The following is a 112,303-nucleotide window of genomic DNA, read 5'->3' as shown; positions in this document are numbered from 1 at the left end:
AAGAACGGAAGTGTCGAGCATCGGCATCGGGTCAGTCTCCGTCGTAGACGCGGGTCCCGGCGACCCAGGTGCCCAGCACGCGGCCTTGCATCCGGGCGCCGTCGAAAGGCGTGTTCTTCGATTTCGATTTCAGCGCAAAGCGGTCCAGCACGAAGGGCGCGTCGGGATCGAACAGCACCAGATCGGCCGGGGCGCCCCTGGCGAGCCGTCCGGTCGACAGGCCAAGCCGCCGCGACGGGTTCAGCGCCAGCGCGCGCCACAGCTGGGGCAGGGAGATCGCGCCCGCATGCACCAGCCGCATCGCGGCCGGCAGGAGGGTCTCCAGCCCGACCGCGCCCGAGGCGGCCTCTTCATAGGGCAGGCGCTTCGATTCCTCGTCCTGCGGCGTGTGCATCGACGAGATCACGTCGATCAGTCCCGAGGCCACGGCCTCGACCAGCGCCAGCCGGTCGGTTTCGGCCCGAAGCGGCGGCTTGACCTTGAAGAAGGTGCGGTAATCGCCGACGTCGAATTCGTTCAGCGTCAGGTGATGGATCGAGACGCCCGCGGTCACGTCGCGGCCATTGGCCTTGGCGCGGTCCAGCGCGGGCAGGGCGCGGGCGGTGGTGATCTGGTCGGCATGGTAGCGCACGCCGGTCAGCTCGACCAACGCCATGTCGCGGTCGAAGCCCATCCGCTCGGCGAGCGCGGGCACCGAGGGCAGGCCGCGCAGCGAGGCGAACTTGCCCGAGGTCGCGGCGGCGCCGCCCGACAGCCCGGGGTCCTGCGGATGCGCCATCACCAGCGCGCCCAGCGACCGGGCATAGGTCATCGCCCGGCTCAGCACCTTGGTGTCGGTCACCACATGATCGCCATCGGTGAAGGCCACGGCGCCTGCATCCAGCAGAAAGCCGATCTCGACCATCTCGCGGCCCTCGCGGCCCTTGGTCAGGGCGGCCATCGGCTTGATCCGGACCGGGCTCGCCTCGCGCGCGCGGCGGGTGACGAATTCCAGCACCTCGGGCGTGTCGATGGCGGGCAGGGTGTCGGGCCGGGTGACCATGGTGGTGACGCCGCCCGCGGCGGCGGCAAGCCCCGCGCTGCGGAAGCTTTCCTTGTGGCGCTCGCCCGGCTCGCAGATCTTCACCCCGATATCGACGATGCCGGGGGCAAGACAGGCGCCCTTGCAGTCGATCACCCGGTCGCAATCGGGCGGCGCGTCACGCCCCTGATCGAGGATCGTGCCGCCGCCCGTCAGCATCCAGCCGGGGGCGTCGGTGCCGGCCTCGGGGTCGATCAGGCGGGCGTTGGAAAAGACGGTTCTCATGCCTCGGCCCCTCCGGGGGCGGTTCTTGCCGCGTCGATCCGGGCCTTCACCCCGGCCGGATCGGCGAGGAACTTGATCAGATGCTTGTCGCCGCCCAGCGTGATCACCTGCGTCGCCGCGCCGATCACCCGGACCTTCGCGATGCTGGACAGACGCACGCGCCGCCCGCCCGGGCCCAGAAGGGCGCGGTCGGTCAGGGTCCAGCTTGCGCCCATCTCGTCGCCCATCAGGAAGGCGCCGCGCACCCCGATGGCCAGCACCGCCGCCACGATCCCGGCCCAGGGGTAGGGGTTGCCGGTCAGCGCCAGCAGACCCGTCGCACCGATCCCGGCAAGGACCGCGATCACCACATGGGCCTTGATATAAGCGGCACGGTCGCCCTGAAAGCGCAGCCGCACGGTCTCGCCCTCTTCCAGCGGCGTCTCGGCCTTGGGATCAAACATAGGTGCCCTCCCCGGCGGCGCGGGCCGCGCGCAGGTTGCGTGCCAGCAGATCCATGCAGGCCATCCGGACCGCGACCCCCATCTCGACCTGGTCCTGAATGACAGACCGGTTGATGTCGTCGGCCAGCGTCCCGTCGATCTCGACGCCCCGGTTCATCGGCCCCGGATGCATCACGATGGCGTCGTCCTTGGCATAGGCCAGCTTTTCGGCATCGAGCCCGAAGCGGTGGTAATATTCGCGCTCCGAGGGGATGAAGCCGCCATCCATCCGCTCTTTCTGCAGCCTCAGCATCATCACCACATCGGCGCCCTCGAGGCCCTCTTTCATGTCGTCATAGACCTCGACCCCCATATCGGCGGCCCCGGACGGGATCAGCGTCGGCGGCCCGATCAGCCGCACCCGGTTTTCCATCTTGCCCAGCAACAGGATGTTCGAGCGCGCCACCCGGCTATGGGCGATGTCGCCGCAGATCGCGACCGTCAGCCGCTGCAGCCGGCCCTTGGCGCGGCGGATCGTCAGCCCGTCCAGCAGCGCCTGGGTCGGGTGTTCGTGCCGCCCGTCGCCCGCGTTCAGCACCGCGCAATTGACCTTCTGCGCCAGCAGGTCGACCGCGCCCGAATGCGGGTGGCGCACCACCAGCAGATCGGGATGCATGGCGTTCAGCGTCAGCGCCGTGTCGATCAGGGTCTCGCCCTTTTTGATCGAACTGGCCTGCATCGCCATGTTCATCACGTCGGCGCCAAGCCGCTTGCCCGCGATCTCGAAACTCGACTGGGTCCGGGTCGAGGCTTCGAAGAACATGTTGATCTGGGTCAGCCCCGCCAGCACATCGGCGTGCTTGGTCGCGCCGCGGCTGAGGTCGACATAGGTTTCGGCCAGATCGAGGATGATGCGAACATCCCAGGGGCTGAGATGTTCGATGCCAAGCAGGTGACGCGCGCGAAATTCCATGGGGCCTCCGACCTGAGTGGCCCGCTTATAGAAACGGGGGGCCGCGCGGGCAAGGGAGGCATTGCCGAAGCCCCCTGCGGCGGCATAGCCTAGGCGCCATGGAACCCGCATTGACCCCGCAGGACGCTCTGGCGCTTCTGGCCTGGCAGGTGGAACTCGGCGCGACCGAGGCCATCGGCGAGAGCCCGGTGAACCGCTATGAGGAAGTCCGGCCCGCCCCGGCGCCCAGGCCCGTGGCAGCCGCCGTCGCGCCCGCGACCCGGCCCGCGGCGGTCGACCCGGTGGCGCTGGCGCGCGCGGCGGCGGCCGCGGCGCAGGATCTGGAAGGGCTGGCGGCGGCGATGGCCGCCTATGAGGCATGCGAGCTGAAGAAGGGCGCGCGGAACCTCGTCTTTTCCGACGGCCATCCGAAAGCGCGGGTGATGGTGATCGGCGAGGCGCCGGGCCGGGACGAGGACCTGCAGGGCAAGCCCTTCGTGGGCCGCGCCGGGCAGCTTCTGGACCTGATGTTCGCGCAGATCGGGCTGGGGCGCGCCGATCCTGCGGCCGAGCGCGCGCTTTACATCACCAATGTCCTGCCCTGGCGCCCGCCGCAGAATCGCGATCCCGAGGCGCAGGAGGTGGCGATGATGCTGCCCTTCCTCGAACGCCATGTGGCGCTTGCCGATCCCGACATCCTCGTGCTGATGGGCAACCATTCCTGCGGCGCGCTTCTGGGCCGGAAGGGCATCACCCGGCTGCGCGGCCACTGGGTCGAGGCGCTGGGCCGGCCCGCGCTGCCGATGTTTCACCCGGCCTATCTGCTGCGCAATCCCCATGCCAAGCGCGATGCCTGGCACGATCTGCTGATGCTGCAGGCGCGGCTGAGGGGCGGATGATGGGGCCGGTCGATCCCCTGACGCTGGCGGCCTTCGTGCCGGCGGCGCTGGCCCTGAACCTGACGCCCGGGGCCGACATGATGTTCTGTCTGGGGCAGGGGCTGCGCGGCGGCCCGCGCGCGGCGCTGGCGGCCGATCTCGGGATCGCGCTGGGCTGTTTCGTCCATGTCACGCTGGCGGGGCTTGGGCTCGGCGCCGTGGTGGCGGCGGTCCCGGGCTCGTTCGAGGCGATCCGCTGGGCGGGCGTCGCCTATCTGCTTTGGCTGGCCTGGGGGGCGCTCCGGCACGGGGCGCTGGCGCCGGGCCTGCCCGCGGTCACCCCCCGCCGGGCCTTCCGCGAGGCGCTGGCGGTGAACCTCACCAATCCCAAGGTGATCCTCTTCGTGCTGGCCTTTCTGCCTCAATTCGTGGTGGCCGAGCGCGGCGCGGTGCTGGCGCAATTCCTGATCCTGGGGGCTGTGCTGTCGCTCGGGGGCTTCATCGTCAACGGCGCGGTCGGGGTCTTCGCCGGGCGGGCGCGGCAGGTCCTGAGCGGCTCGCGCGCGGTCGAGCGCGCACTTGGCGTCGTTTCGGCGGCGATCTTCACGGCGCTGGCGGTGCGGCTGGCGGTTCTGCAAAAGGGGTAGGCATGGCAGGTATCGACGGGACCAGGGAGTTCGTCCCGGTCAGGATCGCGGTCCTGACCGTGTCGGACACGCGCGGGCTGGCCGAGGACCGGTCTGGCCAGACGCTGGCCGACCGGATCGAGGCGGCGGGGCATATTCTGGCCGATCGCAAGATCCTGAAGGACGAGCGCGCCGAGATCGCGGACCAGCTGCGCGCCTGGTGTGCCGATCCCGAAATCGACGTGGTGATCTCGACCGGGGGCACCGGGCTGACCGGGCGCGACGTGACCGTCGAGGCCCATCGCGACGTCTACGAGAAGGAGATCGAGGCCTTCGCGACGCTCTTCACCCTGGTGTCCTTCGGCAAGATCGGCACGTCTGCGGTGCAAAGCCGGGCCACCGGCGGCGTCGCCCAGGGCACGTATCTCTTCGCGCTGCCGGGCAGTACCGGCGCCTGCAAGGATGCCTGGGACGAAATTCTGGTGCATCAGCTCGACTATCGCCACCCTCCCTGCAATTTCGTCGAGATCTTTCCGCGACTCGACGAACACCGCCGACGGAAATAGGTATATTCGCCATAGTGAATGTGTGCCCCGTTGCGGCCGCCCGGGCGTTTCTGTCGGGCGCCGTGGCAGGCGGCCTTGCGACCCGATGCGACGGGAAAGGACGGTTCGATGCGTTTCCTCCGCCGCAGCCTCACGGGGCTGTTCCTGCTGGCCCTGACGCTTGGGCTGCTGGCCTATGCGGCGGCGACGCTGCGGTCAGCCATCGACGCGCGCCGGTCCGACCGGCCCAAGGCGCCGCCCGTGGCCGAGCGGGTCTTCTCGGTCAATGTCGTCCCGCTCCGCCCCCGGACCGTGACGCCCGAGCTGACCGCCTTCGGCGAGATCCGCTCGCGCCGCAGCCTCGAGCTTCGGGCCGAGGCCAGCGGCCGGGTGGTCTATCTGCATCCCGCTTTCGAGGAGGGCGGGCGGGTCGCGGCGGGCGATCTGCTGCTGCGGGTCGATCCGGCCGATGCGACCTCGGCCCGGGATCTGGCGCGGGCCGATCTGAGCCAGGCCGAGGCCGATCTGCGCGATGCCAGGCGGCGCCTCGATCTGGCTCATGACGAACTGACCGCGACCGAGCTGCAGGCCGGGTTGCGGCAGAAGGCGTTGGGTCGCCAGAAGGATCTGCGCGGGCGCGGTGTCGGCACCGATGCCGCGGTCGAAGAGGCAGAGCTGACGGCCGCCGCCGCCGATCAGGCGGTGGTGTCCCGCCGCCAGGCGCTGGCCCAGGCCGAGATCGGGCTTGAAACGGCCTTGACCGCGCTGGCCCGGGCCCGGATCGCGCTGGGCGATGCCGAACGGGCACTGGCCGATACCGAACTGCGCGCGGCCTTTTCCGGCACGCTGATCGATGTGAGCCTGGTCGAGGGCGGGCTGGTCGGGGCCAATGAACGGGTGGCCGACCTGATCGACGTCTCGGCGCTGGAGGCCGGGGTGCGGGTCTCGACCGCCGAGTTCAGCCGCCTGCTGGACGAGAGGGGCGCGTTGCGGCCGCTGCCGGTGACGGTGACGCTCGATGTCTACGGCGCCAACCTGACCGCGCGGGGGGTGCTGTCGCGCGAAAGCGGGGCGGTGCCAGATGGCCAGGTCGGGCGGCTGGTCTATGCCCGGCTCGACGACGCGCCGGGCTTCCGGCCGGGCGATTTCGTGACGCTCCGGGTCGAGGAACCCGCGCTGGAGGATGTCGCGGTCCTGCCCGCCACCGCGCTGGACGCGGCGAACGAGATTCTGGTGCTGGACGCCGAAGACCGGCTGGAGGCGGTGCCGGTCACGCTGCTGCACCGTCAGGGCGACCGGGTGCTCCTGCGCGCGCCCGGGCTTGCGGGCCGCGAGGCGGTGGCCGAACGCTCGCCGCTTCTGGGGGCGGGCATCAGGGTGCGCCCGCTGCGCCCCGACGCCGCCGCCGAACCGGACGACGCGACAGAGGCGACGGTCGAGCTCAGCCCCGAACGCCGCGCCGCGCTGATCACCTTCGTCGAGACCAGCCCGGCCCTGCCGCAGGAGGCGCGCGCCCGGATCCGCGCCCAGCTCGACCAGCCGCGTGTGCCCGCGCAACTGGTCGAACGGCTTGAAACCCGGATGGGGGGCTAGGCCGGTGCCGGGCCGGGTTGCCAGCGCCGCGGGCGGGCTTCTGTCCTATTTCACCCGCCACCGGACGGCGGCGAACCTGCTGTTGCTGCTGCTGATCGTGGCCGGTCTCTTTGCCGCGCCGCGGATGCGGGCGCAGTTCTTTCCCGACGTGATCGTCGAGACGGTCTCGGTCTCGGTGATCTGGGAGGGCGCGGGGCCCGAAGAGGTCGATGCCGGGATCGTGCAACTGCTGGAACCGGAACTCCGCGCGGTCGAGGGGGTGGAAGAGACCGCGTCGCAATCGGTCGAGGGCTTGGCCACCATCACCCTCGATTTCGAGCCCGGCTGGGACATGGCGCGGGCCACCAACGACGTGCAGGCCGCGGTCGATGCCGAAACCGACCTGCCCGAAGAGGCCGAAGAGCCCGAGGTGACGCGCGGCGCCTGGCGCGACCGGGTGACCGATGTGGTGATCACCGGCCCGGTCGCGGTGGACCAGATCGGGCGGCTGGCCGACGAGCTGGTCGACCGGCTGTTCGCCGCGGGCATCACCCGCAGCACGATCCGCGGCCTCGCCGCGCCCGAGACGCTGGTCGAGGTGCCCTCGATCGAGCTCATGCGCCATGACATCACCATGGCCGAGATCGCTGCCGTTTTGGCCGCCGAGGCCGAGACCGCGCCCGCGGGCGATGTCTCGGGCGGCAATACGAGGGTCCGGACCGGGATCGAGAAGCGCAGCGCGGCCAGCATCGCCGGCATCGTCCTGCGCTCCTATCCGGACGGCTCCAAGCTGACCGTGGGCGATCTGGCCGAGATCCGGGTCGAGGGCGCCGACCGCGACCGCGCCTATTTCGTCGGCCCCGACCCGGCGATTTCGCTCCGGGTCGACCGCTCGGACCGGGGCGACGCCATCGAGATGGAGGCCGTGGTGCGCGCCGTCGTGGCCGGGATGACGCCGTCGCTGCCCGAGGGCGTGCGCATCGACCTGATCCAGACCCAGGCCGATTATATCGCCGGGCGGCTCGACATCCTGCTCGGCAACGGGCTGATGGGGCTCGGGCTGGTGCTGGGGCTGTTGTTCCTGTTTCTGAACGCGCGCACCGCCTTCTGGGTGGCGGCGGGCATTCCGGTCGCCATGCTGGCCACCGCCGCGCTGATGTTCGCGGCCGGGCTGACGATCAACATGATCTCGCTTTTCGCGCTGATCATCACCCTCGGGATCGTGGTCGACGATGCCATCGTGGTGGGCGAGCATGCCGATTTCCGCGCCCGCCATCTGGGCGAGCCGCCGGTGCTGGCCGCCGAGAACGCCGCCCGCCGGATGGCCGCGCCGGTCTTTTCGGCGACGCTGACCACCATCGTCGCCTTCTATGCGCTGGTGGTGATCGGCGGGCGCATGGGGCATCTGATCGCCGATATTCCCTTCACCGTGATCGCGGTGCTGACCGCCTCGTTGGTGGAATGCTTCCTGATCCTGCCCAATCACATGGTCCATGCGCTGGCCCATTCGGCCAAGGAGCATTGGTATGACTGGCCGTCGCGCCAGTTCAACCGGGGGTTCCGGCGGTTCCGCGAAGGCCCGTTCCGCCGCCTGATGCGGCTGGTGATCCGGGGCCGCTATCCGGTGATGGCGGGCTGCCTGCTGCTGCTGGCGGTGCAGGTGGCGGCGGTGATCCGGGGCGATGTGCCCTGGCGGTTCTTCAACGCCCCCGAAGAGCGGTCGGTCACCGGCAATTTCATGATGCTTTCCGGCGCCGACCGGGCCGATACCGCCGCGATGATGGCCGAGCTGCAGCGCGCGGCCGAGGCGGTCGGGGCGCGCTATGCGGCGGAATATGGCAGCGACCCCGTGACCTATGCGCTGGCCGAGATGGGCGGCAATGCCGGGCGCGGGCTGGCCGGGGCCGAGATCAAGGACCCGGACCTTCTGGGGGCGATTTCGCTTGAACTGATCGACGCCGATGCCCGGCCCTATTCCTCCTTCGACTTCGTGCGCGCGCTTCAGGACGAGGTGCGGCCCCATCCCAAGGTGGAAAGCCTCAGTTTCCGCAGCTGGCGGGCCGGGCCGGGGGGCGATGCGCTCGATGTCCAGTTTTTCGGCGCCGAGGCGCGGGTGCTGAAGGCCGCGGCCGAACGGCTGAAGGCCGAGCTTGCGCGCTTTGGCGAGGTCTCGGCGCTGGAAGACAGCCTGGCCTATGACAAGGAAGAGGCGGTCTTGGATCTGACCGCCCAGGGTGCGGCGCTGGGCTTCACGATCGAGGATCTGGGCCGGGTGCTGCGCCACCGCATCAACGGGATCGAGGCCGCGACCTATCCCGAGGGGCCGCGTTCGGCCACGATCCGGGTCGAGCTGCCCGAGGCCGAGTTGACCGCCGATTTCCTCGACCGGATGCAGGTGCGCAGCCCCGAGGGCGTCTATCTGCCGCTGGCCGATCTGGTCACGGTCGAGCGCCGCACCGGGTTTTCCTCGGTCCGGCGCGAAAACGGGCTGCGGGTGGTCACGGTCACCGGCGATCTGTCCGAGGACGACCCGGCGCGCGCCGCCGAAATCTCGACCCGGCTGAAAGACGCGATCCTGCCCGCGATCGAGCGCGATCTGGGCGTCTCCTGGCGGCTGGGCGGGCTGTCGGAACAGGAAAAGGACTTTCTTGCCGATGCGCGGCTGGGCTTCGGGCTGTGCCTTGTCGGGATCTACCTGATTCTGGCCTGGATCTTCTCCAGCTGGACCCGGCCGGTCGTGGTGATGGCGATCATTCCCTTCGGGCTGGTCGGCGCGATCTGGGGCCACGCGCAATGGGATGTGCCGCTGTCGATGTTCACCGTCGTCGGGCTGATCGGCATGACCGGGATCATCATCAACGATTCCATCGTGCTGGTCAGTACGGTCGACGAATATGCCGACCGGCGCGGGCTGGTGCCCGCCATCGTCGATGCGACCGCCGACCGGCTGCGGCCGGTGGTGCTGACGACGCTGACCACGGTGCTGGGGCTCGCGCCGCTTCTGTTCGAGACCTCGCAGCAGGCCCAGTTCCTCAAGCCGACGGTCATCACGCTGGTCTACGGGCTTGGCTTCGGGGTCGGGCTGGTGCTGCTGGTGGTGCCGTCCCTGCTGGCGATGCAGCAGGATCTCGGGCGGCAGGTCGGCGCCCTGCGCCGGGCGCTGGGCGGGCGCGGGCGTCGGGCGATGCCGGTCCCGGCGCGGGCCGCGTTCGGGATGGCCGGGGTATTCTCGGGGACGCTTTTGCCCGAACTGCTGGGGGGCGGGCTGCCGGGGATCTGGCTGGCGCTGGTGCCGCCGCTGGCCGCCCTTCCGGCGCCGCTTGCGGCGTTTATTCTGTTCGTCTGCGGAAGCGCTTTGATCCTGGCGCTGGCCATCGCCGTCGCGCTGGTCGAGGGCCGCAAGTCCTGAGAGGGGCCTGAGAGGGCCGGGCGCTCAGCGCGCCCCGCCGCAGCCCTGAATGTCGACCGCGCGGTCCTGGCCCAGAAGCGTGATCCGCACCAAAGAGCGGTCGAGCGCGAAGGGCGTCCCGTCCGCGGGCACGATGTCCGATCGCGCGACCAACAAACTACCCTCGCGGTTCATCTCGGTCTCGGCGACCCAGATCGAGGGGTCGGGCAGTTCGAACACCGCGGTTTCGTCGCCGCCCAGCGGCGGCACCTCGATCCGCGCGGTCAGCCGAAGCCCGTCCGCGATCGGCTCGACCTCGCAGGCCACCCGTCCGACACGGGCCGCGCGCGCATCAAGCGGCTGGGCTGCCAGCGCGGCCCGGATCGGCGCGGCACGGCTTTCACCCGGCAACCGTTCGTCGAGCCTGAGCTCCATCGGCATGCAGATGTCGTGGCAGACCCCCAGGTCGATCCGCGCCCGGATCTCCATCGGGCGCCCGGGCTCGCCGGGCGTCACCTCGATCGGCAGGACCAGATCGTCGACATAGCCGATGGTGCGCATCCCGTTCGACGAGAACACGGTGGGCCGCGGCCAGTGCAGCCGCACCGCCGCGACATTCTTCGACCCGTGCCAGTCGAACCGGGGCGGGATGCCCGCATCGCCCGGCGCGCGCCAGTAGGTCTTCCAGCCCGGCGCGAGGGTCAGATGCAGCGCGGCCATGTAGGTGCCGCGGTCGGTCTGCCAGCCGGGCAGGATCTCGCCGCTGACCACGCTGTCCGGGGGCAGGGCGGTCTCTGCCCGGGCGGGGGAGGTCAGGGCCTGGGCCGCAAGGATCAGGGCGGCGGCGATCGGAACGAACAGATTTCTTGCCATGGCGCCCAAGATAGGCGCTCTGTCCCCGGCGCGGAATCACAAAGCGGCGAGAGAACGCCACAATTGCGGAACCGTGCCCTTGCGTCCTGCCCGGCTCGGGCACATGCTTGAACCGAGCAGGCGACAGGACAGGGCAGAATGCAGCTTGGAGGCAAGCTTCTGATTGCGATGCCCGGCATGGGCGATCCCCGCTTCGAAAGAAGCGTGGTCTATCTCTGCGCCCATTCCGACGAGGGCGCGATGGGCCTGATCGTCAACAAGCCGCTCAGCGAGATTTCGTTTTCGGATCTTCTCGACCAGCTCGACATCCCCCGCAGCCCCGGCGCGCGCGACATCCGGGTGCATTTTGGCGGGCCGGTCGAACATTCGCGGGGCTTCGTTCTGCATTCGGGCGAGTATCGCACCGACCGCGACAACACGCTTCGGGTCGATGCCCGGTTCGGGATGACCGCGACGCTCGATATCCTCGAGGACATCGCCCAGGGCGGCGGCCCGTCCAGTTCGCTTCTGGCGCTGGGCTATGCGGGCTGGGGGCCGGGGCAGCTCGAGGACGAGATCCGGCAGAACGGCTGGCTGACCTGCGATGCCGACCCGGCGCTGGTCTTCGACGGTGCCGATGGCAGCAAATGGGAACGCGCCATGCGGCTGATGGGCATCGACCCGCTGTTGTTGTCGCCCGCCGCCGGGCGCGCCTGAAAGACTGCCCGCCGCCGGGCGCGCCTGAAAGATTGCCCGCCGCCGGGCGCGCCTGAAAGATTGCCCGCCGCCGGGCGCGCCTGAAAGTCGCCCGAAGAATCCGGTTCAGGGCCGGGGCGCGGCCGCGCGGCGCAGCCGGTCGTTGATCGCCCGGCCGAGCCCGTGGTCGGGGACCGGCGCGACGGCAATGGTCTGGCCCGGCGCGGCGCGGGCGTCGAGCCGGCGCAGCGCATGGAACAGCGCGGCCGCCGCCTCGACCAGATCGCCCGAGGCCGACAGGTTCAGCGCGGCCCCCGCACAGCCCGGCCCGAAGCCCAGCCAGAGCGCCCCCGGCGGCGGCACCTCGGCCTCCAGCACGACCCGCGCTCCGGGCGCGTAATGCGACCCCAACTGACCCGGCGCGGTGATCGCGGCCCCTTCGGCCCGCGCGGCGATCGCCATGCCAAGGCAGTCTTCCAGCGCCTCGGCGGGCAGCCCGCCCGGCCGCAGAAGAACCGGCCCGCCGTCCGCGTCGAAACCGAGGATGGTCGATTCCACCCCGACCGGGCAGGCGCCGCCATCGACCACCGCCGCGATCCGCGACCCGAGCCCCTCGATCACATGCTCGGGCCGGGTCGGGCTGACCGCGCCCGAGGGGTTGGCGGACGGCGCCGCGACCGGCCCGCCGAAGGCCCGCAGCAGCCCCTGGGCGACCGGATGATCGGGCACGCGCACCGCCACGGTGGGCAGGCCCGCGCTGACCAGCGGCGACAGCCCGGACCCGGGCAAAAGCGGCAGCACCAGCGTCAGTGCGCCGGGCCAGAACGCCTCGGCCAGCCGCAGCGCCGGGTCCGGGAAACTGGCCAGCCGCGCGGCGGCGCCAAGATCGGGCAGATGCACGATCAGCGGGTTGAAGCGCGGCCGCCCCTTGGCCTCGAAGATCCGCGCCACCGCGCGGTCGTCGCGGGCATCCGCGCCCAGCCCGTAGACCGTCTCGGTGGGCAGCGCCACCAGCTTGCCTGCGGCCAGCAATGCGGCGGCGCGGGCCAGCCCGTCGGCATCGGGTGTCAGCGATTCGGCGCTCATGGGACGTTCCCTTACGTTGCGTTTGCGCTTGATGGGGCGGGGCGTTCCGTTACCTTCTGCCCGCGAAACGAGCGGTCAGATAAATCCGCCGAACGACCCCGACAAGCGGCGGCAATGGAGGCTTGCATGGCATATCGTGCTCCTGTGGCGGAATTCCAGTTCATTCTCGACCATGTGGTCGGGCTGGACGAGGTTGTGGCGACCGACCGATTTTCCGAGGCCACGCCCGATGTGACCCGGGCGATCCTCGATGGCGCGGGGCGGCTTTGCGACGATGTGCTGGCGCCGCTGCAACGGCCGGGCGACCTGCATCCGGCGCGGCTGGAAAACGGCGTGGTGCGCACCTCGCCGGGCTATGCCGAAGGCTATCGCGCCATTGCCGAGGGCGGTTGGGTGGCGCTGTCGGCGCCCGCCGAGCATGGCGGGATGGGGCTGCCGACCGCGCTTTCGACTGCGGTCAACGACATGATGAGCGGCGCCTGCCTGTCGTTGCAGCTGAACCCGTTGCTGACCCAGGGCCAGATCGAGGCGCTCAGCCATCATGCCAGCGACGAGATCCGGGCGCTTTACCTGCCGAAACTGATCGCGGGCGACTGGTCGGGCACGATGAACCTGACCGAGCCGCAGGCGGGGTCGGATGTGGGTGCCTTGAAGACCCGGGCGGTGCCCAATGGGGACGGCACTTATGCGGTGACCGGCCAGAAGATCTACATCACCTGGGGCGATGCCGATTTCATGGAGAACGTCGTGCATCTGGTGCTGGCGCGCCTGCCTGATGCCCCCGCAGGGACGCGCGGGATCAGCCTTTTCCTGGTGCCGCGCAACCTGCCCGATGCCGAAGGTCGGCCGGGTGTGGCGAACCGCGTCAAGGTGGTCAGCCTCGAACACAAGCTGGGGTTGCATGGCAGCCCGACCGCGGTGATGGAGTTCGACGGCGCCACCGGCTGGATGGTGGGCGAGCCCAACAAGGGCATGGCTGCGATGTTCACGATGATGAACAACGCGCGCCTCGGCGTCGGCGTGCAGGGCGTGGGCGTGGCCGAGGCCGCGTTCCAGCAGGCGCTGGCCTATGCCGCCGACCGGCGGCAGGGTCCGACGCCCCTGGGCGATGGCGGCATCCTCGGCCATGCCGATGTGCGGCGGATGCTGGCGGGGATGAAGGCCGAGATCTTCGCCGCGCGGGCCATCGCGCTGTCCTGCGCGGTCGCGGCCGATATGGGCACCGCGACGGGCGAGGCCGACTGGACGGCGCGCGCGGCCTTCCTGACCCCGATCGCCAAGGCCTGGGGCACCGAGGTCGGCATGGAGGTCGCCCAGCAGGGCGTGCAGGTTCATGGCGGCATGGGCTTCATCGAAGAGACCGGCGCCGCGCAATATCTGCGCGACGTGCGGGTGACCGCGATCTACGAGGGCACCAACGGCATCCAGGCGATGGATCTGGTGGGCCGCAAGCTGGCCGATGGCGGCGATGTCGCCTGGCGGCTTCTCGAAGAGGTCGAGCAGACCGCCGAGGCGGCGCGCGGCGTCTTCCCCGATCTTGCGGTCGAGGTCTGGACCGCGGCCGAGGCGCTGCGCGACACCACCGAATGGATGCTGGCCCGCGAGATGACCGACCGCTTTGCCGGGGCGGTGCCGTTCCTGCGCGCCTGGGCGCGGGTGCTGGGCGCGCAGCTGCACCTGGCGGCGGCGCTGGCCGAGGGCGGCTCGGGGCCGCGCAGCGCGCTGGCCCGCGTCTTCATCCGGCGGCTCTTGCCCGAACATGTCTCGGCTCTGGCGGCGGCGCGGGCCGGGGCGGACGACCTGTACGCCCTGTCCGACGCCGATCTCGGCGCATGATGGACGGTAGCCTGGCCCCGATCCGCACCCCCTTCGAGGTTCCGCCCGACGATGGCGCGGCGGTCGAGATCGCCGAGGGCGTGCTGTGGCTGCGCCTGCCGCTGCCGCCGCCGCTCAAGCATGTGAACGTCTTCGCGCTGGACGATGGCCCGGGCTGGACGCTGGTCGATACCGGGCTCGACACCGAGCGCACCCGCGCGATCTGGCAGACGCTTCTGGCCGGACCGCTGGGCGGGCGCCCGGTCCGGCGGGTGATCCTGACCCATCACCACCCCGACCATGTGGGGCTGGCGGGCTGGTTCCAGTCGGCCCATGGCGCCGAGCTCTGGACCAGCCGCACTGCCTGGCTGTTCGCGCGGATGCTGACGCTTGACGAACAGCCGTTGCCCCGGCCCGAGACGCTCGAGTTCTATCGCGGCGCCGGGATGGACGCCGCAGTTCTGGCCGAACGCGCGGCTGAACGCCCCTTCAACTTCGCCGATGTGGTGGCGCCGATGCCGCTGGGCTTCCGGGCGCTCGCCGAGGGCGACCGGATCTCTGCGGGCGGGCGCGACTGGGACGTGCGGCTGGGCGACGGGCATGCGCCCGATCACGTCACGCTCTGGAGCCGCGACGACGCGCTGGTGATCGGAGGCGACCAGCTTTTGCCCTCGATCTCGCCCAATCTCGGGGTCTACGCGACCGAGCCGCTGAACGATCCGGTCGCGGGCTGGCTGGAAAGCTGCACCCGTTTCGCCACCCATGCGCGCGAGGATCATCTGGTCCTGCCGGGTCACAAGCTGCCTTTCACCGGCCTGCCGACCCGTCTGGTGCAACTGATCGAGAACCATCACGGCGCGCTAAACCGGCTGATCGAGGCGCTGGGCGAGGAACGCTCCGCCTGCGACTGCTTTCCGGTGCTGTACCGCCGCGAGATCGGTTCGGGCGAATACGGGCTGGCGCTGGCCGAGGCGGTCGGCCATCTGAACCACCTGTACCTCACCGGCCGCGCGACCCGGCGCCGCCGGTCGGACGGCGCCTGGCTGTTTCGGTGTGAATAGCCCCGAGTATCGTTGGCGTCTTCTTCGCTGATTTCGAGGCCAGGAGGCCATGACGAGCTGCAGCAAGTTCAGCGATGCGTTCAAGCGGGACGCGGTCGCGCAGATCACCGAGCGGGGCTGCCCGGTCAGGGACGTGTCCGAGCGTCTCGGGGGCAGCCCGTATTCGCTCTGCGCCTGGAAGGAGACGTTCGCGAAGGGTCATCGGCAGAGGCGGAGAAGGACACCGCGATACGGCGCCTGAAGACGGAACTGGCCGGGTCTCAGGAGCGTGACATCCTGAAAAAGGCCACCGCGTATTTCGCCAGGGATGCAACGTGAGATACGCGTTCGTGGCCGGGCATCGCGGACAGTTCTCCGTCCGGGCGATGTGCCGTTGTCTGCGCATCCGGCCGGGCGGCTTCTATGCTGGGTTAAGGCGCCGTTGGGCAAGCGTGCCGAGGAAGACGCCCGCCAGACCGACCTGCTGAAGGAAGCCTGGGCCGAAAGCGGCAAGGTCCATGGGCACCGCAAGCTGCACGACGATCTTCTTGAACGGGGCGAAGATGTCGGCCTGAACCGCGTTGCGCGCCTGACCCGGCTGGCCGGGATCACGGCTCAGATCGGCGCCAAGCGCCGCCCCGGGACGTATGGCGGCAAGCCCTCGGTCGTGGTCGACACCACCCTCAATCGCCGGTTCGACGTGGAGGCGCCGGACAAGGTCCGGGTGACCGATATCACCTCCATCCGGACGCAGGAGGGCGTCGCCTGCCTGGCGGTGGTGATCGATCTGTCCTCACGCCGCGTGGTCGGATGGTCCATGCAGTCACGCCAGAGACCGACGTCGTGCTTCAGGCTCTGCTCATGGCCACGTGGCGCAGGAAGCCGAAGGCCGAGGGGCTGATCCACGCGGATCAGGCAAGCCAGTTCACGAGCCTGGACTGGGACGCTTTCCTGAAAGCCCACAACTTGGAGCATTCCACGAGCCGGCGCGGCAATTGCCACGATAACGCCGTCGCCGGAAACTTCTTCAACCTGCTCAAGCGGAGAGGATCGGGCGCCGAACCTACCGGACCCGCCAAGAAGCGCGGCAGGACGTGTTCGACGACATCGGGATGTCTACAACCCGAAGCGCAAGCACGCGCGGACCGGAATGCCGTCGCCCCTCGAGTTCGAGCGGCAGCAGAAACTGAGGCATGAGGGCGTCCAGGACACTCGGAGCCATTCACAGGGTCGGCACAGCCTGACCCCGCGCCGGGAAGCGCAGGCGTGGGCGGAATGCCACGCCCCGCGCTGCATCGCGGCATCGCGGGCGGCGGCAAGGTGACAGCGCCCGGGGCTTCGACTAGGGTGCCGCCAGCGAACAGGCAGGGGATACCGCAGGCATGGCAGCTTTCCGAACCGGCGCGACGCGCCTGTCCGTTCCGCCGTGCCGCGCGCATGCCCCCGCCCTCTCTCCGTCCTCCTGCCGCGCCGTCCGGCCGTTCCGGCCCGCCGCCGCCCATTTCCGGTCTGCCAAATGTTCCGTTTCCTGATTGCCTGCCTTCTGCCGCTGTTCCTGCTGGGCTGCGGCGCCGAATCCACCTGGGCCCCCGACGAAGCCGTCGCCCGGGCCAAGTACCGGGACGCCGCGCCGCCCTCGATCACGCTTTACACCATGATCAACAACCGGTCCGGTTCGGGCGCGCATTCGGCGCTGATGATCAATGGCAGCGAACGGGTGATCTTCGATCCGGCCGGAAGCTGGTGGCACCGTGCCGCCCCCGAACGCAATGACGTGCATTATGGCATCACCCCGAAGATGCTGGAGTTCTACATCGACTACCATGCCCGCGTGACCTATCACGTCGTCGCCCAGACGGTGCAGGTCTCGCCCGAGGTGGCCGAGCGCGCGCTGCGGCTGGTCGAGGGTTATGGCGCTGTGCCGAAGGCGATGTGCGCCCGGTCGACCAGCGATGTGCTGAACCAGCTTCCGGGCTTCGACAGCATCCCCCATACCGTCCGCCCCAAGGCGGTGATGTCGGCCTTCGCCAAGCTGCCGGGCGTCACCACGCGCGAATATTACGACGACGATCCCGACGAACACGAGGACCTGCTGCGCGAACAACAGCGCGCCCGGTTCGACGAACTGGTCCAGGGCATCGTCGAGGGCCAGTAGGCCTGGCCTCGGGAAAGGGGCGGCGGCAGGCCCGCCGCCTCAGCCCAGTTTGCCTTAGCCCAACAGGAACAAAAGCGCGTAAAGCGTGACCGCGCCCGCGCCGATGGCGGCCAGCACGGATTTGCGCCACCAGCCGACGGCCACGGTGACGACCGCCGCGGCCAGCCGCGCCGGATCGGGGTCGCCGCCGGTTGCGGGCGGCCAGACCACGGCGGGCGCGACCAGCGCGGGCAGCACCGCCACCGGCGTATAGCGCAGGTGCCGCAGCAGCCAGTCGGGCAGCCGCCGCCCGCCCATCGCACCGAGGAAGGAAAACCGCATCAGGAAGGTGCCGATCCCGAGCGTGACGATGATCGCCCAGGTCCCTGCCGTGCTCCAGCTCATCTAGCGCGCTCCCATCCGGCGTTCGATCTCGGCGCCCACGGCCATCGCCGCCACCGCCGCGATCATCAGCCCCAGATTGAAGGGCAGCCCGGCAAAGACCAGCGCCAGCGCGACCGAAGTGCCGGCCGCCGCGACATGGGCCGGGGTCCGAAGCGCGGGCGCGACCATCGCCAGAAAGGTGATCGGCAGCGCGAAGTCGAGCGCGAATTGGGGCGGGATGCTGCGCCCCGCGACCGCGCCGACCAGGGTCATGCCGTACCAGGCGGGCAGCATCGGCGTGACCGCGCCCGCAAAGAAGGCGATCCGCTCGGCCACAGTCATCTCGGGGCGCGCCTCAAAGCGGGCATGCGCGACCGCGTAGGTCTGGTCGAAGAGGCCATAGGCGACCAGCGCCCGCTGCCAGAGCGGGGCCGCGCCCAGATAGGGCGTCAGCGAGGCCGAGTACATTGCCATCCGCATGTTGACCGCCAGCGCCGTGGCGATCACCACCAGCGTATGCGCGTTCTCGGCCATCAGTTGCACCGCCGAGAATTGCGCAGCCCCCGCCAGCACCACCATCGAAAACCCCATCACCTCTGGCAGCGAGAACCCGGCCTCGGTCGCCACCACCCCGAAGAGAAGCGCGAAGGGCACCAGGATCAGAAGGAACGGCGCGCCTTGGCGCAGGCCGGTCAGATAGGCAGAGTTCCGGGTGGAGGCAGGCATGGCGGGGGACTAGGCTGAAGAGGTCCCGATGGGCGTAAGGCCCGGCGGGACAGGATGCAATCGCAAACCGGAGGCGGCATGCGGATCTTCGGAACGATCCTCGCGGGCGGGCAGGGGCGGCGGCTTGGAGGCCGCGACAAGGCGTTGATCGGGCTTGGCGGGCAGACGCTTCTGGCGCGGGTGGCCGAGAGGCTGGAGCCTCAGGTCGAACGGCTGGCGCTCAGCGCGAACGGCCCGGCCGGGGCGTACGCGACGGCCGGGCTTGGTCCGGGCGTGCCGGTGCTGCCCGATCCGCCGCCGGGCGATCTGGGGCCGCTGCTGGGCGTTCTGGCCGGGCTCGACTGGGCCGCGGCGCATGGGGCCGACTGGCTGGTGACCGCGGCCATCGACACGCCCTTCCTGCCCAGCGATCTGGTGCCGCGCCTGCTGCTGGCGGCCGAGACCGCGGGCACCGGGCTTGCGATGGCGGCCAGCGGCGGGCGGCGCCATCCGACTGCGGCGCTCTGGCCCGTGGGGCTTCGCGACGAGCTTGCCGCCGAGGTCGCGGGCGGGCTGCGCAAGCTTGGCGTCTTCGGCGCGGCGCGCGGCGCGGCGCTGGCCGATTTCGCGACCGTGCCCGGCCCCGATCCGTTCTTCAACGTCAACACACCCGAGGATCTGGCGGCGGCCGAGGCGGCGCTGGGATGAGCATGGTGGATACGGTCATCATGGCCGACTGGTCGGCCCGGTCCGGCCCCTCGCCGGCCCGTCCCTCGGCCGATGCGATCTGGATCGCGGTGGCGCGCCGGGGCTGGACGACCGCTACGGCCTATTTTCGCACCCGCGCCTCGGCCGAAGCGGCGCTTGTCGATCTTCTGGACGGCGAGCTCCGCGCGGGGCGCCGGGCGCTTCTGGGGGCCGATTTCGCCTTCGGCTATCCGGCGGGTTTCGCCCGGGCGCTGACCGGCACCGCCTCGGCCCGCGCGGTCTGGGCCTGGGTCGCGGACCGGCTGGAGGACCGCCCGGACAACCGCAACAGCCGCTTCGAGCTGGCCGATGCGATCAATGCCGCCCTGCCCGGAGGCGGCCCCTTCTGGGGCTGTCCGGCGGCCCGCGCCGCGCGGCTGGCGGATCTGACGACCACGCGCCCGGCCGACAGCGCCTTTGCACGGCACCGCCGGGTCGAGAGGCTGCTGCGCGATCGTGGCGGGCCGGGGCGGGCCGTCAAGAGCGTCTGGCAGCTTTACGGGGCGGGGGCGGTCGGCTCGCAGGTGCTGGTCGGGCTGCCGATGCTGCACCGGCTGGCCGGGCGGTTCGGGACCGATCTGGCGGTCTGGCCGTTCGAGCCGACCGGAGCGACCGGAGCGACCGGGGCGCCCCTCACCCTCGCCGAGATCTATCCCGCGATGATCGGCCCGGAGGTGGCCGAGGCGCTGGCGGCCCGGCCCGGACAGATCCTCGACGAGTGGCAGATGCGGCTGATGGCAGAGGCGGTGCTGGCGGCCAGCGGCGCGGGCAGGCTCGCGGCGCTGCTGGACGTGCCGCCCGGCGCCGAACTGGCCGAAGAGGCCTGGATTCTCGGGGCAAGCGACCCCGAGGCGTTGCGCGCCGGGGCGAAGGCGTCGCTCAGCCGAACATGCCGGTGACGCGGCCCAGCAGCATGAAGGCGCGCGCGGTGCGGGTCTCGGCCAGGTCGTTGAGCTCCTGATCGCTGGCGGCGGCCTCGAATTCGACCAGAACCCGGTCGAACTGGCGCAGGAAATGGTGCGCCACGTCGCGGAAGATCGGGTCCTTCTTCATGCGCGCGGCGGTCAGCGCCAGACAGGACCGGTCGCGCACGCCGCCCAAGGCCGAGACCGGCAGACCGCGCTCGCCCTGCGCGAATCGGCGCCAGATCTCGGGACGCGCCCGGTCGGGATGCAGATCGTCCATGTAGATCCCCTCTTCGCTGAGAAGGGTCAGGATGTCCTGGGCCGAGCGCACCAGCTTGGACGCGGTGCGATCCTCGAGCGCCCGGCGCAGCGCGCGGAACCCGGCGCGGTCCGAGGTGTCCTCGGGGAAGTTCAGCGCCCGGATGAATTCCTCGACGGTCAGCGGCCGGACCGTGTCCTCGGGCACCGAGCCAAGGGCAAGACGCGGCTGGTCGTCCGGCGGGGTCTTCGACGGAGAGGCGGCGGGCGCTGTGCGGGGGGCCGAAGGGCCGGGATGGGCCTTGGTCGACAGGGCCTGCGGCCCCTGGACATCGGCGATCTCGGCGGCCCGGTCGCGCCGGGTGGCGAAGGTCGCGATCGCGTCCTGGGTTTCGCGCTGGGCGCGGGCCAGATCGTCGATCCGCTTTTCCATCGAGGGGCGGACATCCATGCCCGCGCCCTGCTGCTGCGCCAGATAGGCCTGGCGAAGCGAGTCGACCGTCGCCTGCAGACGCGCGGCTTCCTGACGCAGCAGCCGCGCCGAGCGCGCGCCTTGCGCCACCACCCAGATCAGCCCGACCGGCAGCGCCAGCGCCAGCACCGTGACCGCCGTGCCAAGCGCGCCGCCCCCGGTCCCGGCAACGCCGTCCGCGCTGGCCAGCAGCGCGCCCGACAGCCCCAGCCAGGCGACGCTCAGGACGCCGGCGGCGATCTCGATCCGCGACAGGCCGCCCTCGCGGCCCTGTCCCGCAACGGGGGCCAGATCGAACGGCTTGTCCTTGTCCCTCTCCGCCATGCCAGCGGCCCCGTCCGGTAATGTCAGATGTAGCGGATGCTCAGAACTTCGTAGCTGCGCTCGCCGCCCGGCGTGCGCACCTCGACGCTGTCACCCTCTTCCTTGCCGATCAGCGCGCGGGCCAGAGGCGACTTGACGTTCAGAAGGCCCCTCTCGATATCGGCCTCGGCCTCGCCGACGATCTGGTAGGTCTTCTCTTCGTCGCTGTCCTCGTCGACCAGCGTCACCGTCGCGCCGAACTTGATCGCGCCGGACAGCTTGGACGTGTCGATCACGTCGGCCCGCGACAGCAGGCCCTCAAGCTCCTTGATGCGGCCCTCGATGAAGCTCTGCTTTTCGCGCGCGGCGTGGTATTCGGCGTTCTCGGACAGGTCGCCATGTTCGCGCGCTTCGGCGATGGCCCGGATCACGGCGGGACGCTCGACGCTTTTCAGCGTCTTGAGTTCTTCGTCGAGCGCGGTGTAGCCCGCGCGGGTCATGGGTATCTTTTCCATAGGACTCTTCGGACAGTTCACAGAACGGAATGCAGACCCCGCGGGTCCGCTTTCACGAGTAGGTCGGTCTACCCTGACCGGAGTGCGGGAGCAATTGCAATAGGCGAAAGATCCGCGCTTGGGCAGAGCCCCGCGCAGGCATCGCGGCGGCCGGAGAGACTATTCATTTTCTTATGCCGCGCCGCCGCGAAATGATGTTGCCGAACAATTGAATTGACGGCCCGGCTGAGTTAACGGTTTGCGGACTGCATTCAGCCAGGGCGGCCGGTGCGCCGGCCGAGAAGGGTAATCGCATGGCCGAGATCGAACGGGAATCGATGGAATACGACGTGGTGATCGTGGGAGCCGGCCCCTCGGGGCTTTCGGCGGCGATCCGCCTGAAGGAACTCGATCCCGATCTGTCGGTCGTCGTGCTCGAGAAAGGGTCGGAGGTCGGCGCGCATATCCTGTCGGGCGCGGTGCTCGACCCGATCGGGCTGAAGGCACTGTTTCCCGACTGGAAGGAGCGCGGCGCGCCGGTCTCGGTGCCGGTCAAGGAGGACAATTTCGTCTTTCTCGGCAAAAGCGGCAGCCTGCGCTTTCCCAACTGGCTGATGCCGCCCTTGATGTCGAACCACGGCAAGTACATCGTCTCGATGGGCAATGTCTGCCGCTGGCTGGCCGAACAGGCCGAGGCGCTGGGGGTCGAGATCTTCCCCGGCATGGCCTGTTCGGAACTGGTCTGGGGCGAGGACGGCGCGGTCAAGGGCGTCGTCGCGGGCGAGTTCGGGCGTCAGGCCGACGGTACGCCCGGGCCGAATTACGAGCCGGGGATGGAACTGCACGGCAAGTATGTCTTCATCGCCGAGGGCGTGCGCGGTTCGCTCGCCAAGCAGATCATCGCGAAATTCGACCTTTCGAAGGGCCGCGACCCGCAGAAATACGGGCTCGGCATGAAAGAGGTCTGGGAAATCGACCCCAAGAAGCACAGGGAAGGCACCGTCACCCACACCATGGGCTGGCCGCTCAACGGCAATGGCGGCGGCGGGTCCTTCATCTATCACGCCGAGAACAACCAGATCTTCATCGGCTTCGTGGTGCACCTGAACTACCGGAACCCGCATCTTTTCCCCTACATGGAATTCCAGCGCTTCAAGCACCACCCGATGGTGGCCGAGCTGCTGGACGGCGGCAAGCGCGTGGCCTATGGCGCGCGGGCGATCTCGGAGGGCGGCTATCAGTCGATCCCGCAGGCGGCCTTCCCCGGGGGCGTGCTTCTGGGCTGTTCGGCCGGGCTGGTGAACGTGCCGCGGATCAAGGGCAACCACAATGCCATGATGTCGGGGATCGAGGCCGCCAAGGCGGCGGTCGCCGCGATCAAGGCGGGGCGCGCGGGCGATGTGCTTGCCGACTATGACGACGCGCTGCATGCGGGCGACATCGCCAGGGACCTGAAGAAGGTGCGCAACGTCAAGCCGCTCTGGTCGAGATATGGCGGCTTCCTCGCGACGATGCTGGGCGGGTTCGACATGTGGGTCGCGCATCTGACCGGCTGGAACCCGCTGGGTACCATCCATCACGACAAGACCGATGCCGAAGCGACCGGCAAGGCCGCCGATTTCCCCAAGATCGACTACCCGAAACCCGACGGCAAGATCAGCTTCGACCGGCTGACCAACGTGGCCTTCTCCTTTACCAATCACGAGGAAAGCCAGCCCTGCCACCTGCGGCTGGCCGATCCCGCGATCCCGGTGCAGGTCAACCTGCCGCAATTCGCCGAACCCGCGCAGCGCTATTGCCCGGCCGGGGTCTACGAGGTGGTCGACGAGGGGCAGGACCCGCGCTTCGTGGTCAATTTCCAGAACTGCGTGCATTGCAAGACCTGCGACATCAAGGACCCGAGCCAGAACATCACCTGGGTCACGCCACAGGGCGGCGACGGGCCGAACTACCCCAATATGTGAGAATTTTTCCGGGGACCGACGCGGCCCCGGCGGCCCCGGCGGCAACGCGCGGCGCAGGGGTCGGATGGCTTCTGCGCCGCCGGTTTTTCGGGCCGGGCGCCCGCAGGGGGCCGTGACTGTCACATCCGCGCGACGGCAGCGGCCTTTGCGCCTCGCCCTGGCGCCGGTCCATTGCCTTGGACGGTTCGCGGCTCTACCCTGCCGTCCAAACGAACAGGAGTGCATTCTTGGCCAAATCGCTGCCGCGCCTTGCCGCCCTGGCCATTCTGGGGCTTGCCGCGCTGAACACGGCGGCCCCCGCCCGGGCCGATCTGGGCGTGTCCGGTCCGTATCTGGCCGCCCGCCAGGCGAGCTTTCTCAGCGACCACCGTGCCGCTGCGGTCTATTACACCGAGGCGCTGGCCAGTGATCCCTCGAACCCGCGGCTGCTGGAAAACGCCATGACCGCGCTTGTGGGACTGGGCGAGGTCGAAAAGGCGGTGCCCATCGCCCGCCGGATCGAGACGCTGGGCAATCCCGACCAGTTGGCCAATCTGGTGCTGATGGCCGACCAGATGAAGCAGGGCCAGTTCGACCGGGTGATCGCCGATCTCGATGCCGGGCGGCAGACCGCGCCGCTGGTCGACGGGCTGATCCGCGCCTGGGCCGAGTTCGGACAGGGCCGCATGACCGACGCGCTGGCGGCCTTCGACGCGGCCTCGGCGCAGTCGGGCATCAAGGCCTTCGGGCTGTATCACAAGGCGCTGGCGCTGGCGGCGGTCGGCGATTTCGAAGGCGCCGACACCATCTTTTCGGGCGAGGCCGAGGGGCCGCTGCGCGCCACGCGGCGCGGCGTTCTGGCCCATGCCGAGGTGCTGAGCCAGCTTGAACGCAATGACGACGCCATCGAACTGATCGACGCCGCCTTCGGCACCGAGGTCGATCCGGGCGTCGCCGCTCTTCGCGCCCGTCTGGCCAGGGGCGACGCACTGCCCTTCGACGTGATCGACGGCGCGGCCCAAGGCGCGGCCGAGGTGTTCTTTACCGTCGCCAGCGCGCTGAACGGCGATGCGCTGGACGGCTATACCCTGCTTTACGCCCGGCTGGCCCAGTTCCTTGCGCCGAAGAATGCCGATGCGATCCTGCTGTCGGCCGGTCTTCTCGAGGCGCAGGACCGTTACGAGCTGGCGACCGAGGCCTATGCCGCCGTGCCGAAGGACGATCCGGCCTTCTACGCCGCCGAGCTCGGCCGCGCCGAGTCGATGCGCCATGCGGGCGATGTCGACGGCGCCATCGAGACCCTGCGCGGTTTGGCGGCGACCTATCCGGATGTGGCCATCGTCCATGTCACGCTGGGTGACGCGCTGCGCAGCCAGGAACGCTTCGGCGACGCGCTCAAGGCCTATGACGCGGCCATCGCGCTGTTCGACGAACCGGCGCGCGGGCAATGGATCGTCTATTACGCCCGGGGCATCTCGCATGAACGATTGGACCAGTGGCCCGAGGCCGAGGCCGATTTCCGCAAGGCGCTGGAGCTTGAGCCCGACCAGCCTCAGGTGCTGAACTATCTGGGCTATTCCTATGTCGAGATGAACACCAATCTCGACGAGGCCATGTCGATGATCGAGCGCGCGGTCGCGGCCCGGCCCGATGACGGCTATATCACCGACAGCCTGGGCTGGGGGCTTTACAAGCTTGGCCGCTATCAGGAGGCGGTGCCCCATATGGAGCGCGCGGCTGCCCTGATGCCGGTCGACCCTGTCGTCAACGACCATCTGGGCGATGTCTACTGGGCGGTGGGCCGCAAGGTCGAGGCGCAGTTCCAGTGGCATCGGGCGCTTTCGTTCGACCCCGAAGAAGCCGAGGCCGAGCGCATCCGCAAGAAGCTTGCGGTCGGGCTCGACAAGGTCCTGAAGGACGAGGGCGCACCGCCGCTTCGGGCTGCCAATGACGGTTGAGGCCTTCGCGCCCGCCAAGATCAACCTGACCCTGCATGTCACCGGACAGCGGGCCGACGGTTATCACCTGCTCGACAGTCTGGTGGTCTTCGCCGATATCGGCGACCGGCTGACGCTGGAGCGGGCCGAAGAGCTCAGCCTTTCGGTCAGCGGCCCGCGCGCCGACGGCGTGCCGGTGGACGGGCGCAATCTGGTGCTGAAGGCGGCGGCGCTGTTCGGTCCGGGGCAGGGGGCGCGGGTCCGGCTCGACAAGCGGCTGCCGGCGGCGGCGGGCATCGGCGGCGGGTCCTCCGACGCGGCGGCGGCGCTGCGCGGCCTGGCCGCGCTTTGGGGCCGCGATCTGCCCGGGCCCGAGGCGGTGCTGTCGCTGGGCGCCGATGTGCCGGTCTGTCTGGCGCCGGGGCCGGTGCGGATGCGCGGGGTCGGCGAAGAGATCCTGCCCGCGCCCGCCTTGCCCGAGTTCGGTCTTCTGCTGGTCAATCCCGGCGTCGAGGTGCCGACGCCTGCAGTCTTCAAGGGCCTCGTCCGCAAGAACAACGCGCCGATGCCCGAGCTTCCGGGCTGGGCCTCGGCCGCCGATCTGGCGGACTGGCTTGCGGGCCAGCGCAACGATCTGGAACCCCCCGCCCGGGCCGAGGCGCCGGTGATCGACGCGGTTCTGGCCGCGATCGCGGCGACCCCCGGCTGCCTTCTGGCGCGGATGTCGGGGTCGGGCGCGACCTGTTTCGGGATCTACGCGGATCGTGCCGCCGCCGAGCGCGCCGCCGCCCTGCTGCGCGAGACCCGGCCCGACTGGTGGGCCGAGGCCGGGGCGCCATATTCGTTGTAGCGGCAGACCTTGCGCGCCGGTTTCCGGCCCGCCCCCGAGGCAGGTGCCGCCCTCGCCGGTTCGGGCTGACAGATCGCGAAAATGAAAAACGGCGCGGGCTGGACCAGCGCGCGCCGTATCTTCAAGCCCTGTCCGGGCCGGTCAGCTGATCCGGGCCACCACGTAATCGGCCAGATCCGACAGCATGTCGCGGATCTCGTGTTCGGGCAGCAGGCTCAGCGCCTCCTTGGCGCGCGCGGTCCAGGCCAGCGCCTCCTGCCGGGTCGCCTCGATGGCGCCGTGTTTCGCCATCAGCCCCAGCGCATGCTCCAGATCGCCCTCGCGCTGGTCGCCCTTCTCGATGGTGCGCGCCCAGAAGGCGCGCTCTTCGGCATCGGCGGCGGCGATGGTCTTGATGATCGGCAGCGTCAGCTTCCGTTCGCGGAAATCGTCGCCGATATTCTTGCCGGTCGAGGCCGCGTCGCCCGCCACATCCAGCAGGTCGTCGACGATCTGGAAGCCCACGCCCAGCGCGTCGCCATAGGTGTAAAGCGCCTTGACCTGTTCCTCGGGCATGCCCGCGATCACGCCGCCGACCTCGGTCGCCGCCGCGAACAGGGCTGCGGTCTTGCCGCGCACGACCTTCAGATAAATCTCTTCGGTGGTCGACAGATCCCGCGCCGCGGTCAGTTGCAGCACCTCGCCCTCGGCGATCACCGCGGCCGCGTTCGACAGGATGTCGAGCACCTGCAGATTGCCCGGCGCCACCATCAGCTGGAACGAGCGGGCGAAAAGATAATCGCCGACCAGAACCGAAGACTTGTTGTCCCACAGCAGGTTGGCGGTGGGCCGTCCCCGGCGCTGACCGCTTTCGTCGACCACGTCGTCATGCAGAAGCGTCGCGGTATGGATGAACTCGACCGTGCTGGCCAGATAGATGTGATAGGGGCCGTCATAGCCGCACATCCGCGCCGCGGCGATGGTCAGCATCGGCCGCAGCCGCTTGCCGCCCGCGCCGACCAGATGCGCCGCGACCTCGTCGATGCGGGGCGCGTATTCCGAGGTCATCCGCTCGCGGATCAGACGGTCGACGGCGGCCATCTCTTCGGACAGCACTGCGGCCAGACGTTCGTGCGGTTTGGTAACGGCGTGGTCCAAGCCCATGGCGGCCTCGTCTCTTGCTCGACAACGGGGCGGCTGTGCCCTTAATTCGCTGTCATGAAAGAACTCGTTCGCACCAATGACCCGACACTCGTGGCCTTTGTCTCGGCGCTTCTTCAGGGCGAGGAGATAGACTGCTTTCATATGGATGTCCACATGAGCGTGCTGGAGGGCTCGCTAGGCGTTTTGCCGCGCCGGATCATGGTGGCCGACCGCGACCTGTTTCGCGCCCGCGCGGTCCTGAGGGACAACGGCATCCCTTGCGGCGACGAAAGCTGACCCGGTGACGGCGCTGCGGCAGGACGGATTTCTGGGCGGACGGTTGCATCTGTGGCAGCCGACCGCGGGCTACCGTGCCGGGATCGACGCGGTGCTGCTGGCCGCGGCGACGCCCGCCGAGCCGGGCCAGAGCGTGCTGGAACTCGGCTGCGGCGCGGGCGTGGCCAGCCTGTGCCTGGCGGCACGGGTGCCGGGACTTGCGATGACCGGGGTGGAACTGCAGCCCGCCTATGCCGCCCTTGCCCGGCGGAACGCGTCCGGGACCGGGCTGCCGCTGGAGGTGGTCGAGGCCGATCTGGCAGCGCTGCCGCCCGGGGTGAAGGCGCAAAGCTTCGATCACGCGATCTTGAATCCCCCCTATTTCCGGCGCGACCGCGGCAGCGCCGCCCCCGATCCGGGGCGCGAAACCGCGATGGGCGAGGCCACGCCGCTGGCAGAGTGGATCGCGGCGGCGGCGCGGCGGCTGCGTCCCGGCGGGCGGCTGACCGCCATCCAGCGCGCCGAGCGGCTGCCCGACATGCTGGCGGCGCTTTGCCCGCTGCTAGGGTGTGTAGAGCTTCTGCCGCTCGCCCCTAGAGATGGTCGGGCCGCCAAGCTTGTCCTTTTGCGAGCACGGAAGGGGCGGCAGGGACCGTTCCGGTTGCATGCGCCGCTGACCCTGCACGAGGGCGCCGCGCATCTGGACGACGGCGACAGTTATACCCCGGACGTCGCGGCCATTCTGCGGGATGGGGCTGCATTGTCCTGGCCCGGTTGACGTCGCCAGTTATGCACGAACTCTTTTATTTCAAGGAGGTGACACGACTCGGATTTCGTGCTGCACTGTAAGCGTTTCATGACAGCTAGAGAGGAGCACCGGCCATGAATCTGAGTTCGCATCTGCAAGAACTGCGCAAGAAACACAAGGCTCTCTCTGATCAGGTCGAACGGGCCCAGCAGACCCCGGCCTCCGACACTCTTCAGGTCGCAGAACTCAAGAAACAGAAGCTGAAGCTCAAGGAACAGATCGAACGTTTGTCTCAGGCCTGATCGGCCGCCCGGCGGCTGGCGCGCGCGGCCAGGGCCGCGCCGCCGGTGATCAGGATCGCCGCCGCGAACAGGGTGGGCGTCGGGACCGCAACCCCGGCGCCGACCAGGACCAGGGTCGACAACAGCGGCGCGGCATAGCTGGCCACTCCCAGAAGCTGGATGTCGCCCCGCTTGACCCCGATATCCCAGACATAGAAGGCCAGCCCCACCGGGCCGAGCCCCAGAGCCAGGACACTGCCCCAGCCTAGCGCGGTCTCTGGCCAGACGGTCTGTTCCAGCGCCAGATGCAGCGGCAGCGACAGGGCGGCGGTAGCCAGGCAGAAGACGGCGACGCTGGCGGTCGGGACGGTGCCCAGCCGCCGCGACAGCACCGAATAGCTTGACCAGGTCAGCGCACAAAGCAGCGCAAGCCCGTAGCCGGGCAGGGCGGCGGCGTCGAACCCGCCGATCGCGCCCCCGGCCACGATCAGCGCCGCGCCCGCGAAGGCGGCCAGCGCGCCCAGCACATGGGGCGCACGCAGCCGCTCGCCGGGCAAAAGCCCCGACATCAGCACGATCAGAAGCGGCCAGAGATAGGCGATCAGCCCGGCCTCGGCCGCGGGCGCCAGCCGCAGCGCCGAGAAGTAAAGCGCGTGATAGCCGAAAAGCCCTGCCGTGCCGAAGGCATAGACCTTCCAGGAAATCCGCCGCAGCAGCCCCGCCTCGCCCCGGACGATCACCCAGACGAGCCCCAGCGTGCCGCCGATGGCAAAGCAGAGCGCGTTCAGCTGCAAGGGCGGCACCGGGGCCGAGCCCACGGTGAACAGCGCAAGCAACGCCCAGAGCAGGACGGCGACGAATCCGGTGGCGGTGGCACGGGTGCGGGTCATGACCGAAGGCTTATCCGGGCCGGTGCGCTCCGGCCAGAGCATTGCGCCGGGGGCCGACGTTGCGTCAGGGGTATTTTTGCCAAGAAGAAGACCCCGTCTGTTTCTTCTTGGCACAAATACCCGGCGCGCAGCGCGTCCGCGGCAGCGGACCCGGAAACGGAAAGGGGCGGCCCGTCAGGGCCGCCCCGGATCGCCCGCGGGCGGGATCAGACGAAGAACTGCGCGCCGTTGGCCGAGATCGTCGAGCCGTTGACGAAGGTCGCATCGTCGGAGGCCAGGAAGACCACGCAGCGCGCGATTTCCTCGGGCTCGCCGAGGCGGCCGGTCGGGATCTGCGAGATGATCGCCTCGCGCACCTTTTCGGGCACCGCCATCACCATTTCGGTGGCGATGTAGCCCGGGCAGATCGCGTTGGCCGTGATGCCGAACCGCGCGCCTTCCTGGGCCAGCGACTTGACGATGCCGAGATCGCCCGCCTTGGTCGCGGCATAGTTCACCTGGCCGAACTGGCCCTTCTGCCCGTTGATCGAGCTGATCACGATCACCCGGCCGAACTTGCGCTCGCGCATGCCGGGCCAGACCGGATGCACGGTGTTGAAGACGCCGGTCAGGTTGGTGTCGATCACCTCCTGCCATTGGTCGGGGGTCATCTTGTGGAAGGGCGCGTCGCGGGTGATGCCGGCATTGGCGACCACCACGTCGATCGGGCCCAGATCGGCCTCGACCTTTGCCAGCCCGTCCTTCGAGGCCGCGTAATCGGCCACCGACCACTTGTAGGTGGCGATCCCGGTCTCGTCGGTGAATTTCTTCGCCGCCTCGTCATTGCCGCCATAGGTGGCCGCCACGCTATAGCCCGCGGCCTTGAGAGCCTTGCTGATCGCCTCGCCGATGCCGCGCGTGCCGCCCGTGACCAATGCAACTCGTGCCATGATTCCTCCAGATGGGGGTTTGTTCTTGTAATCCTGTTATGAAATGAACGCAGGACGCGCAAGAATGTTGCGCGCCCTTTGTCATTTCGTCGCGATCAGGCGCGTTCCAGGCACATGGCGACGCCCATGCCGCCGCCGATGCAGAGGGTCGCAAGGCCCTTCCTGGCGTCCCGGCGCTTCATTTCGAAGAGCAGGGTGTTGAGGATCCGCGCGCCCGAGGCGCCGATCGGGTGGCCGATGGCGATGGCGCCGCCGTTCACGTTCACGATGGCCGGGTCCCAGCCCATGTCCTTGTTGACCGCGCAGGCCTGGGCGGCGAAGGCCTCGTTGGCCTCGACCAGATCGAGATCCTCGACCTTCCAGCCGGCTTTCTCCAGCGCCTTGCGCGAGGCCGGGATCGGACCGGTGCCCATGATCGAGGGATCGAGACCGGCGGTCGCATAGGAGGCGATCCGCGCCAGCGGTTCCAGCCCGCGCTTCTCGGCCTCGTCGGCCGACATCAACAGGACGCCCGCGGCGCCGTCATTGATGCCGCTGGCATTGCCCGCGGTGACCGAGCCGTCCTTGGCGAAGGCCGGGCGCAGCTTCTGCATCGACTCGATCGTGGCGCCGTGGCGGATGTACTCGTCGGCCTCGACGATGGTGTCGCCCTTGCGGCCCGGGACCGTCACCGGCACGATCTCGTCCGCGAACTTGCCGTCCTTCTGCGCGGCCTCGGCCTTGTTCTGGCTGGCCAGGGCGAATTCGTCCTGCATCTCGCGGCTGATCTGCCATTGTTCGGCCACGTTCTCGGCGGTCTGGCCCATGTGATAGCCGTTGAAGGCGTCCCACAGCCCGTCCTTGATCATCGAATCGATGAACTTGACGTCGCCCATCTTGTGGCCCGCGCGCAGATGCGCGACGTGGGGGCTGAGCGTCATGTTCTCCTGCCCGCCGGCGGCGACGATGGCGGCATCGCCCAGCAGGATGTGTTGCGCGGCCAGCGCGACCGAGCGCAGGCCCGAGCCGCAGACCTGGTTGATCGACCAGGCCGCCGCCTCGACCGGGAAGCCCGCATTGACATGGGCCTGACGGGCGGGGTTCTGGCCCTGACCCGCGGTCAGCACCTGGCCGAGAATCGTCTCGGAAACCTCCGATTTGTCGATACCGGCCCGCGCGACGAGCGCTTCGAGCATCGTCTTGCCGAGCTCGTGGGCCGGAACGGTAGCGAACGCGCCGTTGAAGCTGCCGACCGCGGTACGGGCGGCAGAAACGATGACGACATTGGTCATGGGTAGGTCCTTCTCCCCTGGGTGCCTGACGGCGCGACTATAGGGGATGCACGCGCAGAATTGCACCCCCCGCCAGCGGCTCGCCTCACGCGTTCAGGCCGGAACCCGCGCGGCGGCGCGCCGCAGCATCGGCCCTGCCGGAGGGCCGGGACGCGCGGAGGGGACGGATCGCGGAAAACCGGCCCGGGACTTGGTGCCCGGGCGCCGTGCGGGGCAGAAAACTGCGGGGGCGGTCGAGCGGACGGAATCGGACGCGGGACGGCTTGGACACGGCCTGATCCCTCGGGCCGTGCGCGCCGTCCGGCCCATGATTGGCGCGCCGGTCTGGCCGTTCGGCCCGCGGCGCACCGGGCTCAGGTCGCAGGTCGGCGGGCGCGGGATCTGCCCGGGCGCGGAGCGGCGGTCAGGCGCTTCGGCGCTCGCGGTTGCCGCTTCGCCAGGGCGGGACGATGGTCGGGGCGCCGAAGGCATAGCCCTGCATGCAGTCGATACCGGCCGAGGCCAGCCAGGCGGCGTCGCGCGCGGTTTCGACATTCTCGGCCACGGTGAACATGTCGAAATGCTGGGCGATGGCGATCAGCGCCGAGGTCAGCACCTGATTGTCCGGATCGTCGGCGATGCCGCGAATGAACTGGCCGTCGATCTTGAGGATGTCGAAGTAGAAATCGCGCAGATAGCGGATCGCGGTATAGCCCGCGCCGAAATCGTCCAGCGCGAAGGCGATGCCCTTGGCCTGCAGGTCGCGCATGAAGACGGTGACCAGATCCGGCATCACCATGGCCGAGCTTTCGGTGATTTCCAGGATCAGCCGTTCGGCGAGCGTGGCGTCGTCCTCGATCGCGCGGTTGAGGGTGCGCGTCCAGCGCGGATATCCGATCGAGCGGGCGGACATGTTGATCGCAAGCCGCAGGTCGGGGCAATCGGCCAGGGCTGCCAGCCCCAGTTCAAGTGCGGCGCAATCCAGCAGGCGGCCGAGTTCGGTGGTTTCCACCGTCTCGATGAATTCGCCCGCCGGAATGGTCCGGCCGCTGCGGTCGATGACGCGGATCAGACCTTCGTAGAAGGCGATCCTGCCGTTTTCCATGCTTTGGACGACGGGCTGAAAGGCCAGCACCACATCGCGCCGGTCCAGCGCGTCCTGCACCATCGCGATGACGTTCCGGTCCCGTTCCGCGACGGCTGCGGACAGCGGACTGTCCGACCCTCGGGGCGCGGCAACGCCTTTTTCATAGCTGCCGTCCGGCATTCTGACCTCCGCTTCGCTCTCCGTTCTCATGGCGCGAGAACGGTTAAGGTCAGGTGAAGGTTCGCTTTTGGTTCCAAATTTAGGAAATCCGGGTAGTCTTTGGCAACTCTCGACATGAAAAGGAAAATTCTATGGCGGAAAGGTGCGGTTGGTGTGGAAGCGAGCCCATTTACGTGGCGTATCATGACACGGAATGGGGCGTGCCCGAGCGCGACTCGCGCGCGCTGTTCGAAAAGCTGATCCTCGACGGGTTCCAGGCCGGGCTGTCCTGGCTGACGATTCTGCGCAAGCGCGAGGGGTTCCGGGCCGCCTTTGCGGGCTTCGATCCCGAGATTATCGCGGGCTGGGGCGAGGCCGAGGTCGCGCGGCTGCTGACCGATCCGGGCATCGTGCGGCATCGCGGCAAGATCGAGGCGACCATCGGCAATGCACGCGCCTGGTGCGAGATCGAGGCGCGCGAGGGGTTTTCGGACTATCTGTGGCGCCATGTCGACGGTGCGCCGTTGCAGAACAACTTCGCCAGCCTGGCCGAGGTCCCGGCCCAGACACCGCGGTCGCAGGCGATGTCGAAGGCGCTGAAGGCGGACGGCTTCAAGTTCTGCGGGCCGACCATCACCTATGCCTTCATGCAGGCGGTGGGCATGGTCAACGACCATGTCGTGACCTGCCCGCGCCATGCCGAGGTGGCGGCGCTGGGCTGAGCGGTCAGGACCCTTCGGCCAGACTGCCCAGAAGCGCCCTGGCCTCGGGGCCGTTCCAGTCGGCCTCGCCCATCATGCGGCCGACCTCGCGGCCCTCGGGGTCGAGGATCACGGTCACCGGCAGCGCCAGGATGCCCATCGAGCGCGCCAGCCAGGAGGACTGGTCGCGCCATTTCGGCAGATGCGCGATCTGCTGTTCGGAGAACCACCGGTCGATGGCCTGGGGCGGGTTGCGCCCGGTGGCCACGGTCACCACGGCAAGCCGGTCGCTGTCCGCCGTCGCGGCCAGCGCCTCGAGCGTCGGCATTTCGGCCAGGCAGGGCGGGCACCAGGTGCCCCAGAAGTTCAGCACCACCCAGCGGCCGCGATATTCGCCGAGGCTGCGTTCGGCATCGGTCTCGTCCAGAAGAACGGCATCGGGCACCGCCTGCGGTTCGGCGTGGAACACCAGTTTCTTCATGGTGCCCTCGCGCATCGCTTCGAGCGTGGCGATGTCGGCGGCAGGAGCCGCGTTTGCACAGAGCCCGAGGGCGATGTAGAGGACGAGCGACCTTAAGACCATGTTTCCCTCCGAAGGGGGCCAGCCGATGACCAAAGACCAGACCCAGACCCGTTCCAACGCCATGTGGGGCGGACGTTTCGCCAACGGGCCGGACGCGATCATGGAGGCGATAAACGCCTCGATCTCGTTCGACAAGCGCCTTGCCCCGCAGGATATCGCAGGCTCGCGCGCCCATGCCGCCATGCTGGCGGAAACCGGTATCCTCACGGTTAAGGATGCCGAGGCGATCCGGGAAGGCCTGCTCACGGTCTTGTCAGAGATCGAGGCCGGGTCCTTTGCGTTCTCGACCGCGCTCGAGGACATTCACATGAATGTCGAGGCCCGGCTGAAAGAGATCATCGGCGAACCGGCTGGGCGGCTGCACACCGCGCGGTCCCGGAACGACCAGGTGGCGACCGATTTCCGGCTGTGGGTGCGCGACCAGATCGACGCCGCCATGGACGGGCTTCGGGCGCTGATCCGGGCGCTGCTGGCGCAGGCTGAGGCGGGCGCGGACTGGGTGATGCCGGGCTTCACCCATCTGCAGACGGCCCAGCCGGTGACCTGGGGCCATCACATGATGGCCTATGTCGAGATGTTCGCCCGCGACCTGTCGCGATTCGGCGATGCGCGCGCGCGGATGAACGAAAGCCCGCTGGGGGCCGCGGCGCTGGCGGGCACCTCGTTCCCGATCGACCGGCACATGACCGCACAGGCGCTGGGCTTCGACCGGCCGATGGCCAATTCGCTCGACGCGGTCAGCGACCGCGACTTCGCGCTGGAATTCCTGGGCGCGGCCTCGATCTGCGCGATGCATCTGTCGCGCTTCGCCGAAGAGCTGGTGATCTGGTCCTCGGCGCAGTTCCGCTTCGTGGCGCTCAGCGACCGGTTCTCGACCGGATCGTCGATCATGCCGCAGAAGAAGAACCCCGACGCGGCCGAGCTGATCCGGGCCAAGATCGGCCGGATCTTCGGTGCCAATGTCGCGCTGATGACGGTGATGAAGGGCCTGCCCTTGGCCTATTCCAAGGACATGCAGGAAGACAAGGAACAGGTCTTCGACGCGGCCGACACGCTGATGCTGGCCTTGGCCGCGATGGAGGGCATGGTGCGCGACATGACCGCGAACCGCCCGGCGCTGGAAGCGGCCGCCGCCAGCGGCTTCTCGACCGCGACCGATCTCGCGGACTGGCTGGTGCGCGAACTGGGCCTTCCGTTCCGCGAGGCCCATCACGTCACCGGCACCCTCGTCGCCATGGCCGAGACGAAGGGCTGCGACCTGCCCGACCTTTCCCTCGCCGAGATGCAGTCGGTGCATGAGGGCATCCGCGAGGACGTGTTCGGCGTGCTGGGCGTGCATAATTCGGTGGCCAGCCGGATGAGCTATGGCGGCACCGCACCCGAACAGGTCCGTGCCCAGATCGCCCGCTGGACCGAGCGGCTGGGATGAGACGCGGCGCGACATTTGCCGCGTGCCTTGCGCTTCTGGCGCTGGCGGGGTGTGCCCGGCCGCATGGCGGGGTCGCGGTGTCGAATGCGGGCGATGTCAGCGGCGGGGTGTCGGCGGGCCGCGTCGCGGTCGGCGCCGGACCGGGCGGGGCCCGCGCCTCGGCCAGGGTCGTGGACACCGGCAGCACGGCTGTTACGGTGGGCACCGATGGCGCCTCGGTCGGGCTGCGTCCGCGCGGCGCCCCGGTGCGGCTGATCCTTGGTACGGGAGGAGTGGGAATTGGCTTCTGATCGGTTGTTTCGGCCTGGGGGCAGTGCGGCCCTGGCGACGGTGCTGGCCCTGACGCTTGCGGGCTGCGGGCTCGACGGCCCGCCCGAACCGCCCAAATCCGAAGCCGGGACCGGCTTTTCGGTCAGCGGCACCGCGGAAATGGGCGTCGTCGGAGGCAACCGGCCATGAAATACCTGCGCTATCTCTTTCTCGCGCTGGCGATCTGGGGCGCGATCCACCCGATGTTCTACTTCATGCGCTGGATCCTCGCCAATGACTGGGACTGGGGCGGCATGATCGACGCCTGGTATGTCAATGACAGCGCCACCGGCCTGACCTGGGACCTGACGATCAGCGCCATCGCGCTGACGCTGTGGATCCTGATCGACAGCGCCCGGCGCCGCGACGCGCTTGGGCTGATCTGCATCCCGCTGACCTTCGGCATCGGCCTGTCCTGCGGCCTGCCGCTTTACATCTTCCTGCGCTCGCGGCCCTCGAAAGCCGCCTGAGCCCCCCGGAGACCCCAATGGACCATTTCCTCTACCGGAGCGGTGTGCTCCATGCCGAGGACGTGTCGCTGGCCGACATCGCGGCAACGGTGGGCACGCCCTTCTATTGCTATTCCGTGGCGACGCTGACCCGCCATTTCCGGCTTTTCGACGAGGCGCTGGCGGGCACCGACCATCTGGTCTGCTATGCGATGAAGGCCAATTCCAACATGGCCGTGCTCAAGCTGATGGGCGATCTCGGCGCGGGCATCGACGTCGTGTCGGGCGGCGAATACCGCAAGGCGCGCGCGGCGGGCGTGCCGGGCGAGCGGATCGTCTTTTCCGGCGTCGGCAAGACCCGCGAGGAAATGCGGCTGGCGCTGGAGGGCGGCATCCGCCAGTTCAACGTGGAATCGGAACCCGAGATGGCGGCGCTGGACGAGGTCGCGCGGTCGATGGGGCGGGTCGCGCCCATCGCGGTCCGGGTGAACCCCGATGTCGATGCGAAAACCCATGAGAAGATCGCGACCGGCAAGTCCGAGAACAAGTTCGGCATCCCGATCGCCCGCGCAAAAGACGTCTATGCCCGCGCCGCCGCGATGCCGGGGCTTCGGGTGCTGGGGATCGACGTGCATATCGGCAGCCAGTTGACCCAGCTCGAGCCCTTCGAGCAGGCCTATGGCAAGGTGGCCGAGCTGACGAAGGTGCTGCGCGCCGAGGGCCACGACATCCGCCGGCTGGATCTGGGCGGGGGGCTTGGCATTCCCTACGAACGCTCGAACGCGGCGCCGCCGCTGCCGGTCGAATATGGCGCCATGGTCAAGCGCGTGCTGGGCGATCTGGAGGTCGAGATCGAGATCGAGCCCGGACGGCTCATTGCCGGGAATGCGGGCGTTCTGGTCAGCCGGGTGATCTATGTGAAAGAGGGCGAGGGGCGGACCTTCCTGATCCTCGATGCGGCGATGAACGATCTGGTCCGGCCCTCGATGTATGGCGCGTATCATGACATCGTGCCGCTGAGGGAACCCGCCGCGGGAACGGACTATGCCCCCCATGACGTCGTGGGCCCGGTCTGCGAGACCGGCGACACCTTCGCCAAGGCGCGCGATCTGCCGCCGCTGGCCGAGGGCGATCTGGTGGCCTTCCGTTCGGCCGGGGCCTACGGCGCGGTGATGGCGTCGGAATACAACACGCGCCCGCTGGTGCCCGAGGTGCTGGTCAGCGGGGATCACTTCGCCGTCATTCGCCAGAGGCCGTCCTTTGACGAGATCATAAACCGCGATACCATCCCGGAATGGTTGTGACCCGGCACCCCGCCCGGGTCCGCCGCCGGATGGGAGCATGACCGAGCGCACGCCGATCCCCGACGACGCCCTCACCCACCTGCGCTGGCCGCTGCGCCTGACCTGGGCGGGCCTTTTGGCCGAGCGTCTGTGCCGGGCCTTCTGGCCGCTGGCGAGCCTTCTTCTGCTGATCGCATCGGCCCTTGCCTTCGGGCTGCATGACCTGCTGACCCGCGGGACCGCGCTGGGGCTGGGGGGCGCGCTGCTGGCCGTGCTTCTGGCGACGGTCGTCTACGGCGTCCGCGGCTTTCAGCGGCCAAGCCGGGCCGAGGCGCTTGACCGGCTCGACCGGACGCTGCCTGGGCGGCCCATCTCGGCCCTTTCCGACAGTCAGGCCATCGGCGCGGGCGATCCCGCCTCCGAGGCGGTCTGGCGCGCCCATATCGCGCGCATGGCCCGGCGGGTGCAACACGCGCGCGCGGTTCCCCCCGATCTGCGGCTTTCGTCGCGCGACCCCTACGGTCTGCGCCATGTGGCGCTGATCGCCTTTACCGTGGCGCTGGTCTTCGGGTCCTTCCTGCGCGTGGCCAGTGTCGCCGATCTGGGGCAAGGCGGCCCGGCGCTTGCCGCCGGACCGACATGGGAGGGCTGGATCGAGCCCCCGGCCTATACCGGAAAACCCAGCCTTTATCTGAACGACATCACCGATGACGCACTGGCCGTGCCTCAGGGCAGCCGGATTACCTTAAGGCTTTACGGCGCGGTGGGCGCGCTTGGCGTGACCGAAACCGTCTCGGGCCGCGAAGAGGGGGCCGAGGCCCCGCCGCCCGAGGGCACCGACGCCATGGCGCAAAGCTTCGAGGTGGTGAAGGACGGCCGCGTCGAAATCGACGGCCCCGGCGGCCGCGCCTGGCAGATCGTGCTGAGCCGCGATATCCGCCCGGAAATCCGGCTGACCGGCGATCTGGACGTCGCGGCCGATGGCGAGATGAAGCAACCCTTCTCGGCCAGCGACGATTACGGCGTGACCCGGGGCGAGGCGACGATCACGCTCGATCTGGCCCGCGCCGACCGCCGCTATGGCCTGGCCGCCGATCCCGACCCGCGCGAGCCGCTGGTGCTGGATCTGCCGATGCCGATTTCCGGCGACCGGCGGCAATTCACCGAAACCCTGGTCGAGAACCTGTCCGAACACCCCTGGGCGGGGCTCCCGGTCCGGATCGAGCTGGCGGCCGAGGATGCGCTGGGCCAGCGGGGCGTGTCGGCCCCCGTCGAGATGGTGCTGCCCGGGCGGAGGTTCTTCGATCCGCTGGCGCGCGCGGTGATCGAACAGCGCCAGGCGCTGCTTTGGGCGCGGGCGAACGCCCCCGAAGTCGCGCAGATCCTGCGCGCGGTCAGCTACCGGCCCGACGAGATCTTCCGCAACGAAAGCGCCTATCTGCAGCTTCGCGTGGCGATCCGGCGGCTCGAGGCTTCGGCCGCCGCGCTGACCGCCGAGACCCAGACCGAACTGGCCAAGGCGCTTTGGGACATCGCCGTGCTGATCGAGCAGGGCGACCTGTCGGACGCCGCCGAACGGCTGCGCCGTGCGCAGGAACGGCTGGCCGAGGCGATGAAGAACGGCGCCAGCGACGCTGAGATCGCCCAACTGATGGACGAGCTGCGCGAGGCGATGCAGGACTACATGCGCCAGCTGGCCCAGCAGCAGCAGGAGAACGGTCAGGAGCAGGCCCGGAATGGCGAGACGCAGGAAATCACCGGCGATCAGCTTCAGCAGATGCTGGACCGGCTGCAGCAGCTGATGGAAGAGGGCCGGATGGACGAGGCCCAGCAGCTTTTGCAGATGCTCCAGCAGATGATGGAGAACATGCAGGTCACGCAAGGTCCGGGCGGGTCGTCTCCGGGCCAGCAGGCGATGGAGGGGCTGGCAGAAACGCTGCGCGACCAGCAGGGCCTGTCCGACGATGCCTTCCGCGACCTGCAGGACCAGTTCAACCCCGGCGGCCAGCAGGGCGAGGGCCAGCAGGGTCAAGGTCAGCAAGGGCAGGGCGAAGGCGAGCCGGGCCAGGGGCAGGGCGGAGCGCAAGGCCTCGCCGACCGTCAGGACGCGCTGCGCCGCGAACTGGAACGCCAGCAGCAGGGCCTGCCCGGTCTTGGCGCCTCGCCCGAGAGCGAGGCCACGCGCGAGGCGCTGGACCGCGCCGGCCGGGCGATGGACGAGGCCGAGCGGGCGCTGCGCGACAACGATCTGGCCGGGGCGCTGGACGATCAGGCCGAGGCGATGGAGGCGCTCCGCGAGGGCATGCGCAATCTGGGCGACGCGCTGGCCCAGAACCGGCAGGAGGGCGGCGAGGACGGTCAGGGCATGGGCCGGGCCGATGCCGGCGGCGAACGCCGCGACCCGCTGGGCCGCGCGCCGGGCTCGACCGGGCAGGTCGGCACCGAGGACAGCATGCTGCAGGGCGAGGATGTCTACCGCCGCGCCCGCGATCTGCTGGACGAGATCCGCCGCCGCTCGGGCGAACAGAACCGCCCCGATCTCGAACTCGACTACCTCCGGCGCCTGCTCGACCGGTTCTGATCGCGTCACCCGCAAGTCGCGCGGCTGTGCTAGGCTTCCCTTGGGTCATCGGTCGCAGGGGAGGCGGGCGTGAAAATCGTCGACTGGAATCTCGAATGGATGAACAAGTGGTTTTCGGGCAATGCCCGGCCGCGCTGGGGCTCGAACGAGCTGTCGGCGGACGAGGCGCGGACCTGTGCCCGCAAGGCCGCCGCAGTGATCGACGCGCTGGCGCCCGATCTTCTGTGTCTGCAGGAAGGCCCCAGCGCCGAGGCCGAGATGGCGTTGTTTCTCGACGAGTTTCTGTCGGATGCCGACGGGCTGCGCTTTGAGGCGCTGATCGGTTCCGACGGGGGCGCGCAGAAGCTTTACGTGCTGCGCCGCCGGGACGGGCTGGTGCGCGCGGTCGAGCGGGCGCGCGATGCCGCGACCTTGGCGCTGACCGAGCCCTGGGCGGCGGACGTCAATGGCGACATGCTGTTGCAGGGCTATGACTTTACCCGGCTGCCGCTGGTGGTCGATATCGACCCGGTGGGCGGCGCGCCGGTCCGGGTCGTCGTGCTGCACACCAAGTCGAAATATGTCCATGGCGGCGAGGCGCTCTGGCGCGATCCGGTGCGGCGGCAGGAATTCGTGGTGGCGGCCTTGCTGGCGCGCAGGCGCATTTCGGCCGAGGGCTTCCGGCTGCGTGCCTATCTCGACACGCTGGTGACGGACGACCCGGCGGCGCGGATCGTGGTCACCGGAGACTGGAACGACGGGCCGGGGACGGATTTCTTCGAGCGGAGCTATCTGACCCATAACGTGGCCGATATCGTGCTGGGGTCCACCTTCACGCCCGAGCTGATCTTCCGCCATCCGCTGCTGGCCCATGTGCCGCCTGCGGCGCTGTTCACCGCGCGCTTCGACGATTTCGTCGACGAGGTGCCCGACCGGCCGCTTTTGCTGGATCATTTCGCGATCTCGCCGGGGCTTGCGCCCTGGGTACAGGCAGCCGGGATCGCCCATGACGCCTATGAGGCGGAACTGGACGGGTCCGGCGCCGCGCGAACCCAGCGCCCGAGCGATCACCGCCCGATCTGGGTCGAGTTGAGCAAGCCGTTGACGGGATAAGGCCCCGGCCCTGCAGGACCGGCGATCCTGCAGGGCCGGGGGCGGGCTCAGGCCAGCATGGCGAGCGGGTTTTCCAGATTGTCCCGGATCGCCTGCAGCAACTCGGCGCCAAGCGCCCCGTCGATCACCCGGTGATCGACGCTGAGCGTGACCGACATGACGGTCGCGACCTCGATCTCTCCGGCCTCGTTGACGACGGGTTTCTTCACGCCCGCGCCGACCGCGAGAATCGCGCCATGGGGCGGGTTGATCACCGCGTCGAAATTGTCGATCCCGAACATCCCGAGATTGGAAATCGCGAAGCTGCCGCCCTGATACTCCTGCGGCGCGAGCTTGCGGTCGCGGGCGCGGGTCGCCAGATCTTTCATCTCTTTCGAAAGCTGGCTGAGCGACTTGGTCTCGGCATCCTTCAGGACGGGCGTGAAGAGCCCGCCCTCGATGGCGACCGCGACCGCCACATCGGAGGGTTTCAGTTGCAGGATGCGGTCGCCGGCCCAGACTGCATTGGCCCTGGGCACCTGCTGGAGCGCCAGCGCGCAGGCCTTGATGATAAAGTCGTTGACCGAAAGCTTGACGCCTCGGGGGCCCAACTGTGCATTGAGCGTGCTGCGGAAGTCGAGCAGCGCGTCGAGCCGGATGTCGCGGCGCAGGTAGAAATGCGGGATGGTCTGCTTGGCCTCGGTCAGGCGGGCGGCGATGGTCTTGCGCATGCCGTCGAGGGGGACGACCTCGTAGGCGCGCCCTTCATACATCCGCGCGACCGCGTCCGGCGATAGCCCGGCGGCCTGGGCGGCGGCGGCCTGCGGGGGGGCGGAGGTCTGGGGCGCCTCGGCCGTCGCGGGTTTCGCGGCGGGGGCGGTCGCGGCCTCGACATCGGCTTTGACGATACGCCCGCGTGGGCCCGAGCCCGCGATCGCGGTCAGGTCGAGACCCTTCTCGGCCGCGATCCGGCGCGCGAGCGGCGAGGCGAAGATCCGTTGGCCATCGGTGGCGCCGGGCGCGGGCGGGGCGGCGGCCGGCGCGGGGCCCCTGTCGGGGGCCGCCTTGCCGCCCGCGTCGGCTGCGGGCGCAGCCTCCGGGGCCGGTTTCGACGGGGACGCGTTGTTGTCGATGTCGTCCTCGCTTTCGCCGTCCTCCAGCAGGATGGCGATGGGGGTGTTGACCTTCACGCCCTCGGTTCCGGCCGCGACCAGCAGCTTGCCGATCCGGCCGTCGTCGACGGCCTCGAATTCCATCGTGGCCTTGTCGGTCTCGATCTCGGCGATGAGGTCGCCGGAAGCGACGGTGTCGCCTTCCTTGACCAGCCATTTCGCGAGCGTGCCTTCCTCCATGGTCGGAGAGAGGGCGGGCATCAGGATTTCGGTGGGCATGCCGGTCTCCTCAGCGGTAGGTCACAGCGCGGGCGGCTTCGACGACCTCTTTCGCGGTCACCAGCGCCAGCTTTTCCAGGTTCGCCGCATAGGGCATCGGCACGTCCTTGCCGGTGCAGTTGATCACCGGCGCGTCGAGCCAGTCGAAGGCTTCCTGCATCAGCACCGCCGAGATGTGGTTGCCGATCGAGCAGACCGGGAAACCTTCCTCGACGGTGACGCAGCGGTTGGTCTTCTTGACGCTTTCGATCACCGTCGCGGTGTCGAGCGGGCGCAGCGTGCGCAGGTCGATCACCTCGGCCTCGATGCCTTCCTTGGCCAGCGCATCGGCGGCCTCGAGCGTATGGGCCATGCCGATGCCGAAGCTGACCAGCGTCACATCCTTGCCCTCGCGCCAGATCCGGGCCTTGCCGAAGGGGATGGTGAAATCGTCGAGCACCGGAACCTCGAAGCTGCGGCCGTAGAGGATCTCGTTTTCAAGGAAGATCACCGGGTTCGGGTCGCGGATCGCGGTTTTCAGCAGGCCCTTGGCATCGGCGGCCGAATAGGGCTGGACCACCTTGAGGCCGGGGATATGGGCATACCAGGCGGCATAGTCCTGGCTGTGCTGGGCGGCGACCCGGGCGGCGGCGCCGTTCGGGCCGCGGAAAACGATGGGGCAGCCCATCTGGCCGCCCGACATGTACAGCGTCTTGGCGGCCGAGTTGATGATCTGGTCGACGGCCTGCATGGCGAAGTTGAAGGTCATGAACTCGACGATGGGGCGCAGGCCGCCGAAGGCCGCGCCGACGCCGAGACCGGCAAAGCCATGTTCGGTGATCGGGGTGTCGATCACCCGCCTGGAGCCGAATTCGTCAAGCAGCCCCTGGCTGATCTTGTAGGCGCCTTGGTATTCGGCGACCTCCTCGCCCATCAGGAAGACGTCGCCGTCGCGGCGCATCTCTTCGGCCATGGCATCGCGCAGCGCCTCGCGGACCGTGGTCGATTTCATCTTCGTGCCTTCGGGGATCTCGGGTTCGGCCACCGGCCGGGCGCGTTTCGGTTCGGCGGGGGCGGACGGCGCGGAGCCTCCGCCGGAGGCCGCCTTGCCGTCCGCGTCGGCCGCGGGCGCGGCCTCCTGCGCCGCCTTGACGGCGGCGTCGGCATCTTCGCCCTCTTCGACCAGCACGGCGATGGGGGTGTTGACCTTCACGCCTTCGGTGCCGGCCTCGATCAGGATCTTGCCGATCAGGCCCTCGTCGACGGCCTCGAATTCCATCGTCGCCTTGTCGGTCTCGATCTCGGCCAGGATGTCGCCCGCCGAGACGGTGTCGCCCTCCTTGACCAGCCATTTCGCCAGAGTGCCCTCTTCCATCGTCGGGGAAAGCGCGGGCATCAGGATTTCCGTTGCCATGTCTGTCTCTCCTCGCTCAGGCGTTCTGCGGCGCCGTGTCGGCGTAGATGTCGGTGTAAAGCTCGTCGAGAGCGGGTTCGGGGCTTTCCTTGGCGAACTCGGCGGCCTCGTTCACGACGGCCTTGATCTCCTTGTCGATCTCCTTCAGCTCGTCCTCGGTCGCGTGCTTGCCCTGCAGGATCAGCTCGCGCACATGCTCGATGGCGTCGCGTTCCTCGCGGATCTTCTGCACCTCCTCGCGCGAGCGGTACTTCGCGGGGTCAGACATCGAGTGGCCGCGATAGCGGTAGGTCATGATTTCCAGGATATAGGGGCCCTTGCCCGCGCGGCAGTGGGCGACGGCCTTCTCGCCCGCGGCCTTGACCGCCAGCACGTCCATGCCGTCGACCGCCTCGCCCGCGATGCCGTAGGAGGCGCCGCGTTCCCAGAAATCGGGGCTCATGGTCGAGCGCTTGACCGAGGTGCCCATGGCATACTGGTTGTTCTCGATCACGAAGATCACCGGCAGCGACCAGAGCTGGGCCATGTTGTAGGTTTCCGCGACCTGGCCCTGGTTGGCGGCGCCGTCGCCGAAATAGGCGAATGTCACCCGGCCGTTGCCCTTGTACTTGTCCGAGAAGGCCAGCCCCGCGCCGATCGGCACCTGGGCGCCCACGATCCCGTGGCCGCCATAGAAATGGCGCTCCTTCGAGAACATGTGCATCGAGCCGCCCTTGCCCTTGGAATAACCGCCCTCGCGGCCCGTCAATTCGGCCATCACCCCCTTGGGGTCCATGCCGCAGGCCAGCATATGGCCGTGGTCGCGATACGAGGTGACGCGCTTGTCGCCCTCTTCTGCCGCGGCCTCAAGCCCGACGACGACCGCTTCCTGGCCGATATAGAGGTGGCAGAACCCGCCGATCAGCCCCATGCCGTAAAGCTGGCCGGCCTTCTCCTCGAAGCGCCGGATCAGCAGCATCTCGCGGTAGAAGGTCAGCAATTCTTCCTTGGAGGTGTTCGGTTTCGCGGGCGGTTTTCGCGTGGCCATCGGGCGGCGCCTCCCATGCGCAGAAATGGTTTAACGTTAAACGAAAATATATCAGAGCGATTCCAGGATTGCGAGGGCTTTTTGCCGGTCGCGGCCGGGCAGGCCGGTTTCGGCCAGAGACGGAAAGCTGTGGGGATGTGGCGCGCGGCCGCTCAGCGCACGACGATTTCGTCGGCGCGGATCAGGCCCAGCACGCTGCGGGCGCGTTCGTCGAGAAGGTCGAGGTCGAGATAGCCGTCCGACAGCCGCCGGGTCTTGTTCGAGACGGCCTCGAGTTCGGCCTCGAGCGCGGCCTTCTGGGCTTCGAGCGCGGCGGCATCGGCCTCGATCTGGATCCGGCGGAACAGCCCGTAATCGCCCTGCACCGCGGCGAAAGTGAAATACATCGCCAGCGAGAAACTGATCCCGATATAGACGAGCGCCCCCCAGGCGGGGCGCAGACGCGCCGCGGTCATGACCCTGCCCCTGCTTGCCGCGCGACAGGCGCGGTCCGCCGCAGTCTAGGGCAAGCGAATCGGCTTGTGAATCGAAAAGTCGGGGCCGCCCATCACAATGACGGCGGCCCGGGCGGGCCGCCGTTCATGGGTCAGGGCGGACAGGCCGGGCTGACCCGGCTCAGTCCTGAAGCGCGGCCACGCCCGGCAGGGTCTTGCCTTCCATCCATTCGAGGAAGGCACCGCCCGCGGTCGAGATATAGCTGAACTTTTCGGCCGCGCCTGCGCCGTTCAGCGCCGCGACCGTGTCGCCGCCGCCCGCGACCGACACCAGCAGCCCGGCTTCGGTCAGCTCGGCCGCCTTGGCCGCCGCCGCGTTGGTGGCGGCATCGAACGGGTCGATCTCGAAGGCGCCGAGCGGGCCGTTCCAGATCAGCGTCTTGCACTTGGCGAAGACCTCCTCGATCAGCTCGACCGATTTCGGGCCGGCATCGAGGATCATCGCATCGGCAGGGCAGGCATCGGCCGCAACGGTCTCGTTCACCGCGCCCGCGCGGAATTCGCGCGCGACCACCACGTCGACCGGCAGCACGATCCGGCAGCCCGCGGCATCGGCCTTGTCCTTGATGTCGCGCGCAGTGCCGGCCATGTCATGTTCGCACAGCGACTTGCCGACATTGATGCCCTGGGCGGCCAGGAAGGTATTGGCCATGCCGCCGCCGATCACCAGGAAATCGACCTTGCCGACGAGATTGCCCAGAAGATCGAGCTTGGTCGAGACCTTGGCGCCCCCCACGACCGCCACCAGCGGCCGGGCCGGGTTGCCAAGAGCGCCTTCCAGCGCAGTCAGCTCGGCCTCCATCAGCCGTCCCGCGCAGGAGGGCAGCAGCTTGGCGATGCCCTCGGTCGAGGCATGCGCCCGGTGCGCGGCCGAGAAGGCGTCGTTCACGTAGATGTCGCCAAGCGCGGCCATCGCGGCAGCCAGCGCCGGGTCGTTCTTTTCCTCGCCCTCGTGGAAACGGGTGTTTTCCAGCAGCAGGATGTCGCCCTCGCTGAGCGCGGCGACGGCCTGCTTGGCCGGCAGCCCGATGCAGTCGTCGGCAAAGATCACGCCGCGGCCGAACGCCTCTTCCAGCGCGGGCAGGGTGATCTTGAGGCTCATCTCGGGCACGACCTTGCCCTTGGGCCGGCCGAAATGGGCCAGCAGCACGGGCTTGCCGCCCGCCTTCAGGATGTCGTCCACGGTCGGCTTGATCCGCTCGATCCGCGTCGCGTCGGTCACCCGGCCATCCTCGACCGGTACGTTGATGTCCACCCGGACCAGGACCACCTTGCCGGCAAGGTCCATGTCGTCGAGGGTCTTCCAGGGCATGTGTCGTCCTCCCGAAGGGCTCACGTTGGCGTTAATTCGCCCGAAGTGCCGGAAAGGTCAATGGCCGGTCCCGTCGGCGCCTCTTTTCATCGCCTTTCCGCCGCACTAGTGTCTCGGCCCGACAGAGATCCCGAGGAGGAACCGGCGATGACCGAGATCAAGGACCCCGAGAACACCATCATCATGGAGCTGAAGGGGGGCCGCGTCGTGATCGCGCTTCTGCCCGAGGTTGCCCCGAAGCATGTCGAGCGGATGAAGGCGCTTGCGCGCGCCGGGGACTATGACAATGTCGTGTTCCACCGCGTGATCGAGGGCTTCATGGCCCAGACCGGCGATGTTGCGCATGGCAATGCCGAAAAGGACTACAACCCCGGCCGGGCCGGGACCGGAGGGTCCGACCTGCCCGACCTGCCCGCCGAGTTTTCCAAGCTGCCCCATGACCGGGGCACGCTGGGCGCGGCGCGGTCCTCGAACCCGAACTCGGCCAATTCGCAGTTCTTCATCAACTTCGCCGACAACCATTTCCTCAACGGCCAGTACACCGTTTATGGCCGGGTGATCGAGGGGATGGAGCATGTCGACGCCATTGTCCGGGGCGAGCCGCCGGCCAATCCCGACCGCATGATCAGCGTCAAGGTCGCCGCCGATGCGTAACCTTCTGGTCGCGCTTCTCTGCACCCTGGCGGGACCGGCGCTGGCGACCGGTCTCGACATCCAGGTGGCGGGAGAGGGGGCGAACGGCACCGTCCATGTCGAGCTGCTGGACGATGTGGCGCCCGGTCATGTCCAGCGCATCGCCGAGCTGGCCCGCGAGGGCGCCTATGACGATGTCGTCTTCCACCGGGTGATCGACGGTTTCATGGCGCAGACCGGCGATGTCGAATTCGGCAAGCTCGGCATGGACATGCGGCGCGCGGGCACCGGCGGGTCGACCCGCCCCGACCTCAAGGCCGAATTCTCGGACGTGCCGTTCGACAGGGGCACGGTCGGCATGGCGCGCTCGGCCAACCCGGATTCGGCCAATTCGCAGTTCTTCATCATGTTCGCCCCGGCGCCGCATCTGAACGGTCAGTACACGGTCGTCGGCCGGGTGACCAAGGGCATGGACGTGGTCGACGCGATCAAGCGCGGCTCGGGCCGGAACGGCGAGGTCACGGGACAGCCCGACCGCATGGTCAAGGTGAGCGTGACCGACTAAGCTCTTCTTCGGCGTGCAAAAATCGGGGCGGGGCCTGCGGGCTCCGCCCTTTTTGCGGCCGAGAGCCCAAATCCGGCCTCCGGCTCGCCGGGCTGTCACGGATTTGTTAACTCTGCCGGGTAGCGGGAAGGCATTTGAGTTCATGCCGGGGGGCTGCCAATGAAACGGATTCTTCTTCTGACGACGATGGGCGTGCTGGCGGGGCCGGGGCTGGCCTTGGCCGACTGTGCGCCGGACAATCCCGGAGCGGGCGATGTCGTGTTCTGCACCGGCGCCGATACCGACGGCTTTTCGGACGGCTCGGACGATCTGACCGTCTATGTCCAGGACGGGGCCTCGGTCGCGCCCGCGGCGGCCGACACGGATGCCGTCAAGATCAAGGGCGACGGCAACACGCTGCTGAACAGCGGCACCATCGAGGGCAGCGACGACGCGGTCGTGGCGGGCGACGATCTGACCCTGAACAATGACGGCACGATCCGCGCGGCCGATGACGGTGTCGACACCGAAGGCCATGACGGGCTGAGCCTGACCAATACCGGGCTGATCGAAACCCCCGGCAAGGCGGTCAAGGCCGGGCCCGACGACGATGACGAAGGCGGCAACGGCCTGACGCTGGTCAACACGGCCGGGGCGGTGATCCGCTCGACCGGCAATGAGGGGATCGAGACCGGCAACGGTGCCGACATCACCAACAAGGGCACGATCGAGGGCTTCGACGACGCCATTCAGGTCGGCGAGAACGCGACCATCGTCAATTCGGGGCTCATCGCCAATATCCAGACCCCCGGCGACAGCGACGATCCGCAGGACGCCATCGACATCGATTCAGGCTATATCCGCAACGAGGCGACCGGGGTGATCCGCTCGACCGTCGATGCCGCCATCGACTTCGACCCGGGCACCGGGACGGGGGTCATCGACAACTTCGGGCTGATCTCGGGCACCGTCGCGGTCGAGACCGACGAGGCCGTGACCCAGGATATCGCGGTCTACAATGCGGGTACGCTGATGAGTACGCGCGATGGCGCGGCCGACCCGACGGGGCTGGCGCTGCAGCTGCGCGCGGGCAACGATGTCTTCGTCAGCTTCGAGGGCAGCAGCGTCGTCGGCGGGGCCGAGTTCGGCGCAGGCGACGATGCCTTCGATCTGATCGGCGGCTTCTCGGACATCTTCGGCGGTGCGGGGGCGCTGTTCGACGGCGGCGAGGGGCAGGACCAGTTCTCGGCGCTCGACTACACTTTCGACATGCTGAGCGCGACGCTCACGGGCTCGATCCTCGGGCTGAGCTTCGAGAACGGGGCCGACAGCTTCTCGGTCGCGCTGACCGGGTTCGAGATCTTCAACTTCGCCGATGCGACCTATGGTTATGACGACATCGCCGCCATCGCCCAGCCGGCGCCGGTGCCGCTTCCGGCAGGCGGCGTGCTGATCCTCAGCGCGCTGGCGGGCTTCGGACTGCTGCGGCGCCGCGGCTGATCGGGCAAGAAAAAAACGCCGCGCGGACAGTCCCCGCGCGGCGCCTTTTTCGGGTCCGGTTCAGGCTCAGTCGCCGAGCCGCACCAGCGCGTGACGCTTCCTGCCCGCCGACAGCTTGATCGGCTCGGCCAGCATCGCGGCATCGACCATCAGCCCGGCATCGGACAGCGGTTCATCGTTCAGACGGGCGCCGCCCTCGGCGATCAGCCGTTTGGCTTCCTTGCCCGATTTCGCAAGGCCCGCCCGGGTGATGAGCTGCACGACCGAAATGCCTCCGGCGAGTTCGTCCGCGCTCAGCGCGACCGTCGGCAGATCCTCGCCCACGCCGCCCTTCTCGAAGACCTCGCGCGCGGTCGCCTCGGCCGCCTCGGCCGCCGCACGGCCATGGGCCAGCGCCGTGACCTCGTTCGCAAGCACGATCTTGGCGTCGTTGATGGCGTTGCCTTCCAGCGCCCCCAGGCGTTCGCATTCCCCGAGGGGAAGTTCGGTGTAAAGCTTCAGGAACCGCCCGACATCGGCATCGGTGGTGTTGCGCCAGAATTGCCAGAACTCGTAGGGGCTCAGCATGTCGGCATTCAGCCAGACCGCGCCCGACTGGCTCTTGCCCATCTTCTTGCCGTCCGAGGTGGTCAGCAGCGGCGAGGTCAGGCCGTAGACTTCGCGGTCGATGATCCGCCGCGTCAGGTCGATGCCGTTGACGATGTTGCCCCACTGGTCCGACCCGCCCATCTGCAGGCCGCAGCCATAGCGGCGGTTCAGCTCCATGAAGTCGTAGGCCTGCAGGATCATGTAATTGAATTCGAGGAAGGACAGCGACTGTTCCCGGTCGAGCCGCGACTTGACCGACTCGAAGGACAGCATCCGGTTGACCGAGAAATGCCGCCCCACATCGCGCAGGAAATCGAGGTAGTTCAGCCCGTCCAGCCATTCGGCGTTGTTCAGCATCAACGCATCGGTCGGCCCGTCGCCGAAACTGACGTATTTGGCAAAGACCTGCCGGATGCCCGCGATGTTCGCCTCGATCTGGTCGGGTGTCAGCAGCGGGCGTTCGTCGGCCCGGAAGGACGGATCGCCCACCTTGGTGGTACCGCCCCCCATCAGGACCAGCGGCTTGTGGCCGGTCTTCTGCAGCCAGCGCAGCATCATGATCTGGATCAGGCCGCCCACATGCAACGACTTGGCCGTCGCATCGAAGCCGATATAGGCCGGGACCACTCCCGCAATCAGAGCCTCGTCCAGGCCCTGATAATCGGTGCAGTCGGCCAGAAAGCCGCGCTCGATCATCACGCGCAGGAAGTCCGATTTCGGGTGATAGGTCATTGCCTCTTGTCCCTTGGGTTAAAGTTCCGCCGTGATATATCGGCGGCAGGCCGGGAGGGAAAGACCATGATCGACAGCGGGACGGTGCGGGTGCTGGGGACCATGTCGGGCACGTCGCTCGACGGGGTCGACGCGGCCCTGATCGAGACCGATGGCAAGACCGTCTTCGGCTTCGGCCCCTCCGCCTACCGGCCCTATTCCCCCGAAGAACGGGCGGTGCTGGCGGCAGCCCTTGGGGGCTGGCCGGGCGATCCGGGCGTGGCCGCGGCGGCGGCCGTGGTCGAGGCCGCCCATGCCGAGGTCATGGCGCGGATCCCGGGCGCCGATCTGGCGGGGGTGCATGGCCAGACGCTGGCCCATGATCCGGGCGGGCGCGGCACCCATCAGGCGGGCGATGGCGCGGCGCTGGCGCGCGCGCTGGGCCTGCCGGTGGTCTGGGATTTCCGCAGTGCCGATGTCGCCGCGGGCGGGCAGGGGGCGCCGCTGGCGCCTTTCTACCATTTCGCCTGCGCGCGCCGGGCCGGGCTGGCGGCGCCGGTCGCCTTCCTCAATCTGGGCGGCGTCGGCAACCTGACCTGGGTCGATCCCGGCCGCGCACGCCCCGAGGACGAGGGCGCGCTGCTGGCCTTCGACACCGGCCCCGCCAATGCGCCCATCGACGATCTGATGCAGACGCGGCTGGGCCAGAGCTGCGATCGCGACGGCGCGCTGGCCGCAGGGGGGCGCGTGGACGAGGCGGTGCTGGCCTGGTTGCTGGAGCAGCCCTATTTCCGCGCGCCGCCGCCCAAGTCGCTGGACCGGAACGCCTTTTCCGGGCTGTTGGATCGGGTCGCGGGGCTGAATGATGCCGATGCCGCCGCCACGCTTGCCGCCGTCGTCGCGGCCTCGGTCGCGGCCGGGATCGCGCTTTGCCCGGTGCGGCCCGCGCGGCTGCTGGTCACCGGCGGCGGACGGCGGAACCCGGTCCTGATGCGGATGATCTCCGCGCGGACGGGGCTTTCGGTGGAGCCGGTCGAGGCGCTGGGGCTCGATGGCGACATGCTCGAGGCGCAGGCCTTCGCCTATCTCGCGGTGCGGGTGGCGCGCGGCCTGCCGACCTGCTGCCCCGGCACGACCGGGGTTGACCGGCCGGTCTCGGGCGGACGGATCTCGATGCCCTGAGGATCAGGCGCGGGGGATGTCGAAGCCGGGCGGGGCCATCTCGAACCCCTCGAAGCGAAAACCCGGGCTGACCGTGCAGCTGACGAGCGTCCAGGCGCCCAGCGGCCGCGCGGCCTGCCAGTGACCGGCGGGAACGAGGCCCTGGGGCCGCGCGCCTTGGGCCAGATCCGCCCCAAGGATCATCGGCGCGGCCGGTCCTGCGTCGGTCGCCGACACGGTCAGTTCCAGCGGATCGCCCGCGTGATACAGCCAGATCTCGTCGGCATCGACCCGGTGCCAGTGGCTGCGCTGGCCCTCGGCCAGCAGGTAGTAGATCGCGGTTCCGGGGGGCCGGGTGCCGGGCGCGGCCTCGGCCACCCAGGTCTGGCGATACCAGCCCCCTTCGGGATGCGGGGCAAGCCGGAGCGTCGCGATGATCTCGTCCGCAGTCATGGCATCAGCCTAGCGGGGCGGGGTCTGTGGGGGAAGCCGGTTTGCCGCCGGCGGGCGGGCGGCGGATTTCGGCCAGCGGGCGCCGGTCATACCTGTGGACCCCGAGAAGGGGACATGAAACCGAATAAGAAAGGTGCTAGGAGCACGTCCCATAGGCAACGGAAAACGCGCGGAAAATCTTCCGCCTGCTGCAAGATCTGAAACGGCGATCCCGTCAGGGGGTCGGCGGCGTTTTCCTGTTGTCGCCATGCAAGGGGACACAAGGATGAGCATGACCGAAGACACCGATGCGCCCGAGCGGCGCGAGAACCTTTCCAACGACGATATTGTGTCGCGAATTCTGGGGTTTACCCTCTTCTGCATGGGGCTTTCCCGCACCCCCGCAGATCAGGTTGCCCGCGGCCGCGGATGGCTGGACGATCTGGGCCAGCCGACAGACGATGGCAAAGCCCTTATCGAAGCTCTGATGAGCCGCGATTCGGCCTACGGGGTCTACAAGTTGGTATACTGATGTAGACGGGGGCATGCAAGCCGGAACTGCGACGGCAGGTCGCGGGACCGGCTGCGGCCAATTGGCAGACGCCGGACAGGAAAAAGGCGCGTGCCCCGGGGGCCGCGCCTTTCTTTTGTCATTGGGCTGTCGGGATCAGCCGCGCAGGATCGAGGTCCCGGCATATTCGGCGGTCTCTCCCAGCATTTCCTCGATGCGGATCAGCTGGTTGTATTTCGCCAGCCGGTCCGAGCGCGACAGCGAGCCGGTCTTGATCTGGCCGCAATTGGTGGCGACCGCCAGATCGGCGATGGTGGCGTCCTCGGTCTCGCCCGAGCGGTGCGACATGACGTTGGTGTAGCGCGCGCGATGGGCCATATCGACGGCCTTCAGCGTCTCGGTCAGCGACCCGATCTGGTTGACCTTGACCAGCATCGAGTTGGCGACCCCGGCCTTGATGCCATCGGCCAGCCGTTTCGGGTTGGTCACGAAAAGATCGTCGCCCACCAGCTGCACCTTGCCGCCCAGCGCGTCGGTCAGCAGCTTCCAGCCGTCCCAGTCATCCTCGGCACAGCCATCCTCGATCGAGATGATCGGATAGTCGGCGCAAAGCTTCGACAGGTAGTCCACATTCTCGGCGGCGGTCAGGCTGAGGCCCTCGCCCTTCATCTCGTATTTGCCGTTCTCGAAATACTCGGTCGAGGCGCAGTCGAGCGCGAGATAGATATCCTCGCCGGGTTTGTAGCCCGCCTTCTCGATGCTCTTCAGGATGAAGTCGAGCGCATCGCGGGTCGAGTTCAGCGCGGGCGCAAAGCCGCCCTCGTCGCCGATGGCGGTGTTGTGGCCCGCGGCGGCCAGTTCCTTCTTGAGGGTGTGGAAGACTTCCGAGCCCATGCGCACGGCGTCGCGGATCGTCTCCGCGCTGACCGGCATGATCATGAATTCCTGGATGTCGATCGGGTTGTCGGCATGTTCGCCGCCATTGATGATGTTCATCATCGGCACCGGCAGGAGGCGGGCCGAGGTGCCGCCCACGTAGCGGTACAGCGGCTGGGCGGTGTAATCGGCGGCGGCCTTGGCGGCGGCCAGCGACACGCCGAGAATGGCGTTGGCGCCGAGGCGGCCCTTGTTCTCGGTGCCGTCGAGCTCGATCATGGTGGCGTCGATGGCGACCTGCTCGGTCGCGTCGAAGCCCACCAGCGCCTCGGCGATCTCGCCATTGACGGCGGCAACGGCGTCCAGAACACCCTTGCCCATGTAGCGGGACTTGTCGCCATCGCGACGTTCGACGGCCTCATGGGCGCCGGTCGAGGCGCCCGAGGGCACGGCGGCCCGGCCCATGGTGCCGTCCTCGAGGATCACGTCGACCTCGACGGTGGGGTTGCCGCGGCTGTCGAGGATCTCGCGGCCGATGATGTCGATGATGGTGCTCATGGGGGGGCAGTCCCTTTCTAATGCACGAAGAAAAACTCGGGCCGAGTTCTAGCGTCCGGCGCGGCGAAGGGAAAGGGTGCGTTCGCGCCAGAGGGTATAGAGCCCCGAGGTGATGATGACCGCCGCGCCCACCAGCGTCAGCGCGTCGGGCCGCTCGCCGAAGGCCAGCATGGCGATGACGAGGGCGAAGATCAGCCGGGTATAGCGGAACGGGGTCACCACGGCGACATCGCCGACGCGCATGCCCTCGACGATCGCGTAATAGCCCGCGACCCCCATTACCAAGGCGCCGAACAGCGAGATCGCATCGGCGCGGTCGATCGCCACGGGGGCCTGGCCGAGCCCCATCATCACCAGCCCCACCGGCACCAGCATGAAGAAGCCATAGGCCGATAGCTGCAGCGAGCCCACATTGCGCGGCGTGGCCCGGGTCGCGAGATCGCGCAACGCCAGCCCGAAGACCGCGATCACCGCGAAGATCGAGGCGGGCTCGAAACCGTCGAGCCCGGGGCGCACGACGAGAAGAACCCCGAGAAAGCCGACCGAGATCGCGGTCCAGCGCCGCCGGCCGACCTGCGCGCCCATGAAGAGGGCGGCGCCCAGCGTGACGGCCAGGGGCGTCGCCTGCAGGATGGCCGAGGCCGAGGCCAGCGGCGTCAGCGCGATGGCGGTGACATAGCAGAGCGTGCCGACGATCTCGCCGAAATTGCGCAAGAGGACCGGTCGGCTCAGAAGCGCCCGCGACCAGAGCCGCTGGCCGCGCCGCAGCGCCATCAGCGCGAAGACGATGCCGCCGCCCAGCCCCAGAAGCGTGAGGATCTGCCCGATCGGCAGCGTCGCGGCCACCTTCTTGACGAACATGTCCTCGACGGCAAAGGCGGCCATTGCCGCAATCATCAGCATGATGCCGCGCATGTTGTCCATTTTTCGGGCGTCCTCAGGAAAGGGTGTCGGTCCCGATTATCGGCCTGAAGCGCCAGAGGAAAGTGAAATCGCCGTTTGTCCGGCCCGCCGGACGGGGCCTGGGCTTACAGCCAGCGCAACAGCCGGAACAGCGCCAGAAGCCCAAGCGCCAGGACCACATTGGCCGCCGAGAGCAGCGCGAAGGCCCAGGGGTTGGCGGTGCCCGGCATGCCCGCGACGTTCACTCCGAACAGCCCGGTCAGAAACCCGAGCGGCAGGAAGATCGCCGCCACCACCGACAGCACATAGCCGTTCCGCGCCATCACCGTGCCGCGCAGGCCTTCCAGATGATCATGCAGCGCCACCAGCCGGGCGGCCACGGCGTCAAGCTCCTCGACCGTGCGCGCGGCGCGGTTGGCGCTTTCGCCCAGAAGGATGCGTGCCTCGGCGTCGATCAGCGCGCTCTGCCCCTCGGACAGCCGCCCCAGCGCCTCGCGCTGCGGCCCGGCGTGGCGGCGCAACCGGATTGCCTTGCGCCGAAGCGGCGCGAGATCGACGGCGCGATCCTCGTCCTCGCGTTCGAGGATCGCCTCCTCAAGCTCGTCGGTCAGGTCCTCGAGCTGGACCGATACCGCCTCGAACCGGTCGGTCAGGCCCTCGGCGATCTCGGCGAGGAAGGCGCCGGGGCTGGTTGGCGCGGTCCCGGCCGCGGCGGCGCGGCGCAGATCGTCAAGCGCGAAGACCTTGCTGCGGCGCACGCTGACCACCAGCCCCGGCGCGACCCAGATCCTCAGCGAGACCATGTCCTAGGGTTCGGCGCCGGCATTGAGGTTGACGCCGCGCAGGTTGACGATGAGCCCGCCCTCGAGCGGGGTGCAGCGCGGACGGGTTTCGGTCTGCAGAATGGCCTCGGCCGCGACGGCGGGCAGATGCGCCTCGGTCCAGTCGGCCAGCGCCGGATCGGCCAGCGCGAAATGCAGCCACCGCCAGGCGGCACCGGGGCCGGGGGCGGCGGCGGGCCAGGCTTCGGCGATCGGCCGTGCGGTGCCGTCGGGGCCGATGTCGAAGGCGGCCAGAGGGTGGGGCGGGACGGGGGGCATGGCTAGACCAGTTTGGGTTCGCGGCTGAAGCGGCGGGCGAGCGCGCCGACCGACAGCCCCTGCACCAGGATCGAGAAGACCACGATGACATAGGTTGCGGTCAGGATCAGCGGTTTCCACTCGCTTTCGGGCAGGCTCAGCGCCAGCGCGACCGAGATCCCGCCCTTGAGCCCGCCCCAGGTCATGATCGGGATGGTGCCGCGTTCAAAGCCCTGGCGGCGCCCGATCAGCAAGACCGGCACCGCGACCGACACGAGCCTTGCCGCCAGCGACAGCGCCACCGCCGCGACCAGCGTCTCGATCCCGTCAAGGTCGAAGGCGACCGCGAAGACCTCGATGCCGATCAGCAGGAACAGGACCGCGTTGAGGATCTCGTCGATCATCTTCCAGAAGGCATCGACATATTTCCGGGTCTCGTCCGACATGCCGTATTTCATGCCGACATGGCCGATCATCAGCCCGGCCACCACCGCCATGATCGGTGCCGAGACCCCGGCCGCCACCGCCAGTTCGTAGCCTCCGAAGGCCAGCGCCAGGGTGATCAGCACCTCAAGCGCATAGTCGTCGATCCGGCGCATCACCCGGAAGGTCAGCCAGCCCAGCACGCCGCCCAGCAGCGCGCCGCCCACCGCCTCGCGCAGGAACAGCATCGCCGCGGCAACGACCGCGTTTCCGTCTCCCGCCGCACCATGGGTGGCATGGGCCGCCGGGAAGGCCAGCCCGATCAGGATCAGGAAGACCACATAGGCCACCCCGTCGTTGAAGAGGCTCTCGCCCGCGATGGTGGTTTCCAGCGACCGGCTGAGCTTGGCCGCGCGCAACACCCCCAGCACCGCTACCGGGTCGGTCGGCGAGACGACGGCACCGAAGACCAGCGCCACCAGAAGCGGCATGCCGGTCAGCCAGGAAAAGCCCACGCCCACCACCGCGACCGACAGCGCGACGCCGATGGTTGCCATCACGAAGACGCTCAGCGCCTGGGCGCGCAGGTCCTCGACCTTGACATGCAGCGCGCCCGCGAACAGCAACAGGCCCAGCATGCCTTCCAGCAGCGCGTCGGAAAAGTCGATCCCCAGCACCAGGTCGCGCAACCCGGTGCCGATCCCGAGCCCCGGCACCAGCGCATCGAGCGCCATCGCGGCCAGCGAGACGATGAGCGCGACCAGCAGGATGCCGATGGCCTGCGGCAGGCGCAGCACGAAATAGTTGATGGTGCCGAACAGTGCGGCCAGCACGATCAGCAGGGAGGCGAGTTGAAGAGGCGGCATGCCGGGGTCCAGGGGTCGTTGAGGGGACGCAGTCGGGAACCATGGCTAGCCCGATCCCGGCACGGGGCAAAGCGGAAACGCCCCGTCAGGGGGCGGCGTCAGGTGCCGCAGAAGGTCTGGCGGACCTCTTCGCCGGGGGCGGGCGGGGCGCGGAAGGCACGGGCCTCGTCCTGGGGATCGAAGGGATGGGCCAGCACCCGATGCAGCCGCTCGAACGGGGCCAGATCGCCCGCGCGGGCGGCCGCGATCGCCGCCTCGATCCGGTGGTTGCGGGGAATATAGGCGGGGTTGGCGGCGCGCATCCGGGTCTGGGCCGCGCTGGCGGCGGTGCCCTCGCGGTCGAGCCGGGCCTGCCAGCGCCCGGTCCAGGCCTCGATCCCCGCGCGGTCGCGGAGCCTGCCGGGCGAGAGGCCCTCGGCCAGATCGCGGAAGGTGTTGGTGAAATCGGCCCGTTCGGCGGCCATCAGGTCCAGCAGCCCGTGGATCAGCTCGGCATCCCCGTCCTCGGCGGTGCCAAGCCCGATCTTGGGGCGGAAGACATCGAGCCAGGCCGCCTTGAAGAGATCGGGAAAGCCGTGCAGGGCTGCGGTCGCGGCCTCGATGGCGCGCTCGCGGTCGGGGTCGATCAGCGGCAGCAGCGAGGTGGCCAACTGCGCCAGGTTCCAGACCGCGATATCGGCCTGCCGCCCGTAGGCATAGCGCCCGAACTGGTCGATGGAGCTGAAGACCGTGTCCGGGTGATAGCCGTCCAGGAAGGCGCAGGGACCATAGTCGATGGTCTCGCCCGCGACCGAGGTATTGTCGGTGTTCATCACCCCGTGGATGAAGCCCACCCCCATCCATTGCGCCACCAGCCGGGCCTGGGCGGCCAGCACCGCGCCCAGCATGTCCAGCACGGTTTCGGTCTCGGGGTAATGGCGGGCCATCACGTGGCGCGCCAGCGCCTCGAGCGCGTCGGTATCCTTGCGCACCGCGAAATATTGAAAGGTGCCGACGCGCACATGGCTGGCCGCGACCCGGGTCAGCACGGCGCCGGGCTGGCGGGTTTCGCGGATCACGTCCTCGCCGGTCGCGACGGCGGCCAGCGCCCGGGTCGTCGGAATGCCGAGCGCGTGCATCGCCTCGGACACCAGGTATTCGCGCAGCACCGGGCCCAGCCAGGCGCGCCCGTCGCCCATCCGCGAATAGGGGGTGCGGCCCGCGCCCTTCAGCTGAAGGTCGTGCCGGGTGCCGTCAGGCGCCACCACCTCGCCCAGAAGGATCGCGCGGCCATCGCCCAGTTGCGGCACGAAACCGCCGAACTGGTGCCCGGCATAGGCCTGGGCCAGCGGCTCGGCGCCCTCGGGCAGGCGGTTGCCCGCCAGCGTCTCGACGCCCTCGGGTGCGGCCAGCGCCTCGGGGTCGAGCCCCAGCGCCTCGGCCAGCGGCCGGTTCAGCGCCAGCAGCCGCGGCGCGCGCACCGGTTCGGGGGCCTGACGGCTGAAAAACCGGTCCGGCAGGCGGGCATAGGAATTGTCGAAGCGGATCGAAAGGGTCATGCCGCCGAGATAGGCCGGACGCCGGGGCTTTCCAGCGGGGCCAGAGGGTCATGTCCCCTGGAACAGGCAAGGCCCCCGGGGTGGTGCCGGGGGCCTTCCGATCTGTCAGGTGCCGTGAGGGCCGCGGTTGCGCGCGGTCTCAGGACTGCTTCTTGCGACGGCCGACCGCGGCCAGACCGCCGAGCCCGCCCAGCAGCATCAGCCCCGCCGCCGGCAGCGGCACCGGCGCGACATCGACGTTGGCGACGATGCGCAAGGTGGCCGAACGGTCCTCTTGCAGCGTCCATTTGCCTGTCGCCGCATTGAACGTGCTGTAGGTGCCATCGACCAGTTCGAACGAATAGCCCGTGACGGTCAGGCCTTCGCCCAGATCGAGCGGCAGGACGGAGCCATAGTTCAGGTTATTGAAGATCAGGCTGGAAATCTTGTCGCCCGTCGGGTTGTCCGTGTTCCTGACCGAGAAAGACAGAGATTGGCTGGTCGCCGGCAGATCGGTCGGCTGGGCGTAGTCGATGCTCATGTCGGCGTTGAGCGTGAATTTCGGATCAGTGCCGGGGTATTGATTCCCCCCCCACAAAGAGCCGTCCCCTTGGGCTTGAGATGCCGCATTGTGCCAGGAGATTTGCCCGACGGTGACCGCGCCCGGCGTCGTCACGTTCGAGTTGAAGCCATAGTCTTCGATCGTCAGAGTGCTTTTGCCGGTCGTTTGCGTCGAGCAGCCAAAGAACAAACTGCACTCGCTCCAGTCGTTGTCAAGCGGCCAGACAGCGGTCGGGCCGGACCCATCGACGTTGTACCCATCCACCACGGCAGTGAACGTGCCGCCGGTCGAGCCGCTCATCGTCGCGGCCTGCGCGCCGACGGTCATCATTGCGCCAATTGCAGTCGTCGCAAGAAGTGTTTTCATAACTTTCCCCCGTTCATGAACCGACAGGCCAACCCCATTAATGCGATGAAACGCGCCCGTCGGCGTAACCGTTAACACATTATTGACTGACAAAGTACCTTTTTTTGTCGGCATGATTTTTGTTTGGTGCGATGTGAAAAGGCCGGTGCGGGTCGGATGTACGTGTCGCGCCGGGCGTTTACTGCTTTTTCGATCATATTCATGTACCTACGCGGCTTTCCGAGGCGAGCGAGGTCGCCATGGCGTCACGGATGCGAGGCTGCGGGCCTGTTCTGGAAGACATCCTGGACCTGTCCGTTCGGACGGTGCACGCGTGTATCTCGGGGACTCTATTGCGGCATCGGAGCAGCGGATTTCGGTGGATTCGCCCCCACCCCCCGGGGCAAGACGCTCGAATGATCTCCTTTTCAAACAGTTAGCTTTTGTGTTGCGTGAGATTCAGGTTTTGGAGAGGGTTTGCAACCTCGGCGGGATCAATTTCGATTTTAAGTTGAATTCGGGGCGTTTCACCGGCCATGTTCTTGTTATTCTGAAATTCCTTCATTTAAGTCGGGCAAGTCTTTCCGTCAGCAGGCCGAAAAAACCGTCTGCGTCGATATCGCCCATGAAAGTCGCATTGGGGGTGCGGCCCGAGACGCCCCACCAGTCGGCGACGGTCATGCCTCGGGTGAAGCGACCCTCGGTCTCGATCTCGACATTGACATGGCGGCCGCGGAACAGGCCGGGCCGGATCAAATAGGCGGTGACGCACGGATCGTGCAGGGGGGCGCCCTCGGATCCGTATTTCTCGCGGTCGTAGCGCTCGAAGAAGTCGGTCATCGCGGCGACGGCCTCGCCCGCAGCAGTTCCAAGCGCCCGGAACGCGTCGTTGCGCGGCTTCGTGACCAGCGCCTTGTGGGTCACGTCCAGCGGCATGACGGTCAGCGGCACGCCCGAGGCAAAGACGATGGACGCGGCCTCGGGGTCGACGAAGATGTTGAACTCGGCCGTGGGGGTGATGTTGCCGACCTCGAAATAGGCGCCGCCCATCAGCACGATCTCGCGGATCTTCGGCGCGATCTCGGGGGCCTCGCGCAGGGCCGTCGCGATGTTGGTCAAGGGCCCCAGCGGGCAAAGCGTGACCTCGCCCTCGGGGGCGGCGCGCAGCGTCTCGATCAGGAAAGCGACGGCATGGGCATCCTGCAGCGGCATGGTCGGGTCGGGCAGGGCGGGGCCGTCGAGCCCGGTCTTGCCATGGACATGCTCGGCGGTGACAAGCGCGCCCGCCAACGGCCGGTCGCAGCCCGCGAAGACCCGGATATCGGGCCGTCCGGCCAGTTCGCAGACCATGCGGGCATTCTTCTGGGTCAGGGCCAGCGGCACGTTTCCGGCGACGGCGGTGATGCCCAGAACCTCGATCTCGTCGGGGCTGGCCAGCGCCAGCAGGATGGCGACGGCGTCGTCCTGGCCGGGATCGGTGTCGATGATGATCTTGCGGGGCATGCGGGGTCTCCGGGGAAGCTGGCCCCGCAACGTGGCGCGGGCGCGCCGGGATGTCCAGCGCGCCCGCCTTTCGGGTCAGTGGCCCTGTCCGGTGGAGGCCCTGCCCGAAATCGGCTCAGCCGTCGAAATCGACTTCCTCGACCAGCCGCAGCGCCGCCGCACGGTCGCGCGACAGGGCGATGAGGTTCACGTCATCGGCGGTGAAGCTGCCCCAGCTTTTCACCAGATCCGAGGGGCCGGTGCCGGGCACGACCGGGTATTCGTAATTGACCTCGGCATAGATCTCCTGGGCATGGTCCGAGGTGAGGTATTCCATGAATCTCAGCGCGTCCTCGCGGTTCGGCGCGGCCTTGGTCATGGCGATGCCCGAGATGTTCACATGGGTGCCGCCGTGCTCGAAGACCGGGAACAGCACATTGACCGATTGTGCCCAGGCCTCCTGCTCGGGGTCGTTCAGCATCTGGCCCATGTAATAGGTGTTGCCCAGCGAGATGTCGCATTCGCCGGCCCAGATCGCCTTGACCTGCGCCCGGTCGTTGCCCTGGGGTTTGCGCGCGAGGTTGGCCTTGACGCCTTCAAGCCAGGTCTTCGCGGCCTCTTCGCCATGGTGGTGGATCATCGCTGCCACCAGCGCCAGCGTATAGGCATGGGTGCCCGAGCGGGTGCAGATCCGGCCCTTCCATTTCGGGTCGGCCAGATCCTCGTAGGTGGTGATTTCCGAGGGATCGACCCGGTCCTTGGCGGCATAGACGATCCGGGCGCGGGTGGTGACCCCGAACCAGTGATTGTCGGCGTCGCGGAAGGCGGCCGGGATCTTCTCGACCAGGGTGTCGCTGTCGACGGCCTGGGTCACGCCCGCATCGACCGCCTCGGCCAGCCGCGCGACATCGACCGTCAGGATGATATCGGCCGGGCTGCGCGAGCCCTCGGCCTGAAGCCGCTCGACCATGCCCTTGTTGAGAAAAGCGATATTGGTGGCGATGCCGGTATCCTCGGTGAAGGCGTCGAGGATCGGCTGGATCAGCTCGGGCTGGCGATAGGAATAGATGTTCACATCGGCCTGGGCAGTCGGGGCCAGCGTGGCCGCCGCGGCGGTGGCCGCAAGGGCAATGCGCAAGGTCATGGGGTCTCCTGTCCGGTCTGGTGCGTTCCGGTCAGGGTTAAATCCGACAATTTTTGTCGGGTCAAGGTGCCGCAGGGGGCGCCCGCTCACATCCGCTTGATCCGGCGTGAACGGGTCTCGGGCGTCAGCGCCCGGCCCTGGCCTTTTCCTCGGCCTTCACCGCATCCCAAAGCGCGTCCATCTCGGCCAGGTCCGAGTCCTCGGGGCGTTTGCCCATGGCCGCGAGCCGGGCCTCGATCCCGTTGAACCGGCGGGTGAATTTCGCATTGGCGGCGCGCAGCGCCTCTTCGGGCTCGATCTTCAGGTGGCGGGCGAGATTGGCCACCACGAACAGAAGATCGCCGAATTCCTCGAACACCTCGGCCTCGGTCAGCCGGTCGCGGGCCTCGGCCAGTTCCTGCGCCTCCTCGACGATCTTGTCGAGAACCTGCGCCGTCTCGGGCCAGTCGAAGCCGACCCGCGCCGCGCGCTTTTGCAGCTTGACCGCCCGGGTCAGCGCGGGCAGCGCCAGCGCCACATCGTCAAGCACGCCCCTGGCCTCTTTGCCGGCGCGCTCGGCCGCCTTGATCGTCTCCCAGTCGCGGGTCTGCTGTTCGGCCGACTTGTCGCGATCCTCGCTGCCGAAGACATGCGGGTGCCGCGCCACCATCTTGTCCGAGACCCGGTCGGCGACCGAGTGAAAGTCGAACAGCCCCGCCTCGGCCCCCATCTGCGCGTGATAGACCGATTGCAGCAGCAGATCGCCCAGTTCGCCCTCCAGCTCGTCCCAGGCCTCGCGCTCGATGGCGTCGGCGACCTCATAGGCCTCTTCGATCGTATAGGGCGCGATCGAGCGGAAATCCTGTTCGATATCCCAGGGGCAGCCGGTCCTCGGGTCGCGCAGGCGCCGCATGATTTCCAGAAGGCGCGGCAGGCCGCCCTTGGGGTCACGGATCAGGCGGTCGGAATCCTCGGTCATCTGGGCCTCGCAATCTGGCATCGGCAGGAGTTGGACAAAGACAGGCCGGGGTGTAAAGCCGGGGCTGGCGAAAGGGAACCCGCGCGCTATCCTGCGCGGGGTGCAGGAGGGGGCATGCGATGGCACTGGAAGACGCGAAATCCGAGGTGGACGGGGCGATCACCCGCAAGGGGCACCGGGGGCTTGCCTACGAGAACGCCTTTGCGGGGGTGACATCGTTCCTGCGCCGCAGCCTGACCAAGGATCTTGCGGGCGTCGATCTGGCCATCACCGGCATTCCCTTCGATCAGGCGGTCACGAACCGGCCCGGCACCCGCTTCGGGCCGCGCGCGATCCGCGAGGCCAGCACGCTGCAGGCCTTCGACGTTCCCTATGGCTGGGGCTACAACCCGTTCGACGCCTTCGACATCGTCGATTACGGCGACATGGCCTTCGACTATGCCAGCGTGGCCGAGTTTCCGGCCCGGGCCGAGGCCCATGTCGCGGGCATCCTGAAGGCGGGCGCGGCCTGCATCGCGCTGGGCGGCGATCATTCGGTGTCGCTGGCCCTGCTGCGCGCCCATGCGGCCAAGCACGGGCCGCTGGCGCTGGTGCAGTTCGACGCCCATACCGACACTTGGGCCGATGACGACATGGCCCGGATCGACCACGGCACGATGTTCGGCAAGGCGGTCAAGGCGGGGCTGATCGACCCGGCGCGGTCGGTCCAGATCGGCATCCGCACCGACAACCCCGATACGATGGGGATCACCGTGCTGGACGCGCCCTTCGTGCATGAACACGGACCCGCCGCCACCGCCGCCCGGGTGCGCGAGATCGTGGGCGAGGCCCCGGCCTATCTCAGCTTCGACATCGACGCGCTCGATCCGGCCTTCGCGCCGGGCACCGGCACACCCGTCTGGGGCGGGCTGAGCAGCGCGCAGGCGGCGTCGATCCTGCGGGGGCTGCGCGGGATCGACATGGTGGGGGGCGATGTGGTCGAGGTCTCGCCGCCCTACGATCCGACCGGCGTCACCGCCATTGCCGGGGCGCATGTGGCGGTCGAACTGATCTGCCTCTGGGGCTGGACCCGGCGCCCCGATGCCGAGGACGGCGCATGAAGATCCTTCCCCTTGTCCTGCTGGTTCTGGGGCTTGCCGCGGCGGGCGGCGCGGTCTGGTTCCGCACCGTCCCCGACGATCCCGAGACCTGGCATGTCGACCCGCTGACCGCCGCGAAACCCGCGACGCCCAATGCGGCGCTCGTCCGTCCCGAAGGCGGGGACCGCGCCGCCCCGGTCTATCCGGTCACGCCCGAGGCGCTGGCCGAAGCTTTCGACGCCGTGGCGCTGGCCCAGCCGCGCACGTCCCGCCTTGCGGGCGCGCCCGGCGCTTTCTTCATGACCTATGTCCAGCGCTCGGCGCTCTGGGGCTTTCCCGATTACATCTCGGTCCGCATCCTGCCGGTCGAGGGCGGGGCGACCTGGGCCGCGTTTTCCCGTTCGCGCTACGGCCATTCCGACCTTGGCGTGAACGCGAAGCGGCTGGCCGACTGGCAGGCCGCGCTGGAGGCCCGGCTGGCCCCGCCTGCCTCTTGACCGTCCCCCGGCTTTCGCGCGACAGAGCGCCATGGTCCCGCTAGACAAACTCGAACAGATCTCGCGCCGGTTCGGCTATCTCGAAGCCCGGCTGGCCGAAGGTGCATCCGGCGATTTCGCCCAGGTCGGCCGCGAATATGCCGAGCTGAAACCCGTGGTGGCCGAGATCGAGGCCTATCGCGGGCTGCTGTCGGATATCGACACCGCCGAGGCGATGCTGAAAGACCCCGAGATGCGTGCGCTGGCCGAGGAAGAGCTGCCCGACCTGCGCGCCCGCCTGCCCGAGATGGAACAGGCACTGAGGATCGCGCTTCTGCCCAAGGACGCGGCCGATGCCCGCCCCGCCATCGTCGAGATCCGGCCCGGAACGGGGGGCGAGGAGGCCGCGCTTTTCGCGGGCGACCTGCTGCGGATGTATCAGCGCTATGCCGAGACCAAGGGCTGGCGTTTCGAGATCCTTGAGGAAAGCCAGACCGAACTGGGCGGGATCAAGGAAGTGACCGCCACCGTGCAGGGCGAGGGCGTGTTCGCGCGCCTCAAATACGAATCCGGCGTGCACCGGGTCCAGCGGGTTCCCGCGACCGAATCTGGTGGCCGCATCCATACCTCGGCTGCGACGGTCGCCGTGCTGCCCGAGGCGCAGGAGGTCGATATCGACATTCCGGCGGGTGACATCCGGATCGACACGATGCGCGCCTCGGGGGCGGGCGGCCAGCACGTCAACACCACCGACTCGGCCGTGCGCATCACCCACCTGCCGACCGGGCTGGTCGTTACCTCGTCGGAGAAATCGCAGCACCAGAACCGGGCCATCGCCATGGCGGTGCTGCGCGCGCGGCTGTTCGACCTGGAGCGTCAGAAAGCCGCAGACGAACGCGCCGCGGCCCGCAAGGCGCAGGTCGGCTCGGGCGACCGGTCGGAACGGATCCGCACCTACAACTTTCCGCAGGGCCGGATGACCGACCACCGGATCAACCTCACGCTCTACCGGCTGGACCAGGTCCTGGCGGGCGATCTCGACGAAGTGATCGACGCGCTGATCGCCGACGACCAGGCCACGATGCTGGCCGAGATGGAGGGATGACCGCGCCCACCGGGTCGGTCCTGTTGGCGGGCGCCGTGGCGCGGCTGCGCGCGGCCGGTATCCCCGATCCGCAGCGCGACGCCCGGCGCCTTCTGGCCCATGCGCTGGAAATCGCGCCCGGGCGGCTGACTCTGGTTCTGCCCGAGCCCGTGTCGCCGGCGGCGGAGGCCCGTCTTGCCGCCGCGCTCGACCGCCGCGCCGCCCGCGAGCCGGTGTCGCATATCGTCGGCCTGCGCGGCTTCTGGGGGCGCGATTTCCGCGTCAGCCGCGATGTGCTGGACCCCCGGCCGGAAACCGAGACGCTGATCGAGGCCGCCCTTTCCGCCCCGTTTTCCAATGTGTTGGACCTTGGCACCGGGTCGGGCTGCATCCTTCTGACACTGCTGCTGGACCGGCCCGGCACAGCCGGGACCGGCACCGACATCTCGGCCCCGGCGCTGGCCGTGGCGCGCGAGAACGCGGACCGGCTGGGATGCGACGGCGCGCGCTTCGTGCTGTCGGATTGGGACGCGGCGGTCGAGGGGCGGTTCGATCTTGTCGTCTCGAATCCGCCCTATATCGCCGAGGCCGAGATGCCGGGCCTTGCCCCCGATCTGGCCTTCGAGCCGCGCGGCGCCCTGACCGATGGCGGCGACGGGCTGTCGGCCTACCGCGCCATCGCCCGCGCAGCCCCCGCCCGTCTGACCCCGGGCGGACGGCTTCTGGTCGAGATCGGCCCGACCCAGGCCCGCGCGGTTTCCGCGATCTTTGCCGGGGCCGGCCTTGAAACCGTCGCGATCCGGCCCGATCTCGATGATAGAGACCGGGTTGTCGAGGCACGCGTCGCGGCGCCGGGGACGTAACGTCAAAACGTTGCGTGCCGCGCGTGGCCCTCGCCAAATGGCCGCAATTGGTGTATTTACCTCTTGCCAGCGTCTGTGGCCCGTGTTTACTGCACGCAGCGTTGGCCGGGTGCCGGGTAGGCGCCCCTCGCGCAAGACAAGCCAAAAAAGGGTCGACAGGGGCTCGTTTTGGACCCGCGCATTTCGACGCGCGGCCCTGTCCCAAGACACCACCACTAGGCTGGAAACAAGAACACGCATGAGACCGTCCAAGTCACGTTCGCGCTCCAAGTCGAACCGGTCGCGCTCGATCGGCAATATCGTCAATCGGGTCTTCGACAGTTCGGGTCCCGAGGGGAAGGTGCGCGGCACGCCGCAGCAGATCATCGACAAGTATAACCAGTTGGCGCGGGACGCCCATCTGGGGAACGACCGGGTCGCTGCCGAGAACTTTCAGCAGCATGCCGAGCATTACGCGCGGCTGCTTGGCGAGGCCCAGCGCGAGCAGGACGCCCGCCGGGAACAGCAGGATGCCCAGCAACCGCGTCCGCGCGACCGCGACGACATGCAGGAAGCCTCTCAGGGCAATGACGAGCCCGAAGAGTTCGCGCCCGCGCCGAAGGTGGCGTCGGACAGCGGCACCGACGTGATCGACATCGTCGGGGATGACGACGGTCAGGAAAGCACCTTGGTCGAGACCCCCGAGGAAAAGCCCGCCCCGAAGCCGCGCCGCCCGCGCAAACCCCGCGCAGTCAAGCCGCGGGGTGACGAAGCCGGAGGCGCCGCAGAGCGCGGCGAGTCGGCTCAAGGCGACTCGGGTCAGGGCGACTCGGGTCAGGGCGACGACCAGCCCGACGCCCCCAAATCCGGCACCGGGAAACGGCGCGGCGGCACGGCTGCGAATGACGGCCAATCCTCCGCCAACCCGCAGCGCGAGGCCCCCGCGGCCGAGTGATCGGCGCAAGCTTCGGCTGATCTTGCGAATGACCGGCGGCGCCATGCGCCGCCGTTTTCATGTCCGGTACTTCCTCGGCGGTCCGGTGGCCGCGTCAGCCGCGCGCGCCGGCCACGGCCCGCGCCAGGGCACAGAACGCCTCCAGCGGCAGTTGCTCGGCACGGTCGGTGGGCGCGATCCCGACGGAGTGCAACAGATCCTCGATCCCGGGCGCGAGCCCCTTGAGACTGGCCCTCAGCATCTTCCGGCGTTGCCCGAAGGCCGCCGCCACCACCCGTTCCAGCACCGCCGGATCCGCCTCGAAGCGGGGCGCGGGCAGGGCGGTCAGATGCACCACGGCCGAGGCCACCTTGGGCGGCGGCGTGAAGGCCTCGGGCGGCAGCTTCAGGGCGATCCGTACATCCGTGCGCCATTGCGCCAGGATCGCGAGCCGCCCATAGGCCTTGCTGCCCGGCTCGGCCACGATCCGCTCGGCCACCTCCTTCTGGAACATCAGCGTCAGGCTCGACCAGACCGGCGGCCAGGTGGCGGGCGTCAGCCAGCGCACCAGAAGCTCGGTGCCGACATTATAGGGCAGGTTTGCCACGATCTTCACCGGGGGCGTCAGATGCGCCAGCGGATCGAGCGCCAGCGCATCGCCATTCACCACCTCGAGCCGCCCCGGATAGGCCGCCGCGATCTCGGCCAGCGCGGCCAGACAGCGGGTGTCCTTCTCGACCGCCAGCACGCGTCGCGCTCCTTCCGCCAACAGCCCCCGGGTCAGCCCGCCGGGGCCGGGACCCACCTCCAGCACGTCGGCCCCGGCAAGATCGCCCGCCACCCGCGCGATCTTCGCCGTCAGGTTCAGATCCAGCAGAAAGTTCTGTCCCAGCGCCTTTTTCGCCGACAGCCCATGCGCTGCGATCACCTCGCGCAGCGGCGGCAACCCGTCGATCGTGCTCATGCCAGCGCCCTTTCTTCTTCTTGGCGAAAATACCCGCCGGGGGTCCGGGGGTGGCACACCCCCGGCGCGGGCCACATGGCCTAGCGCCGTCCCGCCGCGCGCGCCAGCGCCATCTCGCGCGCCAGTTTCAGCGCGGCGATCAGGCTCGACGGATCGGCCTGACCGCTGCCCGCGATGTCGAAGGCGGTGCCGTGATCGGGCGAGGTGCGGATGAAGGGCAGGCCCAGCGTCACGTTCACGCCGCCCGCGAAATCCAGCGTCTTGATCGGGATCAGCGCCTGATCGTGATACATCGCCACCGCCACGTCATAGCGCGCCCGCGCCTGCGGGTGAAACATCGTGTCGGCCGAAAGCGGCCCCGCAATCCGCATCCCCTCGGCCCGAAGCCGGTCCAGCACCGGGCCGATCAGCGCAAGTTCCTCGCCGCCCATTGCCCCGCCCTCGCCGGCATGGGGGTTGAGGCCTGCGACCGCCAGACGCGGGCTGTCGATCCCGAAATCCCGGATCAGCGCGGCCTCGGTGACCCTGAGGCTATTCTCCAGCAGTTCGGCGGTCAGCGCCTGCGGCACCTCGGCCAGCGGAATATGGATCGTCACCGGCACCACCTTCAGGGCGGGGGCCGCCAGCATCATCACCACCCGATCGACCCCGGCCAGATGGGCCAGAAACTCGGTATGGCCGGGATGCGGAAAACCTGCCCCGTCCTGCAAAGCCTTCTTGTGGATCGGCGCGGTACACAGCGCCGCGGCCTTCCCCTCCTGCACCAGCGCGACGCCGCGGGCGATGGCCTCGATCACGCCCGCAGCATTGGCGGGGTCCGGACGGCCGGGAACGGCCGGGGCCGGGAAGGGCAGGCGCAGCACCGGCAGCGCGGTCGCGGCCACATGCATCGCCTCGGCGGGCGCGTGGATCTCTGCATGGGGGGTGCCCTCGGGCAGGTGCCGGGGGTCGCCGATCCAGAAGAAGGGCAGGCGCGCGCCAAGGCTCTGCCAGGCGCGGGCCGCGATCTCGGGGCCGATCCCGGCCGGCTCGCCGCAGCTCAGCGCGATGGGCAGGCCGGTCATGGCTCGCGGATGATGGCGTCGGCCTTCAGCTCGGCAAGATAGCTGTCGGCATAGCCGGCCAGCCGCTGGCCGAACAGCTGCCGTCGCACCGCCTCGCGGTCGATCGCGCCGTCCTCGCCCAGATCGGGCGTGCGGCCGCAAAGCATCAGCACCACCGCGGCCCGGGCATTGCCCAGCGCATAGGACACCTCGTTATCGTCGAGCTTGGCCAGTTCCTGCGCCACGTCCGGGGGCAGATCGGCCACCTGGCGGGTTTCGCGCACCAGCCGCTCGGGCGGCAGGCCGCGCGCCACGCCGTACAGATCGTCGCAGGTATCGGCCCGCATCCGCACCTTCATCGCCTGGGCCAGCGTGCCGCCGGGGATGATGAACTTGGCATAATCGACAGCGGCGGTCTTCGGCCCCTCGGCCCGGTCCTCGCGGATCGAGCGCAGCTGGAAAAGAACGATGGCATTGTCCATCTCGATCGGTTCCGACACCTTGCCCGGCCCCAGCGCCAGCACCTGACCGGCGACCGAGGGCGGCAGCTTCGAGAGCGGCATCCAGCCCATGCGCCCGCCCTGATCGCGCGAGCGCGACACCGAATACTTGCGCGCCGCGGCGGCGAAGGCATCGGCGCTGTCGATGGATCCGGTCAGCTGGCGCGCCAGCGCCAGTGCATCGCGCCGGTAATCGGGCGTGTCGGCCCGCAGCACGATTTCCGACAGCAGCACCTGGGTTCCGGCTGTCGCCGCCGGGCCGCCCCCGGCGGCCGATTGCACCGCGCGGTCGATCTCGGCATCGGTGACCTGGGTCCGCGGCCCGTATTTCGCGCGCACGACCTCGCGCCAGGCCAGCCCGGACTTGACGAAATCGCGGAAGCTCTCCTCGGACACGCCGGCCTGGCCGATCAACACCACGAACTGGTCGACATCGAGATCCCCGCGCGCGGCGAATTCTTCCATGCCTTCCTTCAGCTGTTCGTCGCTGACCGTGATCCCCAGCCGTTCGGCCTCGTCCAGTCGCAGCCGGTCGTCGATCAGGCCATCCAGCGCGACCTTCTCGATATCGGGCGGATTGCCGAGCAGCCGCAGGAACTGGATCCGCTGATCCATCTCGTAATTGGTGATCGCCTTGTCGTTGACGAACAGCCGCGGGGCGAAGGGGCCTCCCTGCTGCGCCATGCTGCCATCGGCACCGCTCAGCACCAGAATTGCCACGGCCGCAGCCGCAAGGCCAACGCGTCCGATCATGCCTGTCCTCCGTTCTTCGTCTGCCTCATCAGCGCATGCACCGCCGTGCGCCGCCGCTCTTTCCCCGCGATCCGAACCCGGCCAGAGAGACCGTCAGATCGAAATCGGTGGACGGGTTCACATTAGTGGACGAGGTGAAGCGGCGCGAGAGGGAAAGATCCACGCTCACGCACTCATTGCTGTATTCGAGCCCCAGCCCGGCCTTGGCGGCCTCGTCGGCGACGAAATCGTAGCGCCAGTTGGCCTTGCCGGTCCAGTTGCGGTGAAAGTCGTAGGCGGCGTCGACCAGCCATTCCGACCGGTCGTCAAGCCGCTCTTCCGACGGGTTGGCCTCGACCCAGAGCAGGCTCGACCCGATGTCGATCCCGTCCTTTTCCCAGTCGATCCTGAGATCGTTCTTGGTGAAGTCGAACGAGTCGTCGAAAACGGCGCGGTTGGTCAGGCTGACCGCCGTGCCGAAATCGAGCTTGATCGCTGTCAGCCAGTCCGACATGTCGCCCTCGAGCCCCGAGCCGCTGGCGAACTGGTCGTCATCCTCGAAGCGCCAGATCCGCCCGACGGTCAGGCCAAGCGCCCATCCGCTGGGGGCATAGCGGGTCCAGCCCAGACCGAAATTGGCGCGCAGCCCGGTTTCGCGGGCGTCATCGCCGGAAAAGCGCGACATCGAGAAGAGGTTGCCCTCGTCGAATTCGACCAGCACGCCGTCCTCGTTCGGGATGTCGCTGTCGTCGTCGCGGCTCCAGGCCAGCTGGACCACGGGTTCGAGGATCTGCGAGCTGCCATCGGCCGCGCTTTTGACCATCGGCCAGCGCAGCTCGACCGCCGCGCCGGGGGTCAGCCGGTTCTGGCTGCCGCCATAGGTGTCGTCGTCCCCGATTTCGTAATGGTCGAGCGTGACCGCGCCCAGCGTGGCCAGAACCATCCCGTTCCGAAGCGTCCAGTCGCGGCGCCAGTCGGCCCCGATGGTCACGCGGCCCAGATCCATGCCGTCGCCATAGGCATCGAAATCCGGCCCGTCGGTCTCTTCGGTCGACCGTCGGTGCAGCATGTCCGCCGAAAATTCGAGCCGGGCCAGGCCGCCCAGCATTGCGGGTTCGAACCGGCGCACATACTCGGCCTCGCCCACGATCGAGGGGATCGTGGCATTGCTTTCGGAATCGCGCAGGGATTCGAGATAGCCGATCTCGGCCCGGATCAGCTCGTCGCGGCGGGCGCGGCTGATCTCGACCGAGCTTTCCAGCCGGTCCTGTTCGGAATAGCCGTAATCCAGCAGATAGGCGCGGTCTGAGACGGTCTCGATGTCGAAGTCGAGCTTGAGGTCCCGGGGCAGATCGAAACGGCCTTCGGCAAAGAGGTAATGCCGGGTCTCGCCCTCGAGGATGTCGTCGCGCGAGATGGCGCCGTTCAGCTCGATCTCGCCCCGGGTGAAGGCGCGGCGGTAGCGCAGTTCCAGGGTGCGCGTCTGGCTGCCCGAGAGATAGGGGGTCAGCGTCAGGTCCTGCGAGGGGCCGAGTTCGATGAAATAGGGGATCTTGATGCCGGTACCGAGCTGGTCGGTGATCCGGGTCGAGGGGGTCAGGAAGCCGGTCGCGCGCTTGCGCGAGGGGTCGGGCACACGCAGATGCGGCAGATAGAAGACCGGCACGCCCGCGACCTCGAGCCGGGCATGGTCGAAATAGATCTGGCCTTCCTGTTCGTCATGGATGATGCGGCTGGCCCGGATCTGCCAGAGCGGCACCTCGCCGTTCACGCAGACCTTGCAGGTCGAGGCGACGGTTTCGCCCAGCCGGTTGTAGCGCCCCGCCACCCGCTGGATATCGGCCGCCGCGATCTGCAGCTGCTGGTCCAGCACCATCCGGGCCGAGCGCAGGATGCCTTCGGTCATGTCGGCCGAAAGCTCTGCGCTGTCGGCCAGAAAGACGGTGTCGGGCCCCGAGGTCAGGGTGATCGGCCCCTCGATGGCCAGGGTCTCGCCGTCGCGGTCATAGACGATCCGCGCGGCCTCGAGCCGGGTCTTGCCATAGAAGACCTCGACATTGCCCTCGGCCACCAGCTCGCGCAGATCGCCGACCGAGATCCGGTCGGCGACCAGGGTCGCGGCCGGGCGCGCGGTCTCTTCGGCGAAAAGCCGGCCGGGCAGCGTGGCTGCGCCCGTCGTCAGGGCGGTGGTCAGGGCGAAGGCAAGAAGGGCCCGCATCAGCCGTCCTCCAGATGCAGCAGCAGTCCGAGCGACAGCAAGATCCCCGCCAGCGGCGGGCTCCAGGCCGCGAGCGCCACGGGAATCTGGCCGTTCTCTCCCAATACCTGCGCGAAGTTGCGCAGGAAGAACAGCCCCAGTCCAAGCCCCAGCGCCAGCATCGCCATCATGCCGGTGCGGCCGAAGCGGACATGGCGCATGGTGAAGGCCGCGCCCAGCAGGACCATGGCCGCCATCACCAGCGGCATGGCCAGTTCCATCTGGAACCAGACCCGCTGGGGCAGGGCGGAAAAGCCCGCCCGGTCGAGCCCCGCGATGAAGGCGGGCAGATCCCAGATCGCGACGGCGGCGGGGCGGGCAAAGCTGTCGCGGATGTTCTCGAGCGTCAGGTCGGAGGGCAGCACCAGCTGCGGCGAGACCGCCGCCCGGGCTTCGGGATTGTCGATCTCGGGGCCGAAGCCCCAGCGCTTGGCGTCGCGGATGTCCCAGCCCTGGGGCCGCAGCCGGGCCTCGGCGGCCTCGATCCGCCAGACCGGGGCGCCCTTGGCATCGAGCGACAGGAAGGTCACGTCGTAGAACCGGGTGGCCTGGGCATCGGCGCGCGCGGCGCGGATCACGGTCTGGCCCGAAAGCGAGCCCTGCCGGAGCCAGAGCCCTTCCGAGCTGACCGACAGCACGCTGGCCTCGCGCCCCTTGTGGCGCGAAGAGACCGAGTCATACTGGCGCGAGGTGGCGGCGATGATCGGGTTGAAGATCGCGACCGCGATGACGCCATAGACAAGCGCCACCACGACCGGCGCGGTCAGGCTGCGCAGCGCCGAGCGCCCCGAGGCACGCGCGACGACCAGTTCCGAGCTGCGTGCCAGCGCCAGAAACAGCGCGACCGTCGCCATCACCGCGATCAGCGGCAGGATCGTGTAAAGATCGCCCGGCACCTTCAGAAGGGACAGATGCAGCGCGCCGCCGATGCCCAGGGTTCCGGTGTCGAAGTCGCGCAGCTCCTCGACCATGTCGATCAGCACCATGATGGCGCCGAAGATACCCAGTATGGCCAGCAGATAGAGCGTGAACTTGCGGGCGATGTAGAAATGCAGGGTCATGCGGCGCGCTCCCGGGCCGGACGGGGACGGCGGCGGCGCATCGCCGACAGCCAGATCAGCCCCAGCCCCAGCGCGATCCCGATCAGCGGCGGGGCGTAGGTCACGGGCCAGAGCGCCGCATCGCTTTGCGCCACGCCCGCAGCCAAGTTGCTGAGGAAGTTGACCGCGATCAGCAGGGCGATGGCCAGCCCGATCTGGCGGCCGAGCCCGAAGCGCGAGAAACCGCCAGCCATGAGCGCCCCATAGCCGATCAGCGCACCGGCCACGGCCAGCAAGGCCTGGGCGGTGCGGGCGTGGCCCTCATAGAGAAAGAGCGCCCGCGGCTTGCCCGCGGCTTCGATCAGTTCGGGGCTGGGAAACAGCAGGTCGCGGGTCGACATCTCGTCCAGCGACGGGCGGCGGATCCGGGCGCTGCCGATCAGGCCCGAGATGTCATAGGCGAAATCGTCGAAGGTGGCGGTCGAGAGCCGCCGGTCTTCCTCGCGCAGCCACTGGGCCATGCCGTCGACCATGACCAGCTTGGGGCCATCCTCGCTTTGCACCAGAAACGCGCGGTTCGCTGTATAGGTGACCCGGGTCGCAGGATCGGTCGCGTCCGACAGATAGATCTGTTTCAGTTCGCCCGACCGGGCGATTTCGCGGATGAAGACGGTAATGCCGCTGGCCGGGTGCAGGAACTGCCCCGCCGACAGGAACCGCGCGGTGAAATCGCGCGAGATCTCGGCCTGGCGCAGGTCGAGCTGGGCGCGGCTGGCGGGGACCAGGAAATGGGTCATGATGCAGATCGGGACCGCCACCAGCAAGCCGAACAGCGCGACCGGCCGCGCCAGACGCCAGGGGCTGCAGCCAAGCGCCTGCATCACCACCATCTCGCTTTCGTTGGTCAGCCGGTTGACCACATAGACGGTGGCCGCGAAGGCCGCGATCGGCAGCACCAGCCGGATCACGTTCGGCAGGGTGAGGGCCGCGAATTCCAGAAACACCAGGGCCGACTGCCCGTCCCCGATGATCTCGTTGAACAGCGACACGCCCCGGTTGACCCAGTAGACCGAGACCAGCACGAGCGCGAAAAAGCCGAACAGGACCGTCAGCTGCGCCAGTAAGTATCGGTCGAATCTGGGCACAAATATCCCCGGCAGGTCCATGATCGGGCGGCAGACTAGTCCAATCGTCTTGGGGGGAAAACTGCTATCTGGTCAAGCGGGGGGTGCCGGATTAGGTAGGGGCCGACAGGTATACCAGATCAGGAGCCGCAGATGAGCACCCCCGTCGCCATTGCCTTTGCCGAAACCGATCTCGAGGCGGTCGCGGGTGCCGCGGGCCGGATCGCGGTCCTTGTCGATGCCGAGGGCAAGCTCGATCCCGGCGCGCGGCGGGTCAACCGCCTGACCAAGGGCGCGCTGGCGCGGTTCACCGACAGCGAGGCCTTCGCCGGGATGAAACCGGCCGAGATCGTGACGCTGGCCTGGCCCGCCGGGCTTGCCGCCGAGGCGGTCGATGTGGTGCGGCTGGACCGCAAGGCCAGCCAGGCCGATGCCCGGCGGGCGGGGGCCGAGCTGGCCAAGCGGCAGGGCAAGGCCGACGTGCTGTTGCTGGCGGGCAGCCATCCGCGCGCGGCCGACATCGCCTTCGGCTTTGCGCTGCGCGCCTACAGCTTCGATGCGCACCGCACCGCCGAGCCGGTGGTGCCGGGAGCGGTCAAGGTGATGGTCGCCAAGCCCGAAGAGACCGCGGCCGCAGCCGGGCCGATGGCGGCGCTGGCCGAGGGCGTCTTCTTTACCCGCGATCTGGTGAACGAGCCCGCCAACGTGCTGACCACCGACGATTTCGCGGGGCGGCTGGCCGCGATGCAGGAGCTTGGGCTCGATGTCGAGATCATCGAGGAGGACGAACTGAAGGCCCTGGGCCTGCGGGCGCTGCTGGCGGTGGGGCAGGGGTCCGAGAGCCCCTCGAAGGTCGTCGTGATGCGCTGGAATGGCGGCGGGGCCGATCAGGCACCGCTGGCGCTGGTGGGCAAGGGCGTGGTCTTCGACACCGGCGGCATCTCGATCAAGCCCGCCCAGGGCATGGAAGAGATGACCATGGACATGGGCGGTGCGGCGGTGGTCGCGGGCGTGATGCGCACACTCGCGCTGCGCAAGGCGAAGGCCAATGTCGTCGGCGTGGTCGGGCTGGTCGAGAACATGCCCGACGGCCGCGCCCAGCGTCCGGGCGACATCGTGCGCTCGATGAAGGGCGACACGATCGAGGTCATCAACACCGATGCCGAGGGCCGGCTCGTGCTGGCCGATGTGCTCTGGTACACGCAGGACCGGTTCAAGCCCGCGGGCGTGATCGATCTTGCCACCCTCACCGGGGCCATCATCGTCGCGCTCGGCACTGCCAATGCGGGCGTCTATTCCAACGATGACGGGTTCTGCGCCGATTTCCTGAAGGCGGCCGCCGCCGAGGGCGAGGGCGCCTGGAGGATGCCGCTGGGCGAATCCTACGACAAGCTGATCAAGTCGCGTCTGGCCGACATCAAGAACTCGGCCGGCCGGCCCGCGGGCTCGATCACCGCGGCGCAGTTCCTGCAGCGCTTCGTTGCCGCGGGCACGCCCTGGATCCATCTCGACATCGCCGGCGTCGCCATGGTCCAGGAGGAAACCGCGCTGGCGCCCAAGGGGGCGACGGGGTGGGGCGTTTTGGCGCTCGACCGGCTGGTGGCCGACCGTTTCGAGAACTGAGAGACCGGTGCTAGGATCGGGTCGCAGAGAGGGAGGGACAGCCCGATGATCATTCCTGCGACCCGCTACCGCGACCCCGAGGCGGCGCTGCTGTTTCTGGTGGGCGTTCTGGGCCTGGAAGAGCAGGCCGTCTATCGCGACGACGAGGGCAACCTTATCCATGCCGAGCTTCGGCTGGGGGAGGGGCTGATGATGTTCGGCCCTGCCGGACGGGGCGGTCTCGATCCGCATCTGGCCGACCCGGGCGAGATCGGCGGGCGCGAGACGACGACGATCTATGCGGTGGTGCCCGATGCGACCGATCTGCACGGGCGCGCGGTCGAGGCGGGCGCCCGGATCGTCATGCCGCTGGCCGAGCAGAGCCATGGCGGCACCAGCTTTTCGGTCGCCGACCCCGAGGGACATATCTGGACCTTCGGCACCTACAACCCCCTCGCGCGGCGCTGACCGGGGCTCATGGGACAGGCGCTGTTCTATCATCTGACCCGCGGTCCGCTGGAGGACACCCTGCCGGTGCTTCTGGACAAGGCGCTGAAGCACGGGATGCGGGTGGTGGTGCGCGGCACCGACCGCGACCGGCTGGCCTGGCTCGACGACCGGCTGTGGCTGGGCGACGGCTTTCTGCCGCACGGCATGGCCGGGACCGGGTTCGATGCCGACCAGCCGGTGCTGCTGACCGCCGAGGCGGCCCTGCCGAACGGCGCGCGCTGCCTGATGGCGGTCGACGGCGCCGAGGTCACCCCCGACGAGACCCGGGCGCTGGACCGGGTCTGCATCCTGTTCGACGGCACCGATCCGGCGGCGGTCGAGCGGGCGCGGGGCCAGTGGCGCCTGATCTCGGGGGCGGGGCTGGCGGCGCAATACTGGTCCGAGGACTCGGGGCGCTGGCAGAAGAAGGCCGAAAGCGGCGGCTGAGCCGTCCGGCTTGACGGGGCTGCCTGCCCCCGCCAGTCTGGCCCGACGCGGCCGGGCTTGGGAGGGCGCCGTGACGTCTGGGATTTCCGGGGATGGGGTGCCGATCCTTCTTGGCCTGATCGGCCGGGGCATCGCGCGCTCGCGCAGCCCCGCCATGCATATGGCAGAGGCGCGGGCGCAGGGGCTGACGCTGCTTTATCGCGTGCTCGACATGGACGCGCCGCCGCGGCGGGGGCTCGATCTGGCCGGGATGCTTGCCGCGGCCGAGGCGGCGGGCTTCGACGGGCTGAACGTGACCCATCCGTTCAAGACCGAGGTGACCGGCCTTCTCGACGAGGTATCGAAAGACGCGCGTGCAGTCGGGGCCGTCAATACCGTACTTCTGCGCGACGGGCAGCGGATCGGCCATAACACCGACCTTTGGGGCTTTGCCGAAAGCCTGAGGCGCGGTCTGGCGGACGCGCCGCGCGGGCATGTCCTGCTGATCGGCGCGGGCGGTGCCGGGGGCGCGGTCGGCCACGCCCTGGCGCGCTCGGGCGTGGCGCGGCTGTCGATCCATGACAGCCAGCCGGATCGGGCAGAGGCTCTGGCGGACCGGCTGTCCGACCCGGGCGGCGGGTGTGCTGTCCGGGCCATCGCCGATCCGGCGGCGCTGATCCGGGACGACCGGCCAGACGGGATCGTCAACGCAACGCCGATGGGCATGGCCGGGCATCCGGGGATGGCGGTCGCGCCCGATCTGCTGTGCCCCGAGATCTGGGTGGCCGATATCGTCTATGTGCCGCTCGAAACCCCGCTTCTGGCGGCCGCGCGCCGGGCCGGATGCCGGGTGCTGCCGGGGGCGGGCATGGCGCTGTTCCAGGCGGTGCGGGCCTTCGAGCTGTTCACCGGCCGCCCCGCCGACCCGGCGCGGATGCGGGCGGCGTTCGAGCGCTTCGATGCGGGGAGAGCCCGGAGTTAGCCGCGCGGGCGCAGCACCATCTGGGTCTGGATCACATTCGCGGCAAGGGTCCCATCGCCCCGGGTGATGGTCGTCTGCCAGACCATGGTGCTGCGCCCGCGATGGAGCGGCACGGTCTCGCAGCGCGCGGTGTCGCCAAGCGCCACGGTGCGGAAGAAGTTCGTCTTGCTCTCGATGGTCGAGGTGCCTTCGCCCGCCTCGAGATCGAGGTTCAGGAAGGTCGCGGTGCCGCCCAGGTTGTCGGCAACCGCCATGATTGCGCCACCATGCAGCGTACCGTTGCGGTTGGTCAGATCGTCGGTCACCAGAAGCTCGGCCAGGACCCGGTCGGGCGCGGCCGAGACCACGGTCAGCCCCAAAAGCCGGGCGAAGGGCGGCTGGTTCGCCGCGATCTCTGCGATCCGGTCGCTGTCGGGTCCGGGGCCTTGGGTCGGGTCTGTCATCGGGGGCGCCTCCTCGCTGTTTGCGCCCAACCTAGCGGGCCGCGACGGCGGGGGCGAGCGGTTCAGCGCGTCAGGATCATCCGGTCGCGGACGACTTCGATCCGCTCGAACCGGTTGAGATAGGCCATGCCCAGAAGCGATTCGCGCATTTCGCCGGAATTGACGAAGGCGCGCAGGTTGCGGTCGGTGACCGGCCCCAGCTCGACCACATCGAGCCGGACCGGCGCGGTGCGGACCGCGCCATTGGCGGTGTGGGCCTCGCCGAAGAATTGCAGGCTGCGCGGGTCGATCCCCACCCGTTCGGCATCGTCGCGGGTCAGCACCACATCGGTCGCGCCGGTATCGACGACAAAGCGGATCGGGACATCGTTGATCCGCAGGGTCATGTAGTAATGGCCATCGGGCGCGCGGGGCACCTCGATCCGGTTCTCTTCGGCAAAGACGGTCTGGCGCGGGGCCACGTCGTTGCGGATGTCGGACCAAAGCCCGAATCCCGCGATCACGCCGATGAAGATCAGCCCCCAGATCGCTGCCTGCTGGGCGACCTGACCAAGCCGCCGACGGTGCGACAGCAGGAAATAGCCCGCGATGACCGTGGCCAGCAGGACAAGATAGATCAGCCGTCCGAAATCGTCGCCGGTCATGACACTCCTTTCCCGGGGATAGGACCGATATAGGCGGCGGGGTGCGAAACTCGAAGGGTCTCAGGCCGGGGCAAGGCCGAAATCCCTGAGCCCGTCGAGGATGAACTGCACCGAGAGGGCGGCCAGCAGCATTCCCAGCAGCCGCGAGACGACGACGATGCCGGTATGGCCCAGCGCCCGTTCCAGAAGACTTGCCGCCAGGAACAGCGCGACACAGATCCCGATCACCGCAATCATCGACAGATGGATCAGCAGCATGTCCAGCGGCGCGCGGTCGATCTGTCCGTTCAGAAGGATCATCGTCGCCATCGCGCCCGGCCCGGCCATCAGCGGGGTTGCCAGCGGAAAGACCGACGGGTCGGGCAGCTCTTCATGGGCGCGGTCCTCGCGCTTCTTGCTGCGCCGCTCGAACAGCATCTCGAGCGCGGTCAGGAACAGCAGGATGCCGCCCGCGATGCGGAAGGCGGGCATCGAGATCCCGGCAAAGGCCAGCACCTTTTCCCCGAAGATCCCGAACAGCGTCAGCAGCCCGACCGCGATGGCGGCGGCGCGCAGGCCGATGGCGCGGCGCTGGCGGGTGCCCATGCCCTGGGTCAGCGCCACGAAGACCGGCGCCAGCCCGATCGGATCGACGATCACGAAGAGGGTGATGAAGGCGCTGACGTGAAAGCCCAGATCCATCGCTCAGGTCTCGGCCGATTCGAGCTTTTCCAGCGCGGCCATCCACAAGGCCTCGGCCCGCTCCATCGCCTCTTCGGCCTCGGCGAATTTCTTCTGCCAGAGGATCCGCTCGTCGGTGCGGGCGGGGTCGTAAAGCTCGGGATCGGCCAGCTTTTCCTGCAAGCGACTGCGCATCTCGTCCAGTTTCTCGACCCGTTGCTCGCATTTGCGGACCTCGGCGCGCAGCGTCAGGATCTCGTCCCGCGAGGCGCGTTTGGGCGCTTCGGGCCGCGCGGGCCGGTCGGTGCCCGCGACCTTTTCGGGCAGGTCGGTGCCCAGCAGCATCCGGCGATAGGCGTCGAGGTCGTCCTCGTAGGGCGTGACCCGGCCGCCCTGCACCAGCCAGAGCCGGTCGGCCACCATCGACAGCAGGTGCATGTCGTGGCTGACGAGGATCACCGCGCCCGAATAGTCGTTCAGCGCCTCGGACAGCGCCTCGCGGCTTTCGATGTCGAGGTGGTTGGTGGGCTCGTCGAGGATCAGCAGATGCGGCGCGTCGAGCGTGGCCAAAAGCAGCGACAGCCGCGCCTTCTGCCCGCCCGAAAGCCGGCCGACCTCGGTTTCCGCCTGGTCGGCGCCCAGACCGAATCCGGCCAGGCGCGCGCGCAGCTTCGCGGGCGCCTCGTCGGGGCGTTCGCGGCGCAGGTGGTCCAGAGGGGTTTCGTCCAGATGCAGCTCGTCCACCTGATGCTGGGCGAAATAGCCGATTCTCAGCCGGTTGGCCGTGGTCATCCGGCCCGAGAGCTTGTCGAGCTTGCCCGCCAGCAGCTTGGAAAATGTCGACTTGCCCTCGCCGTTCCGGCCCAGAAGCGCGATCCGGTCGTCCTGGTCGATTCTCAGCGACAGGCGTTGCAGGACGGGCGTGCCGTCATAGCCGACCGCGGCCCCTTCCAGCGCCACGATGGGCGGCGACAGCTCGTCGGGCTGGGGGAAGGTGAAGACCACGCGCGCCAGATCCTCGGGCGCGGCGATGGGGGTCATCCGCTCCAGCATCTTGATGCGGGCCTGGGCCTGCTTGGCCTTCGAGGCCTTGTAGCGGAAGCGGTCGACGAAGCTTTGCAGATGCGCGCGCCGCAGGTCCTGTTTCTTGGCCTCGGCGGCCTGCACTGCGCGCTGTTCGGCACGCGCCCGGGCGAAGGCGTCGTAGCCGCCCGCGTACAGCGTGAGCTTGCGGTTTTCGAGATGCAGGATATGGCCGACCGCACGGTTCAGAAGCCCGCGGTCGTGCGAGATCAGGATTACCGTATGGGGGTAGCGCGCCAGATAGCTTTCAAGCCAGAGCGCGCCTTCGAGGTCCAGATAGTTGGTCGGCTCGTCCAGAAGCAGCAGGTCGGGGCGCGCGAACAGCACACCCGCCAGCGCGACCCGCATCCGCCAGCCGCCCGAAAAGTCCGAACAGGGCATGTGTTGCTGGGCTTCGGTGAACCCGAGCCCCCTCAGGATCGAGGCGGCCCGCGCCTCGGCCGACCAGGCGTCGATATCGGCCAGACGGGTCTGGATTTCGGCGATGCGGTGGGGGTCGGTCGCGGTCTCGGCCTCGGCCATGAGGCTCGCGCGTTCGGTATCGGCGGCCAGCACCGTGTCCAGCAACGAGGTCTCGGACGAGGGCACCTCTTGCGCGACGCCGCCGATCCGGGCGTGGCGCGGGAAGGCGATCGCACCCGAATCGAGCGTCAGCTCGCCACGGATCAGCCGGAAGAGCGTGGTCTTCCCGGCCCCGTTCCGGCCGATCAGGCCGACCTTGTGGCCATCGGGAATGACGGCAGAGGCGCCCTCGAACAAAGGGCGCCCCTCGATGGAATAGCGAAGATCGTCGATGCGCAGCATGGCCCGGCTTTAACAGGGTGCGGGCCCCGGGGAAAGCCGGGTCAGGAAAAGCCGGGTCGGGGACAACCGGGTCAGGCGCCCCGCTCGGCGGCAACATCCTCGTTCCAGATCGTGCGGTCGATTCCCTTCGGGTCGATCTCGGGATGCTTCGACAGCCGGAAATAGGGCTCGGCCCGGATCTTGCGCTGTTCGAAATAGTCCTTCGTCAGCCGGATCACCGTGCCCGACAGCAGAATCAGCGCGACCAGGTTGATGGTGGCCATGGTCGCCATCGAGGCATCGGCGAAGTTGAAGACCTTGGTCACCGGCTGCACCGCGCCCCAGATCACCATGCCGACCTGTGCGGCCTTCAGGATCGCCAGCGGCACACCGCGGCCAAGCCCGAGAAACTCCATCACGTTTTCGGAATAGGCGTAGTTGCCGATGATCGAGGTGAAGGCGAAGAAAAGAATCGCCACCGCGATGAAGGGCGGGCCGAAGGCGCCGATATGGGCCGACAGCGCGTTCTGGGTCAGCTCGGTTCCGGTGATTCCGTCGGGGCCGTAATCGACCACGCCCGACAGCAGGATCATCAGCGCGGTCGCGGTACAGATCAGCAGCGTGTCGATGAAGACGCCAAGCCCCTGCACCATGCCTTGGCTCGACGGGTGATGCGGGTCGGGCACGGCGACGGCCGCGATATGCGGGGCCGAGCCCATGCCGGCCTCGTTCGAGAACAGCCCGCGCTTGACGCCGTTCAGCGCAGCCGCCGCAAAGCCCCCGGCGAATCCGCCCACGGCCTGGTCGATGCCGAAGGCGCTTTTGACGATCAGCGCCAGAAGGCCCGGGATCTCGGTCGCGTGCACGACCAGCACATAGGCCGCGACCAGCAGGTAGATCCCGGCCATGATCGGCACGACCCGTTCGGCGACGCTGGCAATCGAGCGGATGCCGCCGAAGATCACCACGCCCGTCAGCGCGCCGATGGCGATGCCGGTCGCGAGTTTCGGGATGCCGAAAGCGCCGTCGGCGGCGTCGGCGATGGAATTCGACTGGACCGCGTTGAAGATCAGCCCGAAGGAACAGAGGAAGAAGAAGCAGAACACATAGCCCAGCCATTTGGCATTGAGCCCGTGCCAGATGTAATAGGCCGGGCCGCCACGATACTGGCGGTCGGCGTTGCGCACCTTGTAAAGCTGGGCAAGCGTCGATTCGGCATAGGCCGTGGCCATGCCGACCAGCGCCACCATCCACATCCAGAAGACCGCGCCCGGCCCGCCCAGATAGATCGCGACCGCGACGCCCGCGAGATTGCCGGTGCCGACCCGGCTGGCGAGGCTGACGGTCAGGGCCTGCAGCGGGGTGATACCGCTGCGGTCCGACTCGCTGGAGCTGACGACGACGCGGATGAATTCGGGGAAGTGGCGGAACTGGAGCCCGCCGAGGCGGATGGTCAGGTAAAGCCCGGCTCCGATCAGCCCCCAGATCAGGACATAGCCCCAGAGTACGGTGTTCAGGAAATCTACAATCACGGTCATGAAAAGCCCTTTTCACAGAGGCGCGCGAACACGCACCCCAACGTGAGCGGGCGGGGCCGGTTCCCGCGCGGCTCGCCCGCGACTGCGGCGAAAGCCTGTTTTCAAGGGCCGGGGCGCGTGCTAGCAGGGCCGCGATTTTTCCCCGCCGTCCCCGGGCGGCGCCCAAGAGGACGCAAGACATGGCGATTCAACGCACCTTCTCGATCATCAAGCCCGACGCGACCCGCCGCAACCTGACCGGCGCGATCAACGCCAAGCTCGAAGCCGCGGGCCTGCGCATCGTGGCGCAGAAGCGCATTCACCTGACCAAGGCCCAGGCCGGCGTCTTCTACGCGGTGCACAAGGAGCGGCCCTTCTACGACGAACTCTGCGAGTTCATGGCCTCCGAGCCGATCGTCGTGCAGGTGCTGGAAGGCGAGGACGCGATTGCCAAGAATCGCGAAGTGATGGGCGCGACCAACCCGGCCGAAGCCGCCGAGGGCACCATCCGCAAGGAATTCGCCCTGTCGATCGGCGAGAACTCGGTCCACGGGTCGGACGGTGCGGACACCGCCAAGGAAGAGATCGCCTATTTCTTCTCGGGTCTCGAACTGGTCGGCTGAGTCGCCGGTCGAGTCGCAGACCGTACTCGCCGCGGTGCCACATTGGCGCGCGGCGGAAAAAGGAAGGGGTCGGTTCCGCTGGAACCGGCCCCTTCTTTCTGTCGGGTCAGATGCTGGCCCAGTCCTTGAACACCGCGCCTTTGGTGGGTTCGGGAAGCGGCCGGGCCGAGTCGCCCTTCGGCGACACCGGACGCGGGTGGGAAGAGGTGGGGTTGGCCATCGTCGGGCTCCTTTCGCGGCATGGGCTGGGCGCCGGGACACGCGCGCGTCCGGCGGGTCTCACCAGATCGCAGAAACCGGGCGGCGTCCGGGCAAGAGTCGGGCAAAACGCGGCCATCCTGCTGCGGCGCGGCACAGGCCCGCGCGGACGCCCGGCGGGCGAGCGGACAGCCCGGGTCGGACCGCTGGGCAGGGGGGGGCAGGAGCGACGGGCAAAAAGGGGGGCAGAGGGGGGGGGCACCGGGGGGGGCCGGGCAACAAAAAACGCCCGCGCGGGGGATCGCGCGGGCGCATCTGCGCCGAACGGGGGCCGAATTACTTCTCGGCCACCGCGTAATGAGCGCGTTTGGACAGGAGCGGCCAGCCCATGCGCGACGACAGCGGGGTCGGATCCGCAGTCTTCAGCTCGACATGGCCTTCGCCCATGCCGCCCAGCAGCGGCCAGTTCATCTGACGCGACAGCGGGGTCGGGTTGTTGGTCATCAGTTCGGTTTTCGAGGTGTTGTCCTCGGACAGGCATTTGAAGCCAAGCGCGTCCGAGAAGGGCGTGGTGGTGCTTTCGCCGTCGGTCTCGACGTCGGTGAGCAGGCGTTGCTTGCTGGAAAGCTTCGGCATCCAGTCGTCCCAGAAATATTTCATGGATCCTCCAGGTTGTTGCGTCCGCGATCGTCGACGACAGGAGCAGAGCTTCGGTCCGGGCCCGACGAGTACGGCGAATTGCAGTTGGGCGCTTTGATATTACCCCACCTGCGTGTGGAAAATTCAAGGGTCCTGACGGTCGCAGGACGGGGCGCCGCAGGGGCTGCGACGTGCTGTCAAGAGGGTTCGATATGTCGCACGATTCTGGGGCCATGTCAGGCTGCGTTGACATTGCCAACGTCAATCGCTTGTGACATCGTTTGCTTGTGACGATGCCGGGTCGGGTAGCCCAGCGAGAAATCGCGAAGGATATCTCCGGTCTGCGTTGTCGACGCCTGCGTGCAGGCTCTGCACGTACCACAGTCGAAAACCATATTGGGGAGACGACAATATGACTGACGATATGGACAAAGTCTGGCCGACCGGCCTGACCCTTGCCGAAGCCGAAGAAGTGCACAAGCAACTCATCGACGGCACCCGCGTGTTCGGCGCGATCGCGCTGTTCGCCCACTTCCTGGCTGCCATCGCCACCCCGTGGCTCGGCTAATCTAGAGAGAGGATATAGATCATGAACAACGCGAAAATGTGGCTCGTCGTGAAGCCCACCGTTGGTATCCCGCTCTTCCTGGTTGCCTGCGCCATCGCTTCCTTCCTGGTGCACCTGATGCTGGTTCTGACCACCGGCTGGATGGGCGACTACTACGCCGGCTCGTTCGAAGCCGCGTCGCTGGTCACCAACGCCACCACGCTGCTCTCGTAAGCCTTTCGGCTCGAGACAGGAATTTGCGAGGGCCGGGGTTTCAGCCTCGGCCTTCGTGCCTTCGGGGCGGCGACGCCCCGGCCCTACTGGAAACGCGCCCCAGCGGGCAATAGGACACGGGCCCCCTGTGTCGGGCCGCGTGTGGAGTGTGACCGCATGAATCGACTGAGCAAGATGGCGGTAAACCGTATCGCCACGGTCGGCCCCCGATTCCTCCCCTTTGCAGATGCCGCCAGCGAAGACCTGCCGCTCAGCCGCCTGTTGCGGCTGTCGATGTTCCAGGTCTCTGTCGGCATGGCGATGGTGCTGCTGGTCGGCACCCTGAACCGGGTGATGATCGTCGAGCTCGAAGTCCCGGCATCGATCGTCGGCATCATGATTTCCCTGCCGCTTCTGTTCGCACCCTTCCGCGCGCTGATCGGCTTCAAGTCCGATACGCACCGCTCGGCGCTGGGCTGGCGGCGGGTGCCCTACATCTGGAAGGGCACGTTGCTGCAATGGGGTGGCTTCGCCATCATGCCCTTCGCGCTGATCGTGTTGTCGGGGCAGGAAAGTGCGGCCGGTGCGCCGGAATGGATTGGTATTCTCAGTGCCGCCATCTCGTTCCTGCTGGTCGGCGCGGGCGTGCACACGGTGCAGACCGTGGGGCTGGCGCTGGCGACCGACCTCGCGCCGCGCGAGGACCAGCCCAATGTCGTCGGACTGATGTATGTCATGCTGCTGGTCGGCATGATCGTCAGTGCCCTGCTGTTCGGGATGTGGCTGGAGGACTTCTACCACGCCAAGCTGATCAAGGTGATCCAGGGCGCGGCCGTCGCGACTATGGTCTTCAACGTCATCGCGCTGTGGAAGATGGAGGCGCGCGACCGTACCCGCGCCAGGCCGCGCCCCGAAAGCGAGCCGGAACCCAGCTTTCGCGAGGCCTGGGGGCTGTTCACGCGCGGCCCCAACGCCCGCAGGCTCTTGTGGGTGATCGGGCTCGGCACGCTGGGCTTCGGCCTGTCGGACGTTCTGCTGGAACCCTTCGGGGGTCAGGTTCTGGACATGTCGGTGGCGGCGACCACCAAGCTGACCGCCTCGGTCGCGGGTGGCACGCTGGTCGGCTTCGCCTGGGCCTCTCGGGTGCTGTCGCGGGGCTATGACCCGATGGCGATGGCCGGTTGGGGCGCGCTGGTGGGCCTGCCTGCCTTCGCCGCGATCACCTTCTCGGCGACGCTGCAATCCGAACCGATCTTCGTGCTGGGCACGATGCTGGCGGGTTTCGGGGCGGGGCTGTTCAGCCATGGCACGCTGACGGCCACCATGCGCTCGGCGCCGAAGGCCCAGGTCGGGCTGGCGCTCGGGGCCTGGGGCGCGGTGCAGGCGACCTCGGCCGGTGCCGGGATCGCGCTGGGCGGCGTCTTCCGCGATGCGGTGCTGCATTCGCCCATCGGCGACATGTTCGGCGCGGCCACGCCCTATTTCTTCGTCTACGCGATCGAGCTGGCGCTGCTGGTGGCGACCATCGTCGTCGGCTACCGGCTGATGCTGAGCCGCGCCTTCGGCATCGAGAACGCGCCCGACTGACGCGGGCGCCCGTGCCCCCGCGCCAGGCGCGGCGGCGGCACGCCCTTTCGCGGCAAAATCCGGCCCCCGGGGTTTCCCCTGCCGCCGTCTTGGCTAAGTATGCCGGGAAAAGGGGCCGGATTTGATCGACTCGCGTTGCATTCCCTCGTTCGCCGTCCTGACGGCGATCCTGCTGTCTGTCGCCCCGCGACCGGCCGCCGCGACCCAAGCCGTGCTGAGCGCGCCCGGCGCACCCGACGCGGTGCGGCAGGCGCTTGAGAACTCGGCTCTGTCGCTGCAGGCGGCCAGCGAACCCGATGCCAGCGCGCAGGACATCTTTGCCGCCGCCCGGGCAGATTACGCCCGTCTTGTCGGCGTGCTCTATGCGCGCGGCTATTACGGTCCCGAGGTCCATGTCACCCTCGACGGGCGCGAGGCGGCCGATCTGTCGCCCCTGTCGGTGCCCGCCCGGATCGGCCGGGTCGAGATCCGGGTGGCGACCGGGCGGCCTTTCGCCTTCTCCGAAGCCCAGATCGACCCGCTGGCCCCCGGCACCGACCTGCCCGAGGGGTTTGCCCCGGGGCGGCCCGCCGAGGCGGGCACCATTCGCGCTGCGGCCGAGGCCGGGGTCGATGGCTGGCGTACCGCCGGTCATGCCAGGGCCCGGGTCGCGGGACAAAGCCTGATCGCCAATCACCCGGGGGCAACGCTGGCCGCCCGGGTGCGGCTCGATCCCGGGCCTGCGGTCCGGTTCGGCGATCTCGTGATCGCCTCGGGCTCGCGGGTCCGCGAAGAGCGGCTTCGGGCCATTGCCGGGCTGCCGATGGGCGAACCCTTCGATCCCGAGGCGCTGGACCGAAGCGCCGAGCGGCTGCGCCGGACCGGCGCTTTCCGGTCGGTGCGCCTGACCGAGGCCGAGACGCTCGGACCCGGCAACAGCATGGATATCGGGCTGGAGGTGGTCGACCAGAAGAAACGCCGCCTGGGCTTCGGGATCGAGCTCTCGTCGCTCGAGGGCGCGACGGTCTCGGGCTACTGGATGCATCGAAACCTTCTGGGCGGGGCCGAGCGGCTGCGCTTCGATTTCGAGATCGCGGGGATCGGCGGGCAGGAGGGCGGCGGCGAGGACCTGTCGCTGTCGGCCCGCTTCGACCGCCCGGCGGTGATCTACGCCGATACCGGGCTTTACCTGCTGGGCGCCGTCGAGGATCTGGACGAGCCCGATTATACCGAGACCAACGCCCGGGTGGGCGGCGGCCTGACCCGGATCTTCACGCCGCATCTGAGCGGCGAGGCCGGGGTGCTGTTGCGCTATTCCGATGTCAGCGACGATCTCGGCGACCGGCAACTGACCCATCTGACCTTTCCCGTCAGCCTGACCTGGGACCGCCGCGACGATGCGCTCGACGCCCATGACGGGTTTTATCTCGACGGCAGCGTGACCCCGCTTCTGGCAGTGGGCGGCGCGGCCGAAAGCGGCGCGCTGATCAAGGCCGATGCGCGGATCTACCAGCCGCTCGGGTCCCGGGTCGTGCTGGCCGGGCGGGCGCAGATCGGGTCCGTGGTCGGCGCGTCGAGCGATGGCGTCCCGCCCGCGCTTTTGTTCTTTTCGGGCGGCGGCGGCACGGTGCGCGGCCAGCCCTATCAGTCGCTCGCGGTCGATCTGCCGAATGGCGACCGGATCGGCGGGCGGTCCTTCGTCGGGCTGTCGGGCGAGGCGCGGATCGGCGTCACCCGCGCGATCCAGATGGTGGCCTTCTACGATGCGGGCTTCGTCGGGCCCGACTCGTGGGTGTCGGACGGCGACTGGCATTCGGGCGCGGGGCTCGGGCTGCGCTATGACACCGGGATCGGCCCGATCCGCTTCGACATCGCGGCGCCGGTCGACGGCGATACCGGCGACGGGGTTCAGTTCTATATCGGTATCGGGCAGGCCTTCTGATGCGCGCGTTTCTCGGTTTTCTTCTGCTTCTTCTCACCGCGCTGCCGCTGGCCGCGCAGGAGGACGACCGCGGCGTTCTGGTGCGCTTTCTCGAGGACAAGCTGTCCTCGGCCGGGCGCGAGATCCGGATCGAGGGATTCGAGGGCGCGCTGTCCTCGCGGGCGACCCTGAAAGAGCTGACCATCGCCGACGAGGATGGCGTGTGGCTGACCGTGCGCGGGGCCGTGCTCGACTGGTCGCGGGCGGCGCTTCTGCGGGGCGAGATCAAGGTCGAGGAACTGTCGGCCGACGAGATCCTGCTGCCGCGCCTGCCCAAGGGCGAGGGTGCCAGCGTCGAGCAATCCGAGGCCACGCCCTTCGCGCTGCCGGACCTGCCGGTCTCGATCGACATCGGCCGGGTCAGGACGCCCCGGCTGGTGCTGGGCGAGGCGCTGATCGGCCAGGAGGCCGAGATGGCGCTGGACGGGGCGCTGAGCCTCGCGGGCGGCGCGGGCGAGGCCGATATCACCGCCACCCGCAGCGATGCCGATGGCGCCTTCGCGCTGAAGGCCGCCTATGCCAATGACAGCCAGACCCTGTCGCTGGACCTGTCGCTGACCGAAGGCGCGGGCGGCATCGTGTCGAGCCTGGCGGGTCTGCCGGGCGCGCCGCCGCTGGCGCTGACGGTCGAGGGCGACGGGCCGCTCAGCGATTTCGCGGCCGATCTGGCGCTGGCGACCGAGGGCGAGCCCCGGGTCGCGGGCAGACTGACCATCGCCGCGCCCGAGGATGCGCCCGAGGCCCGGGCCTTTGCCGCGACCCTTGCGGGCGATCTCGGCCCGCTGGTGGCCGAGCGGCTGCGCCCCTTCTTCGGCGACTCGTCCGAGCTGGCGGTCGAGGGCACGCGCGGCGCCGACCGCCGGCTTGACATCTCGCGGCTCGAAGTCGCGACCGGGGCCTTGCAGCTGGGCGGCACGCTGGCGCTGGCCCCGACTGGCCTGCCGGAAAAGGTCGATCTGTCAGGGCGGCTGTCGGGGCCCGTGGTGCTGCCGGTCTCGGGGCTGGACACCACGGTCGAGGGCGTGTCGCTGGAGGCCAAATTCGATGCCGCGACCGGCGAGGCCTGGCAGGCCGACATCGCTTTGGACGGGCTGACCAGCGGCCCGCTGAAGCTTGGCCATGCCGATCTGACCGGCACCGGCACGATCCGGCCCGAGGCTCCGGCGCTGGACGCTGACATCGCCTTCCGCGCCACCGGGCTGAGCCATGCCGACCCTGCGCTGGCGCGCGCGCTGGGCGCGACGGCCGAGGGCCGCGCGCGCCTCTTCTGGCAGGCCGGGACGCCGTTTTCGCTGAGCGATCTGGCAATCGCGGCGGGCGATGCGCGGCTGACGGCCAAGGGTACGCTGGGCGCCGCCGCCGACGGGCTGCCCTTCGACGGCGAGATCGGCGCGGCGCTGGACGACCTGTCGCGCTTTGCGGCGCTGGCGGGCCGGGCGCTGGGCGGCGCGGCCCGGGCCGATCTGACCGGGCGCTACCGGCTGCTGGACGGGATCTTCGATCTGACGCTCGCGGCCGAAACCACCGATCTCAAGACCGGCACGCCCCGGCTCGATCCGCTTCTGGCCGGGAAGGGACAGGTGCAGGTGGCGGCGGCGCGGGGGCCCGAGGGGACCGCGCTGAAGGCGCTGCAGGTTGAAACTCCGGGCATCCGTCTTGAGGGCAAAGGCGATCTGTCGACCGCCTCGGGCGGGCTGACCCTGACCGGGCAGGTGCCCGATCTGGCGCTGGTCGATCCGAAGCTGACCGGGGCGGGCACGCTGGACACCGCCTTCGGCTGGGAATCGGGCGGGCGGCTCAGGCTCGACCGGTTCGAGGCCCGGGCGGCCGGGGCCGAGATTGCCGCCCAGGGCGCGCTGACCCCCGGCGACCCGGCGCTGCCCGCCGAAGGCAAAGTGACGCTGAACGCGCCGAAGCTGTCGGTCTTTTCGGGGCTTGCCGGACGGCGGCTGTCGGGATCGGTGGACGCGACGCTGACCGGGCAGGGCGCGGTCAAGGGCGATTTCGAGGCCGCGCTGAGCGCCGAGGCGCAGGGGCTGGCCATCGGTCTGGCCCAGATCGACCGGGTGATCGGCGGCAAGACCACCATCGAGGCCGAAGGCGCGCGCAAGGGCGGCGCGATCTCGGTCGGGCGGGTCGACATCGCGACGCCACGGCTCACCGTCAAGGCCGAGGACAGCGCGGGCGACGGCACGCTCGATCTGGCGGCACGGCTGTCCGATCTGGCGCTGCTGGTCGAGGGCTTCCCGGGGCCGGTCGCGCTGAAGGGCACGGCCCGGCCCGACGGGGCCAACTGGCGCCTGAAACTCGACGCGACCGGGCCGAGCGGTACAACCGCGGCCGTTGCGGGCACGTTGGCCCGGGATGCCTCGTCGGCCGATCTGAGCCTGAACGGCCGGGCGCCGCTGTCGCTGGCCAATCCGTTCATCGAACCCCGCAGCCTTGACGGGGTGGCGGCCTACGATCTGACGCTGAAAGGCCCGCCGGGGCTGTCGGCGCTGTCGGGCCGGGCCACGACCTCGGGCGCGCGGCTGTCGGCGCCGACGCTGGGCGCGGCGCTGACCGATATCGGCGGTCGGGTGGATTTGTCGGGCGGACGCGCGCGGCTGGACCTTGGCGGACGGTTGGGCGGCGGGCAGGTCTCCGTCGCGGGGCCGATCGCGCTGTCCGGGGCCTTCCCGGCCGAACTGGCCATCCGGCTGACGCAGGCGCGCCTGCAGGACCCGGCGCTTTATGAAACCAGCGTCGATGGCACCGTGACGGTCACCGGCCCGCTGACCGGCGGCGCGCGGATCGCCGGGCGGCTGGATCTGGGGCGGACCGAGATAACCGTGCCCTCGACCGGGCTTGGCGGCGGCGGCGAGCTGCCCGATCTCGTGCATCGGGGCGCCCCGGCGGCGGTGCAGGCGACGCGGGTGCGCGCCGGACTGGTCGAGACCGACAGCGGCGGCGGGGGCGGACGGCCCTATCCGCTGGACCTGACGGTGTCGGCGCCCTCGCAGGTCTTCGTGCGGGGCCGGGGGCTCGATGCCGAGCTGGGCGGGCGGCTGGTTCTGGGCGGGACCACCGCCGATGTCGCGGCCACGGGCCAGTTCCAGCTGATCCGCGGGCGGCTCGACATCCTGGCCCAGCGTTTCACGCTGGACGAGGGGCAGGTGACGCTGTCCGGCCCGTTCGATCCGCAGCTGCATTTCGTGGCGGCGACCCAGTCGGGCGACGTGACCGCGCGAATCCTCGTCGACGGGCGCGCCAGTTCCCCCGATATCTCGTTCCAGTCGGACCCCGATCTGCCGCAGGAAGAGGTGATCTCGCGGATCCTGTTCGGCCGTGGGCTCGATACGCTGTCGCCCTTGCAGGCGGCCGAGCTGGCCTCGGCGGTGGCCACGCTGATGGGCCGGGGCGGGCAGGGGATTCTGGGCACGCTGCGCAGCGCGACCGGGCTCGACGATCTGGACGTGAATTCGACCGAAGAGGGCGGCACCGAGTTGAGTGCGGGCAAGTACCTGTCGGACAACGTCTATTCGCAGGTGATCGTCAATCCGGACGGCGAGAGCGAGATCAACCTCAATCTCGACGTGTCGCCTTATGTGACCGTCAAGGGCCATGTCGGCGCCGAGGGCGATACCGGCATCGGGATCTTCTACGAACGCGATTACTGAAAACGACATGGCCCGCGCCCGCCGGGGCGCGGGAGCGGCTCAGCCGTTGCCGCGGCGCACGAAGCGGGCGGCCTCGGCGGCGGCAGCGCGGAGCGCGTTCGACTTGTTGACGGTTTCCTGCCATTCGGCGGCCGGGTCGGAATCGTAGACGACGCCGCCGCCTGCCTGAATGTACAGCTTTTCGTCCTTGAGGACGGCCGTGCGCAGCGCGATGCACATGTCCATGTCCCCACCGGCCGCGAAATAGCCCACGCCGCCGCCATAGACGCCGCGCTTTTCGGGTTCGAGCTCGTCGATGATCTCCATCGCGCGGACCTTGGGCGCGCCCGAGACCGTGCCCGCAGGCAGCCCCGCCAGCAGGGCCGACAGCGCATCCTCGCCCTCGGCGATCTCGCCCACCACGTTCGAGACGATATGCATGACGTGGGAATAGCGCTCGATGATGAATTTCTCGGTCGGATGGACGGTGCCGATCTTCGCGACCCGGCCCACATCGTTGCGTCCCAGATCGAGCAGCATCAGATGCTCGGCCAGTTCCTTCTGGTCGCAGAGCAGGTCGGCCTCGAGCGCGCGGTCCTCGGCGGGCGTGGCGCCGCGCGGGCGGGTGCCGGCGATGGGCCGGATCGTGACCTCGCCGCCGCGCAGCCGCACCAGGATCTCGGGGCTGGCGCCCACGACCTGGAAACCGCCGAAATTGAAGAAGAACATGAAGGGCGAAGGGTTGGTGCGCCGCAGGCTGCGATAAAGCGCGAAGGGCGGCAGCGGAAAGTCCTGGGTCCAGCGCTGGGCCGGGACGACCTGGAAGATGTCGCCCGCGCGGATATAGTCCTTCGCGGTCTCGACCGCGGCCATGTAGCTTTCGCGGGTGAAGTTCGAGACCGGCTCGCCGATCTCGCGGGCCTCGCCGAAATCGCGGGTCTCGGCGGGCACCGCCCGGTCGAGATCGCGGAGCGCGTCCATCACCCGCTCGGCGGCCTGGGCATAGGCGGCGCGGGCCGACAGCCCGGGTTCGGGCCGGGCGGGCGAAACCACCGTCACCTCGCCCTTGACCCCGTCCAGCACCGCCACGACCGAGGGCCTCAGCATCAGCGCATCGGGCAGGCCCAGCGGGTCGGGATTAACGTTCGGCAGCCGCTCGACCAGCCGGATCATGTCATAGCCGAGATAGCCGTAAAGCCCCGCCGCGATCGAGGGCAGGTCCTCGGGCATGTCGATGGCGCTTTCAGCCAGGATCCGGCGCAGGCTGGCCAGCGGATGGCCCTCCATCGGCTCGAAGGCGTCGGGATCGAAACGCGCCATCCGGTTGACGCGGCTGGTCTCGCCCCGACACTCCCAGATCAGGTCGGGCTTGAGGCCGACCACCGAATAGCGGCCGCGCACCTCGCCGCCCGTGACCGATTCCAGCATGAAGCTGTCGGTCCGGGCGCCCGCGAGTTTCAGCATCAGCGAGACCGGTGTATCGAGATCGGCGGCCAGCCGGGCATAGACGACCTGGGCGCGACCGGCCTCGTAACCTGCCTCGAAGGCGGCGAACTCGGGAATGATCTTCGACATGGGCGCTTACCGGAACTGGGCATGGACGGCGTTGATCGCCGCCTGGTCGAGCGACAGCCCGGCGGCGTTGATCACCGCCTGGGCGAACGAGCTGTAAAGGTCCTGGGCGATCCCCTGGCTGGCCTGCGAGGCGATGCTTTGGCGCAGCGCCTCGGCGCCCGGATCGTTGCCGTCGGGCGGCAGGATGGCGTCGAGCCGGATCAGCCAGACCTCGTCGCCCGAGGGCACGACGGCGGTGTCGCCCTCGGCCCCCAGCGCAAACAGCGCATCGGACAGCGGCTGGGGCATCAGCCCGCCGCGCGACAGGGCGCTTTCCGACGTCACTTCGGGCCCGAGCGCGGCCATGTCCTCGCCATTCTCGACCCGCGCCTTCAGCGCCTCGGCCTTGGCGGCAAGCTCGCGCGCGGTTTCGGCCGCGCGCCAATCCTCGGCGACCTGGTCGCGCACGGCGTCGAGCGGACGCAGGGTGGGCGGGGTTTCCCCGTCGAGCCGCAGCGCGAAGATGCCGCCGTCGTCCAGTTCCTTCACTTCGGGGAAATCGCCCTCGACCGCCGCATTGGCGGCCTCGCGGAAGTCCTGATAGGCGGCGATGCCCTGGTCGCTATTGGCGGTATAGTCGATCTCGCCCAGCTCCATGTCGGTTTCGCGTGCCAGATCCTCAAGCGTCGCGCCCGCCGCCAGCAGGTCGTCGAAGTCCGACATCTTGTCGGCGATCATCCGAACCGCGCGGTCGTGCACCGCCTCGGGGGCGAGGGTTTCGCGCGCCTCCTCGAAGGGGATTTCCTGCTTGGCGAGGATCGCGTTCACCCGGAAGATCGCGGGCCCGAGATCCGACATCACCGGCCCGGCAAGACCGGGTTCGGTCAGCGCAAAGACCGCCTGTCCGGCCGCGCCGCCGATCTGCACCTCGGAGACGTCGCCAAGGTCGATATCGTCGATCGAGAGGCCCCGCGCCGCCACCGCGTCGTCGAAGCTCTCTTCGCCCGAGGCGATCTTGTCCCAGGCGGCTTGGGCCTCGGTCATGTCGGCAAAGACCAGCCGTTCGACAAGACGTTTCTCGGGCTGCACGAACTCGTCGATATGTTCCTGATAAAGCTGATGCAGCAACTCTTCGTCGGGCTCGATCCGGTCCGCCATCATCTCGGGGGTGAGCCAGGCATAGGTGATCTTGCGCGTCATCGGGGCGGTGTAGGCAGCGGGGGTCGCTTCGTACTGGGCGGTCAGATCGTCCCCGGTCGGGTCGGGCACCGGCGCGTCGAGATCCTCGGCGGTCAGGTGGATCAGGCTGACGCTGCGCCGTTCGGCGATGAAGGTGTACAGCGTGTCGACATAGGTCTTGGGCGGGTTCAGCCCGGCAACGACGGCCGTCTGCAGCAGCGAGCGCGCGGCCTCGTCGCGGAGCGAGGTTTCGAACTGCGCCTCGGTCAGGCCGTTCTGCGACAGGGTGTAGCGATAGGCCTCGCGGTCGAAGCTGCCATCGGGGCCCTTGAAGGCGTCGATCCGCATCACCTCGCGGGCGACCTGATCGTCGCCGACCGACACGCCGATCCGGGCCATCTCGTTGTCGAGCGCGGCATTCGAGATCACCTGGGCGCGGATGGCATCGACCAGCCCGGTCGACTGGGCCTCGGCGATGCTCATGGTCTGGCCGCCGGTTGCCGCCGCGCGGGCGCGCAATTCGCGCTGCAGCGCGCGGGCATAGGTGTCGGTGCTGATCTTCGTGTCGCCGACGCTGCCGATGGCTTCGACCCGGCCGCCGAAATTACTGACCCCGAACCCGCCGAGGCCCAGCACCACGAAGATCAGCATCAGCCAGACGAGCGTCTTCGAGAATTGCTTGCCTTTGGACTTGGACATCGGGCCGCCTCCCTGCCGGATCTGGGTTCGCTGCTGTGTAGGTCTTTGCGCGGCCCCCCGCAAGCGTCAGGGGCGGAAGGCCGCAAGCCGCTCGAACAGCGTCCGAAGGCCCGGACGGCCGATATTGGCAAAGGCGATCCGCAGCTGGTCGCGGCTGCCCGGATCGGCCTCGGGCAGGAACATCGACCCGGGCAGCAGGAGCACGCCCGCCTCGGCCACGAGACGCCGGGCGAGCGTCGTCGAGTCGATGGCGAAGGGGTGGCGCACCCAGGCGAAGAAGGCGCCCGCGCCCATCAGATCCCAGCCCGGCAGGGCGGCGAAGCCGGTTTCGACGGCTGTGCGGCGGGCGAGGATCTCGGCCCGTTCGTCGGCCTTCCAGGCGGCGAGGTTGCACAGCCCCCAAAGTGCCGCGCGCTGGCCAAGCTGGTTGGCGCAGATCGCCACCGTGTCGAGGAATTTCCCGACCTCGGCCACGATCGGTTCGGCGGCCACCAGCGCGCCCACGCGATGCCCGGTCAGCCGGTAGGCCTTGGAGAAGGAGTAAAGCTGGATCAGCGTGTCGCCCCAGTCGGGATCGGCGAACAGCCGGTGCGGGGCGCCGTCGCGCCCGTCGAAATCGCGATAGGTCTCGTCGAGGATCAGGGCGATCCCGTGATTGCGGCAAAGCGCCAGGACCTCGGCCACGAGCCCCGCCGGATATTCGAGCCCGGTCGGGTTGTTGGGCGTGACCAGCACGATGGCGCGGGTGCGCGGCGTGATCAGGGCCGCGGTGCGCTGGACCTCGGGCAGCAGGTTGGCCCCGGTCGAGAGCGGCACCGCCCGCACGCCGGCCATGTCGAGCCACATCTTGTGATTGAAATACCAGGGCGTGGGCAGGATCACCTCGTCCCCGGCGGCGGCGATGGCCGAGACGGCCGCGCAGAAGGCCTGGTTGCAGCCCTGGGTGATGGCCACCTGTTCGGGCCGGATCGCGCCGCCATAGGCCGAGGACCACTGGTCGGCGATTTCGGCGCGCAGCTCGGGCAGGCCCAGCACGGGGCCGTAAAGATGCGCGCCCGGATCGTTCAGCGCGGCCTCGGCGATGGCCTGCCGCAGCGCCGCGGGCGGCGGGTCCATCGGCGCGGCCTGGCTGACATCGAGAAGCGGCCGGTCGGGCGGAAACTCGATCCCGTCAAGCCAGCGCCGGGCCTCCATGATCGGCGGGGCGAAGGTGGCGGCGGTGCCGCCGCGCGGTGGCTGGCGGGCGGGCATCGCGGCGGCTATTCGCCCGCGCGGTAGGGTTTGACGTATTGCAGCGCCATGTCCCAGGGGAAGAAGATCCAGGTGTCCTGGCTGACCTCGGTGATATAGGTGTCGACCTGCGGCCGGCCCATCGGCTTGGCATAGACCGTGGCGACATGGGCCTTGGGCATGGTCGCGCGGACCACCTCGAGCGTCCGGCCGGTATCGACCAGATCGTCGACGATCAGCACCCCGGTGCCGTCGCCCACCAGATCGCGGTCGGGCATCTTGATGATGACCGGCGCGCTCTGGGACTGGTGGTTGTAGGACTTGACCGAGATCGTGTCGACCAGGCGGATGTCGAGTTCGCGCGAGACGATCATCGCCGGGGCCATGCCGCCCCGGGTGATCCCGACCACCGCGCGCCAGGCGCCGTTGTCGGGCCCCTGTCCGTCGAGCCTCCAGGCCAGCGCCCGCGCATCGCGGTGCAGCTGATCCCAGCTGACGTGAAAGCCTTTTTCATGGGGCAGACGGTCGGGGGCCATCGGTGTCTCCTGTGCGTGCCTTCGACGAATGGCAGGTCGCGCGCGCCCGCGTCAAGCGCTGCCGCGGGCGGGCGCGGACCGCTCAGCCGTCCTTGCGTCCGGTGACCGCGTCGATATCGGGGGCGTCGACCGCTTTCATGCCGACGCTGTGATAGCCGGCATCGACATGGTGCACCTCGCCGGTGACCGCGCTGCCGAGATCCGACAGAAGATAAAGCGCCGATTTTCCGACCTCGTCCTGGGTCACATTGCGCCGAAGCGGCGAATTCAGTTCATTCCATTTCAAGATATAGCGGAAATCGCCAATGCCGCTGGCGGCCAGCGTCTTGATCGGTCCGGCGGAAATGGCATTGACGCGAATTCCATCCTTGCCGAGGTCTTCGGCCATGTAGCGGACCGAGGCTTCGAGAGCGGCTTTTGCGACGCCCATCACGTTATAGTGAGGCATCACCCGCTCGGCCCCGTAATAGGTCAGCGTCAGCGCCGAACCGCCTTCGGTCATCAGGCGCGCGGCGCGCTGGACGGCGGCGGTGAAGGAGTAGACCGAGATGTCCATCGACATCAGGAAGTTCGACCGGGACGTGTCGACATAGCGGCCGCGCAGCTCGTTCTTGTCCGAGAAACCGATGGCATGGACGATGAAATCGAGCCGGCCCCAGCGCGCCTCGAGCGCGGCGAAGAGGGCGTCGAGCGACTCTTCGCTGGCGACGTCGCATTCCAGCACCATATCGCTGCCCAGGCTCTCGGCCAGCGGCATCACGCGCTTCTTAAGTGCTTCGCCCTGATAGGAAAAAGCCAGCTCAGCGCCGGCGTCCGCGCATTGCCGCGCGATCCCCCAGGCGATGGACTTGTCGTTGGCGAGTCCCATGATCAGGCCCCGCTTGCCCTCCATCAGCTTTGTCGACATCCGAGGTCCCCTCGACCATCTGTTCAAAAATTTGCCGCCGGTGTAGGGCAAATGCACGAACCCATCAAGTGCCACAGGGTCAACCAGGAGGACGCAGGCCATGAGCGACAGGGACGGACTATTTGTGGGCGACGATCCCTTCGCGATCGCGCGCGCCTGGCTGGCCGAAGCCGAAAAGACCGAACCGAACGATCCGAATGCGATCGCGCTGGCCACGGTCGACGCGCAGGGATTGCCGAATGCGCGGATGGTGCTGTTGAAGGAGATCGAGGACGACGCTTTCCTGTTCTACACCAATTACGATAGTGTAAAGGCGGGCGAAATTGCCCTAACGAATAAAGCGGCATTCGTGTTACACTGGAAATCATTGCGGCGCCAGATCCGGGTCCGTGGCGTGACCGAGAAGGAAGAAGGCGAAAAAGCCGATGCCTATTATGCCTCTCGTGCTCTGCAAAGCCGACTTGGAGCCTGGGCGTCGCAGCAGTCGCGACCCTTGGCGTCGCGGCGCGAATTGATGGCCGAGGTGGCGCTTGTCACCGCCAGGCGCGGCGTGTCGCCGCAACGGCCGCCCTTCTGGGGAGGCTTCAGGCTGAGGCCTCTCGAGATAGAATTCTGGGCCGACGGGGCCTTCCGCCTGCACGACCGGTTTCGCTGGTGCAGAGATACACTTGACGCTGAGTGGAAGATCGCCAGACTCTACCCTTGATTGCCCGGAGGCGGTCCGGGCAACGCGCGGCGGGACGATGGGGCGTCGAACTCTTTTTGGGGAGTGCGTCTGGCCAGCGTCCAGGCGCCTGAGGCATCAAAGACGACCGGGACCGGACGTATGGACAAGGACAGCGACACGGCGTTGCGCGTCGAAGGGCGTGTTAAGTGGTTCGATCCGTCAAAGGGGTTCGGCTTTGTCGTGTCCGACGAAGGCGGCCCCGATATCCTGCTGCACGCGAATGTGCTGCGGAACTTCGGACAGAATTCGGTTTCGGACGGGGCGGGCATCGTTCTGGTCGTGAACCGGACGGCCCGCGGGCTACAGGCGACAGAGGTTCTGAAGATCGAGCCGCCCGTTGCCGCCGGGGCGCCCGCGCTCGAGGATGCGATGCATCTGACGGCCGAACAGGTCGCGGCATTGCCGCTGGAACCCGCACGCGTTAAATGGTTCGACAAGGCCAAGGGCTTCGGTTTTGCCAATGTCTTCGGCCGCGACGACGATGTGTTCATTCATATCGAGGTGCTGCGGCGGTCGGGACTGGCCGATCTGCAGCCGGGCGAGGCCATCGCGGTGCGGGTCACCGAAGGCCAGCGCGGCCGCCTCGCAATATCGGTGGGTCCATGGGAAAGCGCGCTCGGTCCGGACGGGGCCTTCGCAAGATAGCGGTCCGGGCGGCGGCGGCCGGTCTTCTGGTCTGGGCGGTTGCGGGGGCGGCGCGTGCCGCCGATTGCGCCGAGACCCGGGTCGATCTGCGCGGCGACTGGGGCACGGCGCGGTTCACGGTCGAGATCGCCGATGACGAGGCCGAGCGGGCGCTTGGCCTGATGAACCGGACGCATCTGGCCGGATCGGCGGGGATGCTTTTCGTCTATCCCGATCCGCAGCCCGTCGCCTTCTGGATGGAGAACACGCTGATCCCGCTCGACATGATCTTCCTCGACGGGGCGGGTCGGGTGAAGAAGGTCCATGCCGACGCGGTGCCGCTGGACCGGAGGCCCATCGACGGCGGGCCGGGCATTCTGGCGGTGCTCGAGATCAATGGCGGGCTGGCCGGGCGGCTGGGCATCGCGCCCGGCACCGAGCTGCGCCATCCCGCCTTCGGGCCAGACGCCGCCTGGCCCTGCGACTAGGACCCAAGCCTCTTTCCTTGGGGCGGCCTGGGCGCTATGGAGGCGGCCACGGGGCGTAGCGCAGCCTGGTAGCGCGACGGCTTTGGGTGCCGTAGGCCGTGGGTTCGAATCCCGCCGCCCCGACCATAACCCACTTTGTTAACCTTTTGAGCGTATTCGGCTTTTTCGCCGCAGGTTCTGCTCATATTCGTCAACGCGGGGGACGAATCTCAACCTTCGCGTGCAAGCCCTTCTTCTGGCGCGGTTTTCCATCCCCATTCTGTTTTCCACAAGCTGTGGATGACTCAAGCCCTTGTGGTCAGCCGTTCAGTCAACCCCAAAAACTTGGCCTTGGGCGCAAGAATCGCGTTGACCAATCCCCTAATTTTCCGTCAATTTGTATGGGCTGGGTGAGGCAACACTAGATCTAGTGGCTCGACCGAGGGTCGGGAACAGCGCCTCGGCGGGACAGGACCAAGGGCACAGAACACGGGCTGCGGCGCGCATGCCGGATCCGGCGGCAAGACCGCCGGTGAGGCCATGCGTTTGCCTGACGGCAGACGGGCCCGGGACGCTTTCGCGGCGCCGGGACAGAAAAATACGGGATACGGGGCAGATCCATGAAGATCGAACGCAAATTCACCACCGAAGAGACCGGCGCCTACGGCGCGCTCGAGTTCGTGTCGACGACGTCGGAGATTCGCAATCCCGATGGCAAGGTGGTGTTCCGGCTCGACGAGGTGGAGGTCCCCGCGGGCTGGAGCCAGGTCGCAAGCGACGTGATCGCCCAGAAGTACTTCCGCAAGGCCGGCGTTCCGGCGCGACGGACCCCGGTGCCCGAAGAGGGCGTTCCCGCCTTCCTGTGGCGATCCGTGCCCGATACGGACGAGCTGGAAGCCCTGCCCGAGGATGCGCGCTTCGGCGGCGAGACCTCGGCGCGGCAGGTCTTCGACCGGATGGCGGGCGCCTGGACCTATTGGGGCTGGAAGGGCGGCTATTTCACCACCGAGGAAGACGCCCGCGCCTATTACGACGAGATGCGCTACATGCTGGCGACCCAGATGGCCGCGCCCAACAGCCCGCAATGGTTCAATACCGGGCTGCACTGGGCCTATGGCATCGACGGTCCGGGGCAGGGGCATTACTATGTCGACTACAAGTCGGGCAAGCTGACCAAGTCGGGCTCGGCCTATGAACACCCGCAGCCCCATGCCTGCTTCATCCAGTCGATCAAGGACGATCTGGTGAACGAGGGCGGCATCATGGACCTCTGGGTCCGCGAGGCGCGGCTGTTCAAGTACGGCTCGGGCACCGGCACCAACTTCTCGTCGCTCCGCGCCGAGGGCGAGGCGCTGTCGGGCGGGGGCAAGTCCTCGGGTCTGATGGGCTTTCTTCGGATCGGCGACCGGGCCGCGGGCGCAATCAAGTCGGGCGGTACGACCCGTCGAGCAGCGAAGATGGTGATCTGCGACATGGATCACCCAGATATCGAGTCCTTCATCAACTGGAAGGTCATCGAGGAACAGAAGGTCGCGAGCCTCGTGGCGGGCTCCAAGACCCATGAAAAGCACCTGAACGCGATCTTCGATGCGATCCGCGTTTGGGACGGCAATGCCGACGCGGCCTTCGACCCGGGCAGGAATGACGGCCTGAAGGCCGCGATCCGGGCCGCCAAGAAGGCGATGCTGCCCGAAGCCTATGTCAAGCGCGTGCTCGATTATGCGCGCCAGGGGTATTCCTCGATCGAGTTCCCCACCTACGACACCGATTGGGACAGCGAGGCCTATGCCACGGTGTCGGGCCAGAATTCCAACAACTCCGTCCGCGTGACCGACGCCTTCCTGAAGGCGGTCCGCGAGGATGCAGATTGGGAACTGGTCCGGCGGACCGACGGCACAGTCGCCAAGACCGTCAAGGCCCGCGAGTTGTGGAGCCAGGTGGGCCACGCCGCCTGGTCCTGCGCCGATCCGGGCATCCAGTTCCACGACACCATCAACGCCTGGCACACCTGCCCGGCCGATGGCGAGATCCGCGCCTCGAATCCGTGCTCGGAATACATGTTCCTCGACGACACGGCCTGCAACCTCGCCTCGATGAACCTGCTGACCTTCTGGGGCGACGGCGCGTTCCAGGCCGAGGATTATGCCCATGCCACCCGGCTCTGGACGCTGACGCTGGAAATTTCGGTGATGATGGCGCAGTTCCCCTCGAAGGAAATCGCGCGCCTGTCCTACGATTTCCGCACGCTGGGGCTTGGCTATGCCAATATCGGCGGGCTTCTGATGACCATGGGGCTCGGCTATGACAGCGACGAGGGCCGGGCGCTGTGCGGCGCGCTGACCGCCGTTCTGACCGGCATCGCCTATGCCACCTCGGCCGAGATCGCGGGCGAGCTGGGCGCCTTCCCGGGCCACAAGCGCAATGCCGCCTCCATGCTGCGGGTGATCCGCAACCACCGCAACGCCGCCTGGGGCAAGGCCAAGGGCTATGACGGGCTCGCCGTGCCGCCGGTGCCGCTCGATCACGCCAACTGCCCCGACGAACGCCTGGTCGAGATGGCGATGTCGGCCTGGGACGAGGCGCTGGCGCTGGGCGAGAAACATGGTTTCCGCAACGCGCAGGTTTCGGTGATCGCGCCGACCGGGACCATCGGTCTGGTGATGGATTGCGACACCACCGGCATCGAGCCCGATTTTGCGCTGGTCAAGTTCAAGAAGCTCGCGGGCGGCGGCTATTTCAAGATCATCAACCGGTCTGTCCCGGCCGCGCTCGAGGCGCTGGGCTACGGCCCGGCCCAGATCGAAGAAATCATCGGCCATGCGGTGGGCCATGGCACGCTGGGCAACTGCCCCGGCATCAACCACACCTCGCTGATCGGCCATGGCTTCGGTCAGGCCGAGATCGACAAGATCGAGGCGGCGCTGCCCTCGGCCTTCGACATCCGCTTCGTCTTCAACCAGTGGACCCTGGGCGAGGAATTCTGCACCCGCGTGCTGGGCATCCCCGCCGCCAAGATGGCCGATCCGGGCTTCGACCTGTTGCGCCATCTGGGCTTCAGCCGGGCCGATATCGAGGCCGCGAACGACCATGTCTGCGGGACGATGACGCTGGAAGGCGCGCCGCATCTCAAGCCCGAGCATTACCGGGTCTTCGACTGCGCCAATCCCTGCGGCAAGAAGGGCAAGCGCTTCCTCAGCGTCGACAGCCACATCAAGATGATGGCGGCCGCGCAAAGCTTCATCTCGGGCGCGATCTCGAAGACGATCAACATGCCCAACGATGCCACCATCGAGGATTGCCTGTCGGCCTATGAACTCAGCTGGTCGCTGGGGGTGAAGGCCAATGCGCTTTACCGCGACGGGTCCAAGCTCAGCCAGCCGCTGGCCTCGGCGCTCGTCGAGGATGACGAGGAGGCCGAAGAGATCCTCGCGACCGGCACCCCGGCCGAGAAGGCGCAGGTCATCGCCGAGAAGATCGTCGAGAAGGTGGTGGTCAAGGAAATCGTCCGCAGCCACCGCGAAAAGCTTCCGACCCGGCGCAAGGGCTATACCCAGAAGGCGATCATCGGCGGCCACAAGGTCTATCTGCGCACCGGCGAATATCAGGACGGGACGCTGGGCGAGATCTTCATCGACATGCACAAGGAAGGCGCGGGTTTCCGGGCGATGATGAACAACTTCGCCATCGCTGTGTCCGTGGGCCTGCAATACGGCGTACCGCTCGAGGAATTCGTCGAGGCCTTCACCTTCACCCGGTTCGAGCCCGCGGGCATCGTGCAGGGCAACGACTCGATCAAGAACGCGACCTCGATCCTCGACTACATCTTCCGCGAACTGGCGGTCAGCTATCTCGACCGGACCGATCTGGCCCATGTCAAGCCGACCGGCGCCGCCTTCGAGGAACTGGGCAGCGGCCATGAAGAGGGCAAGGCGAATGTCGCCCCGGTCTCGGACAGCGCCGCGTCGAAGTCGCTGGAGGTGCTCAAGCAGATCAGCTCGACCGGCTATCTGCGCAAGCGCCTGCCGCAGGAACTGGTGGTGCTGCAGGGCGGCATGGGGGCGGTCGCCTTCGCCAGCAGCATCGACACGGCGGTCGCGCTGCCCGCAGCGGGTCCGGCCTCTGGCGCGGCCACGGCGCTTGCCACGGGCACGGTGCCGATGGATGCCCGCGTCAAGGCCAAGATGCAGGGCTACGAGGGCGATCCTTGCGGCGAATGCGGCAACTACACGCTGGTCCGGAACGGCACCTGCATGAAGTGCAACACCTGCGGTGCGACGAGCGGCTGCAGCTAAGACCGGGTAAATGTCGCTCCGGCGAAAGTTCCTCCCAAATCGGGCCAGTTTGTCCCGCTTTGGGGGGAGTCTGTCCCGGGCGGGCTGGCCCTCCCTGAGTTCGGAGCCCCGCAGTCTGCGTATTCTTGCAGAACTGTCTGATGTTTTTGACGAAATTTCGTGGTCGATCCCCGCCTCAGCATTTCCATGGGCGAAAGGATGCGCTTGAATCTGAGTGACGCGGTCGGCCCTGCACTGAAGCTCCGGCGGAGGGCGGAGGCGACTTTAGTCCACAACCTATGCGGAGTGCGTCGCCGTTGCGGCCTGCCGCGTTCGGGGCAGGACGGGAAACGAAGCGCGCTGACGGTCAATGAATCGTGCTCACGGTGGAGACTCCGTGGCGATTCAGACCAAAAGGCTAAAGGCCACCGGAAGCGACCTGTTGCCTATATCTCTGATATTATTGAGATATTTTGGCTCCGGCGGTAGGGCTGGCGGGACCAAACCTAACGTGGTCTCACTGGCCTCAAGCGCCTTTATATCAACGCTTTGCGCGACATGCGCTTCAACCCGGCTGCCCGGCGTGTGTGCCGGACGTGGTGGATTTGTGTGCTTGAAACTACTGGCTTTCCTTAGCTTCTGGCAAGAGGTCTTCGCTGCGTCGGGCAACTGACCTGCTGATTTCGGTCAAGATGCCCAAGACAAGGGCGCAAAAAAGCACGACATATCCTTGGCTGATGAACGCCTTTGCCTGTGCAGACGCTTTTTGTGCTGTGTCTATGGGAAGTATATTTGCAGCCACCGACGCTGTTTGATTTATTTGAACTTCGTATCCTTGGATCACGATGAGGAAGCCCACAACGGCTCCAATCCATGCGACAATCCGCCCGACCCTCGTAAAAAACATCTTCGCTCCTTCAACTTTTCTGTCGCCGGTTTATTCCACTCCGAAACGTTCTGGAAGGAATAACAAGGCTGGAGGTTATTCCTCTTCTGCATCCTGGGGCGCGATTGCCGCTATGGAACCGCTGATCTCCGCCAACATGCCCACCACAGCGCCGATCAAGAGCACCTTTAGGCCCTCGTCAATTGCCTCGCCGGTGGTGTCTGTCCCAAGATACCTAGGTGCCATTGCTTGATCTCCCAAGATCGCCATTGCGAAGCCGAGAACTGCGTGAGAGCCGCCAAGCACGACCATCAACCAAGCGATAGCCTTTGCCGTCTTCGTGAAGAACACTGTCAATCTCCGTTTCTGCCGACTTCGCTTTCTATGCGGTCAAGCGCACCACTGGAAAGCCCATTCGAAAATCGTAGAAAAATCTCAGGCCCCGAACTCGACGGTTGATGCTCCGCGCGTCCCCCCGTGGGGGGTGGCGTTCTCGGTGTAGCTGGCCGGGCATGTCGCCCATGCACCGCGCCCCCGGTCTCTGAAGCCGACCCACCAGCCCCCGGAACTCCCGCGCGACACTCGCACCGGACCACCTTCGCGCCACGCTCGCGCTGCCTCCTTCTGTCTCACAGGGCTTGCCCTAGCGAGTCGTCTTGGGCTGCCCGGAAATCTGTCCCAATGGAGTGGCCTTGACATTCTAAGACAGCTCAGCCTATCACGTCTAAGATCTTGTAAGACACATTCCGAGACGCAGGAGGCGAGACGATGCTTGTGGGATATGCGCGCACCTCGACGCTGGACCAGACAGCGGGCCTGGAGGGGCAGGAGCGGGACTTGAGGGCTGCCGGGTGCGAACGGCTGTTCGTGGAACAGGTCTCATCGGTGGACGTGAAGGAGCGGGCGAAGCTGGCCGAGGCGCTAGCCTATGTCCGCGAGGGTGACACGCTGGTTGTCACCAAGCTGGACCGGCTGGCCCGGTCGGTGGCCCACCTTCTGGACATCCTCGACACCCTGACCGAACGCGGCGCTGCGCTGCGGGTGCTGGACCTGAACCTGGACACCGGGACACCCACGGGGCGGCTGCTTCTCACCGTCCTTGGCGGCATCGCTCAGTTTGAGCGGGAGATCATGCTGGAGCGCCAGCGGGAGGGCATCGCCAAGGCCAAGGCCGCGGGGAAATACAAGGGCCGCAAGCCCACGGCACGGGCGAAGGCGGATGAGGTCTTGAAGTTGCACCGCGAGGGCGTAGGCGGGACCGAGATTGCGCGCCGCGTGGGCATCGGCAGGGCGAGCGTCTACAGGATACTCAGCGAGGAAAGCCCCGCGAACTCGTAAGGTTTTCGCCGTTCGGCCTCGACTATCTGTCTTTCGTTTTCAGGGCGCAGCGCGGGTTACTCATCCTTGGGGCTCTATTTCTCAAGAAAGTGGTCGAAGCTGGCCCTGAAATCGGCATTGCTTTGCCCCTGTTCGTTATAGAACGGAAGCCCATAGACAGCGTAATCCTTTCCCTGAAACACCGTCTCAATCCTGCCTTCGGCATTGATTTGGTTCAGGAACGCCTCTTTCCAGCCGTCCACCTGTTTCAGATGGTCGCCCTTTGGTTCGATGAATAGCTGGTGGATTGTGCTCTTGTCGTCACCCCTCCGGCGAAGAAAGAGAAGGAAATCCGGCTCAAATGCTTGGCCGTTGTCGAACGCATAGAGCTTCACGACTTTCTCATTCCGCAGCAGATAGAATTCTTCATATCGCTCGCTGAGACTCTTAGCGTGATCGTTTAGGTATTTTATGAAATGCTTTTCCTGATCGGTGCCGTAGTTGTCATCGTAGACGTGCCATTCCTTGGCCGACAGGTCGATCTGATCCAGCCCAGGAATGTTGCTTTCGGACCAGCTCCGCCCCGTTTCTCCCTCTTTGCTCAGCTTGAGGGTCTTGTCAATGAAGCGGTCTTTGATCGGGTAGGGCTTGAAATCCTTGCTCCCCAAGAACTCGACGCTCTCGCGCTTGATGCCCGCTTCGATCTGGTGAAGCACGAAGTGCGCAATATCGAGTTTCTGGCGAGCCGTTAGGTTGTCGAGATCGTCGGGCAGTCCACGGACGGACACGTTTGCACTGCCAAGGTAATTCTCTGACGCGATGAACTCGGCAATTCCGCTGAGCTGGGGGAAATATGCTCGCAGATTGGCGAAGTGGAAGAACTCGTTGGCGTCGAGCGCGAAGCGCAGGATCGGCGCGGCGAACTCGGCCAACTTGAAATCCCGCGCCACGGGTTCGCCCTGCGCTGATTGCTTCTGATCCTTTCCCCCGCCGAAGGCAGAGCTTTCCGTGATCCTGCCGGTCATGAGGGTCGGATAGGTGAAGCGGCTTTCGACCTTGTAGGCTTCTAGCCCGTCCACACCTTCGCGCGTGTTCTTCACTCGCTCGTTCACCCAGACCAACTCGGACTTGTAGAAATCCGACGCCTTGAAGCTCTCTTTCAGACGCAGAGTGACGGTGCGCGCCGTGTCGTCCAGCATTCCGGTTTCGCGCAGGGCGTTGCGGATGTCCTGAATGTATTTCGGGTTGTGCGAACAGTGGTAGTGCAGCTCCTCCAGCACCCGCAACGGATGGTCCACGGCGCTGTCATACTTGCGCTTCTCCGGGGCCGCATCGGGCTTCTCCGGGGCCGTGAAGGGGAAATAGCGCGCACCGCGCCCGATCAACTGCGCCTCGGCCATCGTGGTCTTGCCGACCTTGTTCTCGCGCCCGTCGCGGGTGTCGTAGAGCCGCACGATGTCGAACAGGTTGAGCACGTCCCACCCCTCGTTCAGCTTGTCCACGGCGAAGATCACACGAATCTCGTTGGTCCGGCTTTCCAGCGTGTTCAGCTCGATCTGCCGTTGTTCCAAATCCTTGGGGTTGTTGACGTTCACAACCTTGTCGAGCGCAAAATCGCCTTGCAGCTCCCGCGCGAAATCGTCGGCGGTCATGCCCCGCTCATCAAGGATGAAAGCGAACGCGCGGGACAGCGTGTCGTCGCCCTGAGAGGCCGCACGCAAAGCCTCAATCCGCTCCCCGGTCAGGCCTTCCACAAGCTCGGTGAACGCCGCCTCGTTGTCCGATGAGGCAGCGATCGTTTTGGATTTCATCAGGATCACCGGCTTGCAATGCAGCCCATGCGCCTCGGCCACCTTGCGGCGGTATTGGCTGAGGACCACGGCTTGCAGCATCCGCTCCACCGGCGGCAGGTCCGCTTGGCGCAACTCGATGTCCTTGGAATACCCATCCTCCCGAAACTGGCGCAGCGAATAGTCGTAGAGAATCTTGTCCTGATACTTCGCGCGGATCGCATCGTGTTCCAAATCCACGGTCGCCGTGAATTCCAAAAGCATGTTCTGCGGGTGCTGGGCGAAAATCCCGTTCACAGTGCTTTCCCAGCTCGCTTTTTCCTCGGCTTCGTTTCGGGTCAGCGTCTTTTTCGTCTCCGCGTTCAGGTGGTGCGCCTCGTCCGAGATCATGACCACCTTGTAATCGCGGAAATCCTCCATCGTGACTGCATTCTCGCGCGGCTCGGTCATGCGGCGGTGCAGCCCTTGAATGGTGGTGAAGTGAATGTTGATCGCCTCGCCGCTGGCTGCGTCGAACGTGTCCACGGCGCGCACCTCCACCAGCTTGTCGTCAATGCGGATTTGCGGGGCGAACAGGTATTTGGCAGAGACCGGGTTGAGGAAGTTGTCCTTGGTCTTCTCGATGATCTGGGCGGAGTTCACGAAGAACAGGAAGTTGCGATAGCCGCGCCGGTACAGGTCCAGGATCAGCGCCGCCATCAGCACCGTCTTGCCGCTGCCAGTGGCCATGTGGAACAGGAGCTGCGTAGGGCTGGGACGTGCTTCGTATTTCTCGATATAGAACAGATACCGTTGCAGCGCCCGGACCTGATAGGGCCGTAGCACGATCTTTCCGGCAAGATTGTCGGTGATGTCCGCCGGAAGGTCTGCCTTGAGCGCGCCGTATTTTTCCAGCGCGTCGAATTCTTGGTTGAGGCTCTGGCTCATCCCTCGACCCCATAGAAGGCGCGAGTCAGGCGGTGATCTTCCTCGGCAATGTCGGCGTGGGCCTCGTCGCCCAGGCTGCCGAAATTGACGTAGAGGTGGTTTGCGTCGAGACAGTCCATCAGAACGCGCTTCTGATCCTCCAGCGGCAGGGCGGCGAAATCGTCGGTGTCGAAGTCCGACAGGTCCACGTCATAGCGCAGATACCCGGTGGCCCGCATGTCGGCGTAGATGGTTTGCAGCGCCTCGGACGTATCCGCCGCGCCGATCCGGTCCGCAAAGGTGGCGTTGCAAGAGACAAGTTCGGCATAAACGAACGATCCGCCGCCCTGCCATTCCACCGCCTTGGAAATCCCGCCCTGTTCGCCTTCGATCACCTTTTTCAGCCGGGTCGCGGTCAGGTCTTGGATATAGTCCATCTGTTCGACCGCGATCCACCGGCGGCCCATCTTGAGCGCAACAGCTGCCGTAGTGCCGGAACCGGCGAAGAAATCCAGAACAATGTCACCGGGATCAGTGCAAATCTCAAAGATACGCTCAATCAACTGCTCTGGCTTAATTGTATCAAAGTCAACGTTATAAAGCTCTAGCGCAGTGATGTGGGCTTTGGCTTGTCGTGTCGTTTTTACATCCAACAGGATCGTTGGATATGGTCTTGTCGGTATCTCTTTCGCAAACTCGCGAACGTAGGGCTTCCATCGGCCAGTTTCTTCATCCTGCTTCCAAATTAGGCGCCCCTCTTCGTCAGCCTTCTTAGGTCGTGTTGACAAAAGGGATTCACATCAGGCTTTGAGCATGATTCAAACTGGCATCTGCGATGGAGACCAGCTTGGCACGAGACCTTATGTCGGACGAGGAATGGGCGTTCTTTGAGCGCTTCATCCTCGCCGTCCGCGCCCCGAACGGGCGCAAACCCACCAACCACCGCCTCGTTCTTGATGGGATTTTCTGGATTGCCCGAACCGGGGCGCCATGGCGCGATCTTCCCGGGGAGTTCGGCAAATGGTCGAGCGTCTATCGGCAATTCCGGCGCTGGACGTTGGCCGGGCTCTGGGAGGACATCATGGAGGCCCTGAACCAGAGCGGAGCCGTGCCAAGCGCCCTGCAGATGATCGACAGCACCGTGATCCGCGCCCACCATCAGGCAGCGGGCGCTAAAGGGGGACTCCACGACAGGGTTTCGGCCGTTCTCGAGGTGGCTTTACGACCAAAATC

General features: G+C 68.0%; 100 protein-coding genes, 1 tRNA gene and 5 pseudogenes (1 of these 106 cut by a window edge). 53 read left to right on the top strand and 53 right to left on the bottom strand.

Features of this window, described 5'->3' with window-relative positions; translation table 11 throughout:
- The 4 genes in view from plsY to EV657_RS13525 are tightly spaced (at most 4 nt apart) and all read right to left on the bottom strand, a layout consistent with a single transcriptional unit that may run on beyond the window.
- Positions 1-27: the 5' end (the start) of a glycerol-3-phosphate 1-O-acyltransferase PlsY gene (gene plsY / locus EV657_RS13540; RefSeq protein ID WP_075785303.1), read on the bottom strand. It extends 585 nt beyond the left edge of the window; only the first 27 of its 612 coding nucleotides appear in the window; it begins with the start codon at positions 25-27; its stop codon lies beyond the left edge, outside the window.
- 4 nt (positions 28-31) lie between these two features.
- Positions 32-1,306 carry a dihydroorotase gene (pyrC, locus tag EV657_RS13535; protein ID WP_113670288.1) on the bottom strand — a complete coding sequence of 425 codons (1,275 nt, stop codon included), beginning with the start codon at positions 1,304-1,306 and terminating at the stop codon, positions 32-34.
- A complete protein-coding gene (locus EV657_RS13530) occupies positions 1,303-1,749 on the bottom strand; it encodes a hypothetical protein (RefSeq protein ID WP_113670289.1) in 447 nt (148 codons plus the stop codon). The genes pyrC and EV657_RS13530 overlap by 4 nt, the downstream gene beginning before the upstream one ends.
- Positions 1,742-2,701, bottom strand: a complete 960-nt coding sequence (locus tag EV657_RS13525; RefSeq protein ID WP_075785306.1) for an aspartate carbamoyltransferase catalytic subunit — start codon at positions 2,699-2,701, stop codon at positions 1,742-1,744. Before EV657_RS13525 ends, EV657_RS13530 begins: the two co-directional genes overlap by 8 nt.
- Before the next feature lie 98 nt (positions 2,702-2,799).
- On the opposite strand from EV657_RS13525, the gene EV657_RS13520 reads away from it, so the two are divergent.
- The 5 genes from EV657_RS13520 to EV657_RS13500 all read left to right on the top strand — a co-directional run bounded on the left by EV657_RS13520 (position 2,800) and on the right by EV657_RS13500 (position 9,710).
- Positions 2,800-3,579, top strand: a complete 780-nt coding sequence (locus EV657_RS13520) for a uracil-DNA glycosylase (protein ID WP_134078291.1) — start codon at positions 2,800-2,802, stop codon at positions 3,577-3,579.
- Entirely contained in the window at positions 3,576-4,205 is a 630-nt protein-coding gene (locus tag EV657_RS13515; RefSeq protein WP_243837610.1) for a LysE family translocator, read from the top strand. The genes EV657_RS13520 and EV657_RS13515 overlap by 4 nt, the downstream gene beginning before the upstream one ends.
- A gap of 2 nt (positions 4,206-4,207) precedes the next feature.
- Positions 4,208-4,750, top strand: a complete 543-nt coding sequence (gene moaB / locus EV657_RS13510) for a molybdenum cofactor biosynthesis protein B (protein ID WP_075785309.1) — start codon at positions 4,208-4,210, stop codon at positions 4,748-4,750.
- Between the two features lie 108 nt (positions 4,751-4,858).
- The gene (locus EV657_RS13505) at positions 4,859-6,322 is read left to right on the top strand and encodes an efflux RND transporter periplasmic adaptor subunit (RefSeq protein WP_134078288.1); all 1,464 of its coding nucleotides are present in this window, start codon (positions 4,859-4,861) and stop codon (positions 6,320-6,322) included.
- A gap of 4 nt (positions 6,323-6,326) precedes the next feature.
- On the top strand, positions 6,327-9,710 hold the full coding sequence (locus tag EV657_RS13500) for an efflux RND transporter permease subunit (RefSeq protein WP_134078286.1): 3,384 nt from the start codon (positions 6,327-6,329) through the stop codon (positions 9,708-9,710).
- 24 nt (positions 9,711-9,734) lie between these two features.
- On the opposite strand, the gene EV657_RS13495 is transcribed toward EV657_RS13500, so the two are convergent.
- Positions 9,735-10,562 carry a protein-disulfide reductase DsbD domain-containing protein gene (locus EV657_RS13495; RefSeq protein ID WP_134078284.1) on the bottom strand — a complete coding sequence of 276 codons (828 nt, stop codon included), beginning with the start codon at positions 10,560-10,562 and terminating at the stop codon, positions 9,735-9,737.
- Between the two features lie 129 nt (positions 10,563-10,691).
- Between EV657_RS13495 and EV657_RS13490 the strand changes: the two are divergent.
- Positions 10,692-11,258, top strand: a pseudogene (locus tag EV657_RS13490) (YqgE/AlgH family protein); the annotation flags it as partial.
- Between the two features lie 105 nt (positions 11,259-11,363).
- Here EV657_RS13490 and EV657_RS13485 read toward each other — a convergent pair.
- Entirely contained in the window at positions 11,364-12,323 is a 960-nt protein-coding gene (locus tag EV657_RS13485) for an L-threonylcarbamoyladenylate synthase (protein ID WP_134078282.1), read from the bottom strand.
- A gap of 126 nt (positions 12,324-12,449) precedes the next feature.
- Between EV657_RS13485 and EV657_RS13480 the strand changes: the two genes are divergently transcribed.
- From EV657_RS13480 to EV657_RS13465, 4 genes and pseudogenes are all read left to right on the top strand, one after another.
- Entirely contained in the window at positions 12,450-14,159 is a 1,710-nt protein-coding gene (locus EV657_RS13480) for an acyl-CoA dehydrogenase family protein (protein ID WP_075785315.1), read from the top strand.
- A complete protein-coding gene (locus EV657_RS13475) occupies positions 14,156-15,199 on the top strand; it encodes an MBL fold metallo-hydrolase (RefSeq protein ID WP_425057258.1) in 1,044 nt (347 codons plus the stop codon). Before EV657_RS13480 ends, EV657_RS13475 begins: the two co-directional genes overlap by 4 nt.
- A gap of 49 nt (positions 15,200-15,248) precedes the next feature.
- Positions 15,249-16,382: pseudogene (locus EV657_RS13470) on the top strand (IS3 family transposase); the annotation flags it as partial.
- Between the two features lie 312 nt (positions 16,383-16,694).
- Complete coding sequence (locus EV657_RS13465) at positions 16,695-17,333, top strand: hypothetical protein (RefSeq protein WP_134078280.1); 639 nt, start codon at positions 16,695-16,697, stop codon at positions 17,331-17,333.
- 54 nt (positions 17,334-17,387) lie between these two features.
- Here EV657_RS13465 and EV657_RS13460 read toward each other — a convergent pair whose 3' ends face one another.
- Positions 17,388-17,717 (bottom strand): AzlD domain-containing protein, encoded by a 330-nt coding sequence (locus EV657_RS13460; RefSeq protein ID WP_075785318.1) that lies wholly within the window; start codon positions 17,715-17,717, stop codon positions 17,388-17,390.
- A complete protein-coding gene (locus tag EV657_RS13455; RefSeq protein ID WP_134078278.1) occupies positions 17,718-18,422 on the bottom strand; it encodes an AzlC family ABC transporter permease in 705 nt (234 codons plus the stop codon).
- Between the two features lie 78 nt (positions 18,423-18,500).
- Here EV657_RS13455 and mobA point away from each other — a divergent pair, with 78 nt between their 5' ends.
- Together mobA and EV657_RS13445 are read left to right on the top strand one after the other, a co-directional pair.
- The gene (gene mobA / locus EV657_RS13450) at positions 18,501-19,109 is read left to right on the top strand and encodes a molybdenum cofactor guanylyltransferase MobA (protein ID WP_134078276.1); all 609 of its coding nucleotides are present in this window, start codon (positions 18,501-18,503) and stop codon (positions 19,107-19,109) included.
- On the top strand, positions 19,106-20,047 hold the full coding sequence (locus tag EV657_RS13445; RefSeq protein WP_134078275.1) for a molybdopterin guanine dinucleotide synthesis: 942 nt from the start codon (positions 19,106-19,108) through the stop codon (positions 20,045-20,047). Before mobA ends, EV657_RS13445 begins: the two co-directional genes overlap by 4 nt.
- Here the strand turns inward: EV657_RS13445 and EV657_RS13440 are convergent.
- Together EV657_RS13440 and greA are read right to left on the bottom strand one after the other, a co-directional pair.
- Positions 20,028-21,107, bottom strand: a complete 1,080-nt coding sequence (locus EV657_RS13440) for a hypothetical protein (RefSeq protein WP_075785322.1) — start codon at positions 21,105-21,107, stop codon at positions 20,028-20,030. The two genes, EV657_RS13445 and EV657_RS13440, sit on opposite strands and share 20 nt — an antisense overlap.
- Positions 21,108-21,130: 23 nt before the next feature.
- Positions 21,131-21,601, bottom strand: a complete 471-nt coding sequence (greA, locus tag EV657_RS13435; RefSeq protein ID WP_075785323.1) for a transcription elongation factor GreA — start codon at positions 21,599-21,601, stop codon at positions 21,131-21,133.
- A gap of 293 nt (positions 21,602-21,894) precedes the next feature.
- On the opposite strand from greA, the gene EV657_RS13430 reads away from it, so the two are divergent.
- The 3 genes from EV657_RS13430 to EV657_RS13420 all read left to right on the top strand — a co-directional run bounded on the left by EV657_RS13430 (position 21,895) and on the right by EV657_RS13420 (position 26,310).
- Entirely contained in the window at positions 21,895-23,544 is a 1,650-nt protein-coding gene (locus EV657_RS13430) for an electron transfer flavoprotein-ubiquinone oxidoreductase (RefSeq protein WP_113669380.1), read from the top strand.
- Positions 23,545-23,771: 227 nt separating this feature from the next.
- Entirely contained in the window at positions 23,772-25,481 is a 1,710-nt protein-coding gene (locus tag EV657_RS13425; protein WP_243837608.1) for a tetratricopeptide repeat protein, read from the top strand.
- On the top strand, positions 25,471-26,310 hold the full coding sequence (locus EV657_RS13420; protein ID WP_134078273.1) for a 4-(cytidine 5'-diphospho)-2-C-methyl-D-erythritol kinase: 840 nt from the start codon (positions 25,471-25,473) through the stop codon (positions 26,308-26,310). The genes EV657_RS13425 and EV657_RS13420 overlap by 11 nt, the downstream gene beginning before the upstream one ends.
- A gap of 141 nt (positions 26,311-26,451) precedes the next feature.
- Here EV657_RS13420 and EV657_RS13415 read toward each other — a convergent pair whose 3' ends face one another.
- Positions 26,452-27,453 carry a polyprenyl synthetase family protein gene (locus EV657_RS13415; RefSeq protein ID WP_075785326.1) on the bottom strand — a complete coding sequence of 334 codons (1,002 nt, stop codon included), beginning with the start codon at positions 27,451-27,453 and terminating at the stop codon, positions 26,452-26,454.
- Between the two features lie 54 nt (positions 27,454-27,507).
- Between EV657_RS13415 and EV657_RS13410 the strand changes: the two genes are divergently transcribed.
- The 3 genes from EV657_RS13410 (at position 27,508) to EV657_RS13400 (ending at position 28,758) form a co-directional block, all read left to right on the top strand.
- Positions 27,508-27,729, top strand: a complete 222-nt coding sequence (locus tag EV657_RS13410; RefSeq protein WP_075785327.1) for a putative signal transducing protein — start codon at positions 27,508-27,510, stop codon at positions 27,727-27,729.
- Positions 27,730-27,733: 4 nt separating this feature from the next.
- A complete protein-coding gene (locus tag EV657_RS13405) occupies positions 27,734-28,486 on the top strand; it encodes a tRNA1(Val) (adenine(37)-N6)-methyltransferase (protein ID WP_113669378.1) in 753 nt (250 codons plus the stop codon).
- Positions 28,487-28,590: 104 nt separating this feature from the next.
- On the top strand, positions 28,591-28,758 hold the full coding sequence (locus EV657_RS13400) for a YdcH family protein (protein WP_075785329.1): 168 nt from the start codon (positions 28,591-28,593) through the stop codon (positions 28,756-28,758).
- Here the strand turns inward: EV657_RS13400 and yddG are convergent.
- The 4 genes from yddG to EV657_RS13380 all read right to left on the bottom strand — a co-directional run bounded on the left by yddG (position 28,749) and on the right by EV657_RS13380 (position 33,073).
- Positions 28,749-29,627 (bottom strand): aromatic amino acid exporter YddG, encoded by an 879-nt coding sequence (yddG, locus tag EV657_RS13395; protein ID WP_113669377.1) that lies wholly within the window; start codon positions 29,625-29,627, stop codon positions 28,749-28,751. The genes EV657_RS13400 and yddG overlap by 10 nt on opposite strands.
- A gap of 206 nt (positions 29,628-29,833) precedes the next feature.
- A complete protein-coding gene (gene phbB / locus EV657_RS13390; protein ID WP_113669376.1) occupies positions 29,834-30,556 on the bottom strand; it encodes an acetoacetyl-CoA reductase in 723 nt (240 codons plus the stop codon).
- A gap of 95 nt (positions 30,557-30,651) precedes the next feature.
- Positions 30,652-31,827, bottom strand: coding sequence for an acetyl-CoA C-acetyltransferase (locus tag EV657_RS13385; RefSeq protein WP_134078272.1), 1,176 nt, complete (start codon positions 31,825-31,827; stop codon positions 30,652-30,654).
- Positions 31,828-32,230: 403 nt separating this feature from the next.
- Positions 32,231-33,073 carry an EAL domain-containing protein gene (locus tag EV657_RS13380; RefSeq protein WP_134078270.1) on the bottom strand — a complete coding sequence of 281 codons (843 nt, stop codon included), beginning with the start codon at positions 33,071-33,073 and terminating at the stop codon, positions 32,231-32,233.
- Positions 33,074-33,204: 131 nt separating this feature from the next.
- Here EV657_RS13380 and EV657_RS13375 point away from each other — a divergent pair, with 131 nt between their 5' ends.
- On the top strand, positions 33,205-33,774 hold the full coding sequence (locus tag EV657_RS13375) for a DNA-3-methyladenine glycosylase I (RefSeq protein ID WP_134078269.1): 570 nt from the start codon (positions 33,205-33,207) through the stop codon (positions 33,772-33,774).
- A 4-nt stretch (positions 33,775-33,778) separates the two neighbouring features.
- On the opposite strand, the gene EV657_RS13370 is transcribed toward EV657_RS13375, so the two are convergent.
- Positions 33,779-34,336, bottom strand: coding sequence for a TlpA family protein disulfide reductase (locus EV657_RS13370; RefSeq protein ID WP_134078267.1), 558 nt, complete (start codon positions 34,334-34,336; stop codon positions 33,779-33,781).
- A 25-nt stretch (positions 34,337-34,361) separates the two neighbouring features.
- On the opposite strand from EV657_RS13370, the gene argH reads away from it, so the two are divergent.
- The 7 genes from argH (at position 34,362) to EV657_RS13335 (ending at position 41,479) form a co-directional block, all read left to right on the top strand.
- Positions 34,362-35,765: an argininosuccinate lyase gene (gene argH, locus EV657_RS13365; RefSeq protein WP_243837606.1), complete on the top strand. Its 1,404-nt coding sequence runs from the start codon at positions 34,362-34,364 to the stop codon at positions 35,763-35,765.
- The gene (locus EV657_RS13360; RefSeq protein WP_113669371.1) at positions 35,762-36,055 is read left to right on the top strand and encodes a hypothetical protein; all 294 of its coding nucleotides are present in this window, start codon (positions 35,762-35,764) and stop codon (positions 36,053-36,055) included. Before argH ends, EV657_RS13360 begins: the two co-directional genes overlap by 4 nt.
- Positions 36,045-36,224: an argininosuccinate lyase gene (locus EV657_RS13355; RefSeq protein ID WP_237399994.1), complete on the top strand. Its 180-nt coding sequence runs from the start codon at positions 36,045-36,047 to the stop codon at positions 36,222-36,224. The genes EV657_RS13360 and EV657_RS13355 overlap by 11 nt, the downstream gene beginning before the upstream one ends.
- Positions 36,221-36,544: a DUF2834 domain-containing protein gene (locus EV657_RS13350; protein ID WP_075785337.1), complete on the top strand. Its 324-nt coding sequence runs from the start codon at positions 36,221-36,223 to the stop codon at positions 36,542-36,544. The genes EV657_RS13355 and EV657_RS13350 overlap by 4 nt, the downstream gene beginning before the upstream one ends.
- Before the next feature lie 17 nt (positions 36,545-36,561).
- The gene (gene lysA / locus EV657_RS13345) at positions 36,562-37,827 is read left to right on the top strand and encodes a diaminopimelate decarboxylase (protein WP_134078266.1); all 1,266 of its coding nucleotides are present in this window, start codon (positions 36,562-36,564) and stop codon (positions 37,825-37,827) included.
- Positions 37,828-37,864: 37 nt separating this feature from the next.
- The gene (locus EV657_RS13340; protein WP_134078264.1) at positions 37,865-40,387 is read left to right on the top strand and encodes a TIGR02302 family protein; all 2,523 of its coding nucleotides are present in this window, start codon (positions 37,865-37,867) and stop codon (positions 40,385-40,387) included.
- Positions 40,388-40,456: 69 nt separating this feature from the next.
- The gene (locus EV657_RS13335; protein ID WP_134078262.1) at positions 40,457-41,479 is read left to right on the top strand and encodes an endonuclease/exonuclease/phosphatase family protein; all 1,023 of its coding nucleotides are present in this window, start codon (positions 40,457-40,459) and stop codon (positions 41,477-41,479) included.
- Between the two features lie 47 nt (positions 41,480-41,526).
- On the opposite strand, the gene EV657_RS13330 is transcribed toward EV657_RS13335, so the two are convergent.
- The 5 genes from EV657_RS13330 to EV657_RS13310 form a co-directional block, all read right to left on the bottom strand.
- On the bottom strand, positions 41,527-42,849 hold the full coding sequence (locus tag EV657_RS13330) for a pyruvate dehydrogenase complex dihydrolipoamide acetyltransferase (protein WP_134078260.1): 1,323 nt from the start codon (positions 42,847-42,849) through the stop codon (positions 41,527-41,529).
- A 10-nt stretch (positions 42,850-42,859) separates the two neighbouring features.
- Positions 42,860-44,242, bottom strand: coding sequence for a pyruvate dehydrogenase complex E1 component subunit beta (locus EV657_RS13325; RefSeq protein WP_075785341.1), 1,383 nt, complete (start codon positions 44,240-44,242; stop codon positions 42,860-42,862).
- A 16-nt stretch (positions 44,243-44,258) separates the two neighbouring features.
- Positions 44,259-45,269: a pyruvate dehydrogenase (acetyl-transferring) E1 component subunit alpha gene (gene pdhA / locus EV657_RS13320; RefSeq protein ID WP_075785342.1), complete on the bottom strand. Its 1,011-nt coding sequence runs from the start codon at positions 45,267-45,269 to the stop codon at positions 44,259-44,261.
- Positions 45,270-45,421: 152 nt separating this feature from the next.
- The gene (locus EV657_RS13315; protein ID WP_113669363.1) at positions 45,422-45,724 is read right to left on the bottom strand and encodes an FtsB family cell division protein; all 303 of its coding nucleotides are present in this window, start codon (positions 45,722-45,724) and stop codon (positions 45,422-45,424) included.
- Between the two features lie 160 nt (positions 45,725-45,884).
- Complete coding sequence (locus EV657_RS13310; protein ID WP_113669362.1) at positions 45,885-47,075, bottom strand: phosphoglycerate kinase; 1,191 nt, start codon at positions 47,073-47,075, stop codon at positions 45,885-45,887.
- Positions 47,076-47,222: 147 nt separating this feature from the next.
- On the opposite strand from EV657_RS13310, the gene EV657_RS13305 reads away from it, so the two are divergent.
- The 3 genes from EV657_RS13305 to EV657_RS13295 all read left to right on the top strand — a co-directional run bounded on the left by EV657_RS13305 (position 47,223) and on the right by EV657_RS13295 (position 49,752).
- Positions 47,223-47,729 (top strand): peptidylprolyl isomerase, encoded by a 507-nt coding sequence (locus EV657_RS13305; protein WP_075785345.1) that lies wholly within the window; start codon positions 47,223-47,225, stop codon positions 47,727-47,729.
- Positions 47,722-48,273 (top strand): peptidylprolyl isomerase, encoded by a 552-nt coding sequence (locus tag EV657_RS13300; protein WP_113669361.1) that lies wholly within the window; start codon positions 47,722-47,724, stop codon positions 48,271-48,273. The genes EV657_RS13305 and EV657_RS13300 overlap by 8 nt, the downstream gene beginning before the upstream one ends.
- Positions 48,274-48,432: 159 nt before the next feature.
- Positions 48,433-49,752: a VPLPA-CTERM sorting domain-containing protein gene (locus EV657_RS13295; RefSeq protein WP_134078258.1), complete on the top strand. Its 1,320-nt coding sequence runs from the start codon at positions 48,433-48,435 to the stop codon at positions 49,750-49,752.
- Positions 49,753-49,818: 66 nt separating this feature from the next.
- Here the strand turns inward: EV657_RS13295 and tyrS are convergent, their stop codons facing one another.
- Complete coding sequence (tyrS, locus tag EV657_RS13290) at positions 49,819-51,072, bottom strand: tyrosine--tRNA ligase (RefSeq protein WP_134078257.1); 1,254 nt, start codon at positions 51,070-51,072, stop codon at positions 49,819-49,821.
- 66 nt (positions 51,073-51,138) lie between these two features.
- On the opposite strand from tyrS, the gene EV657_RS13285 reads away from it, so the two are divergent.
- Positions 51,139-52,233: an anhydro-N-acetylmuramic acid kinase gene (locus EV657_RS13285; protein WP_134078255.1), complete on the top strand. Its 1,095-nt coding sequence runs from the start codon at positions 51,139-51,141 to the stop codon at positions 52,231-52,233.
- A 3-nt stretch (positions 52,234-52,236) separates the two neighbouring features.
- On the opposite strand, the gene EV657_RS13280 is transcribed toward EV657_RS13285, so the two are convergent.
- Positions 52,237-52,665: a cupin domain-containing protein gene (locus EV657_RS13280; RefSeq protein WP_113669357.1), complete on the bottom strand. Its 429-nt coding sequence runs from the start codon at positions 52,663-52,665 to the stop codon at positions 52,237-52,239.
- Positions 52,666-52,930: 265 nt separating this feature from the next.
- Between EV657_RS13280 and EV657_RS13275 the strand changes: the two genes are divergently transcribed.
- Positions 52,931-53,176 (top strand): hypothetical protein, encoded by a 246-nt coding sequence (locus tag EV657_RS13275; protein WP_166673707.1) that lies wholly within the window; start codon positions 52,931-52,933, stop codon positions 53,174-53,176.
- Between the two features lie 135 nt (positions 53,177-53,311).
- Here EV657_RS13275 and eno read toward each other — a convergent pair whose 3' ends face one another.
- The 9 genes and pseudogenes from eno to mazG all read right to left on the bottom strand — a co-directional run bounded on the left by eno (position 53,312) and on the right by mazG (position 63,868).
- A complete protein-coding gene (gene eno / locus EV657_RS13270; RefSeq protein ID WP_134078252.1) occupies positions 53,312-54,589 on the bottom strand; it encodes a phosphopyruvate hydratase in 1,278 nt (425 codons plus the stop codon).
- 48 nt (positions 54,590-54,637) lie between these two features.
- Entirely contained in the window at positions 54,638-55,513 is an 876-nt protein-coding gene (locus EV657_RS13265) for a DMT family transporter (RefSeq protein WP_134078250.1), read from the bottom strand.
- A gap of 104 nt (positions 55,514-55,617) precedes the next feature.
- Positions 55,618-56,592, bottom strand: a pseudogene (locus tag EV657_RS13260) (zinc transporter ZntB).
- A 2-nt stretch (positions 56,593-56,594) separates the two neighbouring features.
- The gene (locus EV657_RS13255) at positions 56,595-57,860 is read right to left on the bottom strand and encodes a cation:proton antiporter (RefSeq protein ID WP_113669355.1); all 1,266 of its coding nucleotides are present in this window, start codon (positions 57,858-57,860) and stop codon (positions 56,595-56,597) included.
- Positions 57,861-57,958: 98 nt separating this feature from the next.
- The gene (locus EV657_RS13250; RefSeq protein ID WP_134078248.1) at positions 57,959-59,398 is read right to left on the bottom strand and encodes a protein adenylyltransferase SelO; all 1,440 of its coding nucleotides are present in this window, start codon (positions 59,396-59,398) and stop codon (positions 57,959-57,961) included.
- Between the two features lie 139 nt (positions 59,399-59,537).
- Positions 59,538-60,305, bottom strand: coding sequence for a VPLPA-CTERM sorting domain-containing protein (locus EV657_RS22230; RefSeq protein ID WP_243837599.1), 768 nt, complete (start codon positions 60,303-60,305; stop codon positions 59,538-59,540).
- 540 nt (positions 60,306-60,845) lie between these two features.
- Complete coding sequence (locus EV657_RS13240) at positions 60,846-61,787, bottom strand: nucleoside hydrolase (protein WP_134078246.1); 942 nt, start codon at positions 61,785-61,787, stop codon at positions 60,846-60,848.
- Between the two features lie 115 nt (positions 61,788-61,902).
- The gene (locus EV657_RS13235; protein WP_134078244.1) at positions 61,903-62,910 is read right to left on the bottom strand and encodes a Fe(3+) ABC transporter substrate-binding protein; all 1,008 of its coding nucleotides are present in this window, start codon (positions 62,908-62,910) and stop codon (positions 61,903-61,905) included.
- A gap of 124 nt (positions 62,911-63,034) precedes the next feature.
- Positions 63,035-63,868 (bottom strand): nucleoside triphosphate pyrophosphohydrolase, encoded by an 834-nt coding sequence (mazG, locus tag EV657_RS13230; protein ID WP_134078242.1) that lies wholly within the window; start codon positions 63,866-63,868, stop codon positions 63,035-63,037.
- Positions 63,869-63,987: 119 nt separating this feature from the next.
- Between mazG and speB the strand changes: the two genes are divergently transcribed.
- From speB to EV657_RS13205, 5 genes are all read left to right on the top strand, one after another.
- Entirely contained in the window at positions 63,988-64,968 is a 981-nt protein-coding gene (speB, locus tag EV657_RS13225) for an agmatinase (protein WP_134078241.1), read from the top strand.
- On the top strand, positions 64,965-65,444 hold the full coding sequence (locus EV657_RS13220) for a DUF1499 domain-containing protein (RefSeq protein WP_075785360.1): 480 nt from the start codon (positions 64,965-64,967) through the stop codon (positions 65,442-65,444). Before speB ends, EV657_RS13220 begins: the two co-directional genes overlap by 4 nt.
- Positions 65,445-65,475: 31 nt before the next feature.
- Positions 65,476-66,528, top strand: a complete 1,053-nt coding sequence (gene prfA / locus EV657_RS13215; protein ID WP_134078239.1) for a peptide chain release factor 1 — start codon at positions 65,476-65,478, stop codon at positions 66,526-66,528.
- A complete protein-coding gene (gene prmC, locus EV657_RS13210) occupies positions 66,525-67,370 on the top strand; it encodes a peptide chain release factor N(5)-glutamine methyltransferase (protein WP_134078237.1) in 846 nt (281 codons plus the stop codon). The genes prfA and prmC overlap by 4 nt, the downstream gene beginning before the upstream one ends.
- Before the next feature lie 238 nt (positions 67,371-67,608).
- Entirely contained in the window at positions 67,609-68,304 is a 696-nt protein-coding gene (locus EV657_RS13205) for a DUF4167 domain-containing protein (RefSeq protein ID WP_134078236.1), read from the top strand.
- A gap of 94 nt (positions 68,305-68,398) precedes the next feature.
- Here EV657_RS13205 and rsmA read toward each other — a convergent pair whose 3' ends face one another.
- The 6 genes from rsmA to lptF form a co-directional block, all read right to left on the bottom strand.
- The gene (gene rsmA / locus EV657_RS13200) at positions 68,399-69,247 is read right to left on the bottom strand and encodes a 16S rRNA (adenine(1518)-N(6)/adenine(1519)-N(6))-dimethyltransferase RsmA (protein WP_075785364.1); all 849 of its coding nucleotides are present in this window, start codon (positions 69,245-69,247) and stop codon (positions 68,399-68,401) included.
- An 80-nt stretch (positions 69,248-69,327) separates the two neighbouring features.
- A complete protein-coding gene (pdxA, locus tag EV657_RS13195; protein WP_134078234.1) occupies positions 69,328-70,311 on the bottom strand; it encodes a 4-hydroxythreonine-4-phosphate dehydrogenase PdxA in 984 nt (327 codons plus the stop codon).
- On the bottom strand, positions 70,308-71,543 hold the full coding sequence (locus tag EV657_RS13190; protein WP_113669345.1) for a peptidylprolyl isomerase: 1,236 nt from the start codon (positions 71,541-71,543) through the stop codon (positions 70,308-70,310). The genes pdxA and EV657_RS13190 overlap by 4 nt, the downstream gene beginning before the upstream one ends.
- A gap of 28 nt (positions 71,544-71,571) precedes the next feature.
- Complete coding sequence (locus tag EV657_RS13185; RefSeq protein WP_134078233.1) at positions 71,572-73,740, bottom strand: LPS-assembly protein LptD; 2,169 nt, start codon at positions 73,738-73,740, stop codon at positions 71,572-71,574.
- Positions 73,740-74,840 carry an LPS export ABC transporter permease LptG gene (gene lptG / locus EV657_RS13180; RefSeq protein WP_134078231.1) on the bottom strand — a complete coding sequence of 367 codons (1,101 nt, stop codon included), beginning with the start codon at positions 74,838-74,840 and terminating at the stop codon, positions 73,740-73,742. Before lptG ends, EV657_RS13185 begins: the two co-directional genes overlap by 1 nt.
- Positions 74,837-75,964 carry an LPS export ABC transporter permease LptF gene (gene lptF, locus EV657_RS13175; protein ID WP_134078230.1) on the bottom strand — a complete coding sequence of 376 codons (1,128 nt, stop codon included), beginning with the start codon at positions 75,962-75,964 and terminating at the stop codon, positions 74,837-74,839. The genes lptG and lptF overlap by 4 nt, the downstream gene beginning before the upstream one ends.
- Positions 75,965-76,096: 132 nt before the next feature.
- Here lptF and EV657_RS13170 point away from each other — a divergent pair, with 132 nt between their 5' ends.
- The 4 genes from EV657_RS13170 (at position 76,097) to EV657_RS13155 (ending at position 79,442) form a co-directional block, all read left to right on the top strand.
- Positions 76,097-77,566 (top strand): leucyl aminopeptidase, encoded by a 1,470-nt coding sequence (locus EV657_RS13170; RefSeq protein ID WP_134078228.1) that lies wholly within the window; start codon positions 76,097-76,099, stop codon positions 77,564-77,566.
- A 45-nt stretch (positions 77,567-77,611) separates the two neighbouring features.
- Positions 77,612-78,013, top strand: coding sequence for a VOC family protein (locus EV657_RS13165; RefSeq protein WP_134078227.1), 402 nt, complete (start codon positions 77,612-77,614; stop codon positions 78,011-78,013).
- A gap of 9 nt (positions 78,014-78,022) precedes the next feature.
- The gene (locus EV657_RS13160; RefSeq protein WP_134078225.1) at positions 78,023-78,481 is read left to right on the top strand and encodes a DNA polymerase III subunit chi; all 459 of its coding nucleotides are present in this window, start codon (positions 78,023-78,025) and stop codon (positions 78,479-78,481) included.
- Between the two features lie 70 nt (positions 78,482-78,551).
- Positions 78,552-79,442, top strand: a complete 891-nt coding sequence (locus EV657_RS13155) for a shikimate dehydrogenase (RefSeq protein ID WP_208323270.1) — start codon at positions 78,552-78,554, stop codon at positions 79,440-79,442.
- Here the strand turns inward: EV657_RS13155 and EV657_RS13150 are convergent.
- From EV657_RS13150 to EV657_RS13130, 5 genes are all read right to left on the bottom strand, one after another.
- Complete coding sequence (locus EV657_RS13150; protein WP_134078224.1) at positions 79,439-79,885, bottom strand: PaaI family thioesterase; 447 nt, start codon at positions 79,883-79,885, stop codon at positions 79,439-79,441. The genes EV657_RS13155 and EV657_RS13150 overlap by 4 nt on opposite strands.
- A gap of 62 nt (positions 79,886-79,947) precedes the next feature.
- On the bottom strand, positions 79,948-80,529 hold the full coding sequence (locus tag EV657_RS13145; RefSeq protein WP_134078222.1) for a retropepsin-like aspartic protease family protein: 582 nt from the start codon (positions 80,527-80,529) through the stop codon (positions 79,948-79,950).
- 60 nt (positions 80,530-80,589) lie between these two features.
- Positions 80,590-81,210, bottom strand: coding sequence for a MarC family protein (locus EV657_RS13140; protein ID WP_075785373.1), 621 nt, complete (start codon positions 81,208-81,210; stop codon positions 80,590-80,592).
- Positions 81,211-81,213: 3 nt separating this feature from the next.
- The gene (locus EV657_RS13135; RefSeq protein ID WP_134078220.1) at positions 81,214-83,076 is read right to left on the bottom strand and encodes an ABC-F family ATP-binding cassette domain-containing protein; all 1,863 of its coding nucleotides are present in this window, start codon (positions 83,074-83,076) and stop codon (positions 81,214-81,216) included.
- Positions 83,077-83,147: 71 nt separating this feature from the next.
- Complete coding sequence (locus EV657_RS13130) at positions 83,148-84,593, bottom strand: alanine/glycine:cation symporter family protein (protein WP_134078219.1); 1,446 nt, start codon at positions 84,591-84,593, stop codon at positions 83,148-83,150.
- 179 nt (positions 84,594-84,772) lie between these two features.
- Here EV657_RS13130 and ndk point away from each other — a divergent pair, with 179 nt between their 5' ends.
- Positions 84,773-85,195 (top strand): nucleoside-diphosphate kinase, encoded by a 423-nt coding sequence (gene ndk / locus EV657_RS13125; RefSeq protein WP_075785376.1) that lies wholly within the window; start codon positions 84,773-84,775, stop codon positions 85,193-85,195.
- 534 nt (positions 85,196-85,729) lie between these two features.
- Here ndk and EV657_RS13120 read toward each other — a convergent pair.
- Complete coding sequence (locus tag EV657_RS13120; RefSeq protein ID WP_075785377.1) at positions 85,730-86,053, bottom strand: hypothetical protein; 324 nt, start codon at positions 86,051-86,053, stop codon at positions 85,730-85,732.
- 391 nt (positions 86,054-86,444) lie between these two features.
- On the opposite strand from EV657_RS13120, the gene pufB reads away from it, so the two are divergent.
- From pufB to EV657_RS13095, 5 genes are all read left to right on the top strand, one after another.
- Positions 86,445-86,600 carry a light-harvesting antenna LH1, beta subunit gene (pufB, locus tag EV657_RS13115; RefSeq protein ID WP_042460741.1) on the top strand — a complete coding sequence of 52 codons (156 nt, stop codon included), beginning with the start codon at positions 86,445-86,447 and terminating at the stop codon, positions 86,598-86,600.
- A 21-nt stretch (positions 86,601-86,621) separates the two neighbouring features.
- Entirely contained in the window at positions 86,622-86,813 is a 192-nt protein-coding gene (locus EV657_RS13110) for a light-harvesting protein (protein ID WP_075785378.1), read from the top strand.
- 156 nt (positions 86,814-86,969) lie between these two features.
- Positions 86,970-88,379 carry a PucC family protein gene (locus EV657_RS13105; protein WP_075785379.1) on the top strand — a complete coding sequence of 470 codons (1,410 nt, stop codon included), beginning with the start codon at positions 86,970-86,972 and terminating at the stop codon, positions 88,377-88,379.
- 121 nt (positions 88,380-88,500) lie between these two features.
- Complete coding sequence (locus EV657_RS22540) at positions 88,501-90,300, top strand: autotransporter assembly complex protein TamA (protein WP_279587392.1); 1,800 nt, start codon at positions 88,501-88,503, stop codon at positions 90,298-90,300.
- Positions 90,300-93,998 (top strand): translocation/assembly module TamB domain-containing protein, encoded by a 3,699-nt coding sequence (locus EV657_RS13095; protein ID WP_134078217.1) that lies wholly within the window; start codon positions 90,300-90,302, stop codon positions 93,996-93,998. The genes EV657_RS22540 and EV657_RS13095 overlap by 1 nt, the downstream gene beginning before the upstream one ends.
- A 39-nt stretch (positions 93,999-94,037) precedes the next feature.
- Here the strand turns inward: EV657_RS13095 and trpE are convergent, their stop codons facing one another.
- The 5 genes from trpE to fabI form a co-directional block, all read right to left on the bottom strand.
- Positions 94,038-95,552, bottom strand: coding sequence for an anthranilate synthase component I (trpE, locus tag EV657_RS13090; RefSeq protein ID WP_134078216.1), 1,515 nt, complete (start codon positions 95,550-95,552; stop codon positions 94,038-94,040).
- A gap of 6 nt (positions 95,553-95,558) precedes the next feature.
- Positions 95,559-97,409 (bottom strand): peptidyl-prolyl cis-trans isomerase, encoded by a 1,851-nt coding sequence (locus EV657_RS13085; RefSeq protein WP_134078214.1) that lies wholly within the window; start codon positions 97,407-97,409, stop codon positions 95,559-95,561.
- Between the two features lie 66 nt (positions 97,410-97,475).
- The gene (locus EV657_RS13080; protein WP_134078212.1) at positions 97,476-98,660 is read right to left on the bottom strand and encodes an aminotransferase; all 1,185 of its coding nucleotides are present in this window, start codon (positions 98,658-98,660) and stop codon (positions 97,476-97,478) included.
- Between the two features lie 8 nt (positions 98,661-98,668).
- Complete coding sequence (gpt, locus tag EV657_RS13075) at positions 98,669-99,175, bottom strand: xanthine phosphoribosyltransferase (protein ID WP_075785385.1); 507 nt, start codon at positions 99,173-99,175, stop codon at positions 98,669-98,671.
- Between the two features lie 82 nt (positions 99,176-99,257).
- Positions 99,258-100,082, bottom strand: a complete 825-nt coding sequence (gene fabI, locus EV657_RS13070) for an enoyl-ACP reductase FabI (RefSeq protein ID WP_075785386.1) — start codon at positions 100,080-100,082, stop codon at positions 99,258-99,260.
- A 97-nt stretch (positions 100,083-100,179) separates the two neighbouring features.
- Between fabI and pdxH the strand changes: the two are divergent.
- The 5 genes and pseudogenes from pdxH to EV657_RS13045 all read left to right on the top strand — a co-directional run.
- Positions 100,180-100,788 (top strand): annotated as a pseudogene (pdxH, locus tag EV657_RS13065) (pyridoxamine 5'-phosphate oxidase); the annotation flags it as partial.
- 120 nt (positions 100,789-100,908) lie between these two features.
- Positions 100,909-101,454, top strand: a complete 546-nt coding sequence (locus tag EV657_RS13060; protein WP_075785388.1) for a cold-shock protein — start codon at positions 100,909-100,911, stop codon at positions 101,452-101,454.
- Positions 101,412-101,921 carry a DUF192 domain-containing protein gene (locus EV657_RS13055; RefSeq protein ID WP_075785389.1) on the top strand — a complete coding sequence of 170 codons (510 nt, stop codon included), beginning with the start codon at positions 101,412-101,414 and terminating at the stop codon, positions 101,919-101,921. Before EV657_RS13060 ends, EV657_RS13055 begins: the two co-directional genes overlap by 43 nt.
- Positions 101,922-101,970: 49 nt before the next feature.
- A tRNA-Pro gene (locus EV657_RS13050) sits at positions 101,971-102,047 on the top strand.
- A 473-nt stretch (positions 102,048-102,520) separates the two neighbouring features.
- Positions 102,521-106,192, top strand: a complete 3,672-nt coding sequence (locus EV657_RS13045; RefSeq protein WP_134078209.1) for a vitamin B12-dependent ribonucleotide reductase — start codon at positions 102,521-102,523, stop codon at positions 106,190-106,192.
- 598 nt (positions 106,193-106,790) lie between these two features.
- Here EV657_RS13045 and EV657_RS13040 read toward each other — a convergent pair.
- Complete coding sequence (locus EV657_RS13040; protein WP_134078207.1) at positions 106,791-107,078, bottom strand: hypothetical protein; 288 nt, start codon at positions 107,076-107,078, stop codon at positions 106,791-106,793.
- Between the two features lie 75 nt (positions 107,079-107,153).
- The gene (locus EV657_RS13035; protein ID WP_134078206.1) at positions 107,154-107,408 is read right to left on the bottom strand and encodes a hypothetical protein; all 255 of its coding nucleotides are present in this window, start codon (positions 107,406-107,408) and stop codon (positions 107,154-107,156) included.
- A gap of 417 nt (positions 107,409-107,825) precedes the next feature.
- Here EV657_RS13035 and EV657_RS13030 point away from each other — a divergent pair, with 417 nt between their 5' ends.
- Positions 107,826-108,395 (top strand): recombinase family protein, encoded by a 570-nt coding sequence (locus tag EV657_RS13030; RefSeq protein WP_134078204.1) that lies wholly within the window; start codon positions 107,826-107,828, stop codon positions 108,393-108,395.
- Positions 108,396-108,469: 74 nt separating this feature from the next.
- Here EV657_RS13030 and EV657_RS13025 read toward each other — a convergent pair whose 3' ends face one another.
- Together EV657_RS13025 and EV657_RS13020 are read right to left on the bottom strand one after the other, a co-directional pair.
- Positions 108,470-111,091: a DEAD/DEAH box helicase family protein gene (locus EV657_RS13025; RefSeq protein ID WP_134078202.1), complete on the bottom strand. Its 2,622-nt coding sequence runs from the start codon at positions 111,089-111,091 to the stop codon at positions 108,470-108,472.
- On the bottom strand, positions 111,088-111,723 hold the full coding sequence (locus tag EV657_RS13020; protein ID WP_279587391.1) for a site-specific DNA-methyltransferase: 636 nt from the start codon (positions 111,721-111,723) through the stop codon (positions 111,088-111,090). Before EV657_RS13020 ends, EV657_RS13025 begins: the two co-directional genes overlap by 4 nt.
- A gap of 182 nt (positions 111,724-111,905) precedes the next feature.
- Here EV657_RS13020 and EV657_RS13015 point away from each other — a divergent pair.
- Positions 111,906-112,303 (top strand): annotated as a pseudogene (locus EV657_RS13015) (IS5 family transposase); the annotation flags it as partial.

It is taken from the genome of Rhodovulum visakhapatnamense, from assembly GCF_004365965.1.
Lineage (GTDB): Bacteria > Pseudomonadota > Alphaproteobacteria > Rhodobacterales > Rhodobacteraceae > Rhodovulum > Rhodovulum visakhapatnamense.
This window is presented reverse-complemented; position numbering and strand designations above follow the sequence as displayed.

Excerpts from the sequence above, each read along its gene's own strand:
- mobA (WP_134078276.1), top strand. The coding sequence starts at position 18,501 with ATGCGGATCTTCGGAACGATCCTCGCGGGCGGGCAGGGGCGGCGGCTT.
- EV657_RS13445 (WP_134078275.1), top strand. The coding sequence starts at position 19,106 with ATGAGCATGGTGGATACGGTCATCATGGCCGACTGGTCGGCCCGGTCC.
- EV657_RS13410 (WP_075785327.1), top strand. The coding sequence starts at position 27,508 with ATGAAAGAACTCGTTCGCACCAATGACCCGACACTCGTGGCCTTTGTC.
- prfA (WP_134078239.1), top strand. The coding sequence starts at position 65,476 with ATGGTCCCGCTAGACAAACTCGAACAGATCTCGCGCCGGTTCGGCTAT.
- EV657_RS13465 (WP_134078280.1), top strand. The coding sequence starts at position 16,695 with ATGTTCCGTTTCCTGATTGCCTGCCTTCTGCCGCTGTTCCTGCTGGGC.
- EV657_RS13145 (WP_134078222.1), bottom strand. The coding sequence starts at position 80,529 with ATGACCGGCGACGATTTCGGACGGCTGATCTATCTTGTCCTGCTGGCC.
- prmC (WP_134078237.1), top strand. The coding sequence starts at position 66,525 with ATGACCGCGCCCACCGGGTCGGTCCTGTTGGCGGGCGCCGTGGCGCGG.
- pdxA (WP_134078234.1), bottom strand. The coding sequence starts at position 70,311 with ATGACCGGCCTGCCCATCGCGCTGAGCTGCGGCGAGCCGGCCGGGATC.
- EV657_RS13420 (WP_134078273.1), top strand. The coding sequence starts at position 25,471 with ATGACGGTTGAGGCCTTCGCGCCCGCCAAGATCAACCTGACCCTGCAT.
- EV657_RS13480 (WP_075785315.1), top strand. The coding sequence starts at position 12,450 with ATGGCATATCGTGCTCCTGTGGCGGAATTCCAGTTCATTCTCGACCAT.
- EV657_RS13235 (WP_134078244.1), bottom strand. The coding sequence starts at position 62,910 with ATGACCTTGCGCATTGCCCTTGCGGCCACCGCCGCGGCGGCCACGCTG.
- EV657_RS22230 (WP_243837599.1), bottom strand. The coding sequence starts at position 60,305 with ATGAAAACACTTCTTGCGACGACTGCAATTGGCGCAATGATGACCGTC.
- pdhA (WP_075785342.1), bottom strand. The coding sequence starts at position 45,269 with ATGGCCACGCGAAAACCGCCCGCGAAACCGAACACCTCCAAGGAAGAA.
- yddG (WP_113669377.1), bottom strand. The coding sequence starts at position 29,627 with ATGACCCGCACCCGTGCCACCGCCACCGGATTCGTCGCCGTCCTGCTC.
- phbB (WP_113669376.1), bottom strand. The coding sequence starts at position 30,556 with ATGGCACGAGTTGCATTGGTCACGGGCGGCACGCGCGGCATCGGCGAG.
- EV657_RS13310 (WP_113669362.1), bottom strand. The coding sequence starts at position 47,075 with ATGCCCTGGAAGACCCTCGACGACATGGACCTTGCCGGCAAGGTGGTC.
- mazG (WP_134078242.1), bottom strand. The coding sequence starts at position 63,868 with ATGACCGAGGATTCCGACCGCCTGATCCGTGACCCCAAGGGCGGCCTG.
- EV657_RS13400 (WP_075785329.1), top strand. The coding sequence starts at position 28,591 with ATGAATCTGAGTTCGCATCTGCAAGAACTGCGCAAGAAACACAAGGCT.
- EV657_RS13515 (WP_243837610.1), top strand. The coding sequence starts at position 3,576 with ATGATGGGGCCGGTCGATCCCCTGACGCTGGCGGCCTTCGTGCCGGCG.
- EV657_RS13495 (WP_134078284.1), bottom strand. The coding sequence starts at position 10,562 with ATGGCAAGAAATCTGTTCGTTCCGATCGCCGCCGCCCTGATCCTTGCG.
- EV657_RS13110 (WP_075785378.1), top strand. The coding sequence starts at position 86,622 with ATGAACAACGCGAAAATGTGGCTCGTCGTGAAGCCCACCGTTGGTATC.
- greA (WP_075785323.1), bottom strand. The coding sequence starts at position 21,601 with ATGGAAAAGATACCCATGACCCGCGCGGGCTACACCGCGCTCGACGAA.
- EV657_RS13315 (WP_113669363.1), bottom strand. The coding sequence starts at position 45,724 with ATGACCGCGGCGCGTCTGCGCCCCGCCTGGGGGGCGCTCGTCTATATC.
- EV657_RS13240 (WP_134078246.1), bottom strand. The coding sequence starts at position 61,787 with ATGCCCCGCAAGATCATCATCGACACCGATCCCGGCCAGGACGACGCC.
- EV657_RS13120 (WP_075785377.1), bottom strand. The coding sequence starts at position 86,053 with ATGAAATATTTCTGGGACGACTGGATGCCGAAGCTTTCCAGCAAGCAA.
- EV657_RS13150 (WP_134078224.1), bottom strand. The coding sequence starts at position 79,885 with ATGACAGACCCGACCCAAGGCCCCGGACCCGACAGCGACCGGATCGCA.
- ndk (WP_075785376.1), top strand. The coding sequence starts at position 84,773 with ATGGCGATTCAACGCACCTTCTCGATCATCAAGCCCGACGCGACCCGC.
- tyrS (WP_134078257.1), bottom strand. The coding sequence starts at position 51,072 with ATGACCTATCACCCGAAATCGGACTTCCTGCGCGTGATGATCGAGCGC.
- EV657_RS13085 (WP_134078214.1), bottom strand. The coding sequence starts at position 97,409 with ATGTCCAAGTCCAAAGGCAAGCAATTCTCGAAGACGCTCGTCTGGCTG.
- EV657_RS13325 (WP_075785341.1), bottom strand. The coding sequence starts at position 44,242 with ATGGCAACGGAAATCCTGATGCCCGCGCTTTCCCCGACGATGGAAGAG.
- pyrC (WP_113670288.1), bottom strand. The coding sequence starts at position 1,306 with ATGAGAACCGTCTTTTCCAACGCCCGCCTGATCGACCCCGAGGCCGGC.
- EV657_RS13370 (WP_134078267.1), bottom strand. The coding sequence starts at position 34,336 with ATGGTCTTAAGGTCGCTCGTCCTCTACATCGCCCTCGGGCTCTGTGCA.
- EV657_RS13520 (WP_134078291.1), top strand. The coding sequence starts at position 2,800 with ATGGAACCCGCATTGACCCCGCAGGACGCTCTGGCGCTTCTGGCCTGG.
- EV657_RS13030 (WP_134078204.1), top strand. The coding sequence starts at position 107,826 with ATGCTTGTGGGATATGCGCGCACCTCGACGCTGGACCAGACAGCGGGC.
- EV657_RS13300 (WP_113669361.1), top strand. The coding sequence starts at position 47,722 with ATGCGTAACCTTCTGGTCGCGCTTCTCTGCACCCTGGCGGGACCGGCG.
- EV657_RS13165 (WP_134078227.1), top strand. The coding sequence starts at position 77,612 with ATGATCATTCCTGCGACCCGCTACCGCGACCCCGAGGCGGCGCTGCTG.
- EV657_RS13455 (WP_134078278.1), bottom strand. The coding sequence starts at position 18,422 with ATGCCTGCCTCCACCCGGAACTCTGCCTATCTGACCGGCCTGCGCCAA.
- EV657_RS13220 (WP_075785360.1), top strand. The coding sequence starts at position 64,965 with ATGAAGATCCTTCCCCTTGTCCTGCTGGTTCTGGGGCTTGCCGCGGCG.
- EV657_RS13350 (WP_075785337.1), top strand. The coding sequence starts at position 36,221 with ATGAAATACCTGCGCTATCTCTTTCTCGCGCTGGCGATCTGGGGCGCG.
- speB (WP_134078241.1), top strand. The coding sequence starts at position 63,988 with ATGGCACTGGAAGACGCGAAATCCGAGGTGGACGGGGCGATCACCCGC.
- EV657_RS13280 (WP_113669357.1), bottom strand. The coding sequence starts at position 52,665 with ATGACTGCGGACGAGATCATCGCGACGCTCCGGCTTGCCCCGCATCCC.
- fabI (WP_075785386.1), bottom strand. The coding sequence starts at position 100,082 with ATGTCGACAAAGCTGATGGAGGGCAAGCGGGGCCTGATCATGGGACTC.
- EV657_RS13170 (WP_134078228.1), top strand. The coding sequence starts at position 76,097 with ATGAGCACCCCCGTCGCCATTGCCTTTGCCGAAACCGATCTCGAGGCG.
- EV657_RS13415 (WP_075785326.1), bottom strand. The coding sequence starts at position 27,453 with ATGGGCTTGGACCACGCCGTTACCAAACCGCACGAACGTCTGGCCGCA.
- EV657_RS13045 (WP_134078209.1), top strand. The coding sequence starts at position 102,521 with ATGAAGATCGAACGCAAATTCACCACCGAAGAGACCGGCGCCTACGGC.
- EV657_RS13385 (WP_134078272.1), bottom strand. The coding sequence starts at position 31,827 with ATGACCAATGTCGTCATCGTTTCTGCCGCCCGTACCGCGGTCGGCAGC.
- EV657_RS13275 (WP_166673707.1), top strand. The coding sequence starts at position 52,931 with ATGAGCATGACCGAAGACACCGATGCGCCCGAGCGGCGCGAGAACCTT.
- eno (WP_134078252.1), bottom strand. The coding sequence starts at position 54,589 with ATGAGCACCATCATCGACATCATCGGCCGCGAGATCCTCGACAGCCGC.
- EV657_RS13340 (WP_134078264.1), top strand. The coding sequence starts at position 37,865 with ATGACCGAGCGCACGCCGATCCCCGACGACGCCCTCACCCACCTGCGC.
- EV657_RS13205 (WP_134078236.1), top strand. The coding sequence starts at position 67,609 with ATGAGACCGTCCAAGTCACGTTCGCGCTCCAAGTCGAACCGGTCGCGC.
- EV657_RS13265 (WP_134078250.1), bottom strand. The coding sequence starts at position 55,513 with ATGGACAACATGCGCGGCATCATGCTGATGATTGCGGCAATGGCCGCC.
- EV657_RS13360 (WP_113669371.1), top strand. The coding sequence starts at position 35,762 with ATGAGACGCGGCGCGACATTTGCCGCGTGCCTTGCGCTTCTGGCGCTG.
- EV657_RS13440 (WP_075785322.1), bottom strand. The coding sequence starts at position 21,107 with ATGGCGGAGAGGGACAAGGACAAGCCGTTCGATCTGGCCCCCGTTGCG.
- EV657_RS13380 (WP_134078270.1), bottom strand. The coding sequence starts at position 33,073 with ATGCCGGACGGCAGCTATGAAAAAGGCGTTGCCGCGCCCCGAGGGTCG.
- pufB (WP_042460741.1), top strand. The coding sequence starts at position 86,445 with ATGACTGACGATATGGACAAAGTCTGGCCGACCGGCCTGACCCTTGCC.
- EV657_RS13330 (WP_134078260.1), bottom strand. The coding sequence starts at position 42,849 with ATGCCCACCGAAATCCTGATGCCCGCCCTCTCTCCGACCATGGAGGAA.
- EV657_RS13095 (WP_134078217.1), top strand. The coding sequence starts at position 90,300 with ATGCGCGCGTTTCTCGGTTTTCTTCTGCTTCTTCTCACCGCGCTGCCG.
- EV657_RS13475 (WP_425057258.1), top strand. The coding sequence starts at position 14,156 with ATGATGGACGGTAGCCTGGCCCCGATCCGCACCCCCTTCGAGGTTCCG.
- argH (WP_243837606.1), top strand. The coding sequence starts at position 34,362 with ATGACCAAAGACCAGACCCAGACCCGTTCCAACGCCATGTGGGGCGGA.
- EV657_RS13080 (WP_134078212.1), bottom strand. The coding sequence starts at position 98,660 with ATGCCCGCCCGCCAGCCACCGCGCGGCGGCACCGCCGCCACCTTCGCC.
- EV657_RS13375 (WP_134078269.1), top strand. The coding sequence starts at position 33,205 with ATGGCGGAAAGGTGCGGTTGGTGTGGAAGCGAGCCCATTTACGTGGCG.
- lptG (WP_134078231.1), bottom strand. The coding sequence starts at position 74,840 with ATGACCCTGCATTTCTACATCGCCCGCAAGTTCACGCTCTATCTGCTG.
- EV657_RS13060 (WP_075785388.1), top strand. The coding sequence starts at position 100,909 with ATGGACAAGGACAGCGACACGGCGTTGCGCGTCGAAGGGCGTGTTAAG.
- EV657_RS13140 (WP_075785373.1), bottom strand. The coding sequence starts at position 81,210 with ATGGATCTGGGCTTTCACGTCAGCGCCTTCATCACCCTCTTCGTGATC.
- EV657_RS13190 (WP_113669345.1), bottom strand. The coding sequence starts at position 71,543 with ATGATCGGACGCGTTGGCCTTGCGGCTGCGGCCGTGGCAATTCTGGTG.
- gpt (WP_075785385.1), bottom strand. The coding sequence starts at position 99,175 with ATGGCCCCCGACCGTCTGCCCCATGAAAAAGGCTTTCACGTCAGCTGG.
- EV657_RS13055 (WP_075785389.1), top strand. The coding sequence starts at position 101,412 with ATGGGAAAGCGCGCTCGGTCCGGACGGGGCCTTCGCAAGATAGCGGTC.
- trpE (WP_134078216.1), bottom strand. The coding sequence starts at position 95,552 with ATGTCGAAGATCATTCCCGAGTTCGCCGCCTTCGAGGCAGGTTACGAG.
- EV657_RS13105 (WP_075785379.1), top strand. The coding sequence starts at position 86,970 with ATGAATCGACTGAGCAAGATGGCGGTAAACCGTATCGCCACGGTCGGC.
- rsmA (WP_075785364.1), bottom strand. The coding sequence starts at position 69,247 with ATGAGCACGATCGACGGGTTGCCGCCGCTGCGCGAGGTGATCGCAGCG.
- EV657_RS13295 (WP_134078258.1), top strand. The coding sequence starts at position 48,433 with ATGAAACGGATTCTTCTTCTGACGACGATGGGCGTGCTGGCGGGGCCG.
- EV657_RS13130 (WP_134078219.1), bottom strand. The coding sequence starts at position 84,593 with ATGACCGTGATTGTAGATTTCCTGAACACCGTACTCTGGGGCTATGTC.
- EV657_RS13135 (WP_134078220.1), bottom strand. The coding sequence starts at position 83,076 with ATGCTGCGCATCGACGATCTTCGCTATTCCATCGAGGGGCGCCCTTTG.
- moaB (WP_075785309.1), top strand. The coding sequence starts at position 4,208 with ATGGCAGGTATCGACGGGACCAGGGAGTTCGTCCCGGTCAGGATCGCG.
- lysA (WP_134078266.1), top strand. The coding sequence starts at position 36,562 with ATGGACCATTTCCTCTACCGGAGCGGTGTGCTCCATGCCGAGGACGTG.
- EV657_RS13040 (WP_134078207.1), bottom strand. The coding sequence starts at position 107,078 with ATGTTTTTTACGAGGGTCGGGCGGATTGTCGCATGGATTGGAGCCGTT.
- EV657_RS13285 (WP_134078255.1), top strand. The coding sequence starts at position 51,139 with ATGATCGACAGCGGGACGGTGCGGGTGCTGGGGACCATGTCGGGCACG.
- EV657_RS13025 (WP_134078202.1), bottom strand. The coding sequence starts at position 111,091 with ATGAGCCAGAGCCTCAACCAAGAATTCGACGCGCTGGAAAAATACGGC.
- EV657_RS13160 (WP_134078225.1), top strand. The coding sequence starts at position 78,023 with ATGGGACAGGCGCTGTTCTATCATCTGACCCGCGGTCCGCTGGAGGAC.
- EV657_RS13530 (WP_113670289.1), bottom strand. The coding sequence starts at position 1,749 with ATGTTTGATCCCAAGGCCGAGACGCCGCTGGAAGAGGGCGAGACCGTG.
- EV657_RS13250 (WP_134078248.1), bottom strand. The coding sequence starts at position 59,398 with ATGACCCTTTCGATCCGCTTCGACAATTCCTATGCCCGCCTGCCGGAC.
- EV657_RS13505 (WP_134078288.1), top strand. The coding sequence starts at position 4,859 with ATGCGTTTCCTCCGCCGCAGCCTCACGGGGCTGTTCCTGCTGGCCCTG.
- EV657_RS13185 (WP_134078233.1), bottom strand. The coding sequence starts at position 73,740 with ATGCGGGCCCTTCTTGCCTTCGCCCTGACCACCGCCCTGACGACGGGC.
- EV657_RS13485 (WP_134078282.1), bottom strand. The coding sequence starts at position 12,323 with ATGAGCGCCGAATCGCTGACACCCGATGCCGACGGGCTGGCCCGCGCC.
- EV657_RS13525 (WP_075785306.1), bottom strand. The coding sequence starts at position 2,701 with ATGGAATTTCGCGCGCGTCACCTGCTTGGCATCGAACATCTCAGCCCC.
- EV657_RS13460 (WP_075785318.1), bottom strand. The coding sequence starts at position 17,717 with ATGAGCTGGAGCACGGCAGGGACCTGGGCGATCATCGTCACGCTCGGG.
- EV657_RS13305 (WP_075785345.1), top strand. The coding sequence starts at position 47,223 with ATGACCGAGATCAAGGACCCCGAGAACACCATCATCATGGAGCTGAAG.
- EV657_RS13430 (WP_113669380.1), top strand. The coding sequence starts at position 21,895 with ATGGCCGAGATCGAACGGGAATCGATGGAATACGACGTGGTGATCGTG.
- EV657_RS13255 (WP_113669355.1), bottom strand. The coding sequence starts at position 57,860 with ATGCCGCCTCTTCAACTCGCCTCCCTGCTGATCGTGCTGGCCGCACTG.